Genomic DNA, 114,359 nt, shown 5'->3' with positions numbered 1-114,359 from the left:
GATCCATGTCGTCGGGAAGGGTGGCAAGTTCCAGCAGGTGGAAATCACCCCCGAGGTCGCGGAGATCCTCAAGGCCGAATGGCACAAGCATCCGACCCACGTGTTCACCTTCCGGATGACGCGGGACGGCAGGCATCCCGTCACCAAGCAAATGCGCATCGAGGGGGAATGTGTCCCGCTGTCTTACAACAGCATCACCGAGATCTGGCGTAACATCTGTGATCGCGCCGGTGTGACCGACCTTCGCATCCATGACATCCGCAAGACCACGGGCGCGCGGATCGTCAGGACGACGGGGGACCTCAAGGCGGCCTCGAAGGTGCTGAACCACTCCGACATCTCGACGACGGCAAGGCACTACGCGTACATCACCACCGACGATATCCGTCGGCGTCTGGCCCAGACGGCTGCGGAAACCCGCAGGCTCAGGGACGCGTGGACGCCCGGACCGAACGATGGTTCGGAGCCGCACCCGGGCTGAGAGACCGTCAAGGAACGACGATGAAACGCAAAACGCCCGGCGAGTTCTCTCGCCGGGCGTTTTGCCATTCGCAACGCAGCCCGATCCATGATCTGACCACCCCCCTCTCCGTCCGTGCCTCACCACCGAGGGGACCGGACGGTCCATTGGCCCGCCCCCCCATTGAAGTGGTTCATCGCCGAGTTTGATGGATCAGGCTGCGAGCAGGAGGCGACGGCGCAGGAGGTCGAGCTTGGCGCGGCCGTACATGGAGCGATTCAGCAGCTTGAGGCGATCGGCCTGGCCTTCGGCTTGCCCACAGCAACAGCACATGTAGAGGCCGGCGCGGTCGGCGGCCCCATCCTGCCCGCGACTGGTGGCGAAGCCCTCGACCACCCGCTCGCCGCCCGTGAGGGCCTCGCCCGACCACGCGCCGAAGGCGGGGATTGTGCCGGGCTCCACCCACGCGCCGCCGTGGCGACCGCCGCTGCAGCCTCTTGGTAGAGTTCGCCCGGATCGCGAAAGAGGTGCCGGGATAGCTGCTTCGGTGGGGGACAGCGGCGGGGGCGACGCCGGAGCGGCCGTCCGGGCATGGGGCAGCGTCCGGTAACGCCCGGCCGTGGTCCTGACCGGACGCGTACGTCCCTCGCCCGGCCGGTGCTGGATCTGCTTCACGGTGCCGTGGAAGCCGGGCTCCCGGAGCTTGCGCCGGAGCCGCACGGCGCTCTCGCAGCCTTCAGCGAGGCCGGCGTGGGAATGATCGAGACGGGGGTCAAGGTGGCCGCGCCCCGGTCCGGGCCGGCCGTGGCGCGGGAAGCGTTCGGCGAACGCGCACCTGCGCACCGTGCCGCGGGCCGGTCTCGCGGTTGATCTATCGCAGCGACTGTCCGGCCGCCCGGCGGCGGCAGACGTCGTAGAGCCTCTCCCACCGCTCGGCCGCCGCGGCGCGGGCGAGCGCCTGCGTGTGGGCCAGCGAGTAGGCTTTGATCCGGCGGGTCGAGGGAAACGGGGTCTAGATTGGCGGCAGCTGCTCCCGACGGGGATGGACGCGGTCAAACCAGCGCCCGACCATCTGCCGTGCGTCGAACAGGAGGTGCCACCGATCGACGACCTGCACGGCTTCAGGCGCGCCCAGCGTGGTGCGGCGGGCGTACTCGGTCGAGCGGTCGCGCTCCACAAGCCGGCCCCCCGGGGCTCGCGGCGGAGCCAGGCCGCCGAGGTCTCGGCCGAGCGATCGGGCAGCAGGTCGATGGGCTGTGGACGTTCGATATCGACTACGTTGGTGCCATAGGTCGGGCCATTGCGCAGCGCCCAGTCATCGACGCCGACGATGCAGGGTGGAACCGCGTTCGGCGGCGGCAGTCGCCGGATCGTTCGCAACATCGCCCGGGCAAGCGACGGTGTGAATGCTTTTCCATTCGGCATCCTTTTACGTGCCCCGCGGCGGTCGTCGGAGGCCCGGATCGTGCGTTGGGATTGCGTGACTTTTGCGTGACCCCAGGTGCTTTTCGGTGCCGTTCCATGCTTTTAAACGCGATGCCGGACCCGCGTCACACGGTGGGCAACCAGGGTGTTACCCATGGAACCTGCGGCCAAAATTCTGGCTAAGCGCCTCATCCAATTGGTCTTTTCCACCTCGTTCGGAGCACCGGACTGGTGGATCGATAATTATCGATCGAAGAGCGATTAAAACCCAACATGGAGCAATCCATTATGTGGTTCAAGAATTCACCAGTAATTTGAATATCTTAGCGCAATATAGAATGGCTGCGTGATTTTTGCGGGACTCGTGGCTCGTGATCGACCACCTGACCCTCAAAGCATTCCACGTCGTCTGCATCCGCTTTCCGGGCCCGACGACGCAAACGTTGGATGGTCTTGAAAGCCATCACACGCATCGATCGCGACCGTCGTGACGGTCCCCCCGTCTCCAAGTGCGATCGCCCAACTGGAATGGTCTCGTGGTGGGGCCTGACGGCACGTCCGGATCGATGTCGCACAGGGGCCAGGCGCTCGACCCGACACGCTCCAGCGGGTCCCGAACACCAACGTCTCATCGCCCATCGAATGGCCGATCCTCAGGGGCCGGCCGTACCCCGCCCCCACAAAGCCTCCCGGCGACAGCTTGCTGTCGTCATCACGCCGGAATGGCGCATTCAGGTCAGAATAATGACTGCATGCTGTCGTGACAGCATGCAGTCATTTCATCCCACCCCGAAGCGATCCGTCAACGGGATCTCAACGCCGTGCTGTCATGACAGCACGGCGCATCAGTCCGGGATCGAACATCGCATGCCGAAAGCGAGACCAAGATCGCGCAACGAAAAGGTGATGGTTTACCTGGCGCCCGCCACGAGGCGCCTCATGGCCGTGGCGGCGGCCGAGCGGAGGCTCAAGATCAGCACCGTCTACGAAGAAGCGGCCACGGAATATCTCAAGTCGCGGCCACCGGGGGCGACGAAGTCCGATGACGCCATGACGGCTCCGCTCACCCAATCCAAGGACGTCTGGCCGGAGGGCGCCGCAGCCGCAATCCTGAAGAAGCTCGATAACTGCCAGCACTTCATCCAGGAGATCAATGCGAACACCGCCGGCCTCATTCCGATGGTCGATGCGCGGGCCCTCGCCGTCGTCATCGCCGCCCTGGCGAAGGCCGGCCAAGAAGGCATTGGCACGCCGGAAGTCCGCACGTTGCTGAACCGCTCGGCCTTCACCAACATCAAGACAACCATCGTGCGCGACGTCCTCGTCCGGGCGGGGGTGGCCAGTTATGCCGACGGGCGTTTGTTCATGACGGACGTCGGCGCCGCAACGATCGATCGGCCCGTATGATCCCGGGGAAGGCGCCTGAGCCTCCCCCGACGCACCCGCGGGCATCGCCAAGGCAGGGATTAGTTCACGCCCTGCCGGCACGGCCCCGTGGAAGCCTTGGCCGACCGCTCGATCCCCGGGCGGCATGACCAGATCGATCGGGCCCAGCCCGCCTCATGAACCGCCCCCGGTGCAACCACGGCCAATGGCATGCGTACACATCCCCATGCCGGGGGTGGCGGCGATACCGTGGTTCCCTCCTCGCCTTTTCGGCCTATAATCGCTATATGACCAGTCATAGATATCGAAAGTAGGATTTCTGCGATGGTGGCGACGCCGATCGGCAAGGGTGGGGTCCGTGAGGGCGTGCACGGTCGTGTCCGACAGGGTCTCCATGCCTCCGCGACACTCGACGCGATCGCCGAGGACGCGACCCATGTCACCGTCGATGTCTCCGTCCACGGAGGACTTGCCGACATCGGCCCGCTCCACAGGGTCGTTGTGGCATCACTCAAGCCCTCGGGGACCAACGCGACCAAGGCGACGACGAAGGCCGTGCATTCGGCTCTCAGGAGCGCCGCGGCCGACTTCCTGGGGCGCGCCTTCGCGAACGAGTTCAGGAAGGTCGTCGACGCCTATCGCGTCATGTTGCGAGAGAGCCTCGTCAAGGGGGAGGACCCGGCGCTCAAGGCGGCGCTCAACCGCGCACGGCTCCAGGAGCGCATCCTGGCCGATACGTCGATGGTCGAGCAGGCGGAGGCGTGCACGCTGCTCGGGTTGTCGACGGCCAATCCGTCGGCCACGATGAAGCGGAAGGAGGACGGTCACGAGGTCCTGCGGTTCACGACCGATGGCCGGGCCGTCTACCCGCTCTTCCAGTTCGACGTGGAGGGCCGCCGGCTGCACCCGGCCATGGCGCAGCTGATCGCGAGGAAGCCGAAGGGGTGGAGCGATTTCCGCCTCCTCCACTGGTTGACCCGGCCTCATCTCGACATGGACGGAACCCCGGCCGAGGCGCTCGGGACCGACGCGCAAGGCGTCCTCGCGGCGTTCGAGCGCGAGATCGACCCCCCGGTGCATGGCTGATGAGGTTCGACCTCGCGATACCCGACCCGTCGACGATGCGGGTGGGGAAGGAGGCCTACGTCGACCTGCGCACGGGGACCGAACTCCATCGCATCCACCCGACCGCATTCCTACCCGAACAGTTCAACGACACCGCCAGGGGCAACGCACGCTTCTCCCCGATACGGGATACGGCCGGCGTCATCATCCCGACGATCTATGGCGCCGAAAGCTTCGAGTGCGCGGCCTGCGAGATCATCCTCCGCTGCCCCGACGTGCCGCCCGTCGCGCCCACCGCGGGTCCCGCACGCCTGCAAATCGTCTTTCCCAGGGATTTCTCCGGGCATAGCCACAGCGTCGTGCGGACGACGGTCGACCTGCATCTCGTCGATCTCACCGGGGCCGGACAGCGGCAGGTCGGGATCGACAGGAACGCCCTCGTGACGGGTCCGACGAGCACCTACCCGAGGACCCGCGGCTGGGCCGAGCACGTGCATACAGGATGCCCCGGAGCCCACGGGCTGTACTACAGCTCCGTGCAATGGAGCCCGCACTTCGCCGTCGTCCTGTTCGGGGACAGGCTACCCGCCGGGGCATTGACGCCGGCATCCACCCGCCCCGTGGCCGACCCTGCGTGCCATGACGACGTCCGCGTCCTCGCGGCACGCCTGTCCATCGACTACGAGGACGTCTGAACCGCCTCCCGCCCAGGTCGGCGGACGGCACGCATGCAATCGTCAGCCTCCGCCACCGGACCACGTGGAAGTCCGGCTTCGACCGCACACGGTACGTCCGGTTCCCCCGCGGAGCGGCGGGGCATGGTTAAGGTTCCTGTGGATCGAGTGGTCGGGACCGCCGATCCAGCGAACGATTGCCCACGCCCTACTAGACAGCAATCTTGCGATCCGAACGCGATCGGTAAATAAGCACTCACCACGACAGGAGCTTTCCATGAAACGCATAGGCCGTCCTTCGCCCCCCTGAATTCCGGAGTGCAGACGACCCATGCGTCGAGCCTCCGCGCACTTGCGAGGAGCTCGAAATGCCGCCCCGAACCCTGTTCACGGCCGACCATCACGTCGGACATCGCCAGATCCTCAGCCCCAGGATGGCGCTGAACCGACCGTTCGAGACCATCGAGGAACACGACGAGACCCTCGTCGCCCGGTGGAACGCCGCCGTGCGCCCCGAGGACACGGTCTGGCACCTCGGCGACTTCTGCTACCGCTGCCCCGAGGCCCACGCGCGCACGATCCTTTCGCGGCTGAGGGGTCGTATCTTCCTGGTTCGCGGCAACCACGACCGCATCGGCGCCAGGCTGCAGTGGGCCGGACCCGTCGTCGACGTGGCCCGCGTCGTCGTCCAGAACCGCGACGGCACCCCCCAGGGGCTGTTCCTGAGCCACTACGCCCACCGGGTCTGGCCGCGGATGCACCGTGGCGACATCCACCTTTTCGGACACTCCCACGGCAGCCTGCCCGGCACCGCCGCCAGCACCGACGTCGGCGTCGACTGCTTCGATTACCGCCCCGTCACCCTCGAAGAGATCCGCGTGCGCCTCGCCGAGAACGCCGACGCCCTCTCGCGTGTACCGGCTTCGAGCCACGACCAAGGCCGCGGGCACGACGAACGATCGACGGAAGTGATGACATGATCCGCGTCCTGCACACCGGCGACTGGCACATCGGGCAGACCCTGCGGGGTTTTTTGCGCGAGCATGAACATGCGCGGGTGTTCGACGCGCTCGTCGCCCTCGTCGAGGAACGGGAGCCGGACGCCTTGGTGATGGCCGGCGACGTCTTCGACAGCCAGAACCCGTCCGGCGAGGCCCAGCGCCTGTTCTACGAGACACTGGTGCGCCTGCATCAGGCCCGGCCCGCGATGACGATCGTGGTCACCGCCGGCAACCACGACGCGGCCGGCCGGCTGGAGGCGCCGCGCGCCCTCCTCGATGCGATCGGCGTCCATGTCGTCGGCAACGTGCGGCGGCCGGGCGGCGCCATCGACCTCTCGCGCCACCTCGTGCCGATCCGCAAGGACGGCGCGGTGGCGGGCCACGTGCTCGGCGTCTCCTACCCCACTGCCGCCTGCCTGCCCGGCCTCACCGCCGGCCGCGTCCGCGACGAGGCCGGGTCGCCCATCGTTCGGGCGGTGCGCGACCTCTACGCCGCGCTGCACGAGGCGGCCCGCCCCGAACTGGCGGGGCTGCCATACATCGTCACCGGGCACCTTCACGTCGCCGGTGGGCTGGAATCGGAGGGAGCTGAACGCCGGATTTTGGTGGGCGGCGAGCACGCGGTCCCGCCCGACGTATTCCCGGAGGATGCCGACTACGTCGCCCTGGGGCACCTTCATCGCGCACAGGAAGTCGGCCGACCCATCGTACGCTACTCCGGCTCCCTCATCCCGCTATCAGCCACGGAACTGGCCTACCGCCACGGGGTCAGCCTCGTCACCATCGGCGATGGCCCGGCACGGACGGAACACGTCGTCATCGACCGGCCCGTCCTCTTCCTGCGGCTGCCGGAAGCGGGCGACATGGCGTTGGGCGAACTCGGGGACCGGCTGGCGGCCCTCGACCTCGATCCCGGCCTGCCGGTCGAGGCCCGGCCCTTCCTCCAGATCCGGCTCGCCCGCGCCGGATTGCCGGCCGGCTACCGGGCCGAGGTCGATCGGATCGCCGAGCGGTTCCCGGTGAGGGTCGTCGACGTCCGGGTCGCGAGCGTCGATGCCCCGTCGCCCGACCTCGCGCCGGTGGGCGGTCCCATGGTCCGCCTCGCCGAGCGGGACCCGGAAGACCTGTTCCGCATGGCCTTCCTCCAGACCCATGGGGTCGAGCCGGCCGCCCCGCACCTCGACGTGTTCCATCGCGCCAGGGCAGGCGCATGAACCGTCCGCAAGCCCGGGCTTGACCGATGCGCATCCTCGCGATCCGCGGCGCGAACCTCGCGAGCCTCGCCGCGCCGTTCGACATCGACCTCGACGGCGGCCCGCTCGGCGCCACCGGCATCTTCGCGATCACCGGGGAGACCGGCGCCGGCAAGTCGACCATCCTCGACGCGCTGTGTCTCGCCCTCTACGGCCGGTTTCCCCGCGTGAGCGCCGGACGCAACGAGGACGTACCCGATCCGGGTGGCCAGGCCATCAACTCCGGCGATCCGCGCGCCATCCTCCGGCGCGGTGCCGGCGAGGGCTTCGCCGAGGTCGACTTCCTCGGCCGGGACGGTGTCGCCTACCGCGCCCGGTGGACGGTCTACCGGGCCCGGAACCGGGCCAACGGACGCCTTCAGGCCGAGACCCGGATCCTGTCCCGGATCGAGGACGGCGCCGCGGTCGCCACCGGCAAGACCGCGGTCAACGAGGCCGTCGTCGCCCGAACCGACCTGACCTTCGACCAGTTCCGGCGCACGGTCGTCCTGGCCCAGGGCGAATTCGACGCCTTCCTCCTTGCCGGCGAGGGGGATCGCGCCGACCTGCTGGAGAAGATCACCGGGACGCAGGTCTACACGGAGATCTCGAAGCGGGTCCGCGCCGGCGCCGACGAACGTCGGGCGGCGTTTGCCATCCTCGTCGCGCGACACGACGCCATCGGTCTCCTCGACGTGGCGGAACGACGGGAGAGGACGGCCGAACGCGACGTGATCGACGCGGCGATGCCGGCTCTCGCGACCGAGCATGGATCCCATCTCACCGCCCTCGACCATGCCCGCCGGTCGGCGGCGGCCGAGGCGCGGTTCGCCGAGGCGGCCGTACTGGTCGAGCAGGCCGCCTCCGCCGTCCGGGACGGCCGCGACGACGCCGTGAGGCTCGCCGAGATCGAGGCCGTCGAACCCTCAAGGCGCCCGGCGGATGCCATGACGGCGGCCGAGGCCGAACTCGCTGCGGCAGAGGGCGTCCTGGAAACCGCCGTGGCTGACGTCGACGCCACCGGGGCGGCCCTTGCGGAGGTCCGGACGGGATTGGCGACGGCACGCGCGGCCGACGAGGCGGGCGAAGCGGATTACCGGGGTTTCACGCCGACCTGGGGCGCGGCCGGCGTTCTGGACGCCCGCATCGTGGAACTCGCCCGCGAGGCGGATGCGGCCACCGCCGGGGCCAAGGACGCGACGGCGAACCTCGACGGGGCCAGGGCCCGGAGATGCGATCTCGACAAGGCCTACGACGCGTTGTCGGCATCGCGTGATGAGACGGCCCGGCGGATCGTGGCGGACGCGGCCATGGCGCCGCTCGCCGACGGGGCGGCGGAGATCGCCGGGCTGTTCGAGAAGCGGACGGCCCTGGCCCTCGAACGCGACGCCGCCCTGGTGGCCCTCGCGGACGCGGAGACCCGGATCGGCGAGGCCGACGCCGCGACCGCCTCGGCAGCCGAGCAGGCGGCCTCGGCCCGCGAGGCCCGCGACCGGCACATCGTCGACCGGGCCAACCGGGAGGAGGAACATCGCGGCCTCGATGTCGAGGGCGCCGAGGCGGGCCATGCCCATCTCCGAACCCTCATGGAGCGTCTGGCGGCCGTCTCCGACCTGGCGCGACGCCATGACCGGGCCGGGGCCGAACTGGCCCGTGCACGCGCGGGCCAGGCCGATGCCGGTGCGCTCCGCGAGGCGACCGAGGCGCTGCGCATTGAGGCGGAAACCGCACGAGGCCAGGCAACACGTGCCCGGATGGAGATCGCGGCGATGGCGGACCTCGCCGAGCGCGGAGCATCGGCCGAGGCCGCGGCCCTGCGCAGCGTCCTCGTCGACGGCCGCCCCTGCCCGGTCTGCGGCTCGACGAGCCATCCCGTCGACGATGGCCACGGCGGCGACGCGTTGACCCGGCTGGCCGAGACCATGCGCGGCCGGCGATCCGAGATCGACGCCGAACTGGCCCGCGCCGATGCCGCCTTCGCCGAAGCCGTAGCCGCGCGGTCGGACGCGTCCGCAAGGTTCGACGCCGCCGCACGGGATGGGGCGCAGGCAGGCTCGACCCTCACGGATTGTGCCGAGGCCTACGCCGGACACCTGCCCGGCCTCGCGTCGGCCTGCCTTTCGGCCGGGGTGCAGGAGCCACCACACACGCTGGGGCCGGGATCCGTCGATCGGCTCGGATCGATCGCCGAGGCCGCCGGAGCCGTGCGTGCCTCGCTTGCCGCGAGGCTCGAAAGGGCACGTGCCCTGTCCGGCGAGATCCGCGTCGCGGAGAAGGCCATCGCGGTCGCCGACGGCGTGATCGCCGCCGCGGATCGGCTGATCATGGCGGAGGCCGCCCCGCGCCAGGACGCGGCCCTCGCCGCCGAACGCGCCCGGACCCAGGCCACGGCGTCGACCGACCGGATCGCCTCCATCGTCCGCAAGCTCGGCCCGATCCTCGCCCCGGCGGGCCTCGACGAGGCGCAGCTTGCCTGCGACCCCGATGGCACGGCCCGTCGCATCGCCGGGCTCGGGACCGCCTACCGCGAGGCGCGGGAGAACCATCACGGCATCGTCTCGGCATTGAACGACCTCGTGCCGCGCAGGGCCGTGGCGACCGAGGCCGAGGCCACCGCCGCAATCCTTCGCGAAACGGCGGTGCGATCCGCCGATGACCGGGCGACGGCGCTCGTGGACGTGCGGCGGGATCGTGCCGGGCTTCTCGGTGGCGAACCGACCGACGGCCACCGCGATCGCGTCACGGCCGACCGCGACACGGCCCGCGAGAACCACCGCATGGCGCTTGAGGCGGCCGGCATCGCCGCCGCGCTCCATGCGACGGCCAACGGCGCCGCGGAGCATGCGGATGCACAACGCCGACGCGCCCGAAACGTCATGGGAGAGGCGCAGGGGCGGTTCCTGGCGTCGTGCGGCACCCGTGGCCCCGATGCCGTGCTTGCCCTCCTGGCGGTGCCCCTGGAGGCCGTCACGGCCCTGCGCGAGGCGCGGGACCGGCTGCTGCGGGCGTACGAGGCGGCCGAGGCGGGATTGGCCGCCCGTCGCACGGACGTCGACGCGCTGCGCGGCCTCCCGCCCGTCGACGTTCCGGGCACCGAGGCCGCCGCCGCCGCGGTCGCCGAGGCCATCGCGACCCATCAACGGCGTCGGGGCGCACTCGACGCCGAGCTTGCCCGCGACGACGATGCCCTGGGCCAGGCCGCGAACCTCTCGGGGGAGATCGAGGCCGTGCGCGAGGGCCTCGACGCGTGGGAGATGGTCGACGCCGCCGTCGGCTCCGCGAACGGCGACAGGTTCCGGCGCTTCGCCCAAGGCGTGACGCTGGAGCACCTGGCGCATCTCGCGAACGAACAACTCCGCACCCTGAGCCCGCGTTACGCCCTCGTGCGCAGCCAGGGCACGGACCTCGCGCTGCACGTCCTCGACCGCGACATGGGCGACGAGCTTCGCGGAACGCGCAGCCTATCGGGCGGCGAGCGCTTCCTGGTGGCTCTCGCCCTGGCGCTGGCGCTCTCGGGCCTGGAGGGGCGAGCGGCCTTCGTCGACACCCTGTTCATCGACGAGGGCTTCGGGTCGCTCGATGCCGAGACCCTCGACGTCGCCATCGACGCCCTGGAAAGCCTCCAGGGCCAGGGTCGCCGGGTCGGCGTCATCACCCACGTCGCGGCGATGATCGATCGCATCGCGGTGCAGGTCCGCGTCGAGCGCCGGGGCAACGGGCGCAGCGTCGTACGGGTGACCGACGGTGCATAGCCCGGATATCCGAAGGGTAGGACATCGACCCGATCGGAAGCGGAAGCGATCCCTCCGGGACCGAACCGGGAATTCGGCGTTCCCCCCGGGGGCGCCGCCTCATGCCCCGGGTCCGGTATCGGGATCCTCGTCGTCCGTCTCGGATCCGTCGGGACGATCGCAAACCAAGACCGCTTCGTGAGCCCTTAAGCGTCCGACGAAACCCTCGTATCCGCACTTCGGCATGGCGGCCATGAAGTCCTCCCAACTTGGCGCCGAGCGGGTCAAGTTGGCCGGAGCATGCCGGGGGGGTATCGATTACGGCATCACGCTTCTCGTCGAATGGTTCGACGAGAAGCTCGTCTGAGATCGGCTACAGCCCGATGCGCCTACCGCAGCGTCGCTGTTTCCCCTGGCTTCAAGGGACGGTCCTCGGCGTCCGGATCGCTGATCGCGTTGAGGCGCCCCAGGTGCTCGAAGACGTGCTCGAAGGCGTCGGTGACGGCCTGCTCGAAGGAGCCGTCGCCCTTGCCCTGGGCCTGCTTGAGTGAGCTCAGCAGCTGCTGGTGCCGTTCGATATCGCTGGTCATGGGAAACCTCGTCGGCGGGGTGGGTCGGGGTACGGCAAGCCTCGATCCGTCGCAACGGTTCCGGCGCACGGTGTGCCTGAGACGGATCGAGAGCCGCACCGATCGCAGAAAGCGGCTCGTTCCGGCTGGTGCGACGCGTCGCGTTCGGCCAAGCTGTCCGTTGCGACCCACCGCGAAGTGTTCTAATTTTGTTCCTATGGCTCAGAGCTCGGCGATAGAGTGGACGGAGGCGACTTGGAACCCGGTGACGGGATGCACCAAGATCAGCTCCGGCTGCGACAACTGTTACGCGGCGCGGTTTTCCGAGCGCTTCCGCGGCGTTCCGAACCACCCGTTCGAGAGCGGCTTCGACCTGACGCTGCGTCCGGCGCGGCTTGAGCAGCCGTTGGCATGGCGGCGCCCGCGGATGATCTTCGTGAACTCGATGAGCGACCTGTTCCACAAGGACGTTCCGACGTCCTTCGTCGACCGCGTCTTCGACACGATGGAGCGGGCGGACTGGCACGAGTTCCAGATACTGACAAAGCGCAGCTCGCTGATGCGGGATTACGTCAACGCCCGCTACGTCTCGCGTCCCGTGCCGGCCCACATCTGGCTCGGCGTGTCGGTCGAGGACGGAACCAAGAAGTCCAGGGTCGCGCACCTGAGGGATACCAATGCCGCGGTGCGGTTCCTGTCCGTGGAGCCCTTGATCGGGCCGATCGGGACTTTAGATCTCATCGGCTTGCATTGGGTCATCGTCGGGGGCGAGAGCGGTCCCGGCGCCAGGCCCATGGAGAAGGCGTGGGTCGTGGACCTGCTGCGGCAGTGCGCGCGGGCCGACGTGCCGTTCTTCTTCAAGCAGTGGGGCGGGCGGTCGCCGAAGACGGGCGGTCGGCTGCTAGACGGGCGCGAGCACAACGGCTGGCCGAGGAACGCGCGCGCGGCTGTGTCCGCCGCCTTGTAGGGGCGATGGATGAAGCCGCAGCGGGTGACGTGGGCGCTTGAGGACCACACCAGGGCCAAGCACGAGATCCTGCGGCGCTACCTGCAGGCCTGGTTCCCGATCCTGGCGCTGGGAGGCTTCCCGCGCATGGTGTTCATCGACGGCTTCGCGGGCCCGGGCATCTACGACGACGGCAGCGACGGCTCCCCGCTGATCGCGCTGAAGGCGTTCCTCGACCAAGCCACACCGATCCGCGCCGAGTGCCACTTCCACTTCATCGAGAAGGACGAGGCCCGTGCGGACCGCCTGCACGGCTGCATCGGCACGCTGTTCGCGGCCCGGGCCAAGCCGCGCAACCTCCACGTGCGCGTTCATTCCGGTGAGGGCTTCGAGCAGGTCTACGCGGAGGCGCTGCGCGACCACCCCCGGAACGCGCCGGTCTTCGCGCTTGTCGATCCGTTCGGATGGAACGGCATGCCGATGACCGCCATGCGCGACCTGATGAACCGCGCCAGCGGCGAGGTCCTGGTCAACTTCATGTTCGAGGAGATCAACCGCTTCCTCACGCACCGCGACCAGCCGGACAACTTCGACGCGCTGTTCGGCTGCCCGGACTGGCGCAAGGTCACCGCCTTGCCACCGGCGCAGCGCAAGGCCGGCATCCGCGACCTCTATGCCGCCCAGCTCGTATCGATGGCCGGGGCCCGCTTCGTCCGGCATTTCGAGATGCGCAACGGGGGGGAGCGGACCGACTACTACCTGTTCTTCGCAACGAAGAACCAGAAGGGCCTGAAGAAGATGAAGGAGGCCATGTGGTCGGTCGACCAGCGGGGTGGGATGGCTTTCTCCGATGCGACCGATCCGGGCCAGCAGGTGCTGTTCGACGGCAGCGATCTCACGCAGCTTGAAGGCATTCTCGCGCGCCGGTTCTCAGGGGCGACGGCCGACGTTGACGAGATCGAACGCTTCGTGGTCGAGGAGACCGCTTTCCGGGAGACCCACTACAAGGGGATCCTGAAGGGGATGGAGGCGCGGGTCCCGGCCGCGATCCAGGTGGAGGCCTGCCGGGAGGGACGCCGGCGCGGGACCTATCCGGCCGGGACGCGCGTCCGGTTCGCCTGAGCCGGAAGGCCCCGTCGAGATCGGACGGGCCACGGGTGGCCCGAGCGTCCGGAACGGGCCGCATCGCCGCGGTATGGCCGACATCGACGCCTTCGCGCGACGCATCGCCGACGATGCCCTGTCGGGGCGCAACACGGCAGCCGTCGGCGACCTGTCCGCGAGGATTTCTCCGTCGTTCCCAGCGGCAGGGCCAAACACCGGACCATGCCTAACGAAGCCGCATGCCAAGCAACCGCAGCGCGTTGCCCGTGACGAGCACCGTGGCACCGGTGTCGGCCAGGATGGCCGGCCACAGCCCGGTGATGCCGGCGACGGTGGTGGCGAGGAACACGAGCTTCAGCCCCAGCGCGATGGCGATGTTCGCGCGGATGTTGGCCAGCGTCCTGCGGGAGAGCTCGATCATCCGCGCCACGTCGGCGACGCGCCCGTGCAGCACCGCGGCATCGGCCGCCTCCAACGCGACGTCGGTGCCCCCGCCCATCGCGATGCCGACGTCCGCGGCCGCGAGCGCCGGGGCGTCGTTGATGCCGTCCCCGACCTTCGCCACCACCGCACCGCCAGCCTGGAGTTCGCTCACGATCCGCTGCTTGTCCTCCGGCAGGAGCTCGGCCCGCGCCTCGATGCCGAGCGCCCCGGCCACCGCTCCGGCGGTGCGGGCATTGTCGCCGGTGAGCATGACCGCCGTTATGGCGGTTGCCGCCAGTCGATCGATTCCCGCCTTCGCGTCCGGCCGCGGCTCATCGCGCATGGCGATCAGGCCGGCCAACGACCCGTTCACGACGAGGGCGGATACCGTCTTGCCCGCGTCGTTCAGGGTGGAGACCTGCGCCGACTGCTCGGGTGTGAAGGCCGAGCGCGCCGCCGCCTCCCGCGGCGAGCCGAGGAAGAGATCGAGGCCGCCGACCTTGCCTGTCACGCCCTTGCCCCCGAGCGCCGTCGCCCCGAACGCCGGCGGCACCGGCGCCCCGACCTCCGCCGCCTTCGCCAGGACCGCCTTGGCGAGCGGGTGCGAGGAGCCGGCCTCCAACGCGGCGGCGAGCGAGAGCACGTCCCGCTCCGACCGGCCGAACGCCGCGACGTCAGTCACGACGGGGCTGCCCTCGGTCAGTGTGCCGGTCTTGTCGAAGGCGACCATAGTCACCGCGGCCAGCCGCTCCAGGACGGCGCCGCCCTTGATGAGCAGCCCGTGGCGGGCTCCGGCCGAGAGCCCGGCCGCGATGGCCGCCGGGGTCGAGATGACCAGCGCGCACGGGCAGCCGATCAGCAGGATGGCCAGCCCCTTGTAGACCCACTCGGCCCAGGAGGCGCCGACGACGAGGGGTGGCAGCACGGCGACGAGCGCCGCCACCGCGACCACCGCCGGGGTGTACACCCTGGCGACCCGGTCGATCAGGCGCTCGGTCGGAGCCTTCGCTTCCTGGGCCTCCTCGACCAGCCGGACGACCCGCGCGATGGTGTTGTCGCGCGCCGCCGCGGTCACCCGCACCCGCAGCGCGCCCTCGCCGTTCACGGTTCCGGCGAACACAGCATCGGCCGGCGCCTTGCGCCTCGGCACGCTCTCGCCGGTGACCGGCGCCTCGTCCACCGCGCTCTCGCCGGCGAGGACGGTCCCGTCGGCCGGGATGCGGTCCCCGGGCCGGACCAGCACGGTCGCGCCGACCCGCAGGCTCGCCGCGGGCACGCGCTCGGTCGTCCCCCCGGCCTCCAGCAGGGCGGTGTCCGGGACCAGCCCGGTGAGGCCGCGGATGCTCGCCCGGGCCCGGCCGGCGGCCACGCCCTCCAGCACCTCGCCGACCAGGAACAGGAACACGACCGTCGCCGCCTCCTCGGTCGCCCCGATCAGGGTCGCGCCGATGGCGGCCACGGACATCAGCGTCTCGATGGAGAACGGCGTCCCATGCCGGGCCGCGGAGATCGCGCGGCGGGCGATCGGCACCAGCCCGATCATCATGGCGGCGAGGAATGCCCAGCGCTCGGCCGCCGGCGCGGCCTGTCCGATGGCGTAAGCCAGCACCAGGGCCGTCCCGCAGGCGAACGCCAGCAACGCCTTCGGGGTACGCCACCAGGCCTGCTCGGGCCGCCCGGCATCCGACGCCACGGCGGCGGCGGGGTCCTCGGCGCCGTAGCCCAGGCTGCGGACCGTCGCCGCGATGGCGAGGGCGTCGGTGTCGGGACCGTGCCGCACCGTCAGGGTCTCGGTCGCCACCGAGACCTGTATCTCCTCGATTCCGGGCAGGCGCCGCACCGCGTTCTCGACCTTGGCGGCGCACGAGGCGCAATCCATCCCGGTCACGCGCAGGCGCGTCGAGGGGCTCAGGGTCCGGTCCAGGGTCGTCGCATCGCTCATGGCGGGTCCCTTCCGCATCTCTCCGGAAGACCCTACTTCCTCCAGCGACTAGAGGAGCAAGCGGCATGAAGCCCATCGCCATCGGGGAGTTGTCGCGACGCGCCGCGGTGAAGGTCCCCACGATCCGGTTCTACGAGGAACGTGGGCTCCTGCCGACGCCGGAGCGCACCGAGGGCAACCGCCGAACCTACGGCGAGGCGGATGTCCGGACGCTTCGGTTCATCCGGCACGCCCGCGAGCTCGGCTTCGAGATCGAGGACATCCGCGCCCTGCTCGACCTCGCCGGGCACCCCGAGCGTCCGTGCGGGGAGGCCGACGCCATCGCGCGCAAGCACCTCGCCGACATCGACGACAGGATCGCACGGCTGACAGGCCTCAGGCAGGAAATGAAGGCGATGGTCGAGCAATGCTCGGGCGGCGACGTCCGTGAATGCCGCATCATCGAGGTACTGGCCGACCACGGCGAGTGCCTGAGCGACCGCCATTGACCGGATCCGGAACGAACGCTTGCTCCTCCAGCCGCTAGAGGAGTTACCGAGCCGCGATCGCCGCGCCAAACCGGAAGCCGAGATGACGGAACACCACGACCACGCCCATGACCACGCCGGGCACGCCCACGGCCCCGGGCACAGCCACGCACCGGCAAGCTTCGGGAAGGCGTTCGCCATCGGCATCGCCCTCAACGTCGGCTTCGTCGTCGTCGAGGCCACCTACGGGGTGCTGGGGAACTCGATGGCCCTGTTGGCCGATGCCGGCCACAACCTCTCGGACGTGCTCGGCCTCGTGGTGGCCTGGGTCGCCATGGTGCTGGCCAAGCGCGCCCCGAGCGCCCGCTACACCTACGGGATGAAGGGGTCGTCGATCCTGGCGGCGCTGTTCAACGCGGTGTTCCTGCTGGTCGCCGTCGGCGCCATCGCCTGGGAGGCGATCCAGCGCTTCGGAGAGCCCGCGCCGGTCGCCGGCAAGACCGTGATGATCGTGGCCGCGGTCGGCATCCTCGTGAACGGCATCACCGCCTGGCTATTCGCCTCGGGGGCCAAGGGCGACATCAACATCAAGGGCGCCTTCCTGCACATGGCCGCCGACGCCGCCGTCTCGGCCGGCGTGGTCATCGCCGGCCTCGTGATCCTCTACACCGGGTGGACCTGGCTCGATCCCGTCGTCAGCCTCGCCATCGTGGCGGTCATCGTCTGGAGCACCTGGGGCCTCCTGCGCGACAGCCTCACGCTGTCCCTCGCCGCCGTCCCGCCGGGCATCGATCCGGACGCGGTCCGAAGCCATCTCGAAGGACTGCCCGGGGTCGCCGCCCTGCACGACCTGCACGTCTGGGCGATGAGCACTACCGAGACCTGCCTCACCGCCCATCTCCTGATGCCCGGCGGCCGACCAGACGACGCCTTCCTGATGGACGCCGCCGCCGGGATCAGGGAACGGTTCGGCATCGGCCACACCACCCTGCAGGTCGAGACGAGCGCCGACACCGCCTGCACCCTCGCCCCCGCCCACGTCGTGTGAGCCATCGGAAACATGCCCGACCGTAAGGGAATGCCTTCAACCCGTGCGACCGAAGGAGCCCTGTATCCGTGTCGCGAGACATCGGTTCGGTGCTTCCGGCCACCGATGGATGAACGGCGGTTTCAGGCCTCGTTCAACCGTCGAAGCCGATCCTGACGGCATCATCCCTTGAGGAACGAGCCATGCGTGTCCGCATTCCGGCCTTGGTCGCCGTCAGCCTGATCCTCGCCCCGGCCGCGGCGTCCGCCCAATACTACGGCGGCGACTTCGACCGGCGCGGCGACGTCCATGTCGATCGCTACCACCATGGCGACCATGACGACGTCGTCATCCACCGACCGCACCGGGATTACGGCGACCGGGCGTACTATGGCGAGCGCCGGTTCTACGGCGAGCGCAGAGACCACCATCATCACGACGACTATTGAGGTTCCGTCCTCGTCGTGGCTCACCCGGCATGTACGGGTGACCCTGAATCGTTCATAAGGCGACCATGACCACGGGACCCCGGATCAGGGCCTACGAGACGATGCGCGGCTGGTGGGCGACCACCGTCCGCGTGCTGTCGCTCGTCCTGGTCCTGTCACTCGTCGTCCCCGGCACGGTCCATTCCTCCGAGGCCCATCGCCCGGCCAGCCATGGACTGTCGGTGTCCGCCCCGACCGAGGCGGCCGGCATCGGCCACGGCGATGCCTGCCCGGCCTGTCACGCCAACTGCGGTTGCCATCAGGCTCTTGGGGTCGACGAAGCACCTGCGTTGCCGTCCCCGGCGACCGGGCGTGCTCTGTACGCGACCGTGACCACCGCCATCGGGTCCGTCTCACCGGACCGTTTACCGAGGCCGCCTCGCGCCTGAGGCCGCATCGCCACGACCGTGGCGCTTGCCTGCCGTCCATCCTTGCGGATGCCGGCTTCCTCATCGAGCGTGATCCGAACCGGATCCAGGAAGCCGCTTGAGCGGCTCGCCGGATCCCAGGCGAATGGCCTTCCTCCATGCGTGCACTCCTCTCCGTGGCCTTCCTGGCCATCGGCGTCGCCGTCGGCGGTGCCTTCCCCCGTGTGTCCGAGGTCGTGCAGGGCGCGCTCGCCGCCGCCGGCCTGACGAACGCCCGGGCAGCGCCGCCGACCAACGCAGCCATGACTAAGCCGGCGACACCCGCAGCCGACGATGGCCACGGTCATGGCGAGCATGGCCACGAGCATGCCGACGCCGAGCCCAAGCCTGCCGGCGAGCACAAGCACGCCGAGGGCGAGGCGCACGGCCACGACGAGGAGGGCGAGGGCAAGATCAAGATGACGGCCGAGCAGGCCGCCGAGCAGGACATCAAGCTCGCCACGGTCGAGGGTGGCATCCTCTCACGACATCTCCTGGTGCCCGGCACCATCGCCCAGGACGCCGACCGGATCGCCCGCGTCCCCGTGCGGGTGGTCGGAACCGTGGCCGAGATGCGCAAGCGCCTCGGCGAAGAGGTCGCCAAGGGCGAGGTCGTGGCCATCCTCGACAGCCGTGAGGTCGCCGAGGCCAAGAGCGACTTCCTCACCGCGACGGTCAAGGCCGACCTGGAGAAGACCAACTTCGACCGCCAGCAGGCCCTCTGGGACAAGCGCATCTCGGCCGAATCAGCGTTCCTGAACGCCAAGGCCGCCTACTCCGAGGCGACGCTTCGGGTCGACCTGGCACGCCAGAAGCTATCGGCCCTGGGGCTGAACGCGGCCGAGGTCGCCACCTCAGCCAAGAAGGACGAGACCACCCCGAACCTGTCGTCGCTGCGCCGCTACGAGCTGAAGTCCCCGCTCGCCGGGCGTGTGGTCGAGCGCAAGGTCGATGTCGGCACCGCCGTCGGCAAGGAGGGCGACCCGGCCGACGTCTACACCGTCGCAGACCTCTCCTCCGTGTGGATCGAGCTCGCCATCCCGACCACGGAGCTCTCGAAGGTCCGCGAGGGCGCCAAGGTCACCATCGTCGGGGGCGACGACGCCTCCCGCGGCGTGGGCAAGGTCGTCTTCGTCAGCCCGATCCTCAACCCCGAGACGCGCTCGGCCCGGGTCATCGTCGCCCTGCCGAACAAGGACATGGCCTGGCGGCCGGGCACCTTCGTGACAACCGAGGTCGAGATCGCCCGCGACCCGGTGAGGGTGCGGCTGCCGAAGTCCGCGATCCAGACCATCGGCGGCGAGAAGGTCGTGTTCGTCCGCACCCAGGAGGGCTTCGAGCGCCGGGACGTGACCATCGGCAAGGCCGACGACGACGCCTTCGAGATCCTGACCGGCCTCAAGCCCGGCGACGAGGTCGCGGTGGCCAACTCCTTCGTCCTGAAGGCCGAGCTCGGCAAGGCCGAAGCCGACCACGACCACTGAGCGGGGACCGGCCATGATCTCGAAGATCCTAGACTTCTCCGTCCACCAGCGTTGGCTCGTGGTGCTGCTGTCGCTGCTGGCGGCCTGCTTCGGCGTGTTCTCGCTGACGAAGCTGCCCATCGACGCGGTGCCGGACATCACCAACAACCAGGTGCAGATCAACACGACGGCGCCGTCGCTCTCCCCGGTCGATATCGAGAAGCAGGTGACCTACCCGGTCGAGACCGCGCTCGCCGGGATCAAGGGCCTCGAATACACCCGCTCGCTCTCGCGGAACGGGTTCTCGCAGGTCACCGCCGTCTTCTCCGAGAAGCTCGACATCTACTTCGCACGGCAGCAGGTCGCCGAGCGCATCGGCGAGGCGAAGTCGACCCTGCCGCCGGGGGCCGAGCCCCACATGGGCCCGATCTCCACGGGCCTGGGCGAGATCTACATGTGGTCGATCCACTACGCGAAGGCCGGGGATCGTAAGGTCTCGCCCGACGGCAAGCCCGGCTGGCAATCGGATGGCAGCTACCTGACCCCCGAGGGCCAGCGGCTCGCGACGGAGCTCGAACGCACGGCCTACCTGCGCACGGTCCAGGACTGGATCATCCGCCCCCAGGTGAAGACCGTGCCGGGGGTCGCCGGGGTCGACAGCATCGGCGGCTTCGACAAGCAGTACCACGTCCAGCCGGACCCGATGAAGCTCACCGCCCTCGACCTGTCCTTCGCCGACATCGGCCGGGCGCTGGAGGCCAACAACGCCAATCAGGGCGCCCGCTACCTGGAGGACAACGGCGAGGGCTACGTCGTGCGCGCCGCCGGCCGCCTGGAGACCATGGAGGACATCGGCTCCGTGGTCGTGACCACGCGCGGCGGCGTGCCGGTCCGCATCTCGGACATCGCCGAGGTCCGGATCGGGCGCGACCTGCGCACCGGGTCGGGCAGCGAGGACGGACGCGAGGTCGTCATCGGCACAGCCCTGATGCTGATCGGCGAGAACAGCCGGACGGTCTCGGCCGCCGTCGACGCGAGGATGACGGTGATCCGACGCACGCTCCCGCCCGGTGTCGAGGTCCAGACCGTCCTGAACCGGACCCTGCTGGTCGAGGCCACGATCCGGACGGTCGCCAAGAACTTGGCCGAGGGCGCCGCCCTCGTCATCGTCATCCTGTTCCTGCTGCTCGGCAATATCCGCGCGGCCATCGTCACGGCGCTGGTCATCCCGGTGGCGATGCTGATGACCATGACCGGCATGGTCCAGGGCCGCATCAGCGCCAACCTGATGAGCCTCGGGGCCCTCGACTTCGGCCTCATCGTCGACGGCGCCGTCATCATCACCGAGAACGCCCTACGCCACCTCGCCGAGAGACAGGGGGAACTCGGGCGCAAGCTCGACCTGGAGGAGCGCCTCGTCACCGTGCGCGCCTCGGCCGAGGAGATGATCAAGCCGTCCCTCTACGGGCAGGCGATCATCATCCTCGTCTACGTCCCGCTCCTCACCTTCACCGGGGTCGAGGGCAAGATGTTCGAACCGATGGCGCTCACCGTCATCATCGCCCTGGTCTCGGCGTTCGTGCTGTCGCTGACCTTCGTGCCGGCGATGATCGCCATCGTCATCACCGGCAAGGTCACGGAGAAGGACAACGTCATCATCCGCGGGATCAAGGCGGCCTACCGACCTGTCCTCGGCGCCGCCCTGCGGGTCCCGATGACGTTCGTCGCGGTCGCCCTGGTGCTGCTCGTCGGCGCCGGCTTCCTGTTCAGGGGGCTGGGCCAGGAGTTCATCCCGCAGCTCGACGAGAAGAGCATCGCGCTGAACGCCCAGCGCATCCCCTCGACCTCCCTCACGCAGTCGCAGGCGATGCAGCTGAAGGTCGAGCAGGCGATCAGCCGCTTCCCCCAGGTGGCCTACGTCTTTTCGAAGACCGGTACCGCGGAGGTCGCCTCCGACCCGATGCCGCCGAGCTCGTCCGACACCTTCGTCATCCTGAAGCCGCAGGAGGAATGGCCCGATCCGGACCTGTCCAAGGCCGAGTTGCAGGAGCAGGTCGAGAAGGCTGTCGGGACGCTCGCGGGCAACGTCTACGAGTTCTCCCAGCCGATCCAGCTCCGCTTCAACGAGCTCCTGGCCGGCACCCGCGGCGACCTCGCCGTGAAGGTGTTCGGCGAGGAGTTCGAGCCGATGCTGAAGGCCGCCAACCAGGTCGCCGCGATCCTGCGCGGGACCGAGGGCGCCGACGACGTCAAGGTCGAGCAGACGGCGGGCCTGCCGTTCCTGGAGATCAAGATCAACAAGACTGAGGCGGCCCGCCTCGGCCTGAGCACGTCCTCGATCCAGGACGTCATCGGGGCGGCCATCGGCGGACGGGAGGCCGGCATGGTGTTCGAGGGCGACCGTCGCTTCCCCATCGTCGTGCGCCTGAACGACAAGGTGCGCGAGGACCGCGAGGCCCTGGAGAACATCCCGGTGCCGCTGCCCCCGGGCGTCAACGGGCGGGCCTCCTCGGTGCTCCTGAAGCAGGTCGCGAGCTTCTCAGTCACCGAGGGACCGAACCAGATCTCGCGCGAGAACGGCCGCCGCCGGGTCGTGGTCACCGCCAACGTGCGCGGCCGCGACATCGGCTCGCTGGTGGCTGAGGCCCAGGCCAAGGTCGCGTCCGGTGTGCAGCTGCCGTCTGGCTACTACGTGACCTGGGGCGGGCAGTTCGAGAACCTAGCCTCCGCCCGCCAGCGCCTCATGGTCGTGGTGCCGGTGTGCTTCTTCCTGATCTTCCTGCTGCTGTTCTCGGCCCTGAACTCGGCGCGGGACGCCCTCCTGGTGTTCAGCGCGGTCCCGCTGGCACTGACCGGCGGTATCGCGGCCCTGTGGCTGCGGGGCATGCCGTTCTCGGTCCCGGCGGCGGTCGGGTTCATCGCCCTGTCCGGGGTGGCGGTGCTCAACGGCCTGGTGATGCTGAGCTACATCAAGCAGCTCATCGCGGAGGGAAAGCCCCGTCGAGAGGCGATCCTCGAAGGCGCGATGACCCGCCTGCGCCCGGTGGCGATGACGGCGCTCGTGGCGTCCCTGGGGTTCGTGCCGATGGCCCTGGCGACCGAGACGGGGGCCGAGGTCCAGCGTCCGTTGGCGACCGTGGTCATCGGCGGGCTCATCTCGGCGACCCTGCTGACCCTCGTCGTCCTGCCGGCGCTCTACGCGCGCTTCGCCGGTGCCGTCGCCCCGAGGAAGGCTACCGTCGAGAAGGAGGGTCCCCATGCACGCCCCGTCCTGCCCCAGGCCGCGGAGTAGGACGATGTCTCGCCGCCCCGCGCTCGCACTGGCGATGGTGGCGTGGACAGGCGCGGCCATGGCGGCGGAACCGACGGCGGGCGAGGCGCCGTTCGGATTGGCTTGGGGTCCCGTGGACCGTGTCGATGCACCCTCAATGGTCGACCGCGAGGCGAACCTGACCGGGCTGTACTATTTCCACGACCGTCCGCTCGCCTCAGGACCCGACACCGTCGAGGTGGTCCTGGTGGTGTGCAGGGAGCAGGGCCTCCAGCAGGTCGTCTGGGTCGGTCGGCCGCTCGACGGACCGGCTCATGTCACCGCACGCGAGGCCATCCGGCGCGAGGGGGTGCGCCGCTACGGCGAACCGCGCCCGGGCCTCGCCTCGGGGTCGCTGGCATGGCTCTCGGGCCGGGCTGTCCTGGCGACGCGCACGTTGCCGGACGGCACCCGCGGGTTGGTGATGTCCGTGTCCGGCCCGGATTACGCGGCCTGCTCGGAGAGCCACCGCACCGCCACGGGCCACCCTGCCGGTGCCCACATGTCGGACCTGATCGGCGGGATGGTCCCGTGATCGTGCCGATCCGTCACGGCCTGCAGCGCCCCTCCTCGACCCATGGAACCCATCGGCGGGGGATCAGGGGGCGATGACCGGCAAGAAGCTCGCCCGGCAGATCGGGGAATTCGGCGGCGGAAGCAGGCGCCGACGCAAGGTCAGGCCGCATGTCCTGAGGGCGGCGCGACGGTCATTCCTGATGTCGGCGATGGCCATCGCCGTCGTGTGCGCGCTGTACTGCTGGTTCTACGTCCCGCGGTGACAAGTCTCGAATGCGGCGCCGATTGCCCCCGCGCCGGCTCAACCATGTCCGTGGCGATGGTGAAGGTCGGGGTAGTGCACGTGCTTGTGCCGCATCGGCTGGTGGCGATGCCAGTGGGAGTGGGGCTCGGTCACGGGACCATCGTGGTCGTGGTGGTGATGTTCATCGTGCACGTGCCCATGCTCATGGCCCATCGCCTCGTGCGAATGCTCGTGGTCGTGCCGTTCCGCGAGGTGCAGCCAGAGGCCGACCCCCATCAGGAGCGCGGCGACGACGAGTTGCGGGGTCACGGGTTCCGGCAACAGGACCAAGGCGACGACGGCCCCGATGAACGGTGCGAGCGAGAAATAGGCCCCCGTCCGCGCGCTGCCGAGATGGCGCAGCGCGAACACGAACAGCACCAGGCTGACGCCGACCCCGAGGAACCCGACGACGGCCGCGAAGCCGATCATGCCGGGCGGCGGCAGGCTGGCACCGCGTGCGAGGGCAATGGCGAGGTTGGCGCCCCCGGCGACGAGCCCCTTGGTCAACGCGATCACGACCGGATCGGCGGAGGACAGCTTGCGGGTCAGGTTGTTGTCGACGCCCCAGGCGAGGCAGGCCAGCGCGATCAGGCCGCCGCCCGCGTCGAAATGGACGCCCTGGCCTTGCCACGACAGCGCGACGGCGCCGGCGAGGATGGCCGCCGCGCCGAGCAGGAGGCGGCGGTCCACGTTCTCGCGGAACACCACCCAGGCGATGCCCATGGTCGCCAGCCCTTCGAGGTTGAGCAGGAGCGAGCCCGAGGCCGCTGACGTCCGTGCCAGCCCCAGCATCAGCAACAGGGGACCCGCCACGCCCCCGAACAGCACCACCGCGAGCAGCCACGGTGCGTCCGACCTGCGTAGGGGGGCCTCCGGCGCCTCGATCCGGAGGGCGGACCGGCTGCCGTGGACGGCGGCGAGGCCGACGCCCGCACCGAGATACAGGAGGCCAGCCAGCGCCTGCGGGTCGACCGATCCCAACAGCAGCTTGGCGAAGGGGGCCGATGCGCCGAACAGGACGGCGGATGCCAGTGCCAACGGCACTCCGGGCCAGAGGTGCGCGTGACGATGGGCGTGCTCGAACATGCCGCATGATAGCACTGGCGAAGAATGCCGTATCCGTCCTGTGATACCGTTCCATCGAAGCCAAGACCGCCCGCAGCAGCGCGAGCACGTGCCTTTGGTCGCGCTAAGTTGCCCCAAGTTGTCGAGTAGCGGTTAGGATTTAACGCTCGGTACCGACTGCACCCGACCCGACCCGGGCGAAGTAGCCCATCTCCGTCCTCCCCGACATCGGACGTTCGAAGATCCTAGAACCGACCCGCCAGGGTCAGCCTTACCGCTGTCGGCTCGACCGGATGGAAGTGCCGGTCGGCGACGCCGTCCGCTCCCTCGCCGGGTAGGCGCGAGGTGTAGAAGTAGGTGATCTGGTCGGCCTTGGCGTTGGTGAGGTTGAGGACGTCGAGGGAGAGGCTGACCCCGTTCTCGAAATTGTAGCCGACGCGGCCGTTGAGCAGCGCGGTCGGCTTGGAGCGGACCGAGTTGTCCTCGATCAGGGGGCGCGGCCCAAAGTACCGAAACCGCATCGAGCCGAACCAGCCCAAGCCCTCGCCAAAATTGAATCCGGCCGACGCGATGGTGGTCGGGGCCTCGGGCACCCGGTTGCCGGCAGGGTCCCGGTCCGCAAAGCGGGCGTTGGTGACCGTCAGGTCCCCCTCCAGCGAAAGCCAAGGCGTGACCGCGTAGCGGTTGGTCCACTCGACGCCGAAGCGCCGCGTGGGGCGGCTCGGCTCGGTGGTGCCGGTGTCGCCCTGGAACAGGTTCTCGGAGGCGAAGTCGAGTTGGAACAGTGTCACCGCCGTCTCCAGGCCGGCGATGCTGCGGTTGCGCAGGCCGATCTCGGACCCCGTCGAGGGCACCAGGAAGGGCGAGCGGCTGATGTTGAACAGCGGGCTTGCCGGATCGACGGTGGCGGTCACGCCGCGAGCGTCGTTCGAGTGGAAGCCGCCGCCGTAATTCACGAACAACTCGGTATCGAACCAGGGACCGAGCACCAGGCCGAGCTTCGGGTTGACGATGCTATCGCGCGCCTTGCCGGAGTTTGCCGCCGTGTCGGATACGACGTCGGCGTAGTAGGTATCCGCCCGGAAGCCGACGCTGGTGCGGAGCCAGTCGGTCCAGCGTAGCCGGTTCTCGTAGTAGAACGCCCCGCTCGCCTCCAGCACGCGGTCGTCGAGGACGGTCGAGCGATACTGCCGGTTCGTGGTGTTGAACAGACCCACCCGGATCGAGTCCGTTCGGGTCTGGACGCCGATCTCGTTCTCCATCGGCATCCCGAACAGGTCGCCCTGGAAGGTATGGCCGACCTCGCCGCCGCCGAGTACCCGGCTGTCGCGCTGGCGGAACTGGTCGCCGTTCACCGGGTCGTTGAGGAAGTAGGTGAAGTCGTTGAACAGGTTCATCTGGTAGCGGATGAGGTAGGCGTTGGCCCGCGTGATCCCGATGTCGCTGGTCTGGCTCCAGCGCCCGGAGAGTGAGAAGCGGCCGGTATCGCCGCCATCGGTCGGGTTCAGGGTGCCGAAGCGCCCGATGATGCCCTCCGAGACCGCCCGCTCCGGGATCTGGTTGGTGGCGTTCCACTTGGCCCAGTAGGCCATTCCGGTGAGCGAGAACCCGTCCAGCGCCGTGCCCTGGCTGTAGCGGACGACGCCGTTGAGTTTGCGTAGGCGGTCCGGCACGTCCCACGGACCGTCATAGGTCTGGGCCTCGCCGGCCACGAGGAGGGTGCCCTGGCCGAGCGGCGTGGAGGCGATGGTCAACGCTCGCTTGAAACCGAAGGAGCCGAACGAGGTCAGGGCGAGGTTACGGTCCACCTTGTCGAGGTAATCGATCCGCACCGACCCGGCCGAGGCGAAGTCGCCGTCGCGGACGAAGTACGGCCCCTTGTGGAACTCGACGGCGCCGACAAGTTCGGGGATGAGGAAGTTGAGGTCGGCGTAGCCCTGCCCATGGGCATGGGTCCGCATGTTCACCGGCATGCCGTCGACCGAGATGGCGATGTCGGTGCCGTGGTCGAGGTTGAACCCGCGCAGGAAGAACTGGTTGGCCTTCCCCTCCCCAGAATGCTGGGTAACGATCAGGCCCGGCACGCTCTCCAGAACCTCGCCGGGTCGGGTGATCGGGCGGCTGTTGATCTGCGCGCCTGAAATCACTCCAGCGCTCGCCGCATCGACAGTTCTGAGGCTACCGCCGATGCCAGTGACACCGCCGACGTACCCTGCGCTCGCGGCAGGCCCGGTCGTATTGGTGGCTGGCGCCTCCGCCGTCACTGAGAGTTCCGCCAGATTGGCTTCTGCTGCCTGGGAAGAGGCTCGTTGAGCCTGAGCGCCGTAGGGTACGAGGCTGGCGCAGGAAGCGAGCAGAAGGGCTTGGTAGGCGGGCCGTGAACGAACGGGCGACATAGGACCTCGGGCGACGTCTGTGGCACGTCACCGCGAAGACGCCGGTCCGCCCGCGACATGCGAACGCCTCGACACCCACCAGGACACCCCGCCCGATGCGTTTCGCGTGTGACCACGACTGACGGCAGGTCTCCTGGCTCGCGGGTCACCGCCCTCTCATCGTCTTCCCAGATCCTCGCAGATCCAGTGACGTGTTGATGATGGGCTCGCCGCTTACAGTTGCGGGGGCAGCCGCGGCATCGGGCCAAGCCCTCACCGCGTTCCCTTTTGATCCTCCGAGGAGGAACCGTCAGGCACAAGGAGCCTCATCAGGCGACACAGCGTCAATGCCGGTTCGAGACTTTCCAGGTCCGTGTGCTCGGTAGGTGACAAGCGAACCCTTGGGAGCGCTCGCTTGGAGTGACCGCGTAACGCCTGCTTCGAACGTTTGCTGCTTGAGAGCGGACCGGCGGAAATCCACCCAACCCGGTCATTCCCGGGTGTCCGTTAGACGGTCGTCGAGCGGACACCCGGTGCCAGCATCTGAGGCCACCGGTCGTCCTTCCCGGGCCACGTCTCACAAGACCCGTACGATGGTTTTCTCGGTAACGGGGGGACTACCGGACACGATGAGAAGTCGAAGGGCCTTCTTGAGGCCCACGGTCGCAAGGCCTACGCCCGGCGGCAGGACCCCGTGGCCACCAAGCCGAGGGTGGTCCCAGCCGGTGCCGTTCAGAGCCTGGTGGTGAGGTTGGTCAGCCAGGCCGGTGAGGCGTTGACCAAGACGGTCTCGGCCGCCTTGTCGTAGCCCGAAGCGATCATCAGGCCAGTGGTCACGAGGATGAGACCGAGCGCAGCCTTCAACCCTTTTCCCAGCCCCATTATCCGGTCGCGCCAGCGCATCAACACCTCTCGCGACAACGTGCCGAGCAGGAGCAGCGGCAGGGCTGCGCCAAGGCCGAACAGGAGCATGGTGAGCGCGACCACGCCAAGGTCGCGACCCTGGGAGGCGAGCAGCGAGGCCGCCCCGAGGGTCGGTCCGACGCAGGGGCTCCAGACCGCGCCAAGGAGCATCCCGACGCCGAACTGGCCGAGCAGGCCGGCGGTCGAGAAGCCGCCGAACCGGCTCTCCGTCCAGTTGCTCACCGGACCGGCGGCCACAGCGAGCCGCGTCTGGGCCGCCGGGACCATCAGGACCAAGCCGACCAGGATCAGCATGACGGCCGCGCCGGTCCGGAAGATGCCGGCATCGAGGCCGATGGCGAACCCCACGGTCGCCACGAACAAGCCGATGACCACGAAGGACAGGGCGAGGCCGGCGGCGAGCGCCGCCGGGCCGAGCCTGTGCTCCGACGCCGCCGCGCCGAGCACCAGCGGCAGCAATGGCAGCACGCAGGGTGACAGCACCGAGAGGATGCCGGCGAGGAAGGCGAGGCCCAGGCTCGTGACCATGACGGCTCAGATCGCCTTGTCGAGGAGCGACGAGATCGCCTCGGGCTTGGTCTCGCCGGCCGAGCGGCCGGTTTCCTTCTCGCCCTTGTAGGTGATGAGCGTGCTCTGCATCGTCGCGCCGAACTTCTTGACCACGTCCTTGCGGCTGTCGAAGTCGACGTCGAACACCTGCAGGTCCTTGAACTTCGGGTCGGCCTCAAGCTTCGACAGGATCGGCTTCTGGGCAGCGCAGGTCGTGCACCACGGGGCGGTGATGTGCACGAGGATCGGCTTGCCGGCCTTCTGGGCGGCCTCGAACGCGGCGGGGGTGTAGGTCATCTCAGCAGCGCCGGCGCCGGTTCCGAACAGCATGGGGGCGACAGCGAAGGCGGCGAGTAGGATGCGTCGGGTGGTCATTGGTGCTGATCCTCGGATGGCGGGATGAAGTGGGCTCAGTTCGAGACCTGAGTAATCGCGCGGTCGACGTTCACGCGGGCCGACCAATCCTTGGCACTGTCCTGTCCCTTGAGGGACACGAGGCGGGCGCCGCTCACGTCGACGTTCTTGAAGTCGGCGCCTGAGACGGTCGCCCCGGTGAGGTTCGCGCCCGATAGGTCGGAGCCCATCAGCACCACGTCGGTCAGGTCGGCATCGGTGAGGTCGGCGTATTCCAGGCGCGAGCGCCCAAGGTTCGCGCCCTTCAGGTTGGCGCCCTTGAGGTTCACCGAGACGAACACCGCCCGCATCAGGCCCATGGACTGGTTCTTGATGTCGGCTCCCCCCTTGAGATCAACGAGGGTCGCCCCGGCCATGTTGGCGCCCTTGAAGTCGCCGATGGGCATCGACCGGCTGAGGTCGGCCCCGCTGAGGTTCGCATCGCGGGCGGTGATGCCGAACATCTTGGCGCCGACGAGCTTGGCGCCCGAGAGGTCGGCCTTGATGAACCAGGCCTGCTCCAGGTTCGCGCCGGACAGGTCGGCGCCGCGCAGGTTGGCCTTGTTCAGCCGGGCGGTGCGCAGGTTCGCGCCCTTCAGGTTCAGCCCCGACAGGTCAAGGCCGGCGAGCGCCTTGTCGGAGAGGTCGATGGGCTTGCCGTCGGCCTTGGCGATGAGGGCCTCGACGTCGGCCCGGGTCATCTCGGCCTTCGTCATCGCGGCCGAGCCCATGTCGGCACCGAGTAGGAGGTCCTGCTCAGCGTGGGCTGGGGCGGCCAGCAGCACGGAGGCGAGCAGAAGGAGGGCGAGGCGGCGCATGGTTTCTCCCGGTGTTCTGTCCCGGAACGTCGAAAGCCTGCGCTTCCTCACGGTATGGCCGGAACGGTTTTTTGTTCAGTGGCGACAGTGATATGGAGGATCGTTCCGAGCGTATGTGACCCAGGTCACCGAAGGCTGCGGATTCCGAAGCGGCAACGCTCGAAACGAGGGCATGGTGGCAGTGAACGACCGCCAGCCCCGGGGAGGACACCATGCGGAGCGCCCATCAGGTCGAGCGTTGGATCGAGCGTTTCCCGCTCATCCAATGCTTCAGTGCCAGCCACCTCCAGATAGCACGCGGCACAGTGCACTTCCCCGTGCTTGAGGCCGGCGCGGTCGCTTACGAGCTCCAGGGCGCGTGCGCGAACTACCTCATGTGCATCGACGGCCGGACCCGGGTGTTCCGCATGTCAGAGGGCGGCCGGGAGATGTTGATCTACAAGGTCGGGGCCGGGGGTACCTGTGTCCTCACAACCCAATGTCTGCTGTCGGGCGACGGCTTCCCGGCTCAAAGCGTAGCGGAGGCCCGGACCGAGCTGGCGGCCTTGCCGGCGGACACCTTCCGTCAGTTGATGCGCGAGAGCGACGAGTTCCGGAACTTCGTCCTCGACGACTACACCAAGCTCCTGTCGGGCATGTTCGACCTGGTCGAGGAGGTCGCCTTCGCACCGTTGGAGCAGCGCCTGGCGCGTAGGCTGCTGGTTGAGGCCGATGCGGAAGGCATCGTCTGGAAGACGCATCAGCAACTCGCGTCGGACGTCGGCAGCGTGCGCGAAGTCATCAGCCGCCTCCTAGGCGAGTGGGCCGATGGCGGCTTGGTCGAGGTGCGGCGTGGGCAGGTGCAGGTCATCGACCGCGCCGGTCTCGCTACCGGCAGGCCGAACTGACGGCGCTTTCGAGTTCATTTCCGATGGACGATAGCGGCGTTCCAGCCCGCGGGCCTACAATCCTCTCATGACCTCGATTCTCATCGGCTACGCCCGCTGCTCCACCGACCGGCAGGACCTCGCGGCACAACGGGCCGCGCTGGAGGGGCTCGGGGTCGCGCCTGACAGGATCTACACCGACCATGGGCTGACCGGGACGAACCGGGCCCGCCCCGGCCTGGATCAGGCGCTGGCCGCCGTTCGGACCGGCGACACCTTGGTCGTGCCTAAGCTGGATCGCCTAGCGCGCTCGGTCCCGGATGCACGCGGGATCGCCGACGCGCTGATCGAACGCGGGATCAAGCTGGCCCTGGGGGCGAGCGTCTACGATCCGGTGGACCCGATGGGGAAGATGTTCTTCAACATCCTCGCCACCTTTGCCGAATTCGAGAGCGACCTGATTCGGCTGCGAACGCGCGAGGGCATGGCGATCGCGCGGTCCCGGGGAAAGCTGCGTGGCAAGAAGCCCAAGTTGTCCGACAAACAGCAAAGGGAGCTGCGGCGAATGCACGGTACCGGAGAGTACGCGATCAGTGACCTGGCTGAGCTTTTCACCGTGTCTCGGCCCACTGTCTATCGAACACTCTCAAGCGGAACACGGTACGCCTCCGGACCGTGATACCCGTTAACAACTTAAGGTTGTTAACCTAGTTGCCTTCCGCTATTTGCCGATGTCCGGTTTCTATCTCAGGTCGCTGCATGCCCACTCCCATCGGCCATCATCTCGGCGCGGTTTGGCTCAAGCTCGATTTTCAGTGTCACACGCCACGCGATCGTGGCTGGAACGGTTCACCGAACCTAGCTGGGGGCAATGCCGGTCTGGAAGCAGATCGCCATGCATGGGCCGACTCCTTCGTAGCTGAGGCCATTCGAAGGGGGCTTGGTGCCGTCGCGGTCACGGACCATCATGACGTCGCCTTCTTGCCCTACATCATCGACGCCGTTGGCAGAGCCCCACCCGAAACTGCACCGGTGGTCTACCCAGGCATCGAGATAACCTGCTCCGATAATGTGCAGTGCCTCGCAATCTTCGAGCCCGGCACCGAACCCGGCCTTTGGCGCCGGCTCCTCGCGAAACTCGTTGCCGTCATCGAGACCGAGGCACACGCCGACCGGACGACGCAAATCAGGCATTGTGGCCTGGACGTCGAGAAGTTGTTCGAGGTGGTGGCCGCGGACGAGCAGCTTGCGCCGCGAACGATGCTCATCCCCCACTTCAGCCGCGACGACGCTCACAAATCTCTGAATGCCGAGGGCTACGCCCCTCGATTCGCCCGACTGCCCTGCGACGGGGTCTACATCGAATGCTCGCATGCCGACCTCGACCAGCCGACGCTCGACAAAGCGTACGGTCGGATCGAGGAATGGGGCCGCCGCCGACGCGCGATCCTGGCGACCGGGGACAACAAGAATGCGAACTGGGATCGCCTTGGATCGCATCACTGTTGGGTGCGGCTGGGTGAGCCAACCGTTGAAGCCCTGCGACAGGCTTTCCTCGCCGACGAGGCTCGTATCGTCTACCTCCGGCCTCAGCTGCCGGCCAACAGGGTCGTCAGGATCGAGGTCCAGTCGACCATCACGGGTCCTGACCCGCTGTCGATCGTGGTCAACGACGGTTTCACCGCACTGATTGGCGGCCGCGGCTCGGGAAAAAGCGCCGTGCTCGAATTCCTACGTTTCGGGCTCGGCAAGTCCGAGGTGGACATAGCGCCTGAGGAAAAAGCAGGACGTAAACCACGCGAACGCGAGCGGACGCTGATCGACGAGACGCTGCGGGGCGGTTGGGTTGCGGTGGAACTCGACAGGGGCGGTCTTCGCGAGCGTTGGAAGCGATCCGGCGACAATCCGGCGACCATCGTGGTGGTCACTCAGGGCGCCGACGACGAGGCGATCACGGTCGCGGACGCGCAGCGTCGATTCCCTGCCCGTGCGTTCCATCAGAAGGAACTCTCGACCACGATGGTCGACCCGGAGGCCGCTGCGGAGAACATCACCGGCATCGCCGCGGCGGAGGTCATCGAAGAGCGTCGGCGGATCGATGCCGAGATTGCTGCGATGAAACGTGAGGTCACGACGGCCCTCCAGGACTTAGCCGCGCATTGGCAAGCCGAACTGGAGCTCACCCGAGCGCGGGGACGGGTCGCCGACATGCGGCGAAGGATCGATGCGGTTCGCGTAAGGATGGCGGAAGGCGGCGTTCAGGAGGCTGACCTGGCCATCATCCGTGAGGCCCCACGGTATGGACGCGCACGAAACTACCTCGACGATGTGGGGAGGCGCATCAACGAGGACCGTGACCGTATCGGGGCGGTCATTGAATCGCTCCTCGTCGTCGATCGAGGTCGATACGGCGATGCCCTCGACTTCCCGCCCGTTGCAACCCTCGACAAGCGTCTCACCGAGATCCGTACAAACATCGACGCCCGCCTCAGGACGGTGCTTCAGGATCTCAACGAACTTACGACGGAGCGCGACCAGGCCGGCGGGGCGTTTCAAATCATCCAGCAATCCTTCGAGGAGGGCTACGCGAAGGCTCGCGAGCGGCAAACGGCCCATAGCGCACTCATCAAGGAGGCTGAGACGCTGGCCGGACAGCTAGAGGAACTGGAAGCACAGGAGACGCGCGCTCTCGAACGTCTCAATGTCACCCACGCGGCGCCGGCGGGACTCAGCGATGCACGCGCCAAGTTGGCCCAGTTGGTGTTGGACCGTCGAGCCTTGCTGGGTCGAGCAGCAGCCGAGGTGGCTGAGAAATCTGCCGGCACCCTACAAGCCCGCATATCCAAGGATCGCCGGCCGGTGGAATGCGTGCAGTCCCTGTGCGCCTGGATGGAAGGATCGATGATCCGGAACTCGGATCGTAGCTGCTCGGATTGGGTCGAGGCGATCTGCAAGGACGGCGGCCAGGGGTGGGCCGCCTTATGTGACGAGCTGCTCAAGGTCTACCGCGACAAGATCATGGCCGGCAGCCCCCCAGAACCGGGCGCAGAGGCTATCGTGGAGCTCAAGGCGCTGATGTTCGGGGGGCAGGAGAAAATCACAGACAACCAGGCTAACCGGCTCTACACCCGTCTCAGCGATCAGAGCGTCGAGATCATGCTGTCCGCCGTGCCGCGCGACTCCATCGCGCTCACCTACGTCAGCGACGGGCAAAAGATTGCCTTCTCCCGCGCCTCCCCCGGCCAACAAGCGTCCGCCCTGTTGGAGTTGCTTCTACGTCAGGAGGCCGGGACCCTCATCGTCGACCAGCCAGAGGACGATCTCGACAATCGGGTAATCATGCGCATCGTCGAGCGGATACGCACTTCGAAGACCGCGAGGCAGATCATTTTCGCGACCCACAACGCCAATCTCGTCGTCAACGGTGATGCCGACAAGGTCGTGACGATGGTCTCGACTATCGCGGAGGATCGGGCTCCGGAGGGGACGACGCACGTTCGTGTCGAGGTCGATGGTGCAATCGAAACGCCTGCCGTCCGTCAGGCCGTGACACGGATCATGGAGGGTGGGCTTGAAGCCTTCGACCTGCGAGCTCGTAAGTACGGTGTCGAAGGTACGCAGCGTCCATAGCCGTGAAGTTGGTAGCACTTGGTAGGGTTGAGTAGGGGCACAAATGGACCTCGACCTGCTGCGGCGGCAAGCTACGCCACCACGCGTCCGGGGATTGGAAAACCTCGTAGGTGAACCGGAGGACCTCATCCGGCTGGCGATGCGACGGGTCCACGCGACCGCGCTCGTCGTTGCGGGCCTTCAGGACCTCCCACGGCACGTCGAACACCTTCCACGCCACGGTGAGCCCGTGTCGGGCGACGATCCCGAGTTCGCGCTCGAACACGGGTCTGGTGAGATGTGTGTCCGCCATCACCACGCTGAAGCCGCTCGTCAGGGCGGCATCCAGGGCTGCTTCCTTGACCCGGTGCAGGAGGTCCCGGGCCGCATCGTCATGTGAGCCCTGCCTGAGTTCCCAGTAGACCTGCCGGTGCGGCGGCCAGAGGGTCTGCCGGAAGTCGTCGAGGGTGAGGTGAACCCAGCCGGCGAGAGGGTCGAAGCGGCGGGCGTAGGTCGTCTTCCCCGCGCCCGGGCAGCCGATCAGGCCGATCACCCTCTGCGGTGCCCCCGGACGATTCCTGCCGGGCACCGTCCGGGTCACGGTCAGGCCGTCGCCTCCGCATCCTCGTCGTCGCTCGCCGAGCCCTCGATGATCTCGCCCCGTAGGTAACGAGCCTGGGCCTCGGCGACCCGGCGTGCGCCCTGGGCGTGGCGGGTCGACACCGTGCCGCCGGGCGCCTCGGGCCCGCCGCGCTTGATGGCCACGAGTTCCGGATCACCCCAATGGTCGAGCATCGCCTGGAACGCTTCGTAGCGGCCGGCATCGAAGGCAATGCGGTCGCCCATCATGTCCTTGTAGGGGTGCGCCGGGTGCAGGCCTCCGCAGGGGACCCAGCCCGCCGGGATCGGCGTCGTGGCGGCATGGGTCCGACCGCTGCGCAGGAGCTTTGGCAGTACGTGCGTGTGCGGACCCTCGGGGCTGGTGCCGCCGGACCCGGGGATCGGGGCATAGACCTCGACGCGACCGACCCGCGCCAGGAACACCCGGTGCGGGCTCATGGCGACGAGGTGCGGCCCGATGGGGTTGGCGTGGTCGAACAACGGCATGCCGACGCCGGCCCGCAGCCGCTCGACGGCCTCCGGATCGCGCACCCGCACACAGGCATCCACGGCGAGCAGGCCGAGGCCGAGGTCAAACAGGATGCCGTCGCGATCCTCGACCCGGGCGGCGTTTCGGTCGGGCCCGAGCTCCGTCACCACGGTCCTGCGGTTCATCGCGCAGGTCGCCTCCGGCAAGCAAAGCGCGATGGCGTGGTTCCAGCCGGACGAAACGGCCGTCTCGTAGGCGACGGGCCGCAGGTCGGAGCTCGGGGTCAGGGCGATGGCCCCGCGCGCGGTCGCAAGTCCCAGGCGATCGTCAGGGAGGGCCAGGACAGGCTCGTCCGGATCGCGCATGAACTCGGCGATGGCACCGAAGCTGCCGAGGCTCCAGGCCGTGCTCGGATCGGCCAGTGCCTCGCGCAGGAGGGCTACGACAGCATCAGGGCTGGTGGGGGAAGGCTGCATCGATGTCCTCCGGATGTGGCCCTGAACGGTTCCAGGGCAGGATGTAGGGGGTTCCGTCCGGTCCAGCCCCACGGCAAACCGTGACGCCGAAGACGTCCGAAAGTAGCCGGTCGGTCAACGCAACGTCCGGGTGTCCATCGGCGGCGACACGTCCCTCGCCCAGGACCACGATCCGGTCGCAGAACCGGGCCGCGAGGGAGAGGTCGTGCAGGACGGCGACGACGCCGGTCCCGGCCCGGGCCACGCTCCGCAACAGCGTCATGGCGTCGAGCTGGTGGGCAGGGTCGAGGGCGGTGATCGGTTCGTCGGCCAACAACCACTCCGCTTCGACGGCGAGCGCCCGCGCCAGCAGCACGCGCATCCGCTCGCCCGAGGACAGGGTCGGTTCGGTCCGCTCGGCGAAGCGCGCGACATCGGTCCGTGTCATCGCTCGGTTTATGGCGGCATGATCTGCCCCATCGAGGCCACCGAACGCGCGTCGATGCGGCAGCCTGCCGAGGGCGACGAGGTCACGCACCTGCATCGGCCAACCGGCCCCCGCGCCCTGGAACAGCACCGCGATGCGCTTGGCGCGCGCGTCGCGGGAGATGCCCTTGAGCGGCATACCGTCGAGATTTACGCGGCCCTCGGTCGGGGCGACCAAGCCCGCGACGGTGCGCAGGAGGGTGGTCTTGCCAGCGCCGTTCGGACCGACCAGACCGACGAGGGTCCCGCGTTCCAGGGACAGGGTGATATCCGACAGGATGGCACGCCCGCCGAGGCGGACATCGAGGGCTGCGATCGCGAGGCTCATGCGCCGCGTCCTCGCTCACGCAGGAGGAGCACGATCAGAAACGGTGCCCCAACGAGCGCAGTCACCACACCGAGCTTGAGTTCCGGGCGCGTCGCCAGGAGACGAACGCCCAAGTCCGCGGCAAGGACCAGGGCGGCCCCGGCGAGGCCACTCGGCCACAGGCTGGCACCAGGGCGTGCGCCGACCAACGGTCGCACGAGGTGGGGCACCACGAGGCCGACGAAGCCGATGGCGCCGCTGACGGCGACGCCGCTGCCCACGGCCAGCGCCGCGCCCGTCACGAGGCGCAGGCGGACCGAGACCAGATGGAAGCCGAGGCTCGCGGCCGTGTCCTCGCCCAGCGTCAGGGCATCGAGCGCGCGAGCCGTGGACAGCATCAGGCCCCAGCCGACCGCCATCAACGGCAGGCATAGCCAGACATGGTCCATGCTGCGGTCCGCGAGCGACCCCATCAGCCAGAACACGATCTCCAGGGCCGCGTAGGGATTGGGCGAGAGGTTGAGCGCCAGCGCCGTCATGGCGCCGGCGAGGCTCGACAGGGCGACACCGGCGAGGATCAATCCCAGCGTGGTGCCTCCCCTTGCGGCAACGAGGTTCAGGGCGAGCGCCGCCACCGCGGCGCCGGCGATCCCGCCGAGCGGGAGGGCGAGGCTGAGGGAGGCCGCGAACCCGCCGTAGAACACAACCACGGCCCCGAGGGCCGCAGCCGAGGAGATGCCGAGGATGCCGGGATCGGCGAGCGGGTTGCGCAGGTAGCCCTGCATCGCCGCCCCGGTCAGCCCGAGGCTGAAGCCGACGAGGCCCCCGAGGAGGGCACGGGGCAGGCGTAGCTCCCAGAGGACGAGGGCAGGCAGTGTCGCGCGTCCTGCGAGGAGGTCACCGGCCGCCGCCGTTACGTCGAATGGGGCGTACCCGACCGCGATGGACGCCAGCGTCAAAACGAGAACCAGCAGGCCAAGGAGCCCGACGATGCCGCGTGGTCCGACGACCGCGCGTTCGATCCGGGTAGGAGGTTGAATGGGTGCGTTCATGGCACTGCCCGTTCGCGTGCGGCGGCGGCGAGTAAGGCCACGACCTCGGCGACCTGCGGACCTGGACAGGTCCAGAGCCGGTTCGGAATCGAGACGGTACGCCCCTGCCGGCGCAGCGCGTCGAGGACGGGATGATGCAGCAGGGCATCGGCCAGCGACGGCGCGCCGGGCTCCCCCTCGTCGAGGACGATGAGGTCGGCGTCGGCCAAGGCCGCCGCTTCCAGCGGGACCTGGCCGAAGCGGTCGCGACCGAGTTCCGCCGCAACGTTGACGAGGCCGGCGGCGCGGATGATCGCATCGCCAAGGCTGCCGGGTGCCACCGTGAAGGCGTTCGGACGCATCACAAGGGCCCGCAAGGGTTTGGCCGCCGGCATCACCTCGGCCAGCCGAGCGTCGAGGTCCGCGACCATCGCCTCGCCGCGCGCCGGGTGCCCGAGGGCCGCGGCGACGGTCCGGATCTGGGCCCGCACCCCCTCGAAGTCGTTGGGTACGCCGAGTTCGAGAAGGGGGAAGCCGACGCGCTTGAGCAGGCCCACCGTGGTCCGCGTCGTGAAGGCACCGGCAACGACGAGGTCGGGCCGGAGGGCGACGATCTCCTCCGACAGGCCGCGTGTCACTGCGATGCCCGTCGCCTCCCGCGCGACGGTCGAGCCGCGTGGGTCATGGGCGAGGTAGGTCACGGCGGCGACCTGATCGCGGTCGGCAAGCCGAAGGACGAGCTCGTCCGCGCAGAGGTTCATCGAGACGACGTGCCGGGGTCCCCCGGATGCCGGGGCGGCCATCCCAGCGGCAATCGACCAGATTTGGCTGACCGCCAGCATCGCCGTTAGGACCGCGAAGCCGGACCGTCGTGCCATCGGCGGTCTCAAAACGCGGTCAGGCGGACGCCGCCGTACACGGCGAGGCCTGCCCCGAGGAAGCCGGTGGGGTTCTCGTAGCGGCGGTCGAATAGGTTATCGACCCGCCCAAACACGCTCACCGTCTCGCTGACGTCGTAGTTCACCGCGAAGTTGACCAGGGTAAAGCCCGGGTTCTTGAGCCGGGCCACCGAGAAGTCGCGGTTGCCGTCGACGAAGTGGCCGAGCACGATCACGGTCCCGCTGACGGTCAGGCCCGGGAGGGGGGTCCAAAAGGCTGTCGCGCTGCCCTTGTGGCGGGGCCGTCGCAGGAGCTCCTGGTTGGTGATCTCGTTCTTGGTCACCGTGTTGGTGTAGTCGACCCGGCCCGTAAGGGTATCGGAGAACCGGACAGCGACGAAGGCTTCCGCCCCGTACGATTCGGCCCGGCCGACGTTCTCGTTCGAGGTGAACGTCGCGTTCGAGGTGATGAGGTTCTTGAAGTCGTTGGCGTAGTAAGTCGCGCCGACGAGGACGCGGTCCCCCAGGGGCTGCTCGATGCCGGCGTCGTAGCCGAGGCTCTCCTCAGGCCTGAGGTTCGGGTTGGCGAAGAAGTTCGAGGCCGGGAAGCTCTGGAACAGCTGGCTCAGGGTCGGCGCCTTGAAGCCGGTGCCGACGCTACCTTTGATCCGGGTCTCGGTGAAGGGCAGAATGTAGCTCGGCGCGACGCGGAAAGTGGTGGCCGGCCCGAACGCGTCGTTCTCGTCGTGGCGGATGTTGGCCACGAACGCCGCCCGCTCGAAGGGCGTTAGCTGCACCTCCCCGTAGCCGGCCGTGTTGCCGTTCCTCGCCCGCAGGTTGCCGGCCCCGAACGGGCTCGGGTCGGTGGTCGACAGGCTCTCGTCGTCACGCTGCGCCCCGAACAGGATCAGATTGCCGGGCGAGAGCTGGTAGTCCCCGCGGTACTCGTAGCGCGTGCGCTCGCCCAGGCCCGTTGTCGCGTCCGGCGTGGCAAGGGGGTCTAGGGGGCCCTGCTGTCTGTTGAACAGGTTCGAGTAGTTGATGGCGAAGAGGTTGTGGAAGCCGGCGAACGGCGTCCATTCGGCCTCGTTGCGGGTGAAGACCTGCTGCACGTCGGCGGCACTCCGGAACGCCGCCGGGAAGGCCGGGAAGGTGCTGAAGTCGGTGCCGGTGAACAGGAGGCGGGAATTGATGAAGCGCGTCACCGAGTTGATGCGGAAGGTGTCGGTGAACTGGTAGCCGAACTTCGCCGAGACGGTCTCGTTGTCGTAAAAATTCGGATGGATCGCCCGGCCGAGCGGGACGAGGTTCGGCGGCGTCACCGGCGTCGCGGCCGCACGGAAGTGCTGGATCGAGACCGAATAGTCGAAGCCGTCCTCCGACCCGCTGATCCTGCCGCTTTGGTTGAAGGTACCGAACGAGCCGCCCTCGATCCGCGCGGTGGCCCTGGCCGGTCCCTCGCCACGCTTCGTCGTGAAGGAGACCGCGCCTCCAATGGCGTCGCTGCCATAGAGGCCGCTCTGGGGACCCCTGAGCACCTCGATGCGGGAGAGGTCGTCGGTCAGGAGTTGCCCGAAGTCGAAGGAGCCGTTCGGGTTCGACGGGTCGGTCGCGTCGATGCCGTCGATGAGCACCTTCACGTGGTTCGAGTTCGAGCCGCGAATGAACACCGAGGTCTGACCGCCCGGGCCGCCGGTCTGCACGACGTTGAGGCCCGGTACCTGCTGGAGGGCATCCGGGACGGTGCGGCGCTGCTGGGCCTCCAGGGTGGCGGCGGTGAGCACGGTGACGCTTGATCCGACCTGGTCGACGGGCGTCGGCACGCCGGTGGCGGAGACGGAAAGCTCGGAGAGCGTGACGGCCGCCTCGGCCCCGCGCGGGACATCGGCGAAGGGGGCGGCGGCCTGTTGCGCGAGCACGGGACCGGAAAGGGCGGCGCAGGCGAGCGCGAGCGTGCGCAAGCACGCGGTTCGGGAAGGAAAGGACACGGGACAAGCCTCGGGCGACGTCTGTGGCACGTCACCGCGAACGAGGCCTGGGCGCTTGCCTGCCGTTAGGGCAGCCGGGCGCCTCGACACCCATCAGGACACCCCGCCCGATGCGTTTCGCGTGTGACCACGACTGACGGCAGGTCTCCTGGCTCGCGGGTCACCGCCCTCTCATCGTCTTCCCAGGCCCGAAGACCCAGTGACGTGTTGATGATGGGCTCGCCGCTTACAGTTGCGGGGGCAGCCGCGGCTTCGGGAAGGCCCTTTCGGACCTCATCCTCACCGCGTTCCCTTTTGATCCTCCGGGGAGGAACCGTCGGACATACAGGACCTGAGGGAATGGCCCAGCGTCAATGTCGCTTCGGGGTTTTCCGCCCTGTGTGTTCATAACGTTACAAGTCGGGCCTCGGGGTCGATGGCATTCGGTTCGGACCGCGGCAGTCCCCAGCCCTTCACCAGGCCGTAGACCGCAGGGATTACCACGAGGGTCAGGACGGTCGACGAGACCATGCCGCCGATCATGGGGACCGCGATCCGCTGCATAACCTCAGAGCCCGATCCGGTGCTCCACAGGATCGGCAGGAGCCCGGCCATGATGGCGACCACCGTCATCATCTTCGGACGCACCCGCTCCACCGCGCCGATCATGATGGCCCTCCGCAGGTCGGCACGGGTGAGTGCCCGTCCGGCGCGGTCGCATCCGGCCCGGATCTCGGCCAGCGCATGATCGAGGTAGACCAGCATGATCACCCCGGTCTCGGCCGCGACGCCTGCCAGTGCTATGAAGCCGACGGCCACCGCCACCGACAGGTTGAAGCCCATCCACCACATCAGCCAGACCCCGCCGACGAGCGCGAACGGCAGCGACAGCATCACGATCAGGGTCTCGGTCAGTCGACGGAAGTTGAGGTACAGCAGCAGGAACACGATCAGCAGCGTCAGCGGCACCACGACCTTGAGCCGGGCCGTCGCCCGGTCGAGGTACTCGACCTGACCGCTCCACTGCACGAGGGTACCCTGCGGCAGGCTCACCTCTTTGGCGACCGCCGCCCGCGCCTCGGCGACGTAGCCCCCGAGGTCGCGACCGGCGACGTCGACGTAGATGAAGACCGCGAGTTGCCCGTTCTCGGTCCGGATCTGGGTCGGGCCACGGTTCAACTGAACCTTGGCGACCTCACCGAGCGGTACCGTGCCCCCACCCGGGATCGGCACCTGAACCTCGGAGGCGATGGAGCGCGGGTCGGAGCGGAAGGCGCGCGGGTAGCGTACGTTGACGGTGTAGCGCTCGCGGCCCTCGACGGTGTTGGTGACGCTCTCGCCGCCGAGCGCCATCCCGATCACGTCCTGCACGTCGCCGACGGTCAGCCCGTACCGGCCCAGCGCCTCGCGGTCGGGGGTGATGTCGAGGAAGTAGCCGCCCTGCACCCGTTCGGCGTAGGCGCTCGACGTGCCCGGCACCGCCTTCACCACCGCCTCGACCTGGCGGGCGACCTTCTCCATCTCGGAAAGGTCCGTCCCCAGCACCTTGATCCCGACCGGCGTACGGATGCCGGTCGAGAGCATGTCGATGCGGGCGCGGATCGGCTGGGTCCAGGCATTCGAGACCCCGGGGAACTGGAGCGCGGCGTCCATCTCGGCCTTCAGGCTCGCCGTCGTGACCCCGGGTCGCCACTCCGCCTTCGGCTTCAGGTTGACGATGGTCTCGAACATCTCGGACGGCGCCGGGTCGGTCGCGGTGTTGGCCCGACCGGCCTTGCCGTAGACCGAGGCGACCTCGGGGAACGACTTGATGATCCTGTCCTGGGTGGCGAGCAGGTCCCCGGCCTTGGTCACCGAGATGCCCGGCAGCGTGGTCGGCATGTACATCAAGGTGCCCTCGTCGAGGTCGGGCATGAACTCGGAGCCGAGCCGGCTCGCCGGCCATGCCGTCGCCGCCAGGACGACGAGGGCCAACAGGATGGTGAGCACCCGCGCCCGCAGGACGCCTGCGATGAGCGGTCGGTAGATCCAGATCAGGAGTCTGTTCACCGGATTGCGGTGCTCCGGAATGATCCGGCCCCGGACGAATAAAGCCATCAACGCCGGGACGAGTGTCAGGGACAGCACCGCCGCCGCGGCCATGGCGAAGGTCTTGGTGAAGGCCAGCGGACCGAACAGGCGGCCCTCCTGGCTCTCTAGCGTGAAGATCGGCAGGAAGCTCACGGTGATGATGAGGAGCGAGAAGAACAGCGACGGCCCGACCTCGCTTGCGGCCTCGATCAGGATCTCGACCCGGCGCTTGCCGGGGTCCGCCCGCTCCAGGTGCTTGTGGGCGTTCTCGATCATCACGATGGCGGCGTCGATCATGGCGCCCACCGCGATGGCGATGCCGCCCAGGCTCATGATGTTGGCCCCGAGCCCGAGGGCCTTCATGCCCGCGAACGCCATGAGGATGCCGACCGGCAGCATCAGGATCGCCACCAGCGCGCTGCGGACGTGGAGCAGGAACACGACGCAGACGAGGGCTACGATGACGCTTTCCTCGATCAGCGTGCCCTTGAGGGTCTCGATGGCCGCCTCGATGAGGTGCGAGCGGTCGTAGACCGGAAGGATCTCCGTGCCCTCGGGCAGGCTGGCGGCGACATCGGAAAGCCGGGCCTTCACGTTCTCGATGACGTTCAGGGCGTTGGCACCGAACCGTTGCAGGACGATCCCGCCGGCGACCTCGCCGTCGCCGTTCATCTCGGTGATCCCGCGGCGCTCGTCGGGACCGAGCTCGACCCGAGCCACGTCCTTCACCCGCAGGGGTGTGCCCGCCTCCGTCCTCAGGACGATGCTCTCGATGTCGGCGACGCTCTTGAGGTAGCCGCGGCCACGGACGACGAACTCGAACTCGGAGAGCTCGACGGTACGGCCGCCGACGTCGGCGTTGCTCGACCGGATCGCCTCCCGGAGCTTGGACAGGGTGATGCCCTGTGCCCGCAACCGGTTCGGATCGACGACCACGTTGTACTGCTTCACGAAGCCGCCGACGCCGGCGACCTCCGCCACGCCCTCGGCCCGCGACGCCCCGAAGCGGACGACCCAGTCCTGCAGCGACCGGAGCTCGGCCAGCGTGCGCTCCTTGGCGACCACGACGTACTGGTAGACCCAGCCGACCCCGGTCGCGTCGGGTCCCAGGGTCGGGGTGACGCCGGCCGGCAGGCGTTTGGCCACGGTGTTCAGGTATTCGAGCACCCGGCTCCGGGCCCAGTACGGGTCGGTGCCGTCCTCGAAGATGACGTAGACGAACGACACCCCGAAGAACGAGAAGCCGCGCACGACTTTCGACCGGGGCACCGTCAGCATCGCGGTGGTCAGGGGGTAGGTGACCTGGTCCTCGATGACCTGGGGCGCCTGCCCGGGGTACTCGGTGTAGACGATGGTCTGGACGTCCGAGAGGTCCGGGATCGCGTCGAGCGGCAGGGTCCTCAGGGCGTAGAGCCCGGCTCCCACCGCGAAGACGGTCCCGATCAGCACCAGCACCAGATTCCGGGCCGACCAGGCGATGAGGCGGGCGATCATGGCGCCTTCCCCTCGGCGGCGGCCTGCGGCCCGGGATCGGGCTTGGGTTCCGAGAGCCCCTGCAGCGCCGCCTTCAGGTTGCTCTCGGCATCGATGAGGAAGTTGGCCGAGGTCACCACGCGGTCGCCGGCGACGATGCCGTCGCGGATCTCGACGTAGCCGTCGCCGCGGGTGCCGAGCCTGACCGGCCGCGGTTCGAAGCGACCCTCTCCCCTGTCCAGCAGGACGATCTGCCTGGTGCCGGTGTCGATGACCGCGTCGTCGGGCACCGCCACCACCGGCCTGTCGCTGCCGGTGGCGATCGTCACGTCGGCGAACATCCCCGGGCGCAGGTCGCCGTTCGGGTTGGGCAGCTCGATGCGCAGGCGGGCGGTCCGGGTCCCCATGGCGAGGTGCGGGTAGATCCGGGTCACCGCGCCGGTGAAGACGCGGTCCGGGAACGTCCGGGCGCGCACGGTCGCCGTCTGGCCCTCCGCCACGGCAGCCAGGTCGCGTTCGGTGACGTCGGCCAGGACCCAGACCCTGGAATGGTCGACGAGCTTGAACAGGGTGTCGCCGGACTTGGCGCGCATGCCGTCCGAGACGTTGCGCTCGACCACGACCCCGTCGCGGGGCGCCGACCACGTGATGGTGGAGGGCACCTTCCTGGTGCGCTCGATCTCGTCGATGACCTCGGGTGGGATGCCGAGGTTCTCCAGGCGGCGCCGGGCGCCCTCGTAGCCGATGCCGGTGAGGTACTGCGCGGCGGCCGCGTTCATCTCCGGCGAGAATAGGCGCAGGAGTGGCTGACCCTTGCGGACGTGGTCGCCGGTGGTGACGGCCTCAACCTTCTCGATGAACGCGTCGGTGCGCATCGCGATGACCGAGATCCGGCGCTCGTCCTCCTCGATGGCGCCCGGCGCGCGCACAGGCATCGACAGGACGCGTCGCTCGACGACCGCCGTCCGGACCCCGGTGCGCTGGAGCTTGCCGGGCGAGATTTTTACGGTGCCGTCGTCGGTGTCCTCCCCCTCGTAGACGGGGAGGTAGTCCATCCCCATCGAGTCCTTCTTGCGGGTCGGCGAGGTGTCCGGCAGGCCCATCGGGTTGCGGTAGAACCGCACCTTGCGGGCGCTCGCGGGCATCGTGGCCTGACCCATGGCCATGTCGCCGTGCCCGGCGTCGGGCATCGCCTCCGCCTCGTCGGGTTCGTCGAAGCGCACGTCCTCGCTGGCGCGGACGGCGCGAAAGTCGCGACCGTCCGCCGTGCGCCTCAGCTCGGAGGCGTAGTCCGGCTTCCCGTCCGGGTCCTGATAGTAGACGACCGGTCCCGTCGCCTTCGCCGCGTCCGATGCCTGTATCGGGGAAGCCGGCCGGGGCGTGCCCGGCAGCCAATGGGCGAACCCGGTCCGCGCCTGCTGGACGAGCGCCGGCACGGGGCTGCCCTCATGCCCCGCGCCAAATCCCAAAACCCCCGCCGCCAGCGCGGCGAGGGTCCCGGCGGCCCATGCCGTCCGGCTCACTTGGTGGCCTTGAACACCAGCTTGTTCTCGACGGTGCCGGTCTCACCCTGGACCTTGGCCCCGAGCGAGAGGCGCCAGCCACCGGCCATCGTCAGCTTCGCCTTGAACCGGTAGAGGCCCGGCTCCGGCGACGGCAGCTGCTCGATCTTCGAGGTCATCTCCTCCATGCTGTCGGGCGCCATGTCGATGCGCTTGGCGAAGATGACGGCGTTCGGCACGGGCTTGGACGTGCGCTTGTCGACGAGGCGGACATCGAGGATGGCCTCCCCCTGCTTGGCCTCGTCCTTTACCAGTTGGAACTCGTAGTCCTTGGTGTCGGCCCGGGCCGCGGCGGTCAGGGCGAGGCCGAGCAGCGCAGCCGTCAGGGCGCGCGAAAACGATGTCTTGGACACGGTCGTTGATCTCCTGAAAATGATGTGACCCGGGCCTTCAGGCGCGCGGGATCGACCGGCGCAGGCGCCGGCGGCATCGAATTCAGGCTCGGGGAGGCTCGGTGGGCGGCCCTTGCGACAGGCTGTCGAAGGAGGCGGTGCCGCCCCAGGTCGGCCCCTCGACGCCGGCGACGCGGCCCGGAAGTCCGAGGGCCACCGGCAGCCCGGTGGCGACCTTCGCCAGGCAGAGCGCCATCAAGGGGCAGACCTTCGAGCAGTCGGGCAAGTCCGGCCGCTCCTTGGGACAGCACGGCATCTCGTCCATGGCCATCCCGGCCATGTCGTCCATGGCCTCGTCGGGCGCCGCCATGGCGTGCCCCTGAACGGCTATCGGCGCGCGCATGCCCGCGGCGGCCGCGGAAGCGGTCACCGGCGCAAGGGCGAGGCCGAGTACCGCCATAAGCGGGAGCAGGCGCCGAAGGGCGAGCCAGAAGGTCACGAACGGACGATGCCACATCGCGTGTCGGCGCGGAAGGGACAGGGACTACCTGACGAAAGCCCCACCCGCGGAGAGACCGAACCCGCGACGGGGAAGCCGAGGGACAGGCCCCCGATGACCCATCTCAGAGGCCACCCCGTGTCCTCCGATATTAGGTTGGCGAGCATGCACAGCAGGTAGAACGAGGCCCCCCAGGTCAGGATTTGGATCGAGCCAAGGGCAGGGATCACCACGAGACGGTGGCGATGCGGGATCACGGGTACGCTCCGCCGTATCATCGGGGCCGACCTAGACGGCCGGGACCGGCAACGCCGACGTTCGGCCGAGCCTGGGCATGACACGGACGTAGACGAGCTCGCTCACGAGCTCGACCAGCGTCTGGGTGACGATGACGGCCGGCAGCAGCGGGACGGCGCCGGGGACGGCGAAGGCCAGCGGCAGGACCACCAGGGAGTTGCGGGTGGCGGCGCTGAAGGCCAACGTCCGCACCGTGGGGGCGTCGAGGCGGAACGCGCGCCCGACCGCCCAGCCCATCAAGGGAGCCGCCACCGCGAAGGCGACGTAGACAGGAACCACCCGCAGGGCATCGTCGAGGGCGGGTCCGAGTTGGGGCAGGACGGACGCGATCACCACGAACAGGACCAGCGCCGTCGCCGGCACCGGCAGGAGCCCGAGGCCCGTAATCACCCGTTGCCCGGCCGGGCGGCGTCCGGCCCAGATCTGCACGGCCGCAGCAAGTCCGAGGGGAACCGCGATGAGCCAGACGAACGCGTGCACGAAGGGACCGACCTGGACGAACCTGGCGGCATCCTCGCCGAGGAAGACGTTCAGATAGATCGGCAGCAGCAGCATCTGCGCGATCAGCAGCGCCGGGGTGGAAGCCAGCAGCACCTTGGCGTCGGCCCGTCCGAGATGGGCGAAGGTCACGACGTAGTCGATGCACGGCGTGAGAAGGACCATGAGCACGCCCAGCCGCAGCATCGGATTGGCGGGCAGGAACTGGATCAGGCCAGCCACCAGGATCGGCAGCACCACGAAGTTCGTGACGAGGAGCGCCGCCAGGAAGCGGACCCGCGTGAAGGCCCGGCCGAGTTCCGGCAACGGCACCTGCAGGAAGGTGACGAACAGCATCAGCGCCAGGGCCGGATTGATCCCGACCTCCAGGGCCGTGGTGCCGGGCAGCGTCAGGGCGATCAGCGCCGCCGCGCCGATGGCCGCGAAGTAGATCGCGATCTGGTTGCCTTCGAGGGTGTCGCGCAGGCCCGTCATGCTTCCTCACAGGCGATCTTGGATGGCTGAGCGACCTGCTGGGGCCGACCGGTGCACCGGGCGAACAGGGCGATGGCTCGGTCGCAGACCTCGCAGTGTCCCTCGCAGCAATCGCGCATCAGGAAGGCCACCAGGTCGGACAGGGCGGTGAACACCGCGCTGTAGATGATCGACCGCCCCTCCCGGCGGCTGACCACGAGCCCGGCGTTCTCAAGGTGGCTGAGGTGGAACGAGATGCGTGGCGCCGAGGCGCCCGCGATGGCCTCGGTGATGGCCCCGGCCGCCATCCCGTCCGCGCCGGCAGTGACCAGCAGGCGGACGATGCGAAGACGGGTTTCCTGGGCGATGGCTCCGAAACCGTCGAGGGCTTGCTTCTCGTCCACGTCACTTAAACCGTTATGGAAACGTTTAAGCGTCATTAGGCTCGGAATGGGTCGAGGGCAAGAGCCGCCTAGCCAGTCCACGCTCGCCGACGAGACCGCTTCGTCCCCGGACGGAAGGCGATCGGTCTGATCGGGATCGGATGCCGCGAACGTCGGAGGCGGACGTCGACCTGTTAGGCCTCGGACCGGACGCGCCACAGGGCCAGGGCAAGCGCGACATTCGCCACAGCGAGGACGCACAGGAGGACGTAGGTCGTATCCGCGCCTGCGTGGGTTAGGACCACGGCTCCGATGGAGGGGGCGAGCGCCTGAGCCACCAGTCCCGGACGGGCGAGCCGGCCTACGAGCGGGGCGTAACGCTCGGGTCCGAACAGTGCCAGGGGCACCGTTCCCCGGGCAATCGAGTAGATCCCGTTGCCCGCCCCGTACAGGACTAACGCCAGCCCGACCACGGGCAGTCCTGCGGCAAGCATCGCAACCCCGATGGCGACCAGCACCATCGCCGCCGTCAGGGTCCAGAGCGGATGGTGCCGGCCCTTTCCGGCCATCTCGACGATGCGTGCCCCAACCTGGGCCGGTCCGATCAGGGCGCCGTAGGCCACGGCCGAGGTAAGAGCCACCCCACGGGCCTGAAGCAGGGTGATGAGGTGCACCGAGACCATGGCCATCACCGTGCCGCCCAGCGTGAGGACCCCCGCCATGAAGAGGAAGGCGCGCCGCTCCCGACCATCGAGCCGAATGACGGGGCTTGGGCCTACGGGTCGCGTGATCGGATGTGCGGGGGGCCGGGGGATCGCGATCAGGACGAGCGGCAGCGTGACCGAGAGGTGCAGTCCGGCATAGGCGAGACAGGTCCCGCGCCAGCCCACCTGTTCGATCAGGAAGGCCGAGAGGGGCCAGCAGACCGTGCTCGCGAAGCCGCCCCACAGGGTCAGCGTGGTGATGGCGGGCCTTGCTTCGGCCCCGTAGAGCCGACCGAGGGTGGCGAAGGCGGGGTCGTACAGTCCGGTGCCCATGCCGAGGCCGATCAGGAGCCAGCCTCCGAGATATGTCGGTAGGTTCGGCGCCAGACCGAGGATGGCAAGGCCGACGGCGAGGGCGACGGACGCGAAGGCCAGGACGGGGCGCCCGCCATGCTCGCCGATGTAGGTGCCGACCCGCGGCGAGGCCAAGCCCGCAACGAGGAGACCGAGGGACAGGCCGCCGATGACCCATCCCAAGGGCCACCCCGTGTCCGCCGACATCGGGGCGGCCAACACCGACAGCAGGTAGAACGACGAGCCCCAGGTCAGGATCTGAACCACGCCCAGGGCCGAGATCACGGGCCATCGGCGCGCCGGGGCCATCGGATCGCTACCGGGCGCCGAGCACGGGTAGCCAGAGGGCCAGCGCCGCCAGGGTGGCGAGCAGCACCGGCGGGGTGATGACCAGGCCGACCCGCATGTACTGGCCCCAGGTGATGTGCTGGCCCTTGGTGTCGAGGACGTGGAGCCAGAGCAGGGTGGCGAGGCTGCCGATGGGCGTGAACTTCGGGCCGAGGTCGCAGCCGATGACGTTGGCGTAGACCATCAGCTCGCGCATCAGGGGCGACAGGTCCGGGGCCTGCTGGATCGACAGCGCGCCCACCAGCACGCTCGGCATGTTGTTCATGACCGAGGACAGGATGGCTGCGGCGACCCCCGTGCCGATGGTGGCGACGAACGGTCCGTGGCCCGAAAGCCAGGCGAGGCCTTGGGCCAGGTAATCGGTCAGGCCGGCGTTCTTCAGGCCGTAGACGACGAGGTACATTCCGAGGCTGAACAGGACGATCTGCCAGGGGGCGCCCGCCAGCACCTTGCGGATCGGGATGACGCGGCTCCGGCTGGCCAGCGCCAGCAGCACCACGGCGCCGGCGCAGGTCACCACCGAGACCGGCACGCCGAACGGGGCTGTCACGAAGTAGGCGACCAGCAGCAGGCCGAGGAGCGGGAAGGCTGCCTTGAACACCAGCGGATCCTTGATCGCGTGGCGCGGCGGTTCGAGCTCGGTCACCGGGTACGTCGCCGGTAGGTCGCGCCGGAAGAACAGCCACAGGACCACCAGGGTCGTGGCGAGCGAGACGAGGTTCACCGGGACCATCACGGCGGCGTAGCGGCTGAAGGTGATGTCGAAGAAGTTCGCCGAGACGATGTTGACCAGGTTCGAGATCACCAGGGGCAGGCTGGTCGAGTCCGCGACGAACCCGCAGGCCACGATGAAGGCCAGGGCGGCCGCCGGCTTGAAGTCCAGCCGCAGCAGGATGGCCAGCACGATGGGTGTGAGCAGTAGGGCGGCGCCGTCGTTGGCGAACACTGCCGCGATGGCGGCGCCGAGTAGGATCACCAGCGGGAACAGCAGGCGCCCCCTGCCTCCGCCCCAGCGGGCGATGTGGAGCGCCGCCCAGTGGAAGAAGCCGGCTTCGTCGAGCAGCAGCGAGATGATGATCAGCGCCACGAAGGTGAAGGTGGCGTCCCAGACGATGTGCCAGACCACCGGGATGTCACCCGGGTGGATGACGCCGGTGGCCAGGGCCACCGCGGCCCCGATGAGGGCGCTCCACCCGATCCCGAACCCCTTGGGCTGCCAGATGACGAAGACGAGGGTGACGACGAAGATGGCGAGCGCGAGCATCCGGACCGTTTCTTATTCTTGGTGGCTGGGGATGGATCAGGCGGTGGCGACGCGGCGCCCGTGCTCGTCGACGACGCGTTCGCCGCCCTCCTTGACGAACTCGCCCTGCTGGGCCGGCAGGAGGTCGAGGACCGCCTCTGACGGGCGGCATAGCGAGACGCCTTTCGGGCTCACCACCAGCGGCCGGTTCAGCAGGATCGGGTGCTCGGCGATGGCATCGAGAAGCTGGTCATCCGTGAGGTTCGGGTCCGCGAGGCCGAGCTCGGCGTAGGGCGTCCCCTTCTCCCGAAGCAGGTCGCGCACGGTGATGCCGGCGCGCTCGGCGAGTTGCCGGACCAGGAACCGGTTCGGCGGGGTCTTCAGGTACTCGACGACGTGCGGCTCGATGCCGGCGTTGCGGATCAGTGCCAGGGTGTTGCGGGACGTGCCGCAATCCGGGTTGTGGTAGATGACGACGTCCATCAGGCGGTCTCCGTGCAGCAGGCGGATAGGGCGGCGACGGCCGGGGCGCAGACCTCGGGGCGGCCCTGGCAGCAATCGCGCATCAGGAACTGGATGAGCTCGGACAGGTCCGGGTAGGCGGCGCCGTAGATGATCGACCGGCCTTCCCGGCGCGAGGTGACGAGGCCGGCATGGCTGAGCTCCTTGAGGTGGAACGACAGGTTGGTGCCCGAGATGCCGACCGCCTCGGCCAGGATACCGGCCGCCATGCCGTCCGGCCCGGCGGTGACGAGTTGGCGCACGATGCGCAGGCGATGCTCCTGCCCCAGGGCCGCGAAGGCGGCGACGGCTTGCCGTTCGTCCATCATCATGTCAATATCTCAACCATCATTGAAACGTAGAGGATAGACGTTCCTTGGACAAGCCCCGACAGCCCTTCGCCGACGGCCTGCCGAACCTGAGCGAGGGACACTTCGTCGTCCCGACGAGCGCCGACCTGGAGGTGGCGACGCCGTTCGCCCACGCCCCGCGCTTCCTGATCATCTACGGGTCGCTCCGGGAGCGCTCGTTCAGCCGCTTCCTCGCCTACGAGGCCGCGCGCCTTCTGGAGGCGATGGGCGGCGACGTGCGGATCTACGACGCGCACGGGCTGCCCCTGCCCGACGACAGCACCGCCGACCACCCCAAGGTCCAGGAGCTCCGGAACCTCTCGATCTGGTCCGAGGGGCATGTCTGGGTCAGCCCCGAGCGGCACGGCGCCATGACCGGTGTCATCAAGAGCCAGATCGACTGGCTCCCCCTTTCGGAAGGGTCAGTGCGTCCGACGCAAGGGCGGACCCTGGCCGTGATGCAGGTCTCGGGTGGGTCGCAGTCGTTCAACGCGGTCAACGGCCTGCGCATCCTCGGGCGCTGGATGCGGATGATCACCATCCCGAACCAGTCATCCGTGCCGATGGCCTACAAGGAGTTCGACGACGCCGGCCGGATGAAGCCGGGACCGCTCTACGACCGGGTGGTCGACGTCTGCGAGGAACTGATGAAGTTCACGCTCCTTACCCGCGAGCGGTCCGACGACCTCGTCGACCGCTACTCGGAGCGGAAGGAGCGCGAGCCGGAGCGGCTCAAGGCCGTCGCCGTAGACATCGGCTTCGTCAGGCGCTGAACCACCGACCGACGGTGGCAGGTTCGGCGACGGCGTCGACCTGTTCGAGTTTTACGACAAGATTGGTTTTGTCGAAATCCCCAAGCCTGGGCTTGCCTGAAGTCCGACCCATCCATGGACGATCGCGGGGAAGGCCACCGGGCGGCACTCAGGCGTCGAACGACGGCGTGGCGACACGAGAAGCGATGCGTCCGGGGAATGCCGGCCAACCCTGTCGATCGAGACGACGTGATAGATCCCGGCCGCCCGCAGGACGTCGTTGGTCTCGCCGTTGATGAGGCCGCGCTTGCCCGTCACCAGGGCGGCGGCCACCGCCCCGGCCTGCCCGCCATTGGCGTCGGTGATGCGGCGCGTGAGGGCGTTGCGGGCGTCGTCAACGGCTGCGGCGATGCGAAGGGACTGGGGCATATTCTCGGGCGGGGGCCGGACCTGGATCGTGCCGATGAGGGAGCCCACCGCTCCGATCCCGCGAAAGTAGGCATCGCGGGCGAAATCGTAGCCGCCCGGCCTCGCCGCCTCCGGTGGCGGAAGCAGGCGGGCCGTCGCGGCGATGCGGTCGCCGGGCTTCAGCGGCGGTGCTTTCTTGAACGAGACCCGCACCCGGCGCGGACGCTGCTCCGTCGCCAGGGTGCCGAAGCTCTCAACCCGGACGATGAGGCGGGCCCCCTCCTCGCGCTCGTCGAGGGCCTCGATCAGGCCGACGAGGGGCGCGATGGTGGTCTGCGCCAGAACCGGACCCGCCACCTGCGCCACCCGGAACGCGGCGGCGGCAAAGCCCAGAAAAGCGGCGGCGAGACCGAGAACGAGGGCCAAAGCCACGGGGCGGGCGGCCAGGAAGGGCATCACCGCCGTGAGGAGCACCGCGACCACAAGGGGGGCGGCCAGGATCGGTGGGCCGGATGTGATCGTCAGGCACAGGAGGATGCCGAGTCCGAACGCCACGGCGAGCCACGGAAACAATCGGCGCTGCTCGACCTCGCGTTCGAATTCGGATGCCAGACCCTCGCGGAGCGTGCCGAGCCACAGGGACGGTGCGGGAAAGCGGCCGACGGCGCGCGCCCACACCCTCCCAGCGGCCCCTGCGCCCCCCCGCACCATCGCGCGACATCTCCGGGCGTGGCCCTCGTGCGACCCTTCACCACCCTCGGCGGTCGGGATGACGATTTCTTAACGCCTGCCTTCGTGCATGCTACACGCGCATCCCTGGGCCGGTCGATCCGCCACCAGCCCGCTCCACTTCGGAACTTCAAGCCAAGATTGATGTCGTCAGCCGTCGTCACGCGCTTCGCGCCCTCCCCCACGGGCTATCTCCACATCGGCGGCGCTCGCACCGCCCTGTTCAACTGGCTCTATGCCCGCCGCTTCGGCGGCCGGATGCTCCTGCGCATAGAGGACACGGATCGCGAACGTTCGACGCAGGGGGCCATCGACGCGATCCTGGACGGGATGCGCTGGCTCGGCCTCGATTGGGACGGCGACGTCATCTATCAGTATGCCCGGGCCGACCGGCATCGGGAGGCGGCCGAAAGCTTGCTCGCCTCCGGCCATGCCTATCGCTGCTACGCGACGCCGGAGGAACTCACCGCCATGCGCGAGGCGGCCCGCGCTGAAGGCCGGCCGCTGCGCTACGATGGCCGCTGGCGCGACCGTGATCCCTCCGAGGCACCCGCTGGGGTGAAGCCGGTGATCCGCTTGCGCGCGCCCGTCGAGGGCGAGACCGTGGTGGAGGACGGTGTTCAGGGCCGGGTCGTCTGGCAGAACAAGGATCTCGACGACCTCGTACTCCTGCGCTCGGACGGCAATCCGACCTACATGCTCGCCGTGGTGGTGGACGACCACGACATGGGCGTGACCCAGGTGATTCGGGGCGACGACCATCTCACCAACGCGGCGCGCCAGCGCCAGATCTCCGATGCCCTCGGATGGGAAGCGCCGGCCATGGCACACATCCCGCTCATCCATGGAGCGGACGGGGCCAAGCTATCGAAGCGCCACGGGGCGCTCGGCGTCGATGCCTATCGCGACCTCGGCTACCTGCCGGCGGCGCTCCGCAACTACCTCGTGCGCCTCGGCTGGAGTCACGGTGACCAGGAGGTGTTCTCCACCGACGAGATGGTGGCGGCCTTCGACCTCGCGTCCATCGGGCGTTCGCCGGCTCGTTTCGACTTCGCCAAGCTCGAGAACCTCAACGGCCTCTATATCCGGGGGGCGGACGATGCCGATCTCGTCACCGCCATCGATGGCGTTCTACCGGCCCTCGGGCCGTCACGCGGCATCGCGACACCCATGGCGCCGGAGCTGCGCGAAAAACTGACGACGGCGATGCCGGGCCTGAAGGAGCGCGCCAAGACCCTCGTCGATCTCCTAGACAGTGCCTACTATCTCACGGCCGCCCGGCCGCTGACCCTCGACGAGAAGGCCACGGGGCTGCTCGGCTCCGAAGCGCGGGAACGCCTCGCCGCGATCCTGCCAGCCCTCGAGGCACTTCCCGAGTGGACTGTGGCGGCGACGGAAGGGGCGGTACGCGCTTTCGCCGAATCGGCAGCGATCAAGCTCGGCCAGATCGCCCAGCCCCTTCGGGCGGCGCTCACGGGGCGGGCGACCTCCCCGCCGGTCTTCGATGTAATGGCCGTGCTCGGCCGAGCGGAATGCCTCGGCCGCCTGCGCGATCAGGCATCCGCCGCCTGACGCGAACGGGGCCGCTTTCGCCGACGAGGAACCGACGGGCCGAATGACAATCCGGCCCGGTTCTCGCATCCCGGCGTTCGTGAGGCGGGCGCTCAGTTGAAGGCGGTCGACTGATCCGCTAACCCGATGCTCGTGTGAGCAAGTGCAACATGCGTTGCCCTTGCGCCCCGGAGCCGGGTGGGCGAACCATCGCCACGCGGGCCGGCGCCGCCCCGCTGCCACGAAAGGGTCCACGTCTCCATGAGCGCCACCAGCACCATCACCGTGGGCGACGCGCAGGTCGAACTGCCGATCAAGACCGGCACCATCGGCCCCGACGTCATCGATATCGGCAAGCTCTACGCCAAGACCGGCAAGTTCACCTTCGACCCGGGCTTCACCTCCACGGCCTCGTGCGAATCGAAGATCACCTATATCGACGGCGATGCCGGCGTGCTGCTTTATCGCGGCTACCCCATCGAGCAGATCGCCGAGAGCGGCGACTTCCTCGAGACCTGCTACCTCATGCTGTTCGGCGAGTTGCCGACGCCGGCTCAGAAGGCCGATTTCGATTATCGGGTCACGCGCCACACCATGGTGCACGACCAGATGAACCGCTTCTTCCAGGGGTTCCGCCGCGATGCCCATCCCATGGCGATCATGGTCGCCTGCGTCGGCGCCCTGTCGGCATTCTATCACGACTCGACGGACATCTCGGACGACAAGCAGCGGATGATCGCAAGCTTGCGGATGATCGCCAAAATGCCGACGCTGGCAGCGATGGCCTATAAGTATTCTATCGGCCAACCATTCGTGTACCCGAAGAATGATCTCGACTATACGTCAAATTTCCTACGGATGTGTTTCGCGGTTCCGTGCGAAGACTTTAAGGTCAATCCAATCTTTGCCCGGGCACTGGACCGGATCTTCATCCTTCACGCCGATCACGAGCAGAACGCCTCGACCTCCACCGTGCGTCTCGCCGGCTCGTCGGGTGCCAATCCGTTCGCCTGCGTCGCCGCCGGCATCGCCTGCCTGTGGGGACCGGCCCATGGCGGCGCCAACGAGGCGGCCCTGAAGATGCTCGAAGAGATCGGCCACCCGGAGAACGTCGCCAAGTACGTCGCCAAGGCCAAGGACAAGAACGACCCGTTCCGCCTCATGGGTTTCGGTCACCGCGTGTACAAGAACTACGATCCGCGCGCGCGCATCATGCAGAAGACCACCCACGAGGTACTCGGCCAACTCGGGATCAAGGATGATCCGCTGCTGGAAGTCGCGGTTCAGCTCGAGAAGATCGCCCTGGAGGACGAGTACTTCATCGAGAAGAAGCTCTATCCGAACATCGATTTCTACTCAGGAATCACCCTCAAGGCCATGGGCTTCCCGACCTCGATGTTCACGGTGTTGTTCGCGCTCGCCCGCACCACGGGCTGGATCGCCCAGTGGGCCGAGATGATCGAGGACCCGTCGCAGAAGATCGGCCGGCCGCGCCAGCTCTATATCGGCCCGGAGAAGCGCGAATACGTCCCCATCGACCAGCGCGGCTGACGATGGGAAACCCCGTCCGAATAATCGGGCGGGGTTTTTGAGACAGGAGCGGGACGACACGACGTCCCGCCACGATCGTCGGCGCTTCTACCACCCCACATGGAGTGCCCAATGATCCTTCCTAACGGGCTCGCGGCCTTTCCGATCACACCGTCCGATACCGATGGGCGCGTCGATGTCGGCGGCCTGCGCCGACTCCTCGCCCCCCTGTGTGAGGCGGGGGTCGATTCGATCGGTCTTCTCGGCAGCACCGGTTCCTATCCGTACCTGTCCCGTTCCGAGCGGCGGCGCGCCCTGGAAACGGCCGTCGACGCGGTGGCCGGACGGATGCCGATCCTCGTTGGCGTCGGAGCCCTGCGCACCGACGAGGCCGTGGCGCTGGCGCGGGACGCCCGGGCCCTGGGCGCGGCGGCGGGCTTGCTGGCCCCGGTCTCCTATACGCCGCTGACGGAGGACGAGGTGTTCGAGCACTTCGTGACCGTCGCGCGGGAAAGCGGACTGCCGCTCTGCATCTACAACAATCCGGGCACCACCCATTTCACCTTCACGCCCGCGCTCGTCGGTCGCCTCAGCCGTGAACCCGGAATCGTTGCGGTCAAATGCCCAGCCCCCGGGCGCCGGGAGGTCATCGCTCAACTGACCGGACTGCGCGAGGCGGGGCCCGACGGCTTTTCGATCGGATCCAGCGGAGACTGGAATGCCGTCGAGGCGCTGCTCGCCGGCGGTGACGTTTGGTACAGCGTCATGGGCGGATTGTTTCCCCGGACCGCCATGGCCATCGTCCGGGCCGTTCGCGACGGAGATACCGATGCGGCGCGGGCGTTGGACGCCCGGCTGCAGCCGCTCTGGGGCCTGTTCAAGGAATTCTCCAGTCTGCGCGTGGTGTATGCCTGCGCTCATGAACTCGGCCTTTGCAGCACCCAGCCGCCGCGTCCGGTCCTACCCCTGACAGGACCCGCACGGGATACGGTCGTTCGGACGCTTCGAGATCTGGATCTCCGCTGACGCCTAGGGCCCCGCCGCACGTGCCGGCGGCCGGATGAGGCGCGGGCGCCAGATGCCAAGGACGACGTTGACTGTCGCGACCGCGAGAAGCAGCCAGAGGGTCCCGCCCTCGCCCTCAAGGGCCTGGCCGAGCAACGCCGGATCGCCGTGCCCGGCCAGCGCGGCGGCACTGAGGTCGGCCTCCTGCCGCATCGGCCCCTGGACGTAGACCAATCCGCCCTCGAACATCAGAATGCCGGTGGCAAGCTTCACCCAGGCCCAACCCGCGTTATGAAACGCGCGCTGGGCGAGGGCCAGGAGGCCCGCCAGCAGCGTCAGGGCGAGGGAGGGCAGAAAGATCCACGACGCCACGGCCCCCATGGCACCGCGCATCAAGGCATATCCCGCCAGGACGGCCGGCGGAGGCGTGAAGCTCAGCATGACGACAAGGCACGCCATCGCCCCCATGAGCCCAATGGCTCCCATCGTGTGGAGGAATTTGAGGGTGCGTCTCACGGTGTCTGGACCGCATCCGGGTTGGCCTGCCGGAAAGCTAACGCACGCCTTGCGTTCCGTCGATCAGGCCGCCCGCTGGGCCGCGAGTACGATCCGCGCGGCGCTCCGGCTCGGCTCGTCGTCGCCGGGAAGTCGCATCAACCCATCGATCCGTGACAGGGCATCCACCTGAGCGTCGCGTACCGGTCCGCCCGTCAGCAGGGGCGCCAGGGCGTCGGTGAGGCGCGCGGCGGTGCACTCCGCCTGGATGAATTCCGGCATGGCGTTGCGGTCGAGGATCAGGTTCGGCAGCACGATGGTGGGCACCTGGATCAGGCGTCGGGCCACGGCTTCCTCGATCCGCGAGACTTTGTAGGCGACCACCATGGGCACACCGGCCAGCGCCAGTTCCAGGGTGACGGTGCCGGAGGCGGCGAGCGCCGCGCGGGCGCGCCGGAAGGCTGCATGCTTTGCCGCCTCGCCGTGGACGAGGCGCACCGGGACGTCCCAGGCCAGCGCGAGGCGCTCGATGAGGGCGCGGTGGCGGGTCACGGCGGGCAGCACCGCCTCGATCGGCCCGAGCCGCGCGCTCAGTCGTGCCAGGGTGGCGCCGAAGACCGGCATGAGTCGCTCGATCTCCGAGCGGCGCGAGCCCGGCAGGATCACCAGGGTCGGCGGCGACCCCGCGCGCGCCTGCGCCTCCCGGGCATCGGGGCGCAGATCCGACAGGCGCTCGATGAGCGGATGACCGACATAGGTGCAGGCCGGCCCGCCGAGGCGACGATGCGCCTCCGGCTCGAACGGCAGCAGGGCGAGGACGTGGTCGATGAACGGCCGCATCTTCGCCGCGCGCCAGGGGCGCCAGGCCCAGACGCTCGGCGACACGTAATCGACGATGGGCAGATCCGGCATCCGCTTGCGCACGCGCGAGGCTACCGCATGGGTGAAGCCAGGGCTGTCGATGATGACGAGAACGTCGGGCCGGGCCTCGACCACGTCGCGCACGGTCTGACGGATTCGGCGCAGCAGGGTACGCAGGCGGGCGGCCACGGGCAGGTAACCCATGACGGCGACATCGTCGATGGGAAACAGTGATTGGAAGCCTTGGGCAATCATCGCCTCGCCGCCGACACCACCGAACCGGATCGGCCGCTCGGACAGGGCGACGAGGGCGGGCATGAGCTTGGCCCCGAGCTGATCGCCGGAATCCTCGCCCGCCACCAACCAAATCGTCTTCGGGACAGATCCGCCGCTCATGCGTCGATCCTCAATCCGATCAGGAAGAGACCGGCCCTGTCGGCCGCGGCGACCGTAGCCGGCCGGTCGATGATCAGGGTGAACCCGGCCTGGATGGCAAGGCCAGCGCAGCCGGCGGCTGCAGCGGCCGCGACCGTGCGCGGACCGACGGCCGGCAGATCGACGCGCAGATCCTGCCCCGTCTTGGCGACCTTGACGAGGACGGTGCCGGGCTGGCTCGCCCCGAAACCGAAGGGCTTGCGCCCCAGGGCCCGCGCCCGGGCGAGCATCCGATCCGTCCCCTCGGGGCCCTCGACGGTCAGGGCCCGCTGAGCCGCCACCACGGCCGCCTGCCCGACATCGTAGGGCGCCAGGGCGCCAAGAAGCGCGCGGCCCGTGGCGATGGAGGACAGGGCGGCGGCATCCGGTGCATGACGACCCATCACACCTTCGGGGCTGAGCAGATCGGGCGCAACCTCGTGGACGCCGACGACGGCGTGGCCGTTCTCCTCCAGAAGGGCCAGGGCCCCGCGCAGCAGGCGGTCGTCACCGCCCCCGGCGATGGCCTTGAGCGCATCGCGGTTGCGCAAGGCAGCGGCGGCGTTGAGGATGGCGGCGGGGTTCGGTCGCGCGACACCGCCGGCCGGCACCACGCTGACGGGTCCCCACGCCTTGAGGATGGCGAGCACGCCGGCGATGTCGAGGAGGTCCACGCACGCCTCGGCCCGAGCCCGCATGGTCCGCTCGGCGAAGCCCCTGATAGCGAGGATGCGGAACGGGCGTCCGGCCCGATCGAGGGACTCGGCCACCAGTTCGGGCAGACGTCCCGCCCCGGCGACGAGGACGAGGGGCGCCGGCTGCGCTCTCAAGGCGTACCCGGAGTCTCGCGCGGGGTGCAGATCGAGCGCTTGCCGCCGGCCCGGATGAACGCGACGATCTCGGCGACGCCGCGATGGGCGTCGAACTCCGCCGCCACGTCCTCGACCCGTTCCATCAGGGTGCCCTCGGGAGCGAACAGCAGGCGGTACGCCCGGCGCAGGGCATGGATGTCCTCGCGGGCGAAACCCCGGCGCTGCAGGCCGATGATGTTGAGACCCGACAGGTAAGCCCGGTTGCCCAGCGCCATGCCGAAGGGAATGCAGTCGTTCTCCAGGGCCGACATGCCGCCGACGAAGGCGTGCGCCCCGACACGGGCAAACTGGATCACCGCGGCACCGCCGCCGAGGATGGCGAAGTCACCGACATTGCAGTGGCCGGCGAGCATCACGTTGTTGGAGAACACGACGCCGTTCCCCACCCGGCAATCGTGCCCAACATGGGAATTGGCGAGGAAGGTGCAGGTGTCGCCGACCGTGGTCTCGAGACCGCCGCCGGCGGTGCCGGGATTCATGGTGACGCCCTCGCGGATGAGGCAATCGGCCCCAATGGTGAGCGTCGACGTCTCGCCGCGGAATTTCAGATCCTGCGGCGGGTGACCGATGGAGGCGAAGGGATAGAGGCGCGTACGGGGGCCGATGGTGGTATGCCCGGCCACGACCACATGGCTCACGAGCTCACAGCCGTCGCCGAGGGTGACGTCCGGGCCGACATGGCAGAACGGGCCGATCCGCACGTCGGCGCCGAGGGTCGCGCCGTCCTCGACAACCGCGCTCGGATGGATGCCTGCCGCCCCGGTCATTCCGTCACCAGCATGGCGCCGATCTCGGCTTCCGCCACGAGGGTGTCGCCGACCCGAGCCTGGCCCTGGAACCACCACATGGTGCGGCGCTGGTTCATCTTGGTCATGTGGTAGCGCACGGTGTCGCCGGGCACGACGGGCTTGCGGAACTTGCACTTGTCGATGGTCATGAAGAACACCTGCTTGGCGCGCAGGTTCTCGGTCATGATGTGCTGGCAGCAGATGGCGCCAGCGGTCTGGGCCATGCCTTCGATGAGGAGCACGCCGGGGAACACCGGCAGACCGGGGAAGTGCCCGGTGAATTGCGGCTCGTTGATCGTGACGTTCTTGATGCCGACGCAGGACCGGTCACCGTCGATATCGACGATCCGGTCGATCATCAGGAAGGGATAGCGGTGCGGCAGGAGTTCCAGGACCTTCTGGATATCGGCCGAGCCGAGCTCACGCGGCATCTCGTTCATCGATCGGATCATCTCCCTGGCGCGCGGCGGCGCACTCGGTGCTCCGCCCCGCTCGTTCTCTTGGCCGCCATCCTGGTGGAAACGAAGTCTTTCCGCAGAAACACCGCCGGATGCAAGCCCAGCCGCCGAAAGTCATGCGCGTTGGATCGGGAGCCGGTAGCGAGAATTTGAGCCAGGCCGTGGGTTGGCCGAGTTGACCGAGCCCGACTTCGGTGCGCAATCGTACAGTCGGTCGTTGGGCGGTACCTCTTGATCGGTTGCGACCGGGATCTCGGTTCCCCGTTCGGCCACCGTCGCCTTGATTCCCCGGTACGGAGTTTCCCAAGTGCGATCCCGTCGGCATCTCGGCCCGATGCCTGCGGATGGCAGGGGCTCACGAATCGCCGGAGACAAGGTCGGCCCGGCAGAACAGCCCATCGATCCGATAGAATCTGGGCTCGCCGATGGCGGTGCTCCGGCACGGGCCGTGACGATCCGGGCGCCGAACCGATTTCGGCGCAAACTCGAAAGCCTCGTTTCGCTCTCGGCCTCGGCGGGAGATCAGCTCGAGCGGGTCACCGTACGGCACGACAATCATCCCACTCGGGCGGATCTAATTCCGCGGCACGACACACAGGGTGGTCGGCTCATCCTGATGGAAGGCTTCGCCTGCCATTACCGCACTCTGACGGGCGGTCGCCGGCAGATCATCGCCTATCTCGTGCCTGGCGACAGCTACGATCTCGATGCGCCCCAGCACACTCGGCTGGGCCACGAGATGATGGCGCTGACGCCCGTATGCGTCGCGCGCCTGGCACGAGCCTCGGTCGCATCCGTGACCCGAGATTATCCGGCCATTGCCGAGGGACTGCGCGTGGCGGCCCAGGTGGACGAGGCCACCGTGCGCGAATGGCTCGTCAACATCGGCGGGCGTCCGGCCCTGGAGCGGATCGCGCACCTGTTCTGTGAACTCGAACTGCGCCTGCGCGCCGTCGGCCTGGCGGACGCTGACCGGTTCGACATGCCGATCACGCAATACGATCTCGCCGACACCGTCGGATTGTCGAGCGTGCACGTCAACCGAACCCTGCAGGAGCTTCGTCGTCAGGGGCTGATCACCCTGTCGGGTCGATCGTTGACGATCCTGAATCGGCCCGCGTTCCAGGCCATGGCGGATTTCCAGCCTGACTATCTGCGCTTGCGCAAAACCGGCTGATCGCGCGCTCGACAGGTCCGGACGGATCTCGATTTTGCTCAAGTGCGGCGCGGGTTGCCTGAGACGGGCATTCCGCCAATGCACAACAGGCGGTGTCAGGCCTTCGGTTCGTCACCATCGCGGGCCGTGCGTTCGGCAAGGCGGGCCAGGGTCGTCAATTCTCGGAACCAGGCGCGGACGGGCTTGGCCGGCGTACCGCCCCAGCGGGAGCCGGGCGGCACGTCACGGTTGACGTTGGACGAGCCCGCGATCTGCGCCCCCATGCCGATGCGCAGGTGCCCGACGACGCCGACCTGCCCACCGAGGACAACGTAATCCTCCAGGGTGGTCGAGCCGGATATGCCGACGCCCGAGACGATGACGCAATGACGTCCGATGACGACGTTGTGGGCGATCTGAACGAGGTTGTCGATCTTCGTCCCCTCCCCGATCACCGTGTCCCGGCTGGCCCCGCGATCGATGGTGGTGTTGGCGCCGATCTCGACATCGTCCTGCACGATGACCCGGCCGATCTGCGGCACCTTCAGGTGCCCGCCGGGCCCCATGGCGAAGCCGAAACCGTCCTGGCCGAGGCGCGCACCGGGATGGACGATGACGCGGTTGCCGAGCAGCGCATGGGTCAAGGTGGCACCGGCGCCGATGGAGCAGTCGCGACCGACCCGGACATTCGGGCCGAGGACGGCGCCGGGACCGATCACGGTGCCGGAGCCGATTTCGGCACCGGGGCCGATCACCGCACCGGGATCGATGCGGACACCGGACTCGAGGCGGGCTTCGGGATGGACGTGGGAGCCGGGCGCGATGCCCGTGGAGGCAAAGAGCGAGCCCGGCCGCATGGCATCCGGATGCAAGCGGGCGAGGAGGCCGGCGTAAACGCGATAGGGGTCGCGGAGGACCAAAGCCACGGTGCCGGCCGGCACGCGGGCGGCGAAGCGCGGCGCGACGAGGCAAGCGCCGGCCCGTGTCCGGGCCAGGGCATCGCCGTAACGGGCGTTGTCCATGTAGGCGACGTCGCTAGCGGCGGCGGTCTCGAGAGAGGCCGCCCCGGTGAGTATCGTCGTCGAGTCGATGCCGGACGGCAGTGAAACGCCGGCAGCCTCGGCGATGTCGCCGAGGCTGAGGGTGGTGTTGGCAGAGAAGAAAATCGGATCCATGACCGGCAACGCGCCGCCCCTCGAAAAGGGCGGCGCCTTTCTCAGATCAGAAGCGCGAGCCGCCGGAGAACCGGAAGGCCTGGAGCTGATCCTTGCCGATCCGGAAGTTGGTGCCCGGCACCTTCACGCCTTCGTCCTTGGTGAGGGCGTAGGCGTAGTCGAAGCGGATCGGACCGAGGGGCGAGTTCCACAGAATGGAGGCACCGATGGACGACCGGATGACCGCCTTGTCGTGGACGTTCACGCACTCGGGTTCGACGCCGATGGTGGCCGAGTTGAAGTTGCAGACGCCGCCGGGGGCGATGCCGTTGATGAAGGCGTCGCCATTGACGTTGAACTGCGTGCGGCCGTTGTAGCCGAACAGCGTACCGGCATCGGCGAACACCGCGCCCTTCAGGCCGAGATCCCGCGGGATACCCCAGATCGGGAACTGGACCTCGACCGTGCCGCCGACATAGGTGCTGCCGCCGATGGCGTTGGAACGGCTATCGGCGATGCCGACGTCGCGCGGACCGATGCCGTTCGGAGCGAAACCACGGACCAGCGACGGGCCGAGGAAGAACTGGTCGGTGATGCGCAGGGGCTCGTCGTTGAGCGCCGAGATGTGACCGCCCTGGAGCCGGACGAAGCCGACCACGTCCTCGTAGAGTTCCTTGTAGTACCGGGCGTCTCCGGTCACGCGGAAGAACTTCGAGTCGCCGCCGAGACCAGCGATGTCGGGCTTCAGCTCGGCATAGAGGCCGTTGCGGGGCAGACCGATGTTGTCGAGGGTCGAGTAGGCGAGCGTCAGGCCGGCAAGCGACGTGAGCGTGTTGCCCTGCGAGCCCTTGAGGGCGATGGAGGCCTCACCGTCGAAGGCGCAGTTCGGGTAGGCCGCGAGACCCGCCACGTTCTGCCCGTTGGCCGTGAACGTGTTGTTCGGATAGACCGCCGTGTAGCCAGGGATCGGGTTCGAGCAGTCGTTGTACGGCCGGCGGATGGTGTTCGGGACGCGCAGCTCGGTGTTGTAGAGCGAGTAGCGCAGGGTGATGCCGAACTCTTCCGTGATCGGCAGGCCGACGCGGAGCTGACCGCCGTACACGGTGGTCTCGTAGCGCGAGTAGCGGGTCTGGTCGCTGTACTTGTAGAAGGCGTCGAAGCCGGCGGCCAGGCGGTAGCCGAGGAAGTACGGCTCGGTGAACGAGAAGTCGACGCCGCGGGCGTACTGGCCAGCGGTACCGGCGACGCGCACGTACTGACCGCGACCGAGGAAGTTGGACTCGGAGACCGACACTTCGCCGATGATGCCGTCCTGGGTCGAATAGCCACCGGCGACCGAGAACGAGCCCGTGGGCTGATCTTCGACATCGATATTGATGACCACACGATCGGCGGCCGAGCCCGGCTCGTTGGAGAAGCGGACCTTCTTGAAGAAGCCGAGGCCGTTGAGGCGACGCTCGGCGCGGTCCGTGAGGACGCGGTTGTAGGCGTCGCCCTCGGTGATATCGAGCTCGCGGCGGATGACGTAGTCGCGGGTGCGGGTGTTGCCCCGGATGTTGATGCGCTCGACGTAGACGCGCGGGCCGTCCTCGACCACGAAGCCGAGGGCCACGGTGCCGGTGGCGGGATCACGCTGGCCGGTCGGACGAACCTGGGCGAACGGGTAGCCCTGGCGGGCGACCTGATTCGTGACGCCGTTGAGGGTCTTCTCGACATCCTCAGCGTTGTAGACATCGCCGACGGCGGTCCGGACTTCGCCGTCGAGCCCCTGCGTGTCGAGACCGGGAAGGCGCGAATCGATGGCGACGGCACCGACCTTGTACTGCTGGCCTTCCTCGACGATCACGTCGATGACCCAGCCGGCATCGGTCTCCGCCTCGACGTAGCGGGCATCGGCCTTCACGACGCGGAAGTCGGCGTAACCGTTCTTGAGGTAGAAGCGCCGCACGAGGTCGAGGTCATTAGTGATCCGGTCGGGATCGTAGACGTCCGAGGTCTTGATGAACGACAGGAAGTTCATCTCCGAAGAAGACATCAATTCCTTGATCTTCGACTCGGAGTACTCTTTGTTGCCGCTGATGTTGATCGCCTTGATGCCGGTCTTGTCACCTTCCTCGATGACGTAGATCACGTCCAAGCGGCCGTTGGGCAGATCGACGGTGCGGAAGCTGACCTTGGCACTGCCGCGACCGGAGCGGCGATAGATCTCGCGGATGCGCTGCATGTCCGCGGTGACGATGCCCTGGTTGTAGGGACCGCGCGCTTTGGCCTCGATCTCACCCTCGAGGGTGGCCTTCTCGATCTTCTTGTTTCCCTCGAACACAACGCGGTTGATGATGTTGTTCTCGCGCACGCTCACGACGGTGCTGCCGCCGCTGCGCGACACCTTCACGTCGGAGAACATGCCGCTCGCCAGCAGGTTGCGGCGGGCTTCCTCGGGCGAACCGGAGGCGGTGCCGGTCACGTAGGACCGGATCGTATCGGAATCGACGCGCTTGTTACCCTGGACGACGATCTGCTCGGCCTGCGCCGCGCTGCCGAGCACCAGCCCTGCGGCCGTGGCGGCGACTAGGACGATGGTCTGCTCCGCCGACTTGCGTCGGCGCTTCCCCGTCATCGACATCATGTAATCGCCCGTCTCTTTTATTATCAGTACGGGTTCGCACCCGCGGACAGGCGCCGGTTTGCCCGGTCGTCCCGTCGTCTGGTCCCAAGCTCAGCTTCTACCGAGTTTCCCGGTCGAAGCAAACGCCGGGGGCACCCGCTCACAGGGGATTTTGGGGACACGTGGCCTTCCGGTCACTTAACGACGAAACCGGATCGCCGAACACGGTGAACGAAGCGTCAACTAGGTTCGGCCGCGCGGCGGAGATGCCTGCGCGGCCAGCGACTTGGCCCCATACCGACCATGTCGGAGGGCGATGCGGAGCGGTCGATCAGGTGCCCCGCGCACCCCAGGACGCACCTAGGTTGAGCACGTCGTTCCAGGCGGCGAACAGCATGAGAAACAGCACGAGGGCGAGGCCGATGCGAAAGCCGATCTCCTGGGTCCGCTCGCTCAGGGGCCGGCCGCGCACGGCCTCGAACGCGTAGAACAGCAGGTGGCCACCATCGAGCAGCGGCACCGGAAACAAGTTGAGAAGGCCGATGGAGACGGAGAGCAGGGCGATGAGGCCGATGAGGCCGCCGGCGCCCCCCACCTTGGCGACTTCGCCTGAGACCCGGGCGATGCCGATGGGGCCGGACAGCTGGTCGGCCGATTCGCGGCCGGTCACGAGCTTTCCGATGTAGTCGATGGTGCGATCCACCACGAAGTAGGTCTCGTGGATGCCGAGTCCCACGGACTGGAGCGGCCCGTACTGAACGAGCTTGGCCTCGCTGCCCTTCGGGCCCTGGATGCCGAGGCGACCGAAGCGGTGGCGACCGAACGGGGTACGCTCCTCCATGCCGTCCGGTACGGCGGTCAGAACCTGACGCTCGCCGTTGCGCTCGACGGTGATGGCGAGGCTGGAGCCGGCGCTCGTGGACACCGTGCGCTGCATGTCGGTGAAACTGTTCACCGCCGAGCCGCCGATGGCCCGGATCACGTCTCCGGGCTGGAAGCCGGCGCGCTCGGCCGCACTTCCGGACACCACCGCCTCGACGCGGGCCGGTGTCTCGTAGCGGCCGCCGAAATAGATCGCCCCGGAGAACAACACGATCGCCAGCAGGAAGTTGGCGATGGGACCGGCGGCGACGATGGCGGCGCGCTTGGCCAGGGGTTGGGTCGGAAAGCTCGTCGCGCGTTCCTGCGGACTCATCCGGGCGACGGCCTCGGGGTCCGGCACGCTGGCACCGTTGGCGTCGCCATGGAATTTGACGTAGCCGCCGAGCGGCACCGCCGAGAGCTTCCAGCGGGTGCCGTGGCGGTCGTTGAAGCCGAACAGCTCCGGGCCGAAACCGAGGGAGAACGCGTGGACCCCGACGCCGCACCAGCGGCCGACGAGGAAGTGTCCCATCTCGTGGACGAAGACGACGACGCTGAGGACGATGAGGAACGGAATCACGTTGCCGAAGAAGCCGGCGGCCGTCCCGCCCATCGCGTTCAGAAAGTCCATCGTCGATCCCCGAGGCGTCTCAGCGGCACGCCGATCCGCCCATAGCAGATCGGACCTGCAGCGGGCGAACGCAAATGCACCACGTTGGTTCTGGCGTCGCACCGGGGCAAAGACCAGACGGAAAGTCGGCTTTCCTGCGATCTCGGTAAAGAGAGGCGCAGGGTCAGTGCCCCCCGCCCCCGCCCCTGGCGGCGCGCGGCCGGCGGATGAAGGGCACGGCGCAGGCCATCAGGAGGAACAGGCCGGTCAGCACGAGGAACACATCCGAAAAGCTCATCACCAGTCCCTGGATGCGAACGGTGTTCATCATCGCCTTGAGGGCCATGGCATCGGCATTGCCGCCCATTCCTTCGAACTGTCGACGCGTCATTTCCAGGCGCTCCAGCACGGCGGTGTTGGTCCAGGTGAAGCGCTCGTGCAGGCGGGCGAGGTGGAGGTCCCACCGGTCGTTCAACACGGTGTTGATGAGGGCGAGGCCCACCGCCCCGCCGAGGTTGCGCGTGAGGTTGTAGAGGCCGGAAGCGTTCTTCATCCGGGCCGGCGGCAATGTGCCCAGCGCAATGTTGTTGATGGGAATCATGCACAGCATCAGGGAGCAGCCGCGCAGGATCTGGGGTACGAGTAGTTCGCCGAAATCCCAGTCTTTTGTGAGCCCCGTCACGATCCAGGTGCCGGCGGCGAAGCCGACGAAGCCGAGGCCCATGGGGATGCGTGGATCGACCTTGCCGAGGAACCGCCCGGCGATCGGGGCGGTGGCGAACATGCAGAGGCCGGAGATGAACATGGTCTCGCCGATCTGCAGGGCGGAGTAGCCGCGTACACGGCCGAGATAGACCGGATAGAGATAGGTCAGGCCGTAGAGGCCGATGCCGAGGACGAAGCTGAAGAGGCAGCCCGCCGTGAAGTTGCGATCCGCGAAGGCGCGCAGATCGACGATGGGCTCGGCCGCCGTGAAGGCACGCCAGAAAAAGGCCGGCCCGGCCATCGCGCAGACCACGGCGCAGGCGAGCACCGCCTCGTCGGCGAGCCAATCGTGATTCGGTCCCTCCTCCAGAACGTATTCGAGGCAGCCGAGCATGAGCGCCATGAACACGAGGCCGAACCAATCGAAACGCTTGAACAGGGCGAGGTTGGGCTCGTCGAAATCCACCAGGCAATAGGTCGAGACCGTGACGACGATGCCCGGCACCACATTGATGAGGAACAGCCAGTGCCAGTCGAACAGATCGGTGAGGTAGCCCCCCACCGTCGGGCCGATGGTGGGGGCGAGTGTGGCGACGAGGCCGATCATCGGCGAGACGATGGAGCGCTTCGAGGGCGGGAAGATCGTGAAGGCCGAGGCGAACACCGTCGGGATCATGCCGCCGCCGATAAAGCCCTGCAGGGCGCGCCAGACGATCATCTGATTGATGGTGGTGGAGGTGGCGCACATCACGCTCATGAGCGTGAAGCCGCCCGCCGAAATCACGAACATCCACCGGGTCGAGAGCACCCGCGACAGGAAGCCCGACAAGGGAATCGCGATCACCTCGGCGATGAGGTAGCTCGTCTGGACCCAGGGAATTTCATCGCCCGAGGCGGACAGGCCGGCCTGGATTTCGGCGAGCGAGGCCGAGACGATCTGGATGTCCAGGATCGCCATGAACATCCCGAACACCATGCAGACGAACGCCACCATGCGGCGGCGGTCGAGGGGCGGTCCGGCGGCGATGGGTCGGGCGAAATCATGGGCGGCGGCGGCCATGGCGCCTACGGCCGCAGGGCAGCGGTCGTAGCCACCGCGCGGGTGTCGACCCGGACGGTGACGGAGAGGCCCGGGCGCAGCAATCCCTCCCGGGCGACGTCCGCTGGCACCCGCACCCGAACGGGCAGGCGCTGGACGATCTTGGTGAAGTTGCCGGTGGCGTTGTCCGGCGGCAGCAGGCTGAACACCGAGCCCGAGGCCGGCGACAGGGATTCGACCCAGCCGACGATATCGCGGTCCGGATAGGCATCCACCGCGACGTGGACGGGCTGGCCGGCGTGCATCCGCTCGACCTGTGTCTCCTTGAAGTTGGCATCGATGCGCACGCTCTGAAGCGGCACCAGGGCCGCAATGCGCGAGCCCGGAGACACGTAGGCACCAGCCTCCACCGCCTTGTTGCCGATGACCCCGTCGAAGGGCGCGTGCAGGATGGTGAAAGCGAGGTCGCGCGCAGCGCGGCGCTCGGCCGTGCGCAACTCGGCGGCCAACCCCTCGGCCTCGGTCCGCTGCGCACGCAGGACCTCGACTTGAGCTTTCATCGCCACGAGGGATGCCTCTGCGCCCTTCTCGGCGGCCTGGGTGCGGTCGCGGTCGGCACGGGCCTGCTCGATGCGGGCTTTCGCGACGAAATCGACCTTCTCGAGCTGCTGCTGGCGGGCGTAATCTGCCGCCGCTCGAACGGCATCGGCCCGAGCCGCGTCGATCTGGGTCGCACTCTGGATGAGCTGGGCCTGAGCGGCCTCGACCTGCCGCCCGATGCGGGTGATGGTCGCCTCCTGCGTCACGAGCTTGTCGTGGGCGGCTTCCTCGGCGAGACGATAATCTCCATCGTCAATGCGCGCGACGATATCTCCGGCCTTTACCGCCTGCCCGTTCACCACCGGGACGACGGCGAGGTAGCCGGGCACCTTGGCGGCGAGCACCGAGATATCGGCCTGGATGTAGGCATCGTCGGTGGACAGGAAGAACCGCCCGACCGTCCACCACGCGTAGGCCTTGTATCCGCCTCCGCCGAGGAGTGCGGAGACGACGAGTGCAACGATGAGCTTGCGTGCGATCCGCCGCTTTGGCTTCGCGCCTTCCGTGGATTGCACGCCGTCCGGGGACTGGGCGATCTCGGGGCGCGCCGTGGAATCGGCCATCGGCGGCCCTACGGGTCCCGACATCGACGAAACGTCCGGGAACGGACCAGAATCCGTTTCATCGCGACCTTCGTCCCGTCCGCCCACGTCGCGTAGCGTCATCGTCGTGTTTCCGGCATCGGAATTTGACCGAACCGTTCGGTCAATAGCTGAAGCGGATTGAACCGCATCTGCATTTTCGCTAGGTAGAGTGACCGAACGGTTCGGTCAAGACGGCGTTGGGTGACGATGACGAGCGATGCGAGCGCGGTTCCCCTACGGACGGGTCCGGAATCGGACAAGCGCCGGCAGATTTTGGAGGGCGCACGCGCCGTATTCCTGGCCGCCGGCTTCGATGGCGCCAGTATGGGCGAGATCGCCCGGACGGCGGGCGTGTCAAAGGGTACGTTGTACGTCTACTTCGACAGCAAGGAGGCGTTATTCGAGGCGCTCACCGTCGCCGAGCGCCAGGGGCTTGCCGAGGCGCTGTTCCGCCTCGATGCGGACGATCCGGATGTCGCCGGCGTGCTCACCCGCCTCGGACATAGCTATCTCGCCGAGCTGGCGCGCGCCGACCACGTGGCGGTGATCCGCATGGTGATCGGGGCGACGGAGAGATTCCCACGCTTCGGGCAGGCCTTCTATGAGGCCGGCCCCGTTCAGGGGGTTGCGCGTCTCGCCGCCTATTTCGGCGCTCAGGTGGCCGCCGGACGCCTGACGGCGGCGGACCCGGAACTCGCCGCCAAGCACTTCCTGCACCTATGCCAGGCCGGCCTCCTCACCCGCCTGCTGTTCGCCGCCAGCGGGGCGGTGACGGAGGGCGAGATCGCCTACCGGGTGGAGGAGGCCGTGCGCGTGTTCCTCGCCGGCTACGGACCGGGGAGCTGACGGTTCAGGCGGGAAGCGCTTCGCTGCTCCACGCGCGGACCTCGGCATCGATGGCCAGCGCCTCGTCAACATCGGCCGGGGCCGCCCGGTAGAGGCCCGCGAAATGGGTACAGGCACGCTCCACGAGGTCGCTGATCCCGTAGAAACCGATGACGCCGCGAATGAAGGCGGAGACCGCGATCTCGTTGGCGGCGTTCATCACCGTGGGAGCCGCCCCGCCATCGCGGAGCGCCGCGCGGGCGATGCGAAGGCAAGGGAAACGGATTTCGTCGGTGGCCTCGAAGGTCAGGCTTCCGACCGCAGCGAGATCGACGGACCGGCCACGCGCGATGGTGAGGCGCTCGCCGAGCCCGAGGCAATGCGCGATCGGCACCCGCATGTCGGGCATGGCGAGGCCCGCCGTCACCGCGCCGTCGCGCCAAGTGATGAGGCCGTGGACGATGGATTGTGGATGCACGATGGCATCGAGACGTGCGGCCTCGATCCCGAACAGGTGATGCGCCTCGATGAGTTCGAGGCCCTTGTTCATTAGGGACGCCGAATCGATGTTGATCTTCATGCCCATGGACCAGGTCGGATGGGCCGCCGCGTCCTCGGGCGAGGCGGCGGCGATGCGCTCGGCCGTCCAGGTGCGGAACGGTCCGCCCGAAGCCGTGATGGTCATGGTCGCGACATCGGCGACCTTGCCGTCGCCGAGCGCCTGCGCGAGGGCGTTGTGCTCGGAATCCACCGGCAGCAGGGTGGCACCATAGCGCCTGGCGTCGCGCATGAAGGCGTCCCCGGCGCAGACGAGGCTTTCCTTGTTGGCGAGCGCCACCGTGCGCCCGAGGCGGAGCGCCGCGTGGGTCGGGCGCAGGCCGGCGGCCCCGCTGACGGCGGCCATCACGATGTCGGCGTCGCGTGCGGCGGCCTCCAGCACGGCGCCGTCGCCCGCGCCGTTGGGAATGCCGGTGCCGGACAGAAGCTCGCGCAGGGCCGCTCCCTGCGATTCGTCGGCCAGGGCGACGAAATCCGCGCCGATCTCGCGGGCGAGCTTGGCGAGGGCCACGGCATCACGGCCGCCAACGAGGGCGCCGATGCGGAAGCGCTCGGGATGCTGGGCGAGGAGATCCGTGGTGGAGCGCCCAATGGAACCGGTGGCACCCAGGATGGAGACGGTGAGAGTCAACGGAGGAGATCCTTCAGACCACGCCCATGCGGTGCGCGAGGAGATACAGTCCGGCCAGCAGCGCCACGGCGGCGAAGCCGTCGAGACGATCCATGACGCCACCATGACCGGGAATCGAGCGGCCGGAATCCTTGACGCCCCAATGCCGCTTCAGGGCCGATTCAGCGAGATCGCCGGCCTGACTGAAGACCGATGCCGCGGCACTCACGAGACCGACGAAAACGAGGGAGGTCGCGGCAAGCGGGCTCCAGTCGTAGCCCCGGGCCAGGGCGATCAGGCCGATGCCCGCGGCCGTCCCGGCGGCAAGGCCACCGAGGGCGCCCGACCACGTCTTCTTCGGACTCACGGCCGGCATGAGCTTCGGTCCGCCGAAGGTGCGCCCGGTGATGTAGGCGACCACGTCCGTGGACCAGACGACGGCGAACATCCAGGCCGGACCGAGGATGCCGATGGCGGGATCGTCGCGCAGGCCGGGGGGCACCAGGGCGACGACGGTCCCGCCGAACAGGCCCGCCACGGCCCGGCCCCGCGCCGGCCCGTCCTGGGCCAGGACCAGGATCCCGGTGACGCCCAGGGCGGCAACGATGAGAAACACGTGCGGCGCGGCGCCCTCCCGCAGGCACAGGACGAGCCCGGTGAGGGTCGCGCCGATGACGATCAGGAGGAGCCGTCGAGGACCCGTGCGGCTCATGCCGATCCACTCGGCGGTGCCGACGAGGGCGGCGGCGAGCCAGATGAAGGCGAACGGGCCACCCCCCATAATGAGGGCCGAGACGACGATGGCCGCCAGCACCACGCCGGACACGAGACGAAGTTGAAACTCACGCCCCCCGAGGGGATTGCGGCGCGCGCCGGGGGTCGCCTCGCTCGGGCTTCCCATCACCCGGTCTTACCGCTCAGGCCGCCGAAACGACGGTCGCGGCGGTGATACTCGCCGATGGCCGCCACGAAGGCGTCGTGGTCGAAATCCGGCCAGAGGGCGGGGGTGGTCACGTATTCGGCGTAGGCCGTCTGCCAGGTGAGAAAGTTCGACAGGCGCAGTTCGCCCGAGGTGCGGATCACCAGATCGGGGTCGGGAATGCCGGTGGTGTCGAGGGCCGCCGTGATGGCGTCGATGTCGATGTCGTCCGGCGTCGCCCGCCCCTCGGTACAAGCGCGCGCCAGAGCACGGACGGCCCGGACGATCTCCTGCCGGCCGCCGTAGTTGAACGCGACCACCAGGGTCAGGCCGGGATTGCCCCGCGTCATCGCCTCGGCTTCGTCCAGGAGCCCAATGATGTCCGCGCTCAGGCCCTCGCGGTCGCCGATGATCCGAACCCGCACGCCATTGCGGTGGAGGTCGGCCAGATCGCGGCGCACGAACAGCTTGAGCAGGCCCATGAGGTCCGCGACCTCGGCGGGCGGGCGGCGCCAGTTTTCCGACGAGAAGGTGTAAATGGTCAGGTAGCGCACACCGAGATCGATGGAAGAACGCACGGCCCGGCGCACGGCCTCGACGCCACGGCGATGGCCCTCGACGCGGGGCAGTCCACGCCGCGCCGCCCAACGACCGTTGCCATCCATGATGATCGCGACATGGGCGGGCGCCGGCAGCGCGAGGCCGGTGGGCGGCACCGGCGCTGCGCCGGACGCGGCCGGAGAGCGGACATCGAACGCCGATGCGCCCTGCCCCCCCGCCATCCCGGTCTCGATGTGACGCGCGCCCTCAGTTCGACCCAACGCGCCCCTCCCCCATGCCTCGTCCAGTCCGATCGGAAATCCGCCGAACGTCGGAGCCGTGTCCTACCCTGCCGTTTCGGACACGGCTCCAAATCTTGTCTTGCTGCTGTCTTGAGACGAACCGGCCTCCATTTCGATGGCGGGCACGCTAGACCTGCATGATTTCCTTCTCCTTGGACGCCAGGACGCCATCAATCTCGGCGATGTGCTGGTCGGTCACCTTCTGGACTTCGCCGGCCTGACGCTTCTCGTCGTCCTCGCTGATGGCGCCATCCTTCTCCAGCTTCTTCAGGTGGTCGAGGCCGTCGCGGCGCACGTGGCGGACGGCGACGCGGGCCTCCTCCGTGTACTTGTGAGCAACCTTGACCATCTCCTTGCGGCGCTGCTCGTTCATCTCGGGCACGCGCAGGCGGATGGTCTGGCCCTCGGTCTGGGGGTTCATGCCGAGATCGGATTCGCGGATCGCCTTCTCGACGGCGGTGACCATGCCGCGATCCCACACGGAGATGCTCAGGAGGCGCGGCTCCGGCACGCTCACGGTGGCAACCTGCGCCATGGGCATCATCGCCCCGTAAGCGTCGACCTGGATTGGATCGAGGATGCTCGGCGTCGCGCGGCCCGTCCGCAGGGAACCGAGGTCACCCTTCAGGGAGGTGACGGCGCCCTGCATGCGGCGCTTGATGTCGTTCAGGTCGAATTCGGGGATGGCAGCCATGCGTTCAGTGTCCCGACGCGAACAGAGGAGGGAGGGAGGCCGGGCCGCCGGGGCCCGTTCTGCGGCTTCAATGAACCAAAACCCTGTGGCCCGCAAATGGCGTTCACGGGGCTTCGCGCTTTCGCGACGGGCGGATCAGGGGACCACGTGGGTGGCGGGTGCCTCGCCGGTGAGAATGGCCCGGATCGAGCTCGGCGCATGGACGGAGCCGACGACGATGGAGAGGCGGCTTTCGCGTGCCAGGGCGAAGGCCGCGGTGTCCATCACCTTGAGGTCACGACCGATCGCCTCGTCATGGGTGAGACGGTCGTAGCGGGTAGCGGACGGGTCGGTCTTCGGATCGGCCGAGTAGACGCCGTCCACCTGAGTGGCCTTGAGCACGGCGTCGCACCGGAGTTCCGCCGCGCGTAGGACGGCCGCCGTGTCGGTGGTGAAAAAGGGATTGCCGGTGCCACCGGCCAGCACGATGACCTGACCCTTGTCGATGTGATGCAGGGCGGGCTGGCGCGCGAAGGTCTCGCAGATGGTCGGCATCGACACCGCCGACATGGTGCGGGCCGGCACGCCGGCGGCATTGAGGGCCGTCTCGAGGGCCAGCGAATTCATCACGGTCGCCATCATGCCGAGCGAGTCGCCGGTGGCCCGGTCGATCCAGCCGGCGGACGAGATGCGCGCACCCCGGATCATGTTGCCGCCGCCGACGACGAGCGCGAGTTGGATACCGCATTCCCGGGTCCGGGCGATGTCCTCGGCGATGCCGGCGAGGGTCGGCGGATGAAGCCAGTATCCATCGGGCGCAGCCAGCGCCTCGCCGGAGAGCTTCACGAGGACGCGGCGAAACAATGTGGTCTCCGGCATGAGCCAGTCCCCTCGAATCCAACCCGGGAGTGGGCCGGAGAGCCAATCGGAAGCGGAGGGGTGTCTAGCGCACGGCAGGCCGGAACGTCGAGGGGCGGCGGCCTCGCAGCCACCGCCCCTTTCACGTTTCCGTCATGGCGTCGGACTCGAGTTCAGCCCCGAGCTGCGGCGGCCACCTCGGTGGCGAAGTCAGGCGCCTCTTCCTTCTCGATGCCCTCGCCGAGCGCGTAGCGCACGAACGCGGTGAGCTTGACGGGCGAGCCAGCCTTGCCCTCGGCCTCCTTGAGAACCTGGGAGATCGTCTTCGAGCCATCGTGTACGAAGGGCTGCTCCAGGAGGGTGACCTCCTTGTAATAGCTCTTCAGGCCGCTCTCGACGATCTTGGCGAGCACGTTCTCGGGCTTGCCGGCGTTCTTCTCACGCAGGATGTTGATCTCGCGATCGAGGGTCGCCTGATCGACGCCGGCGGCATCCAGCGCCACCGGGTTGGTGGCGGCGACATGCATGGCGATCTGGCGGCCGAGGGTGGAGAGCACCTCGACATCGCCCTCCGACTCGAGTGCGACGAGCACGCCGATCTTGCCGAGACCGTCGACGATCTGACCGTGAACGTAGGAGGCGATGACGCCCTTGGTCACGTCGAGCTTGGCCACGCGACGCAGGGTCATGTTCTCGCCGATGGTGGCGATGAGGTTGGACAGCGTTTCCTTGACGGTGGTCTCGGAGCCGGGGAAGTGTGCGGCTTCGAGGCCTTCCAGGGTGCCGTCGGTGTCGAGGGCGAGCTTGGCGGCCTCGCGGGCGAAGCCCTGGAAGCTGTCGTTGCGGGCGACGAAGTCGGTCTCGGAGTTCACCTCGACGAGGGCCGCGTGATGACCCGAGGATTCCACGGCGACGAGGCCCTCGGCGGCGACGCGGCCAGCCTTCTTGGCCGCCTTGGCAAGGCCCTTCTTGCGGAGCCAGTCCACGGCGGCTTCGATGTCGCCGTCCGTCTCGTTGAGCGCGCCCTTGCAGTCCATCATGCCCGCGCCGGTCTTTTCGCGGAGCTCTTTCACCAGTGCGGCGGTGATGTTGGCCATGGCCTGTCCTTTCCGGGACTCTTGAAGTGGGGACTTCTGAAGTGAAGGAGCCCGGCGCTCTATGAAAAGCACCGGGCTTCAGGATGATGATGTCGATCCGTCGGTGGCGGCCCGGATCCGGGCCGCCCTGCGGGCTCAGGCGGCGGCAGCGGCCTCGGCGAAGCCGCGGGCCTGCTCGATCCAGCCGTCGCGGCCGATGCGGCCGTTGAGCTTGAGATCGGCATCGACCTTGGCGACATCGGCCTCGCTCATGGCGACGAGCTGCCAGTAATGGTAGATGCCGGCTTCGTTGAGCTTCTGCACGATCTGGGGACCGGCGCCGTGGAGCTTCGACAGGTCGTCGGGGGCGCCACGCGGAGCCGAGAGCAGTTCGAAGTGCTCGGTGGACTCCACGAGGGCGGCCACATCGGCCTGGGTGACCGAGCCGGACTCGATGGAAGCCGCGCCCTCGTCGTTGGCGGGCAGCTCCTCGGCGGTGGGCTCCTCGGAAGCGCCGAGATCGATGCCGCTCGAACCCTGGCCGCGCGAGATGCCATCGATGGCCGCACGGGCGATGAGGTCGCAGTACAGGGCGATGGCGCGGCCGGCGTCGTCGTTGGCCGGGACCACGTAGGTGATGCCGTCCGGGTTGCAGTTGGTGTCGACGATGGCGGCGACCGGGATGCCGAGGCGCTGGGCCTCCTTGATCGCGAGCTGCTCCTTGTTGGTGTCGATCACGAACAGCAGGTCGGGCACGCCGCCCATGTCCTTGATGCCGCCGAGCGCCTTCTCGAGCTTGTCCTTCTCGCGGCCGAGCATGAGACGCTCCTTCTTGGTGAGGCCCTGGGCCCCGCCGTCGAGGATCTCGTCGACCTTGCGCAGCCGCGAGATCGAGCCCGAAATGGTCTTCCAGTTGGTCAGCATGCCGCCGAGCCAGCGGGAGTTGACGTAGTACTGGGCCGAACGCTTGGCAGCCTCGGCAATGGTGTCGGCGGCCTGGCGCTTGGTGCCGACGAACAGCACCCGGCCACCCTTGGCGACGGTGTCGCTCACGGCCTGCAGGGCCTGGTGGAGGGCCGGCACGGTCTGGGCCAGGTCGATGATGTGGATGTTGTTGCGCGTCCCGAAGATGTAGGACTGCATCTTCGGGTTCCAGCGGTGGGCCTGGTGTCCGAAGTGGGCGCCGGCCTCGAGAAGCTGACGCATGCTGAAATCAACGGCCATGATCTTTGGTCTCTCCGGTTATGCCGCCGCGGAGGAAGCGATCGGGTCCAAAAGAACCCCGATCACCGGAAACGCCTCATTCAGGCATGAGGCCAACTCCGCGTGTGGAATGGGCGGGGCCTTACCAGACGGTTTTTGCGATGGCAAGGTTTTGAGTGGAGGACGCAGTCAGGGGCGGTCGTTACGCTGGATCCAGAGGAAGACAAGCGTTCCACCAAGAAGGAAAGGACCGAGTGCGATCCACGGAAGGAGGCTAGGCCAAAAGACGGAAAAGTCCGTTTCGACTCGGCAGTCACCGAACTTTCGGAACGGCCAGGGGTATCTGCGCAAGGTCCGGGACTCGCAGAGGGTCACGCCCCACAGGAAAGCGCTGACAATCTGCCAGTGGGCAAAGGCCCAAATGATACCGAGTCCGAGCACGAGCCAGCAGTCTTTCCTCCCCGGTCGTATTCTTCGGGTCTCCCGATCTGGCATCGTTCCGCGCCCCTTCGCCCGATCGAAGTCAAACGTGAAGATTCGTCAACGAATCACGTCGTGCCGGCTTCACCAAACACGGCGGCGATGTCGGCCTCGTGCATGACCCGATAGCACCCCGCCTCCAGATCGGCCGGCAGGTCGAGCCCTCCGATTCGGTCGCGGTGGAGGGCGACGACGTGGTTGCCGATGGCCGCGAACATCCGCCGGACCTGATGGTAACGGCCCTCGTGCAGGGTCACGGCCGCGTGGGTCGCATCGTGAATCTCGGTCTCGACGGGCAGGAGCGGCTTCTCCTCTCCCTCCAGCATCAGGGTGCCGGAGGCGAAGATGGCCACCTCGTTGCCGTTGAGCGGACGGTCGAGGGTCACCTGGTAGCGTTTGGCGACGTTGGATTTCGGCGCGATGATCCGGTGCAGCAGGGCACCGTCGTCGGTCAGCAGCAGGAGACCGGAGGTCTCCTTGTCGAGGCGGCCCACCGTGGACAGGGCCGGGTCGCGTCGGCGCCAGCGCTCGGGCAGCAGCCCGTAGACGAGGGGTCCCGCCTCCTTGTGGGAGCAGGTGACGCCGAGCGGCTTGTGCAGCATGAGGGTCACGCCCGGCGGCGGATCGAGGGGAACGCCGTCCACCACCATGCGCTGGGCGAGATCGGGCGTCACCGGGATGCGCTGGTCCGAATCGCGCAGCGGCGCGCCGTCGAGGACGACGAGGCCGGCGCCGGTGAGGAGCCCGATCTCCCGGCGCGAGCCGTAGCCCATGTTGGCGAGCAGGCGGTCGAGGCGCAGGGTCGGGGTCTTGGCTTTCCCCGCCTTGCTCATTTCCGGGCCTCGAAGATCTTGTAGCCCCCGGACGAGGCCTTGAGTTCCACGGTCTTGAAAGCGGCGTTCAGGGGCTTCTCGTAGGGAAGGTGCATGTTGGCCGTGACCCACAGGGTACCGCCCGGACGCAGGGCCTCGGCCGCGCGGGCGATGAAGCCCTGGCCGAGGGCCTGATCCTCCGAGCCGCCGTCATGGAAGGGCGGGTTCATCACGACGAAGTCGAGGCGGCTAAGGCCGAGGCCGCCCGCGCGGATGTCGGCCCAGCGGATGGTGACACGCGGGTCGGCGACATTGCGGGTCGCCATCTCGACGGCGCGCCGGTCGATGTCGATGAGCGTGAGCGTCGTCACCTTCGGCGAATGCAAGACGGAGCGGGCGAGGACACCGAGGCCGCAGCCGAAATCGGCACCGCTGCCCGCCAGCGGCGGCAGGAGCGACAGGAGAAGGGCCGAGCCCGGATCGAGGCGATCGTAGGAGAAGATGCCGGCCTGCGAGCACAGGGCGAGGTTGTCAATGTGGCGCGGACCGCCCTCCTCCAGGGCCACCCTCAGGTCGCCGAGGGAATCGGGCCGGTCGACGACGCAGATGCGGTGGTGGCGCCGGGCGCTCTCCGTCGCCGGAGCCCCGAATCCGGCGAGTTCCTTGGCCAGGCGCGAGCCGCCCCGGTCCTTCGGAGCCAGGGCGGTCAGGCGTCCGCCCGGACGCAGGGCACGCAGGGCCTGAGCAAGGACGTAGCGGCGCTCGATTGTGCCAGCCGGTGCCAGCACGTCGATCCGCTCGAGGCTGCCCGACGCGACATCCTCGATCCGGGGCGAGCCCGGGATCAGCGGCGAGACCTGGACAGCTCCTTCCGGACCCTCGATGAGTTCGGCGGGCGGGAAGCCGTACAGGGCTTCCGAGAACGATGTGATGGACATGATGATACGATCCGGCGCGACGGCGCGCGCGCCTCGACGGCTGAGAGCGTAACGGATGACCTGAGCGGCCGGTGATAGCCGATGCCTAACCGCGCGGGAACTCCAGGCCCATCTCGCGGTAGCGCGCCGGATCATCTGCCCAGTTCTCGCGCACCTTCACGTGCAGGAACAGGTGGACCGTCTGCTCGGCGGCCTCGGCGATCTCGCGCCGCGCCGCCTGACCGATGGCCTTGATGGTCTGGCCGCCCTTGCCGAGCACGATGGAGCGCTGGCTCTCGCGCTCGACGAAGATGGTCTGCTCGATACGCACGGAGCCATCCGTCCGCATCTGCCACTGATCGGTCTCCACGGTGGAGCGGTAGGGCAGTTCCTCGTGCAGGCGGTCGTAGAGCTTTTCGCGGGTGATCTCGGCGGCCAGCATGCGGATGGGGGCGTCGGAGACCTGATCTTCGGGGTAGAGCCACGGGCTCTTCGGCATCATCCCGGCCAGGGTTGCCTTCAGCACATCGATGCCGTCGCCGTTCAGCGCCGAGATCATGAAGGTGTGGGTGAAGGCGATGCGCTCGTTGAGCGATGCGGAGAGGGCCAGCAAGCGGTCGCGGGGGATGAGATCGATCTTGTTGAGGATCAGCACCTTGGGGCGCTTCACGTCGGGGAGCTTGGCGAGGATCGCCTCGACTTCGTCCGAGACGCCCTTGCGCGCATCGATGAGCAGACAGACGGCGTCGGCATCCGACGCGCCGCTCCAAGCGGAATGGACCATAGCGCGGTCGAGCCGACGCTTCGGCGCGAAGATGCCGGGGGTATCGACAAGGATGATCTGCGCCGTCCCCTCCATGACGATGCCGCGCACCAGGGCCCGCGTCGTCTGCACCTTGCGGGAGACGATGGAGACCTTGGTGCCGACGAGGCTGTTGAGCAGGGTCGACTTGCCGGCGTTCGGGATGCCGATGAGCGCGACGAAGCCGGCGGTGGTGTTCTCCGGCATGGGAGCGGACGGAAGCGGTACCAGGGGCGGCAGATCGTCGTCGTGATCGGTGTCGAAATCGTCGTCAGACATCGGGAGAATTTCCTTCGCGGACGTCCGCCGACGTCTCCATGATTGGGCTGGGGATCTGACCGAGGACCTCGCGCTCCAGCACGAGGCGGGCGGCCTCCTGCTCGGCGAGACGCTTCGATGGGCCGGTGCCGATGCCGGGCGCCAAGCCCTCGACCCGGGCGGCAATGCGGAAGACGGGGGCGTGATCGGGGCCGGAGCGCTCCACCACCTCGTAGGCGGGGATCGGCAGGCCGCGGCCCATGGCCCATTCCTGCAGGGAGGACTTGGCATCTCGCCCGCGGGGAGCCGCCGTATCGACCCCCGGCGTGAAGGCGGCTTCGACGATGGCCTTGGCCTTGGCGTAGCCGGCATCGAGGAAGACGGCGCCGAGGATCGATTCGCAGGCATCGGCCAGGATGGTCTGGTTGCGGCGCCCGCCGCTCTGGACCTCGCCGGGGCCGAGCAGGAGATGTGGTCCGACATCCCAGGCCGTGGCCACGGCCGCGCAGGTCTCGCGCCGGACGAGGCCGGCGAGGCGCCGGGACAGGTCGCCCTCGTCGGCCCCCGGAAAGGCCGCGTACAGGAGATCGCCGACGGCCAGACCGAGGACGCGGTCCCCGAGGAATTCCAGGCGCTGGTAGCTGCCGAGCCGGCCGTTGCCGCCGGCCTTGCTCACGTGGGTCAGCGCCAGAACCAGCAGATTCGGGTCGGCGAAGGCGTGGCCGATTGCGGCTTCGAGCACGGCGAGGCCGGGCTTCGGACGGGGCGCGCGCCGCGCCCGGCTGGAGGGACGCGCCTCTTCGTCCACGGTTCGCAATCGCCCTAATGAATGGTGGTGAACAGGCGGCCCCAGCGGACCTTCGCCGGCCAGTTCCAGATCTGCCACGCCGGCGTTCCTTCGTCGATGGAGAAGAAAATCATCTCCGCCCGGCCGACGAAGTTCTCGAACGGCACGAATCCGACATTGGCGAGATCGCGCGAATCCGTGGAGTTGTCGCGGTTGTCGCCCATCATGAAGAACCGCCCTTCGGGAACGGTGTAGGGCTCGGTGTTGTCCCAGTAGCCGTTGTCGCCGTCGCGCTCGATCACCTTGTGGGTGACGCCGCCCGGCAGGGTCTCGAGGTACTGCTCGGCTTTCGCCTGCTCGCCGTAGGGCCCGGTGGTCTCGAACGGGGCGATCTTCTCGCGCTTGACCGGCACGTCGTTGATGTAGAGCAGGCCGGCCTTCATCTGAACCTTGTCGCCGGGCAGTCCGATCACGCGCTTGATGTAGTCCGTGGCGTTGTCCTTGGGCAGCTTGAACACGGCGATGTCGCCGCGCTTCGGCGTCGCCGCCCAGACCCGGCCGTCCGCCGTGAACGGCAGGTACTCGCTCAGCGGCAGCGAGTATTTCGAGTAGCCGTAGGAATATTTCGAGACGAACAGGTAATCGCCGATGAGGAGCGTCGGCACGAGCGAACCCGAGGGGATGTTGAACGGCTGGAACAGCAGCGTGCGCACCACGAGGGCGATGAGCAGCGCCTGACCGCCGACCTTCAGGGTTTCCTTGATGCTGGCCCAGGTACCGGTCTCGGCGGCCTTCAGGTCATGCTTCGTCTGGTGGTCCACGCGGGCACGTTCCATCTGGCTGGCCTCTCCGGTCCGACACGGAAGGCCGGAATCCAGGCCCCGTCCGTCATCGACGGTCGAGCGGCGGCATAGACCATGCGCGGAGGACCCGCAACGCGAGGCCGCTCCCGACGAATCTCAGGGGGTGCCAAGCGGCACCGCCTCGATGATCACAAAGGCCTGCGCCATGGGCGGATCGTCCGTAAGGGTGATGTGGACCTTGGCGGCGTAGCCCGCCGGGATCAGCCCGGCCAGGTGAGTCGCGGCCCCACCGGTGAGATGGAGGGTCGGACGGCCGCCGGGCAGGTTGATCACCTCCATGTCGCGCCAGAACACGCCGTGGCTCAGGCCGGTGCCCAGCGCCTTGGCACAGGCCTCCTTGGCGGCGAAACGCCGGGCGTAGGATGGCGCGCGGGCGGCACGGGCGTCGCACTTCGCCCGTTCCCCGTCGGTGAAGACCCGGTGGGTGAAGCGCTCGCCGTAGCGTTCGAGGGAGCGCGCGATGCGGCGGATGTCGCACAGATCGGAGCCGATGCCGACGATCATGCGGCGCCTGCCCGGCGGGCGGCGTCCATGGCGGCCCGCATGTCGCGCACGGCCCGGTCCAACCCCATAAAAATCGCTTCGCCGATGAGGGCGTGGCCGATGTTGAGTTCGGCGATCTCGGCCAACGCCGCAACCGGCCCGACGCTGTCCAGGGCCAGGCCATGGCCGGCATGGATCTCGAGGCCGAGGCTGGCACCATAGGTCGCCGCATGGGCGATCCGGGCCAGTTCCGCCGCGACACGGGCCGTGTCCCCGGCCGCCACCGCCTCGCAATAGGTTCCGGTGTGGAGTTCGACCACGGGCGCTCCGAGGCGGTGGGCCGCGTCCATGACCGCCGCATCGGGCTCGACGAACAGGGAGACGCCCAGACCCGCCTCCCGCAGGGCCGCGATACGCGGAGCGAGGTGATCGTGCCCGCCGACGATGTCGAGGCCGCCCTCGGTGGTGCGTTCTTCGCGCTTCTCCGGAACGAGGCAGGCGGCGTGGGGCCGGAGGCGGATCGCCAGGGCGATCATGGCGTCGGTGGCCGCCATCTCGAAGTTCAGCGGCACGGTGAGCACCCGGGCGAGGATCTCCATGTCCGCGTCGCGGATGTGCCGGCGGTCCTCGCGCAGGTGCGCGGTGATGCCGTCGGCCCCCGCCTCGACGGCCATCCGCGCCGCCCGGATCGGATCGGGATGGGCGCCGCCCCGCGCGTTGCGCACGGTGGCAACGTGATCGATGTTCACGCCGAGACGCAGGGGACGTAGGGACATGGTCGATCCGCGCTCCAAACACGATCCGATGCGGGATCGTCGCGACCCGGCCGTTTCACCTCGGGGGCCTGCCCCCTACATAGGCGTCGCGAGCGCGAACGGGGATACGGCACACCATGGGATTTCTCGACGGCCTGCTCGGCCACGGCAGCGACCTCTCGCCGGCGGAGGTCCATGAACAGCTCGCGGGCGTCCTCACGGAGGGCGAGATCGTGCAGGTCGCCTTCCGGCTCATCCGCGACCTCATCGTCTTCACCGACCGGCGCCTGATCCTCGTGGACAAGCAGGGAATCACCGGCCGCAAGGTCCAGTATATGACGGTACCCTACCGAGCGATCACCTGCTTCTCCGTCGAAACAGCAGGCAGCTTCGACCTCGATTCGGAACTGAAGATCTGGGTCTCGGGGCGGCCCGATCCGATCATGAAGACGCTCAAGCGCGGCGCCGACATCCTGGGCATTCAGCAGGCGATCGCGAGTTCGATCCGTTAGGGCGCAGGGGAACCGGCTTTCGGCGTCGCGGTTGACTTCGGAGAAGTTATTTGCCGGCTCATGGAGTCCCCGATGTCTCGTTTTCTCCCCCTCGCGCTCGCGCTTGCCCTCTCCTGCACCGCGTCGACCCTCGCGCTTGCCGATCAACCCGGAGCCGATTGGATGCCAGCCGATCAAGTGAAGCAGAAGCTGATGGCAACGGGCTACACTAGCATCACCGAGTTCGAGGCCGACGACGGACATTGGGAGGGTGAGGGCATGAAGAACGGTGTCAAGATGCAGTTCCATGCCGATCCGAAGACCGGAGCGCTGCTGTCGGAGAAGCCGGACAAGTAGTCCGACCGACGGGGAAGATACGGCGACCTCTCCGGCATGCTGAGCAATTTCGACATGGTCGGCCGCCTGCTCGTGGCGGCCTTCCTCGGCAGCATCATCGGTTTCGAGCGGGAGCGACTGGTCTGAGCGGCCGGCATGCGGACGCATATGCTGGTCTGCGTCGGCTCCTGCCTGCTGATGATCGTCTCGGCTTTCGGATTCGCCGATGTCCTCGGCCGGCCGAACGTGACCCTCGATCCTTCCCGCGTCGCCGCCCAAGTGGTGTCCGGGATCGGTTTCCTCGGCGCCGGCACGATCCTCTTGCGCGGCGAAGTCGTGAAAGGCCTCACCACCGCCGCCAGTCTGTGGGCGGTGGCCGCCATCGGCCTCGCCTCCGGTGGAGGTCTCTACGTTCCGGCCATCGCCACCACCGCCATCGTGCTCGGCATCCTGGCCGGGATGAAGCCGATCGAAGACCGCTACCGCGAGCGACGCCAGCGTCACGACTTGCGCGTCGTTGCGCGCCATGGTGTCGTCACCACGGCGACGATCCGGACCCTCGCCGGTCCCTGCGCATCGAAGCTGCGCCAGATCGTGATCCGTCAGAACGCGACCGACGATCGCGATGCGATCACCCTCCGCCTCGTGCACGTGGATCGCGGCGCCCTCGATTCCCTAATGGAACGATTTCGCCAGCATGGATCGGTGCTGAGCGTCGAAACGATCGACCACGATTCCGACGTATGATCGCTCCCGGTGGAGCCCGGTCCGGCGCCTGTGAACCGACCTGATCCCGGTCGAACCCGGTTTTCGTCAAACATTTTCTCACTGAGAGACCCGATCGGACGCTCACCGCAATAATGGGCAACGAATGTTTCAAATGTACCCCTTGCGATGATTGCTAACCCCCTCCGGCCATGCAATGATCGTATCGCGCGTACTGGCGAAATTGTTTCCGTCCGGCAACGACGCAGGTCGCGCCAAGTCGAACGCGAACGGCCTTCGCTTCGCGCACGCATCGGCAAGGCAGGAGGACTCCGCATGGACCACGATACGATGCGCAGGGTCACCGCCGAATTCTTCGGCACCTTCTGGCTGACCTTCGGCGGTTGTGGAGCAGCTGTCCTGTCCGCAGCTTTTCCGGAACTCGGCATCGGCTTCCTCGGTGTCGCCTTCGCCTTCGGCCTGACCGTTCTCACAATGGCCTTTGCGGTCGGTCACATCTCCGGCGGCCACTTTAACCCGGCCGTCACGCTCGGCCTCTGGTCGGCGCGACGGTGCGCGAACCACCACGTCCTGCCCTACATCGTCGCCCAGGTCGTCGGCGCGATCCTGGCGGCCGGACTGCTCTACGCCATCGCATCGGGCAAGTCGGGCTGGGTGCCGGGAGGATTCGCGTCGAACGGGTACGGCGACCTGAGCCCCGGCAAGTACAGCCTCGGAGCCTGTCTGATCGTCGAGTTTCTAACGACCTTCTTTTTCATCTTCATCATCGTCGGCACCACCTCGAAAGGGGCCGCGACGGGTTTCGCCGGCATTCCGATCGGCTTCGCGCTGGTGCTGATCCACCTTATCTCGATCCCGGTGACCAATACGTCGGTCAATCCGGCTCGGAGCACCGGCCCCGCCCTGTTCGCGGGCGGCGAGTACCTCGCGCAGCTCTGGCTGTTCTGGCTCGCTCCGATCGTCGGCGCGATGGCGGCCGGAGCGCTGGGCCGCTGGTTCTACGAGCCCGCGGACATCCTCGAAACGGTCGTGGTGGAGAAGCAGGCTGCGGTCTGAGGCTCTGTCTCGGCCGGCACGTCCGGCTCGCGGCCCTAGAACAACTTGCCAATCCCGAACAACTGGTTTATCCGCCACCCCTCGCGTTCGCTCCGGCTGGGGGCTGAACGGACGGTACCGGCTTCGCCGGTACAGGCTTGAATCCTGAAAAGGGTTTTCCCGTCGTCCCGTGTCTCCGCCTTCGATCAACCGCTCGGGCCTTCAAACGGCTCGAAGGGCTTGGCGCCGGGCGATCCGCGTACGAACCGGCCCGACGCTATTGTCCCGCACTCCGATGTGCCGTCGGGTCCCTTTGGATATGAAGGGCCCGTTAATGCCTCTCTACGAACACGTCTTCCTGGCGCGCCAGGACGTGACGAGCCAGCAGGTCGAGACCATGGTCGAGACCTACAAGGGCGTCATTGAAGCCAATGGCGGCAAGGTCGAGAAGATCGAGATGTGGGGCGTGAAGTCCCTCGCCTACCGCATCAAGAAGAACCGCAAAGCGCATTTCACGCTCCTCAATGTCGATGCCCCCCCGGCCGCACTGGCCGAGATGGAGCGTCAGATGCAGATCTCCGAGGATGTCCTGCGCTTCATGACCGTGCGCGTCGAAGAGCTCGAGTCCGAGCCGTCGGCGATGATGCAGAAGCGCGACCGCGACGACCGCAAGGATCGTGAGCGCGGCCGTCGTCGTGACGACGAGGGCTTCGGTGGCGGCGGTGGATTCGGTGGCGACCGCGATCGGGGTGATCGCGGCGACCGTGGGGATCGGGGTGACCGTCCCGAGCGCAACTTCGGCGGGGAGGCTTAAGCCATGGCATTTGGTGCTGGACCCGGAGCGGCTCCCGCCGCTGGCGCTGGTGGCGGTGCGGGCGGCGGACGTCGCCCCTTCTTCCGTCGTCGCAAGACCTGCCCGTTCTCGGGCGCGAACGCGCCCAAGATCGACTACAAGGACGTCAAGCTCCTGTCGCGCTACGTCTCCGAGCGCGGTAAGATCGTGCCGTCGCGGATCACGGCGGTGTCCGCCAAGAAGCAGCGCGAGCTCGCCCAGGCGATCAAGCGCGCGCGCTTCCTCGGCTTCCTCCCCTACGTGATCAAGTAGTTCACGCTGCCCTGGTCCGGCTCCGCCGGGCCGGGGCGTCCCTCGCGAGCGCGACGGGGCATTTTCGTACCGGTCTTCGATGAGGAAGGCCGGGAGTCGTTGGGGCGATGTGGTTCGCCTCTAACCCTGCCCGTATCGGGACAGTGGGACAGCGGGATCGATGGGTCAGTTTCTCGGAATCGGTATCGGCGCGGGCCTCGTCTCCGCCCTCCTCTTCGGCGTGCTGCTGAAGGCGACGGCGCTCGCCATCATCCTCTACCTGCTCGCCCCCCTCCCGATTCTCATCGTGGGGCTCGGCTGGAGCCACAAGGCCGCCCTCGTCGCGGCCATCACCGGCAGTCTGGCGCTGGCCCTCGTGGTGCAGCCCTTCCTGGGTCTCGGCTTCCTCGCCTATCTCGCCCTCCCCGCCTGGTGGCTCGCCTACCTCGCGCTTCTGGGCCGACCCGGCGCGGACGGCACCATGGAATGGTACCCGACCGGCCGGCTTCTGGCTTGGACCGCCGGCACGGCCGGCCTCGCCTTCGTCGCCATCGCGGTCATCGCGGCGCCGAACTACGAGACCTTCCACACGCAACTGCGCGACATGACGCGCTCCATCGTCAAGATCCAGACGCAGGGACGCACGGCTGCGCCAGCCCCGCCCCAGGCCGCCCCCGACGCGACCGGTGCGGACGGGGCGCAATCCGACACGGGCAAGCTTGATCCGAGCAAGCCCGACGACACCCTCAAGGATGATGTCTCAGACGCGCTGGCGCGCGTCGCTCCGGGCCTCGCCGCACAGGGGTTGGCCGTCCTCCTCGTGTTCTACCTCTGGGCCGCCGCCAGAATCGTGAAGGTGTCGGGCCGCCTACCCCGGCCTTGGCCGGACCTGCCGTCCACGCGGATGCCGCGCCGGGTCCTCGGCATCCTCGCCGGTGCCCTCGTGCTGACCTTCGTGCCGGGCTATCCCGGCGTCCTCGGCGTGGCCCTGGCCGGCGCCCTCAGCGCGGCCTTCGCCATCCAGGGTCTCGCCGCCTTCCACGACCGCAGCCGTGGCCGCCCCGGGCGCCTCGCCCTGCTGCTCGGCCTCTACCTCATCCTGTTCGTCACCCAGGGTATCGCCTTCGTGGCCCTGACCCTGTTCGGCATCGCCGACACCGCCCTCGACCGGCGTCGTCCCAAGGACGCGTCCGGGCGATCTTGAGCCCCGCAGCCGACGACCGTCGGCGGCCTCCATCCCAACCTCAACCGAAGGACCAACCCCATGGAAGTCATCCTCCTCGAGCGCGTCGCCAAGCTCGGCCAGATGGGCGAGACCGTGAACGTCAAGCCGGGTTACGCCCGCAACTTCCTGCTGGCCCGCGGCAAGGCCCTGCGCGCCACCGCCGGCAACAAGAAGCACTTCGAGACCCAGCGCGCCCAGCTCGAGGCCCGCAACCTTGAGAAGAAGTCCGAGGCTCAGACCGTCGCCGAGACCCTCGAGGGCAAGAGCTTCGTGCTGATCCGCCAGTCGGGCGAGACCGGCGTGCTGTACGGCTCGGTCTCCACCCGCGATCTCGCCGAGGTCGTCACCGCCGAGGGCTTCTCGGTCGGCCGCGATCAGTTCGCCCTCAACCAGCCGATCAAGACCCTGGGCCTGCACGTCGTCCCCGTCGTGCTCCATCCCGAGGTCGAGGTCTCCGTGACCGTCAACGTCGCTCGCTCCCCCGAGGAAGCCGAGCGTCAGGCGCGTGGCGAATCCACCACCGAGCGCGAGGCGTTCAACCTCGACGACCTCGGCCTGGAAGTCGGCGCGGCACTGGCCGAGGCCGGTGACGACCGCGAGTAAGCCGATTCACGGCCCTTCGGGCCGGTGGAGAACGGGGAACGACGGCCCTCGCGGGTTGACTTGTTCCTCGTTTGTTCCAGCATGGACGCCCGTGCCTCGCCCGAGTCGCGGGCGTTCGCGTGTCCGGCGCCAGTCGAATCCGCGGGCCGATCGGTCGGTCGTGATCAGAGCCCCTTAACCATGGTGGATCATGGTCGGCCTCTGAATGAAGGCGGGTCGGGCGTTCACGTCCCCACGCGCTCGGAAAAAGTCGGAGCCTCGAGTCAGCCCATGGCCCTGCCCAACGCCCTTGTGGCCAACCTTCAACGGGTGACGCAGGAATTCCGCGTCGCGCCGCACAACATCGACGCGGAGCAGGCGCTGCTCGGCGCGATCCTGGTCAACAACGACGCCTATTACCGCATCTCGGACTTCCTCCTCGCCGAGCACTTCATGGAGGATGTCCACCGCAAGATCTTCGAGGTGGCCTCGCAGCTCATCAAGGGCGGCAAGCTCGCCACCCCCATCACCCTGAAGACCTATCTGGGCGACGCGGATCTCGGCGGCCAGACCGTGATGCAGTACCTCGCCCGCCTGGCGGCCGAGGCGACCACGGTGATCAACGCGGGCGATTACGGCCGCACCATCTACGACCTCGCCATCCGGCGCCGGCTCATCACCATCGGCGAGGACCTCGTCAACGGCGCCTACGAGGCGCCCGTGGAATCCTCGCCCCGCGACCAGATCGAGGGCACCGAGCGCCGCCTCTACGAGCTCGCCGAGTCGGGCAAGTACGACGGCGGCTTCCAGAAGTTCTCCGAGGCGCTCACCACCGCCGTCGATATGGCCGCCAAGGCCTATCAGCGCGAGGGCAAGCTGTCGGGCATCGCCACGGGCCTGTCCGACCTCGACGCCAAGATGGGCGGCCTGCAATCGTCGGATCTCATCATCCTCGCGGGCCGCCCGGCCATGGGCAAGACCTCGCTGGTGACCAACATCGCCTTCAACATCGCCAAGGCCTACAAGGGCGAGAAGGGCGCCGACGGCGTCATGAAGACGGTGAACGGCGGCATCGTCGGGTTCTTCTCCCTCGAAATGTCGGCCGAGCAGCTCGCCACCCGCATCATCGCCGAGCAGTCGGGCGTGCCGTCCTACAAGATCCGCCGCGGCGACATCCGCCCGGAGGATTTCTACAAGATCACCGATGCCGCCCGGGACATGCAGACGATCCCGTTCTACATCGACCAGACCGGCGGCATCTCCATCGCCCAGCTCGCGGCGCGTGCCCGGCGCCTCAAGCGCCAGAAGGGCCTCGACCTGCTCATCGTCGATTACCTCCAGCTCCTGTCGGGCTCGGGCAAGCGCTCGGACAATCGCGTGCAGGAGATGACCGAGATCACCACGGGCATGAAGGCGCTGGCGAAGGAGCTCGCGGTGCCGATCATCGGCCTGTCGCAGCTCTCGCGTCAGGTCGAGAACCGCGAGGACAAGCGCCCGCAGCTTTCGGACCTGCGCGAATCGGGCTCCATCGAGCAGGATGCCGACGTGGTGATGTTCGTGTTCCGCGAGGAATACTATGTGAACAACAAGAAGCCCCGCGAGGGCACTGAGGAGTTCTTCGCCTGGGAGGCGGAGATGAATCGCGTCCACGGCAAGGCCGAGGTGATCTTAGGGAAACAGCGCCACGGCCCCACCGGCACCGTGGAACTTCAGTTCGACGCCAACATCACCCGGTTCTCGAACCTCGCCCAGTCGGACCGGATTCCTGATCAGCATATGTGATCGGATAGTCCGCGACCCGATACCTCACACGACGAACGATCCGGCGGGTGGGAAATCCGCCGTTGCCTAAGGTTTGCATGGGAGCGGCCCGTGCCGATCCGAGAACCGAGCGAAGCTGGACAGCGTGATCGAACCAGGCCACGGCGCCACCCTCACCATCGACCTCGGGGCCATCGTGGCGAACTGGCGCCGCCTCGCGGACGAGGCGCCCGGCCTCGCCTGCGCGGCGGTGGTCAAGGCCGATGCCTATGGCTGCGGCCTGACCCATGTCGCGCCGTCTCTATGGGCGGCCGGGTGCCGCACCTACTTCGTCGCCCACCTGAGCGAAGCCGTCGCGGCGCGCGCGCTCCTGCCGGAGGCGACCATCTACGTCCTCAACGGGCTCCTGCCGGACATTGGCTCCGCCCTCATGGCCCACGCCCTGCGTCCCGTCCTCGGATCGCCCGAGGAGCTGACGGAATGGGCAGCTTTGTGCGTGAGATCCGGCGCCCCGCAACCCGCCGCGCTCCACATCGATACCGGCATGAACCGCCTCGGCTTCTCGGTGTCCGAGGCCTTGGCGCTCGCCGGCGATCCCATCGTGGCACGCGCTGGCATCGGCCTCCTGATGACCCATCTCGTCAGCGCCGAGTTGCCCGAGGAGGCCGTCAACACCCGGCAGGCCGCAGACTTCGCGCGCCTGCGCGCCGCCCTGCCGGGCATCCCCGCCTCGTTCGCCAACTCGTCGGGCGTCTTCCTCGGCGGGGAAGCCCACCACGACCTCCTGCGCCCCGGCTACGCCCTGTTCGGCGGCAATCCCACACCCGGCAAGCCGAACCCCATGCGCCCGGTTGTGCGACTTGAGGCGCCCATTGCCCAGGTTCGCACCGTCGCGGCCGGCGAGACCGCCGGCTACAACGCCCGCTGGACGGCCAATGGCCCGCGCCGCCTCGCCACCCTCTCCATCGGCTACGCCGACGGCTATCCCCGCGCGGCGAGCGGGCGGGGCGCCGCCCTGGTCGACGGCGTGCGCTGTCCCATCGTCGGCCTCATCTCCATGGATCTCGTCATCCTCGACGTCACCGACGCCCCCGGCGCGGTACGCGGCGGAACCGCGACGCTCATCGGCGACGCGCTCGACATCGACACCGTGGGACAGGCCGCCGGCACCATCGGCTACGAGATCCTGACGGGGCTGGGTTCTCGCTATGTTCGCCATTATGTGACAGGAACCGAGGCCTGAAGGGCCTCTTCCGGACGCAGCATGGCCAAAATTAACCAGACCTTCGTGTGCCAGTCCTGCGGGGCGGTCTACAACCGCTGGCGCGGGCGCTGCGAAGCCTGCAACGGCTGGAACTGCATCGCCGAGGAGACGGGTGCCGGCGGTCCCCAGTCCGGCCCGGTCAAGACGCGGCCGAGCCGGGCCAAGGGCCGAGTGTTTCCGCTGGAGGGCCTCACCGGCGAGGTCAAGCAGGCCCCGCGCATCCCGTCCGGGATCAACGAGCTCGACCGGGTGACGGGCGGCGGCTTCGTCCGCGGCTCGGTGATCCTGCTCGGCGGCGACCCCGGCATCGGCAAGTCCACCCTGCTGATGCAGGCCACGGCCGCCATGGCGCGCACGGGGGAGCGGGTCGTCTACATCTCCGGCGAGGAGGCGGTGGCGCAGGTGCGCCTGCGCGCCGAGCGCCTCGGCCTCGCCGACATGCCGGTGGAGTTGGCGGCCGAGACCAACGTCGAGGATATCGTCGAGACCCTGTCGCAGGGCACGCCACCGGCCCTCTGCATCATCGATTCGATCCAGACCATGTGGACCGAAACCGTCGAATCGGCACCCGGCACCGTCACCCAGGTGCGCGGCTCGGCCCAGACGCTGATCCGCTTCGCCAAGACCACCGGCACCGCGGTGATTCTGGTCGGCCATGTCACCAAGGACGGTCAGATCGCGGGACCGCGCGTCGTCGAGCACATGGTCGATGCCGTGGCCTCGTTCGAGGGCGATCAGGGCCACCATTTTCGTATCTTGCGCGCGGTGAAGAACCGCTTCGGGCCGACCGACGAGATCGGGGTGTTCGAGATGACCGATATGGGGCTCGCCGAGGTACCGAATCCCTCCGCCCTGTTCCTCGCCGGGCGCGACCACGCGGCACCGGGCACGGCGGTGTTCGCCGGCATGGAAGGCACGCGGCCGCTCCTCGTTGAGATCCAGGCCCTCGTCGCGCCCTCCTCGCTCGGGATGCCGCGTCGCGCGGTGGTCGGCTGGGACCCCAACCGCCTGTCCATGGTGCTCGCCGTCCTAGAGGCCCATGGCGGCATCCGCCTCGGCACCCACGACGTCTACCTCAACGTCGCCGGCGGCCTGCGCATCACCGAGCCGGCGGCGGATCTGGCCGTGGCCGCCGCCCTGGTCTCGTCCCTGTCGGGCTCTGCGCTGCCACCCGAGACGGTGTATTTCGGCGAGATCGGCCTATCCGGTGCCATCCGGCCCGTGGCCCAGGCGCCGGCCCGCTTGAAGGAGGCGCTGAAGCTCGGCTTTGCCAAGGCGGTGACGCCCCAGGGGCGCGGCGAGGGCGGCAACGACGGGTTTCCCACCGAAGCCCTGCGCCACATCGCCGACCTCGTCGCCGGCATCGCCAGCAACGGTCCGCGCCGGGTCGGCTCGAACCGGGGACGCGGCGCGGTGGAGTACGACGACGACTGAAGCCCCTTCCAGGCCGGGACGGCCACCGGCTTGAGGGTGACGGCCAGGATTCGGCACGATATACAGGGGCGCGGCCGAGGGAAGCCGCAGGATACGCTGCGCTGCCGCAACTCCCTTGAAGTGACAATCGCCCACGATGCCGTTCTCCGTTCTCGATCTCGTCGTGCTCGGCATCGTCGTGGTGTCCGCGTTGCTTGCGGCCGTTCGCGGTGCCACCCGTGAAGTGCTGGCGATCATCGCGTGGGTTGCCGCCGCCGCCGTTGCCTGGAAACTCTATCCCCTGCTTCTGCCCACCGTGAGCCAACACGTCACCAATGCCACCGTGGCCCTGGTGGCCTCCATCGCGGCGATCTTTCTCGGTACGCTCATCGTGGTCTCGATCATCACCGTGAAGGTGTCCGACATGATCCTCGATTCGCGCATCGGCGCCATCGATCGGTCCCTCGGCTTCCTGTTCGGCGCCGGGCGGGGCTTTCTCATCTGCGTCATCGGATGGGTGTTCCTGGCTTGGCTCGTCCAGGGCAAGATGCCCGATTGGGCGGCGCAGGCCCGCAGCCGGCCGATGCTGGAGAAATCCGGCGAGGCCTTGGTGGCGCAGTTGCCCGAGAATCCGGAAGGCCTCCTGAAGCAGTTCAAGAAGCCCAAGGTCGAGACCCCGGCCGATCCCGTGGAGCCGCCGGAAGGCGATGTCCCCGCCCAGCGCCGCAGCGAGGTGCCGTCCCCAGCCACGCCCGCCTCGCGACGCTGATCTGCGTGCCCGCGCTTGGTGCCCGGGCGAACCTTGCTTACATGCTGGCTTCTCGCATGACGGCCTCGTGACGACGCCGGCTGTGCCCAATGCCGGGCAACCAGGGATCGACCGCACCATGTTGGCAGTGAAACCGAGTGCCGGTCCGGCCGCCGGGATCGTCGACGGCCTCGATCGCGACGGCGATACCCTGCGTGAGGAATGCGGCGTCTTCGGCATCTTCGGCCACCCCGATGCCTCCGCCATCGTGGCGCTGGGCCTCCACGCCCTCCAGCACCGTGGCCAGGAAGCGGCTGGGATCGTCTCCTTCGACGGCGAAGTGTTCCATTCGGAGCGCCGCCCCGGCCTCGTCGGCGATTCGTTCTCGGACGGCGAGACCATCGCCCGCCTGCGGGGCCGGGCCGCCATCGGCCACGTGCGTTACTCGACCACCGGCGGCACCATCCTGCGCAACGTTCAACCGCTGTTCGCCGAACTCGCCAGCGGCGGTTTGGCGGTCGCGCATAACGGCAACCTCACCAACGCGCTGTCGATCCGCCGCGACCTCGTGCGCGACGGCGCCATCACTCAGTCGACCTCCGACACGGAGGTGATCCTGCATCTGGCCGCCCGGAGCCGCGCCCCGCGCATCGTCGAGCGCTTCACCGAGGCCCTCAAGCAGATCGAGGGCGCCTACGCCATCGTGGCGCTCACCAACAAGAAGCTCATCGGCGCCCGCGATCCCATGGGCATCCGCCCCCTGGTGCTCGGCGAACTCGACGGCCGCTACATCCTTGCCTCGGAGACCTGTGCGCTGGACATCATCGGCGCAAAGTTCATCCGCGATGTCGAGAACGGCGAGATCGTGGTGATCTCCGAAGAGGGCATCGAATCGATCCGCTTCGCGCCGGCCCGGCCCATGCGCCCGTGCATCTTCGAGTACATCTACTTCGCCCGCCCCGATTCCGTGGTGAACGGCAAGAGCGTCTACGCGGTCCGCAAGAACATCGGTCACGAGCTCGCCCGTGAATCGGCGGCCTCCGCCGACGTGGTGATCCCGGTGCCGGATTCCGGCGTGCCCGCGGCCCTCGGCTTCGCCCAGGAGACCGGCCTGCCCTTCGAGATGGGCATCATCCGCAACCACTATGTCGGGCGCACCTTCATCCAGCCGACCCAGTCCGTGCGCGAGCTCGGCGTACGCATGAAGCATTCGGCCAACCGCGCCGTGGTCGAGGGCAAGCGCATCGTCCTGGTCGACGACAGCCTGGTACGCGGCACCACCTCCGTGAAGATCGTCCGGATGATGCGGGAAGCCGGCGCCAAGGAGGTGCATTTCCGCATCGCCTCGCCGCCCATCACCTATCCGGACTTCTACGGCATCGACACGCCGGAGCGCGAGAAGCTCCTGGCCGCCACCCACGATCTCGAGGGCATGCGCCGCTACATCGGCGCCGATTCCCTGGCCTTCCTATCCATCGGCGGCCTGTACAAGGCCATGGGCGAGGACCGCCGCGACGAGGCCTGCCCGCAATACACCGATCATTGCTTCACTGGCGACTACCCAACGAACCTGACCGACATGGCTATCGCCGGTCCGCGCCGGCTGGCGATGCTGGCGGAAGCCGACTGAGCGCCGGGCCATGACCGACGACACGCACTTGACCAACCCGCGAAAACCCCTGGCCGGGCGCGTCGCCGTCGTGACCGGCGCCTCGCGGGGTATCGGCCGGGCCGCCGCGCTGGCCCTGGCGGCGGCCGGCGCCCACATCGTCGCCGTCGCCCGGACGCAGGGCGCACTGGAAGAACTCGACGACGCCATTCGGGCGGCGGGATCGAGCGCTACCCTGGTCCCCCTCGATCTCACCGATTACGACGCCATCGATCGCCTCGGTGCCGGGCTGCACGAGCGCTGGAAGCGCCTCGACATCGTCGTGGGCAATGCCGGCATCCTCGGTAATCTAACCCCGCTCGGCCACGTCACGCCCAAAACCTGGACGCAGGTGATGGACATCAACGTCACGGCGAACTGGCGTCTGATCCGCTCGCTCGATCCCCTCCTGCGGATGTCCGATGCCGGCCGGGCGATTTTCGTGACCTCGGGTGCCGCCCAGAAATGCAAGGCCTACTGGGGGCCCTACTCGGTTTCCAAGGCCGCCCTCGATGCCCTGGTGCGGACCTACGCCGCCGAGACCGAGACGACGCCGGTGCGGGCCATGCTCCTCAACCCCGGCCCCCTGCGCACGGACATGCGCCGCGCCGCCATGCCGGGCGAGGACCCCGAGACCCTGAAGACGCCGGAGGATCTGGCGCCGCACATCGTCCGGATGGCGTGTCCCGATTGGAACCAAACGGGCAAGATTTACGACTTTCCCAACGACCGCGTGCTGACCCCGCGGATGGCCGACTGATAATTTCTCGGCGGTCACCGCCGCCGCTTAGGCTTTCATTCAGAGCGGGCATCCGCAGACACTCTTCCGCTCACAGGGCCATGAAACGATGATCGACGTTCGCTGCATCTGCGCCATCGGCCAGCGGGGACAACTCGGGCTCGACGGGCACCTCCCGTGGGAAGGCAACACCGATCCGCTCTTCGTCGAGGACGTAACGCGGTTCTTCGCCATCACCATGGGCCACGTCCTCATCGCCGGTCCGAAGACCGTGGCCTCGGTGCCGGAGTTCGCGTTCAGGGACCGCACCATCGACGTGATCCGCAGCCACGAGGACCCGGAGGCGGTGCTCGCGCGCTATCCCGGCCGGCGCATCTTCGTCGGCGGCGGCATCGCGGTGTGGAACGTCTACGCGAAGTACATCCAGCACTGGGACGTCACCCGCCTGCCCTACGATGGCGAGGCCGACCGCTGGTTCGATCCGGCTTGGCTCGTCGGTGGCCCCTTACGCACCTGACGGCACAAAGGACCAGGCTGGCGGGTTGAGAAGAGCCCTCCAGCTCCAAGGTCCACGATGAGCCCGCATTCGTATCGCTTCGGCATCGAGGAAGAGTACTTTCTGGCCGATGCGGAGAGCCGGGGCACGCCAGACCGGTCGCTCAAAGCCTTCCACGACGCGGCCGGGGCGGCCCTGCCGGAGATCGGCCGCGAACTCCTCGAATCCCAGATCGAGACCTGCACGCCGCCCTCGGACAGCTTCGGGGAAGCCCGCGAGACGCTTGCGCATTACCGGGCCACCCTGGCGCGGATCGGCCGCGAGCACGGCGTCCTCGTCTTCGCCGCCGGCACCCATCCGGTGGCGGCCTGGGCAAGGCAGGTGGCCACGCAGGGTGAGCGCTACACCGGCATCCTCGAAGATGTCGGTCTGGCCGGTCGGCGCAGCCTGATCTGCGGCATGCACGTTCATGTCGAGGTGCCGGATCCGGACACGCGGGTCGACCTCATGAACCGCCTGCTGCCGTTCCAGCCCATCCTGCTCGCCCTCTCGGCGTCGTCGCCGCTCTGGCAGGGCCAGCCGACGGGGCTCGCCGCCTATCGCCTCAGCGCCTTCGGCGAACTCCCGCGCACCGGCCTGCCCGAGCTGTTCGCGGATCGTGCCGCCTACGAGCGCTACGTCCGGATCATGACGAGGGCCGGCTCCATCGCGGATGCGAGCTTCCTGTGGTGGTCGCTGCGCCCGTCCATCAAGTTTCCGACCCTCGAACTGCGCATCGCCGATTCCTGCACGCGGGTCGACGACGCGATCACCATCGCGGCCCTCTACCGCTGCCTCGTCCGCTGCGCCGTGCGCCGCCCGGACCTGAATGCCGGCCTCGACGGCGTCTCGCGGGCGCTGGCGCAGGAGAACCTGTGGCGGGCGCAGCATGGGGGTACGAAGGCGGAGATGATCGACGAGGCGAGCGAAGAGGCCGTACCGTTCGCGGTGGCACTCGACGGCCTCCTGGCGCTGATCCGAGAAGATGCCGAGGCCCTCGGCTGCGTCGACGATGTCGAAGGCGCCCGGCGGATCGTCCACGACGGCACGAGCGCCGAACGCCAGATCGCCGCCTTCGATGGGGCGCGAACCGAAGGTCGGAATCCCCTCGCCGCAGTGGTGGATTGGCTGGCCGACACCACGCGCGGCGACGATTGAACGTCGCCGACGAGGAGAACCCGGCTCAGCCCTTGTTGTCCTTGTCGAACGGGTTCTTCGACGTCCGGAGCGAAAGCCGGATCGGCACGCCCGGCAGTTCGAACGATTCGCGCAGGCCGTTGACGAGGTAGCGGGTGTAGGATTTCGGCAGGCCGTCGAGCTGGTTGCCGAACAAGGCGAAGTGCGGCGGGCGGCTCTTCACCTGGGTGGCATAGCGGATCTTGATGCGCCGACCCGAGACGGCCGGGGGTGGGTTGCGCTGGGTCGCAGCACTCAGCCAGTCGTTGATACGCGAGGTCGAGACGCGGGTGTTCCACACCACTTCCGCGCCGGTGACCGCCTGCATGAGCTTGTCGATACCCTCGCCGGCGAGCCCCGAGAGCGGCACCACCGGAACGCCGCGCACCTGCGGCAACAGGCGGGTGCAATCCTCGCGCAGCTTCTTCAGGAGGCCGTTCTGGTCGGCGACGAGGTCCCACTTGTTGAGGCCGATGACGAGAGCACGGCCTTCGCTCTCGATGAGATCGACGATGGTGAGATCCTGCTTCTCGAACGGGATCGTGGCATCGAGGAGCACCACCACCACCTCGGCGAAGCGCACGGCGCGCAGGCCGTCCGACACCGCGAGTTTCTCCAGCTTGTCGTCGATGCGGGCCTTGCGGCGCATGCCGGCGGTGTCGTGCAGCTTGATCCTGCGCCCGCGCCATTCCCAATCCAGGGAGATGGAATCGCGGGTGATGCCGGCCTCGGGGCCGACGAGGAGGCGCTCCTCGCCGAGCATCCGGTTGATGAGGGTCGACTTGCCGGCGTTGGGGCGGCCGACGATGGCGACCTTGAGGGAGCGGTCGGACGGGTCCTCGTCCGCGTCGTCCTCGTCCTGCGCCGGCAGAGCCTCCATGAGGGCGTCGTGGAGTTCGCCGATGCCCTCGCCGTGCTCGGCCGAGAACGGGATCGGGTCGCCGAGGCCCAGGGAGAACGCCTCGTAGGCGCCGCCGAGGCCAGCGCCGCCCTCTGCCTTGTTGGCGATGAGGATGACGGGGCAGCCGGCCCGGCGCACGAGTTCGGCGAAGGGCTGATCGGCGGGCAGGATGCCGGCGCGGGCGTCGATGACGAACAGCACGATGTCGGCTTCGAGGATCGCAGCCTCGGTCTGGGCGCGCATGCGGCCGAGGAGCGAATCGGCATCGGCCTGTTCGAGGCCGGCGGTGTCGATGATGCGGAAGACGAGGCCACCGAAGTTGACGTCGCCCTCGCGCCGGTCGCGGGTCACGCCAGGGCGGTCGTCCACCAGGGCGAGCTTCTTGCCCACGAGGCGGTTGAAGAGGGTCGACTTGCCGACATTCGGCCGTCCGACGATCGCGACGGTCGGCATGTCCATGGTGTGCTCGATTCAGTCGTACGGGGTGGGGAAAAATAGAATGTCAGCGCGTCACGGGCGGCGGGGCCGCCGGCTCGGGCGCTGCCGCCGTCACCGTGACCGGACCACCGGCCACAAGGGCGGCGTAGACCTCGATGCGCTGGCGCAGGTTCTGCGGCGCCTGCGGGTCGGCGTTGATCTGATCGAACCAGCGCCCGGCGGCGTCGTACTCGCCGCGCTTGAGGGCGACGAGGCCGAGCATTTCGCGGGCGGTGTGGCGGAAGGCGCCCGTCGGCGCGGCGAGGCCCTGGAGACTGGCCAAAGCCGCGTCCGGCTGCGGCCCGTCGAGGCGCAGGAGGGCGGCGCGGAGACGGGCGAGATCGCGCAGGGCGTCGCTGACGCCGGTATCCGCCGCGAGGGCGTCGTACTCGGTGGCCGCGGCTGCCCCGTCGCGCTTCGACGTCTCGGCGGCCGAGCGGAAGCGGGCGAGGAGGCGATAGCCGCCCGGTGCGTCGGTGCGGATCGCCTCGAACGCCTTGTCGGCCTCCGCATTCTTGCCGTCCCGGGCGAGGCGGTTCGCGGTGTCGAACTGTTCGGAGGCCGCATCGGCGCGCACGCGCTGGTCGTGCTGCCAGTAGCGCCAGCCGCCGACGGCGGCCACCACGAGGATCGCCACGGCGATGATGGCGCCGCTGTAGCGACGCCAGATCTCGGCGACCTGATCCCGGCGATAGTCCTCGTTGACCTCGCGGATGAACTCGTTGTTCTCGGCCATGCTGTCTCATGCCGGCCGAAGACACGCCCGGCCACGTCTAGGGAGATCGAGGCCTGCGCCTAGCACAGGCCCGGGCCGTTGGCGACCGGTCTTCGCCGCAGGGCCGTCCCGCCCGCATCCGGTCTCCCTCAGGCCTGACCCGGCCAGGCAGCGACGCCGATGAGGATCGGGTGCAGGTATTTGCCGAACACGAACCACACGGCGAGGCCGACGACCACCGCGAGGGCATCGTTGCGCCACCCGGCCGGGGCCGCGACGACGCCGTGCTGGGCAGCCACGGCGGTGGGGCTCAACGCCCGGCGTTTGGCGCTGATGCGGGCGATTACCGCCCAGGCGAGAAAGCTGCCGAACAGCAGGATCGAGCCGAGATCGCCGTTGGCGAGCAGGTGGGCGGTGGCCCAGATCTTCACGGCCAGGAGCATCGGGTGCTTGGCCTTGGCGCGGATATGGCCCGGCAGATAGGCCGAGGCGAGGACGATGAACGCCAGCAGGGTCAGGACGAGGGAGAGGTGACGCGTCCAAACCGGCGGGTTCCAGACTTCGATGTAGCCGGACTGGCGGTAGAGGTGGAAGCCGTAGGCGATGAGCACGAGGCCGAGCAACGAGACCCCGGTGTAGATGAGCTTGTACCGACCCTCACCGACGTCGCCGATGACGCTCGCGCGCTTGGCCCGCGCCATGGAGAAGGCGTGCATGCCGAGGAACAGCACGAGGCCGAGGATCAGGATCAGCATGGTGGGCTTTCGCGGATCGGGATGTGGGCGGCCGCCGGAGGCGGCGCCGTGGCAATCAGTCTGTAACGGTTCAAAACCCAAACTCGCCGTGATGTCCAGGCATACGCGATGACGCGCCCCTTCCTCCGCACTCTTCTCGCGCTCGCGAGCCTCACGGGCGCCGCCACCGCGGCGTCCGAACCACCGCTCTCGGCCCTGACCCTGGTCGGACCGCCCATCGTCGTCTTCAAGGCCGGTCGCGACGCCTGCGATGGGGCCGACGTGCCGGATGCGTCGGTGCGGGCGTTCCGGGACGCGTCGGGCGCCGTCGCGCTGTTCGGGATGCATTATCGGAATCGTGCCCTGCGCGGTCCGTCCCTGGACGCGCTCAAGCTCGACTGCGCCGTCGTCCTCGATTCGGGTGAGAAGTCCGACCCGGCCCTCTACGACGACCGCTCGTGGATCACCGCCACCTGGACACAGGACGGCAAGACCATCGCCGCCCTCCTCCATCACGAGTATCAGGCCAACGAGCACCCCGGACGCTGCCGCTCCAAGGTCTACCTGGAATGCTGGTACAACACGGTGGTGGCCGCCGCCTCGACGGATGGCGGGCGCCGGTTCGTGCGCGCAACGCCGCCCGTGGTGGTGGCCGGGGCGCCGTTCCGCCAGGAGGTCGACCAGGGTCGCCATCGCGGGTTCTTCAACCCGTCGAACATCTTCGGCGACGGGCGCTGGCGCTACATGTTCGCCTCGACCACGGGGTGGGATCTCGAGGGCAGCGATCAGGCGGCCGGCGTCTGCCTGTTCCGCACCGACGATCCGGCCGACCCGGCGCGCTGGCGCGCCTGGACCGGCATCGGCTTCACCGCCGCGTTTCCCGATCCCTACACCGGAAAGGTGGCGCATCCGGCGACCTGCAAACCGGTGGCGCCCTTCCCGACTCCCGTCGGCGCCGTCGTGCGCCATCGTGCCAGCGGCGCCTGGATCGCGGTGTTCATGGCGAAGAAGGCCGGTGATTTCCCCGAATCCGGCTTCTACTGGACGAGCTCGCGCGATCTTCTCACCTGGGACCGGCCGCGGCTGCTGCTGGCCGGCACCACCCTGTACGACGATCCGTGCGGGGCGCGGGACGGGCTCATCGCCTACCCGTCCCTCCTCGACCCCGCCGCCACGGGCCGCAACTTCGACGACACCGGCGACACGGCGCTCCTCACCTACGTCACCCTGCGCACGGAGGGCTGCGCCATCACCTCCGACCGCGATCTCCTGCGTCGGCCCCTCGCCATCAAGGTCTGGCCCTGAGGTTTACGATCAGAGCTTGCAGGCGCCGGACAGCGCCATGTTCTCAGCCTGCGTGAACAGCCGCGAACGGATGAGGAAGCGCTTGTCGCGCCCGTTCTCGAGGGAGAACATGCCGCCCCGCCCCGGCACCACGTCGAGGATGAGGTGGGTGTGTTTCCAGACCTCGAATTGCGGCCGGCTGATCCAGAAATCGGCGCCCGCCACGGTCCCGAGATGGACGTCGCTGTCGCCCGTCAGGAACTCGCCCTGCGGGTAGCACATGGGCGAAGAACCGTCGCAGCAGCCGCCGGACTGGTGGAACATCACCGGCCCGTGGTCGGCGCGCAGCTCGTCGATGAGGGCGAGGGCCGCCGGGGTCGCGGTGACGCGCAGGGGCGTGCCGTCGACGCCCGCCAGGTCTGCGGTGGTCTGATCGGGCGTCGTCTGGTCAGGCGTGGCGATGTCGCTCATCGGCTTGTCCTCCCTGGGGCGATCTTCACTGGGCAGTCTTGCCGAAAACATAGGGCGAGGAACGAAAAAGCCCCGGCCTTCCAGCCGGGGCAAGGTGGTCTCGGGGCCGAACGTTAGAAGAAGCCGAGCTTCTTGGCCGAGTAGCTCACCAGCATGTTCTTCGTCTGCTGATAGTGGTCGAGCATCATCTTGTGGTTCTCGCGGCCGATGCCGGACTGCTTGTAGCCGCCGAAGGCCGCGTGGGCCGGGTAGGCGTGGTAGCAGTTGGTCCAGACGCGGCCGGCCTGGATGGCGCGGCCGAAGCGGTAGGCGCGGGTGCCGTCACGGGTCCAGACGCCGGCGCCGAGGCCATAGAGGGTGTCGTTGGCGATGCTGAGCGCGTCGGCATCGTCCTTGAAGGTCGTCACCGAGAGCACCGGCCCGAAGATTTCCTCCTGGAAGATGCGCATCTTGTTGTGGCCCTTGAACACCGTCGGCTTCATGTAGAAGCCTTCGGCGAACTCGCCGTCCTTGACGTTGCGCTCGCCGCCCGTGAGGCACTCGGCGCCTTCCTGCTTGCCGATATCGACGTAGCTCAGGATCTTCTCGAGCTGCTCGGAGGAAGCCTGGGCGCCGATCATCGTGGCGGGGTCGAGGGGCGAGCCCTGCGTGATCGCCTCGACGCGCTTGATCGCCCGCTCCATGAAGCGATCGTAGATCGACTCGTGCACGAGGGCGCGGCTCGGGCAGGTGCAGACCTCGCCCTGGTTCAGGGCGAACATGGTGAAGCCCTCGAGCGCCTTGTCGAAGAAGTCGTCATCCTCGTTGGCGACATCGGCAAAGAAGATGTTCGGCGACTTGCCGCCGAGCTCCAGCGTCACAGGGATCAGGTTCTGCGAGGCGTATTGCATGATCAGGCGGCCCGTCGTCGTCTCGCCGGTGAAGGCGATCTTGGCGATGCGGGGCGAGGAGGCCAGCGGCTTGCCGCATTCCAAGCCGAAGCCGTTGACGATGTTGAGGGTTCCGGGCGGCAGCAGGTCGGCGATGAGTTCGGCCACGACGAGGATCGAGGCGGGCGTCTGCTCTGCGGGCTTCAGCACGACGCAGTTGCCCGCCGCCAGCGCGGGCGCGAGCTTCCACACGGCCATCAGGATGGGGAAGTTCCACGGGATGATCTGGCCGACGACGCCCAGCGGCTCGTGGAAATGGTAGGCGACGGTGTCGTGGTCGATCTCGGAGATCGACCCCTCCTGGGCGCGGACGCAGCCGGCGAAGTAGCGGAAATGGTCGATGGCCAGCGGGATGTCGGCATGCGTCGTCTCGCGGATCGGCTTGCCGTTGTCCCAGGTCTCGGCCAGCGCGATGAGATCGAGGTTGTCCTCCATCCGGTCGGCGATCTTGTTCAGGATGCGGGCGCGCTCGCCCGGCGAGGTCCGGCCCCAGGCGTCCTTGGCGGCGTGCGCGGCATCGAGGGCCTTGTCGACATCGGCGGCATCGGAGCGGGCGACTTCGCAGATCACCCGGCCAGTGATCGGCGAAGTGTTCTCGAAGTAGCGGCCGGCGCTCGGGGCGACCCATTGGCCCCCGATGAAATTGTCGTACCGGGCCGAGAACGGGGACTTGGTGCCGGCGTTCAGGAACTCTGGCTTGTTCATGGCGATTCCTCCGATTTTGTTTTTATGCGTGCGGCAGACAAGGCCAGACGGTGCCCCAAGGCAAGGTGTACCTTCGGCCAAGGCCGCCCTTCGTGACCGGTCCGTCCGCGCACCGGATGGCGTCCGGGCGGGCTCCGGATCCTAGACCCGATCAACGCGTGTGGCGACCCGGTTCCAGGAGGGTCGGGCGATCCCGTGATCGACGGACGAGCCCATGAATCGTCGTGCGTGTTTTCGCACCGACATCCGGAGTGGAACCAAGCGACTGGCAGCGCCTTCCGACTTCGTCCCCATCTGCACCGCTCGAAACTTCGGGGCGCCGGCGGGTCGGGTCATAGCCGGACCTCGCACGTCCACCCGGGCTCGAGCCAATCGTCGCAAGGATCGCTTTGTCGGTGACGCCTCCGTCTGCTCCGGCCCCTTCGTCGCGCCCAGATCCCTCCGCCTGGAGCGGCCCGCGCTTCGGCGAGTTCGTTGGCATCGTCGCCCTGATGATGGCGGTGACCGCCATCTCCATCGACAACCTGCTGCCGGCCTTTCCCGAGATCCAGGCCCAATTCGGGGTGGCCGATCCCAACCGGCTGCAATGGCTGATCTACGTCTACATGTTGGGCTTCGGCGCGGCGCAGATCGTCTATGGGCCCCTGTCGGACAGCTACGGACGGCGTCCGGTGCTGCTGGCGAGCCTCGCCATCTACGTCGCCGGCACGGTGCTCGCCATGGTGGCCCCCTCCTTCGCCTGGCTGCTCGCGGCGCGCGTCATCCAGGGCATCGGCGCCGCCGGCGGCCGGGTGCTGTCCACGGCCATCGTGCGCGACCGCTTCGCCGGGCGCGAGATGGCGAGCGTGATGTCGCTCGTGATGATGGTGTTCCTCATCGTGCCGATGATCGCACCGGCCATCGGCGGGGCGATGCTGCTGCTCGGCTCGTGGCTTTACGTCTTCGTGTCGATGCTGGTCCTCGCCGGCCTCCTCGTGGCGTGGTTCTCCGCCCGGATGCCCGAGACCCTGCATCCGCAGGACCGGCGCCCGTTCTCCCTCGCGGCCGTGGGGCAGGCGGTGTCCTTGACCTTCCGCAACCGCGTGGCGGTCGGCTACGCCACGGCGCTCGGTCTGCTGACGGGCTGCATCATGGGCTATGTCGGCTCGGCCCAGCAGGTGTTCGATACGGGCCTCTACCACCTCGGCGCCCTGTTCCCCCTCGCCTTCGGACTCGTGGCCGGCGCCATGGGAGCGGCGACCCTGGTCAACGCCCGCCTCGTGCGCCGCCTCGGCATGCGGCCGCTCTCGCACGCCGGGCTGACCGCCTTCGTCGTCGTCGCGGTGGTCCAGGTGATGGCGGCGCTCGCCTATGGCGGCCGCCCACCCCTCGGGCTGTTCCTCGGGGTTCTCGCCGCCAACCAGTTCCTCCTCAGCTTCGCCATGCCGAACTTCAACGCCCTGGCGCTCCAGCCCCTCGGCGAGATCGCCGGGACGGCCTCGTCCTTCCTCGGCTTCTACACGACGATTCTGGGCGCCCTGTGCGGCTTCCTCATCGGCCAGGCCTTCGACGGGACGGTGCTGCCCATCGGCCTCGGCTATGCCGGGCTCGGGGGCCTCGCCCTCCTCGTCGTCGCCTGGACGGAGCACGGGCGCCTGTACCGCGGCGGCGTGTCGGGCTGACGGGCTTAACCCGGTCTTCAGGCCCTCGGGACATGCTTTGTTCTCCCGACGACCAGATGGAGCCTCCGACGTGACCGGCCGTACCCAAGACGGAGCGCTTCTCCTCGCGCGCCTCCTCCTCGCCGCCGCCCTGCTGCCGACGGGCATCGCCCGGGCGCTGAACATCTCGGGCTTCGCCCTGACCCTCGCCGGAACCGGCCTGCCCGCGCCGAACCTCGTGGCGACGGCCGCCGTGGTGGTGCAGGTGTTCGGACCCCTGGCCCTCATCCTCGGAGTCCTGCCGCGGATCACCGGGCTCATGCTGGCGGTGTTCGCCGTGGCCATGGCCGTGCTGCTGCACCCGTTCTGGCAGTTTTCCGGTCCGACGGCGGTGGCCGAACGGACCCTGATGCTCGCGGATCTCGGCCTCGCCGGGGGCTTTCTGATGGTCGCGATGACGGGCCCCGGCGCCTGGTCGTGGCAGGGCTGGCGGCAGGGCGCCCGTGCCCAGGCAAAGCCGGCCTCCGCCCGGGTGAACACGCCGAAATCGGCCGCGCGGCCGAAGCGCCCGGCCGGCCGGGCTTCCACCCGCGCGGCGGCCTAGATCAGGGCGCCGGCGCGACCCGGCGCTGACCTGACACCTCCGCTCCGGCATCCGGGGCGAGGCGCCGGAAGGCGAAGACCGATAGGACCGAGATCGCCGCCACCGCGAAGAAGGCCGGGCCGAAATCCTCCGCCTGGATCGCCGTGCGCCCGTGCCAGCCCGCGGCCCCCTCCAGGGCGAGGGCCCCGAGGGAGACGCCGAGGCTGAGCGACAATTGCTGGGCGACGCTGGCGAGGCTCGTACCGGCGCTCATGTCCCGTGGCTCGAGGTCGGCATACGCGATGGCGTTGACGCAGGTGAACTGGAGCGAGCGCACGCAGCCCCCGAGCAGCAGGGTGCAGACGATGATCGCGTGCGGGGTCTCGGCCGTGAACAGGCCGTTCACCGCGAGGAAACCCGAGGCGACCACCGCATTGACGAGCATTACCCGGCGAAAGCCGTAGGCGCGCAGGATGCGCGGTCCGATGAGCTTGATGAGGAGCGCACCGGCGGCGGCGGCGAAGGTGAGCAGGCCCGATTGCAGCGGATCGAGGCCGAACCCGATCTGCAGCATCAGCGGCAGCAGGAACGGGATCGCCCCCGTGCCGATGCGGAACAGGCTTCCCCCCGTCACCGCAGCACGAAACGTGGGATAGCGCAGGAGATCGAGGCGGATCACCGGATGCGCCACCCGGCGCGAATGCCGGACATAGAGGGTCAGCAGGACGAGGCCGGCGGCGAGGCACCCCCACGAGACGCCGTCGGGCAGCAGGTGGCGGCCCGTCGAAGCGAGCCCGAGCATCAAGGTCGCGAGCCCCAGGCCCGAGAGCAGGAACCCGACGAGGTCGAGGGGCGGCCGCTCGGCCTCGCGCACGTTCTCGAAGTACACGCTCGCGAGCGCGATGCCGGCGAGCCCGATGGGAATGTTGATGAGGAAGATCCAGCGCCAGTCGAGGTAGGTCGTGATCAGGCCGCCCAGGGGCGGTCCCATGATCGGACCGATCAGGGCGGGGATCGTGAGGTAGGCGAGGGCACTGACGAGTTCGCTCTTCGGCACGCTGCGCAGGATGACGAGACGACCCACCGGCACCATCATCGCGCCGCCCAGCCCCTGGAAGAACCGGGCGGCGACGAAGCCCATGAGCGAATCGGAAGCCGCGCAGGCGAGCGAGCCGGCCATGAACACGCCGAGCGCCACTCGGAACACCGTGCGGGCACCGTAACGATCGGCCATCCAGCCGCTGATGGGAATGAAGATCGCGAGGCTGACGAGATAGGCCGTGAGCGCGAGCTTGAGGGCGATCGGGTCCTCGCCGAGGCTTCTGGCGATCGCCGGCAGAGCCGTGGCGATCACCGTCGCGTCGGTGTTCTCCATGAACAGGGCCGTCGCGACGACGAGGGGGACGATCTGGGACGGACGCATCGGAGGGCAACAAGTCCGTTGAGCGTGGTTCGGTTGCGTCACTTCAAAGAAAAAGCCGCGGTTGAACAGACGATGTGCGGTTCCGCCCTGGAGTTCGCGTTGACGGAGCCCAAGGCACGGCCCCGAGAGCGTGGCGCTTGCGCCACACGCGGCGGTTACGACGGGCCGCGCCGGCGCGAGTGCCTTTCCACAGGGTCGCCGCCGCCGCTAAGCTGTTCCCAACACGGACCGGCTGGTGCCGTTCGTGGGCATGCCTGCCCCGGATACGCCAGACCCGTCGTTCCCGTTCTTCCGTCAAGGTTCCTGGATGCCCTCGCGCTTCGAACGTCGTCTCAGGGTGCCGGGCATGACTGCCGGCCTCGCCCTGCTGCTCGCCATGGCCGGCTGCGGCACGGTCCTTCTCAATGATTCCGGGTCGCTCACCCGCTACGACCGCCTCGTGAGCAGCGACGAGGTTGCTACCCGGGCAAAGCTCTACATCGACCGCACGGCCACGGCCGGAGCCCGCACGGTGCGGATCATCCCGACGACGTTCTCCGAGGCCGTTTCCGGCCCCGGCCTGACGCCCGTCGAGCGCCGTCTCGTGGCCAACGCGGCCGACCGTGCGCTCTGCTACGAACTGTCCCTGCGCTACGACGTAGTCTCGGGCCGCAAGGCGGATCTGACCGTGCGCGCCGCGGTGACCCGCGTCGAACTCACCGGCTTGCCCGCGGCGGGCGCCACCATCGCCACCTCGGCCGGTGTCAGCATCGCCTCGCAGGTCGGCGTGGGCTTCGCGACGTCCGTCGGTCGCGTGCCGATCCCGCGCATTCCCATCGGTCTCGGCAGCATCACCATCGAGGCCGAAGCCCTCGACGGGCGTCACGAGCAGCGCGCCGCCATGGTGTGGGGCGGGGCCTCCAACTCGTTCACGAGCCAGCCCCGGTTCTCGCCCATCAGCGATGCCTACGATCTCGCCGGCGAATTCGGCCAGGACTGGGGCGGCTACCTCGCCACCGGCGTCGATCCGTTCAAGGCGCCCCTCGCCATCCCGAACTACGACCGCATCCGCATCACCACCCTGGGCGAGGCACCCCTCGACCCGGATTGCGAGGCTTTCGGCCGCGCGCCGGGCATCGACGGCATCCTGGCGGACTATATCGGCCTGCCGCCGGAATACACCGACAAGGGTCCCGCCGCCCCCGTCAACTGACCGAAACGCCCGGCCCGCGCGGCCGGGAAGCCATGCGGCCGGGGGATATCCCCCCACCGCACGCGGATTCCGCCTTTGCGCGGGTCGGGCCCGCATGATACTGGCCCGTGCCAACTCGATGACGCCGGAGCGGTCCTTGGACCCGGCGTTTCGACCCGTTTGGGAGTTGGCTCATGGCGCGCATCACCGCAGATTCCATCATCGAGGGGCTGACCTTCGACGACGTCCTCCTGCGACCCGCCGCGTCCTCGGTGATGCCCACGCAGGTCAGCGTCGCGACCCGGCTCACCCGCACCATCCACCTCAACTTGCCGATCCTGGCCTCGGCCATGGACACCGTCACGGAAGCGCCCATGGCCATCGCCATGGCGCAGAACGGCGGCATGGGCGTGATCCATCGCAACCTCGAGCCCGACGAGCAGGCCGAGCAGGTCCGCCTCGTGAAGAAGTACGAGTCGGGCATGGTGCTCAACCCCATCACCATCCATCCCGACGAGACCCTCGCCGACGCCTTCGCGCTGATGAAGCAGAACCGCATCTCCGGCATCCCGGTGGTGGAGCGTGGTCCGAACGGCTCGCGTGGCAAGCTCGTCGGCATCCTCACCAACCGCGACGTGCGCTTCGCGACGAATTCCTCCGAGACCGTCGCCGAACTCATGACCCGCGATCGGCTCATCACCGTGCGCGAGGGCGTGAACCAGGACGAGGCCAAGCGTCTCCTGCACCAGTTCCGGATCGAGAAGCTGCTGGTGGTCGACGACCATTACCGCTGTATCGGCCTCATCACCGTCAAGGACATCGAGAAGCAGGTCGCCTATCCCGGCGCCGTGAAGGACGAGCAGGGCCGCCTGCGCGTGGCGGCGGCCACAACCACCGGCGACAGCGGATTCGAGCGGGCCGAGCGCCTCATCGATGCCGGCTGCGACGTGGTCGTGGTCGATACGGCGCATGGCCACTCGATCAAGGTGCTCGACGCCGTGCGCCGGGTGAAGCAGCTCTCCAACACCGTGCAGATCGTTGCCGGCAACGTCGCCACCCGCGACGGCGCCCAGGCCCTCATCGATGCGGGCGCGGATGCCATCAAGGTCGGCATCGGCCCGGGCTCCATCTGCACCACCCGCATCGTCGCCGGCGTCGGCGTGCCCCAGCTCACCGCCCTGATGGAGGCCGTGGAGGCCGCCGATCGCGCCGGCGTGCCGGTGATCGCCGATGGCGGCATCAAGTATTCGGGTGACCTCGCCAAGGCCATCGCGGCCGGCGCGTCGGTGGCCATGCTCGGCTCGCTCCTCGCCGGCACCGACGAGGCCCCCGGCGAGGTGTTCCTGCACCAGGGCCGCTCTTATAAGAGCTACCGGGGCATGGGTTCGGTGGGCGCCATGGCCCGCGGCTCGGCCGACCGCTACTTCCAGGCCGAGGTCAACGACACCCACAAGCTGGTGCCCGAGGGCATCGAGGGGCAGGTGCCGTACAAGGGACCGGTGGCGGCGGTGCTGCACCAGCTCGCCGGCGGCCTGCGCGCCGCCATGGGCTATGTCGGCGCCCCGACCATCCCCGAGTTCCAGGACAAGGCGCAGTTCGTCCGCATCACCAACGCCGGCCTGCGCGAGAGCCACGTCCACGACGTGACCATCACCCGCGAGAGCCCGAACTACCCCGGCCGGGGTTGAGGGGTGACGCGGATCGGGGCGCTTGAGATAGGATGATGGTCGATGGAGCGGGAGAGACGGCATGCCTGACCTGATCATCAAGGATCTGGACGACGCGACCCTCAGGACGATCGCATTCCAGGCCGAAGTTCAGAACAGGTCGGTGGACGAGGTGGCCATCGGCCTCATCCGCCTCGGTCTGATGCATGATGTCGAGGGTCGGGTCGCGGTCGCCGACCGCATCCGGTCCGGCACGCGCGGCCCCGTCGAGGACAGCACCGACGTCATCCGGCGGATGCGGGACGCCGTGTGATCGTCGTCGATGCGAGCGTTGCGGTGAAGTGGTTCGTCGCGGAGGCGGATTCCGAGACGGCCTTGACCCTCTTTCGTTCGTCTTCCGTGCTGATGTGCCCGGACCATGCGTTCGGTGAGATCGGCGAGGTGCTCGTGAGGTCGTGCCGCCGCGGTCGGCTGACGCACGATGACGTTCGCCGTGCGAACGACGCCATAGCCGGGCGTCTCGCGTTCCGGTCGCCGTTGCCGCTGATCGACCTCGCCACCGGCATCGCGCTCGGCGCCGCCATCAGTTTCTACGACGCACTCTATGTTGCCGCGGCCGATCGCTGGCATCTCACGCTCGTGACCGCCGATGCGCGGCTTGTTGCTTCCGTCGCCGGGACGCCGTGGCAGCGCTGCGTCGTTCTCCTGAGCGCATGGCGTGGGGAGCGCGAGCCATGACCGTTCAAGCCATCCTCGCCCCGGCCTTCGCGCAGGTGTTCCTCACCTTCGCCCTGCTGTTCTGGATGGGGCGCGTCCGATTCGACGCGTTAAGGGCCGACACCGTCAGGGTCGGCGACATCGCCCTCGGGCAGAGGGCGTGGCCGGACCGCGCCCAGCAGGCATCCAATGCCTACGCGAACCAGTTCGAACTGCCGATCCTGTTCTACGCCCTCGTGCCGCTGGCACTCTATACCCGGAAGGCGGACCTACTCTTCGTGGTCATGGCTTGGGTGTTCGTCGCGACGCGAGTCGTTCACGCGGGCCTCTACGTCACCACGAATCCAGTCCCGTATCGCTTTCGCGCGTTCGTTGCCGGCGTGCTGGTTCTCGTCGCGATGTGGATCGTGTTCGCCGCGCGGATTCTGTCGAGCTGACGCGCACGTGGCGCCCGGACCGCGTAGGGTCGCTCCGGGAACAACATCGTCGAACCAAGAAGGATCGTCCCATGCGCGTACTCGTCGTCGGCGCCGGTGCCACCGGTGGTTATTTCGGTGCCCGGCTGGCCGAGATCGGTCGGGACGTGACTTTCCTCGTGCGCCCGGCACGCGCGGACAAGCTCGCAGCCGACGGGCTCAACGTGAAGAGCCCGCACGGCGACCTGACGATCCCGGCGCCCAAGACCGTCACGGCGACCGGCCTGGGCGCGGCGGGCGCGTTCGACCTCGTTTTCCTGAGCTGCAAGGCCTACGACCTCGACGGGGCGCTGGCCGATGTCGCCCCCGCCATCGGGCCGGAGACGGCGATCCTGCCCGTCCTCAACGGCATGCGCCACCTCGATGCCCTCGATGCCCGGTTCGGTTCGGAGCGCATCCTCGGCGGCACCTGCGCCATCGCGGCGACGCTGGGGTCCGACGGCACCGTCCATCAGATGAACGACCTGCACACCCTGACCTACGGCGAGCGCGACGGCAGCCTGTCGCCCCGCATCGAGGCCATCGACGGCCTGATGCAGGGGGCCACCTTCGAACCGCGCCTCAGCCGGTCGATGGTCCTGGAAATGTGGGAGAAGTGGACGTTCCTCGCGACGCTGGCCGGCTCGACCTGCCTCATGCGGGCCACCATCGGCGACATCGTCGCCGCCCCCGGCGGGCGGGCCTTCATCGAAGCTCTGTTGGAGGAATGCCGGAGCATCGCCGAGCAGGCCGGCCACGCCCCCCGAGAAAAGTTCGTGGAGCGCACCCGCGCGACCCTGACGGCGGAAGGCTCGGGCTTCACCGCCTCGATGCTGCGCGACATCGAGAACGGCGCGCGGATCGAGGCCGACCAGATCATCGGCGATCTCGTCGCGCGGGCGCCCGACGCGGCCGGGCATCCCCTGCTCGACCGCGTCCTGACGCACGTGAAGGCCTACGAAGCGCGGCGCGCCCGCGAGGCGGCGAAGGCTCAGTAGCGCGGGCCGGGCGGCGGGGGCGGGGG

Annotated in this window: 104 protein-coding genes, 3 pseudogenes and 2 riboswitches (1 of these 109 running past the window's edge); of the genes and pseudogenes, 51 read left to right on the top strand and 56 right to left on the bottom strand. The window is 68.4% G+C overall.

The window, feature by feature from the left end; genetic code table 11:
• Positions 1–481 carry the end of a tyrosine-type recombinase/integrase gene (locus tag FV218_RS00530; protein ID WP_187272917.1) on the top strand. It extends 512 nt beyond the left edge of the window, so the window shows 481 of its 993 coding nt (coding positions 513–993); the start codon falls outside the window, past its left edge; its stop codon occupies positions 479–481.
• Between the two features lie 192 nt (positions 482–673).
• On the opposite strand, the gene FV218_RS00525 is transcribed toward FV218_RS00530, so the two are convergent.
• Positions 674–922: a hypothetical protein gene (locus tag FV218_RS00525; protein WP_147708296.1), complete on the bottom strand. Its 249-nt coding sequence runs from the start codon at positions 920–922 to the stop codon at positions 674–676.
• A 1,902-nt stretch (positions 923–2,824) separates the two neighbouring features.
• Here FV218_RS00525 and FV218_RS00520 point away from each other — a divergent pair.
• The 6 genes from FV218_RS00520 to FV218_RS00495 all read left to right on the top strand — a co-directional run bounded on the left by FV218_RS00520 (position 2,825) and on the right by FV218_RS00495 (position 10,995).
• On the top strand, positions 2,825–3,292 hold the full coding sequence (locus tag FV218_RS00520) for a hypothetical protein (protein WP_147708295.1): 468 nt from the start codon (positions 2,825–2,827) through the stop codon (positions 3,290–3,292).
• Between the two features lie 303 nt (positions 3,293–3,595).
• Positions 3,596–4,357 (top strand): hypothetical protein, encoded by a 762-nt coding sequence (locus FV218_RS00515; protein ID WP_187272916.1) that lies wholly within the window; start codon positions 3,596–3,598, stop codon positions 4,355–4,357.
• A complete protein-coding gene (locus FV218_RS00510) occupies positions 4,357–5,031 on the top strand; it encodes an RES family NAD+ phosphorylase (RefSeq protein ID WP_147708294.1) in 675 nt (224 codons plus the stop codon). Before FV218_RS00515 ends, FV218_RS00510 begins: the two co-directional genes overlap by 1 nt.
• Positions 5,032–5,378: 347 nt before the next feature.
• Positions 5,379–5,990, top strand: a complete 612-nt coding sequence (locus tag FV218_RS00505) for a metallophosphoesterase (protein WP_147708293.1) — start codon at positions 5,379–5,381, stop codon at positions 5,988–5,990.
• Positions 5,987–7,225, top strand: coding sequence for an exonuclease SbcCD subunit D (locus tag FV218_RS00500; protein ID WP_147708292.1), 1,239 nt, complete (start codon positions 5,987–5,989; stop codon positions 7,223–7,225). Before FV218_RS00505 ends, FV218_RS00500 begins: the two co-directional genes overlap by 4 nt.
• Before the next feature lie 26 nt (positions 7,226–7,251).
• Entirely contained in the window at positions 7,252–10,995 is a 3,744-nt protein-coding gene (locus FV218_RS00495; RefSeq protein ID WP_147708291.1) for an AAA family ATPase, read from the top strand.
• A 368-nt stretch (positions 10,996–11,363) separates the two neighbouring features.
• Here the strand turns inward: FV218_RS00495 and FV218_RS00490 are convergent, their stop codons facing one another.
• Positions 11,364–11,564 carry a hypothetical protein gene (locus FV218_RS00490; RefSeq protein WP_147708290.1) on the bottom strand — a complete coding sequence of 67 codons (201 nt, stop codon included), beginning with the start codon at positions 11,562–11,564 and terminating at the stop codon, positions 11,364–11,366.
• Positions 11,565–11,760: 196 nt separating this feature from the next.
• On the opposite strand from FV218_RS00490, the gene FV218_RS00485 reads away from it, so the two are divergent.
• Together FV218_RS00485 and FV218_RS00480 are read left to right on the top strand one after the other, a co-directional pair.
• The gene (locus tag FV218_RS00485) at positions 11,761–12,510 is read left to right on the top strand and encodes a phage Gp37/Gp68 family protein (RefSeq protein WP_147708289.1); all 750 of its coding nucleotides are present in this window, start codon (positions 11,761–11,763) and stop codon (positions 12,508–12,510) included.
• A 9-nt stretch (positions 12,511–12,519) separates the two neighbouring features.
• Complete coding sequence (locus FV218_RS00480; RefSeq protein WP_147708288.1) at positions 12,520–13,611, top strand: three-Cys-motif partner protein TcmP; 1,092 nt, start codon at positions 12,520–12,522, stop codon at positions 13,609–13,611.
• Between the two features lie 208 nt (positions 13,612–13,819).
• On the opposite strand, the gene FV218_RS00475 is transcribed toward FV218_RS00480, so the two are convergent.
• The gene (locus tag FV218_RS00475; protein WP_147708287.1) at positions 13,820–15,958 is read right to left on the bottom strand and encodes a heavy metal translocating P-type ATPase; all 2,139 of its coding nucleotides are present in this window, start codon (positions 15,956–15,958) and stop codon (positions 13,820–13,822) included.
• Positions 15,959–16,023: 65 nt separating this feature from the next.
• On the opposite strand from FV218_RS00475, the gene FV218_RS00470 reads away from it, so the two are divergent.
• The 8 genes from FV218_RS00470 (at position 16,024) to FV218_RS22575 (ending at position 23,899) form a co-directional block, all read left to right on the top strand.
• Positions 16,024–16,446, top strand: coding sequence for a helix-turn-helix domain-containing protein (locus FV218_RS00470; RefSeq protein ID WP_147708286.1), 423 nt, complete (start codon positions 16,024–16,026; stop codon positions 16,444–16,446).
• Positions 16,447–16,528: 82 nt separating this feature from the next.
• A complete protein-coding gene (locus FV218_RS00465; RefSeq protein WP_147708285.1) occupies positions 16,529–17,473 on the top strand; it encodes a cation diffusion facilitator family transporter in 945 nt (314 codons plus the stop codon).
• Positions 17,474–17,655: 182 nt separating this feature from the next.
• Positions 17,656–17,901: a hypothetical protein gene (locus FV218_RS22580; protein ID WP_187272915.1), complete on the top strand. Its 246-nt coding sequence runs from the start codon at positions 17,656–17,658 to the stop codon at positions 17,899–17,901.
• 65 nt (positions 17,902–17,966) lie between these two features.
• Positions 17,967–18,329, top strand: a complete 363-nt coding sequence (locus tag FV218_RS00455) for a hypothetical protein (RefSeq protein WP_238270166.1) — start codon at positions 17,967–17,969, stop codon at positions 18,327–18,329.
• Positions 18,330–18,466: 137 nt separating this feature from the next.
• The gene (locus tag FV218_RS00450; protein ID WP_147708284.1) at positions 18,467–19,831 is read left to right on the top strand and encodes an efflux RND transporter periplasmic adaptor subunit; all 1,365 of its coding nucleotides are present in this window, start codon (positions 18,467–18,469) and stop codon (positions 19,829–19,831) included.
• Positions 19,832–19,844: 13 nt separating this feature from the next.
• Positions 19,845–23,102, top strand: a complete 3,258-nt coding sequence (locus FV218_RS00445; RefSeq protein ID WP_147708283.1) for a CusA/CzcA family heavy metal efflux RND transporter — start codon at positions 19,845–19,847, stop codon at positions 23,100–23,102.
• Positions 23,103–23,106: 4 nt separating this feature from the next.
• Entirely contained in the window at positions 23,107–23,655 is a 549-nt protein-coding gene (locus tag FV218_RS00440) for a threonyl-trna synthetase (protein WP_147708282.1), read from the top strand.
• Positions 23,656–23,728: 73 nt separating this feature from the next.
• Positions 23,729–23,899, top strand: a complete 171-nt coding sequence (locus tag FV218_RS22575; RefSeq protein WP_187272914.1) for a hypothetical protein — start codon at positions 23,729–23,731, stop codon at positions 23,897–23,899.
• Positions 23,900–23,937: 38 nt separating this feature from the next.
• Here the strand turns inward: FV218_RS22575 and FV218_RS00435 are convergent, their stop codons facing one another.
• The 5 genes from FV218_RS00435 to FV218_RS00415 form a co-directional block, all read right to left on the bottom strand.
• Entirely contained in the window at positions 23,938–25,008 is a 1,071-nt protein-coding gene (locus FV218_RS00435) for a DMT family transporter (protein WP_147708281.1), read from the bottom strand.
• 224 nt (positions 25,009–25,232) lie between these two features.
• On the bottom strand, positions 25,233–27,266 hold the full coding sequence (locus FV218_RS00430; RefSeq protein ID WP_056091090.1) for a TonB-dependent receptor: 2,034 nt from the start codon (positions 27,264–27,266) through the stop codon (positions 25,233–25,235).
• 222 nt (positions 27,267–27,488) lie between these two features.
• Positions 27,489–27,689, bottom strand: a riboswitch (cobalamin riboswitch).
• 405 nt (positions 27,690–28,094) lie between these two features.
• Positions 28,095–28,814 (bottom strand): cytochrome c biogenesis protein CcdA, encoded by a 720-nt coding sequence (locus tag FV218_RS00425; RefSeq protein WP_147708280.1) that lies wholly within the window; start codon positions 28,812–28,814, stop codon positions 28,095–28,097.
• Positions 28,815–28,820: 6 nt separating this feature from the next.
• Positions 28,821–29,210, bottom strand: a complete 390-nt coding sequence (locus tag FV218_RS00420; protein ID WP_147708279.1) for a thioredoxin family protein — start codon at positions 29,208–29,210, stop codon at positions 28,821–28,823.
• 35 nt (positions 29,211–29,245) lie between these two features.
• The gene (locus FV218_RS00415) at positions 29,246–30,046 is read right to left on the bottom strand and encodes a pentapeptide repeat-containing protein (RefSeq protein ID WP_147708278.1); all 801 of its coding nucleotides are present in this window, start codon (positions 30,044–30,046) and stop codon (positions 29,246–29,248) included.
• A gap of 212 nt (positions 30,047–30,258) precedes the next feature.
• Between FV218_RS00415 and FV218_RS00410 the strand changes: the two genes are divergently transcribed.
• The 3 genes from FV218_RS00410 to FV218_RS00400 all read left to right on the top strand — a co-directional run bounded on the left by FV218_RS00410 (position 30,259) and on the right by FV218_RS00400 (position 34,542).
• The gene (locus FV218_RS00410; RefSeq protein ID WP_147708277.1) at positions 30,259–30,933 is read left to right on the top strand and encodes a Crp/Fnr family transcriptional regulator; all 675 of its coding nucleotides are present in this window, start codon (positions 30,259–30,261) and stop codon (positions 30,931–30,933) included.
• A gap of 67 nt (positions 30,934–31,000) precedes the next feature.
• Complete coding sequence (locus FV218_RS00405) at positions 31,001–31,591, top strand: recombinase family protein (RefSeq protein WP_147708276.1); 591 nt, start codon at positions 31,001–31,003, stop codon at positions 31,589–31,591.
• Between the two features lie 80 nt (positions 31,592–31,671).
• Positions 31,672–34,542, top strand: coding sequence for a TrlF family AAA-like ATPase (locus tag FV218_RS00400; protein WP_147708275.1), 2,871 nt, complete (start codon positions 31,672–31,674; stop codon positions 34,540–34,542).
• Here FV218_RS00400 and FV218_RS00395 read toward each other — a convergent pair.
• From FV218_RS00395 to FV218_RS00315, 17 genes and pseudogenes are all read right to left on the bottom strand, one after another.
• On the bottom strand, positions 34,469–35,074 hold the full coding sequence (locus FV218_RS00395) for an AAA family ATPase (protein ID WP_147708274.1): 606 nt from the start codon (positions 35,072–35,074) through the stop codon (positions 34,469–34,471). The genes FV218_RS00400 and FV218_RS00395 overlap by 74 nt on opposite strands.
• Positions 35,075–35,124: 50 nt before the next feature.
• Positions 35,125–36,087, bottom strand: coding sequence for a hypothetical protein (locus FV218_RS00390; RefSeq protein WP_147708273.1), 963 nt, complete (start codon positions 36,085–36,087; stop codon positions 35,125–35,127).
• On the bottom strand, positions 36,062–36,880 hold the full coding sequence (locus tag FV218_RS00385) for an ABC transporter ATP-binding protein (protein WP_147708272.1): 819 nt from the start codon (positions 36,878–36,880) through the stop codon (positions 36,062–36,064). The genes FV218_RS00390 and FV218_RS00385 overlap by 26 nt, the downstream gene beginning before the upstream one ends.
• Complete coding sequence (locus tag FV218_RS00380; RefSeq protein WP_147708271.1) at positions 36,877–37,911, bottom strand: iron ABC transporter permease; 1,035 nt, start codon at positions 37,909–37,911, stop codon at positions 36,877–36,879. Before FV218_RS00380 ends, FV218_RS00385 begins: the two co-directional genes overlap by 4 nt.
• Positions 37,908–38,693, bottom strand: a complete 786-nt coding sequence (locus tag FV218_RS00375; RefSeq protein WP_238181297.1) for an ABC transporter substrate-binding protein — start codon at positions 38,691–38,693, stop codon at positions 37,908–37,910. The genes FV218_RS00380 and FV218_RS00375 overlap by 4 nt, the downstream gene beginning before the upstream one ends.
• Positions 38,694–38,776: 83 nt before the next feature.
• A complete protein-coding gene (locus FV218_RS00370; protein WP_238181296.1) occupies positions 38,777–40,729 on the bottom strand; it encodes a TonB-dependent receptor in 1,953 nt (650 codons plus the stop codon).
• 147 nt (positions 40,730–40,876) lie between these two features.
• Positions 40,877–41,089, bottom strand: a riboswitch (cobalamin riboswitch).
• Between the two features lie 51 nt (positions 41,090–41,140).
• Entirely contained in the window at positions 41,141–44,299 is a 3,159-nt protein-coding gene (locus FV218_RS00365) for a CusA/CzcA family heavy metal efflux RND transporter (RefSeq protein ID WP_147708269.1), read from the bottom strand.
• Entirely contained in the window at positions 44,296–45,801 is a 1,506-nt protein-coding gene (locus FV218_RS00360) for an efflux RND transporter periplasmic adaptor subunit (protein WP_147708268.1), read from the bottom strand. Before FV218_RS00360 ends, FV218_RS00365 begins: the two co-directional genes overlap by 4 nt.
• A complete protein-coding gene (locus FV218_RS00355) occupies positions 45,798–46,193 on the bottom strand; it encodes a FixH family protein (RefSeq protein WP_056220820.1) in 396 nt (131 codons plus the stop codon). The genes FV218_RS00360 and FV218_RS00355 overlap by 4 nt, the downstream gene beginning before the upstream one ends.
• An 82-nt stretch (positions 46,194–46,275) precedes the next feature.
• Positions 46,276–46,671 (bottom strand): hypothetical protein, encoded by a 396-nt coding sequence (locus tag FV218_RS00350; RefSeq protein WP_147708345.1) that lies wholly within the window; start codon positions 46,669–46,671, stop codon positions 46,276–46,278.
• A gap of 56 nt (positions 46,672–46,727) precedes the next feature.
• Positions 46,728–46,949, bottom strand: a pseudogene (locus FV218_RS23030) (MFS transporter); the annotation flags it as partial.
• Positions 46,950–46,959: 10 nt separating this feature from the next.
• Complete coding sequence (locus FV218_RS00340; protein WP_147708267.1) at positions 46,960–47,940, bottom strand: arsenic resistance protein; 981 nt, start codon at positions 47,938–47,940, stop codon at positions 46,960–46,962.
• Positions 47,937–48,323, bottom strand: a complete 387-nt coding sequence (locus FV218_RS00335; protein WP_147708266.1) for a metalloregulator ArsR/SmtB family transcription factor — start codon at positions 48,321–48,323, stop codon at positions 47,937–47,939. Before FV218_RS00335 ends, FV218_RS00340 begins: the two co-directional genes overlap by 4 nt.
• A 173-nt stretch (positions 48,324–48,496) precedes the next feature.
• Positions 48,497–49,669 carry an MFS transporter gene (locus tag FV218_RS00330; protein WP_147708265.1) on the bottom strand — a complete coding sequence of 391 codons (1,173 nt, stop codon included), beginning with the start codon at positions 49,667–49,669 and terminating at the stop codon, positions 48,497–48,499.
• A 7-nt stretch (positions 49,670–49,676) separates the two neighbouring features.
• A complete protein-coding gene (locus tag FV218_RS00325) occupies positions 49,677–50,972 on the bottom strand; it encodes an arsenic transporter (RefSeq protein WP_147708264.1) in 1,296 nt (431 codons plus the stop codon).
• 36 nt (positions 50,973–51,008) lie between these two features.
• Complete coding sequence (arsC, locus tag FV218_RS00320) at positions 51,009–51,434, bottom strand: arsenate reductase (glutaredoxin) (protein ID WP_147708262.1); 426 nt, start codon at positions 51,432–51,434, stop codon at positions 51,009–51,011.
• Positions 51,434–51,781 (bottom strand): metalloregulator ArsR/SmtB family transcription factor, encoded by a 348-nt coding sequence (locus FV218_RS00315; protein ID WP_147708344.1) that lies wholly within the window; start codon positions 51,779–51,781, stop codon positions 51,434–51,436. Before FV218_RS00315 ends, arsC begins: the two co-directional genes overlap by 1 nt.
• A 47-nt stretch (positions 51,782–51,828) precedes the next feature.
• Between FV218_RS00315 and arsH the strand changes: the two genes are divergently transcribed.
• Positions 51,829–52,575: an arsenical resistance protein ArsH gene (arsH, locus tag FV218_RS00310; protein ID WP_147708260.1), complete on the top strand. Its 747-nt coding sequence runs from the start codon at positions 51,829–51,831 to the stop codon at positions 52,573–52,575.
• Between the two features lie 216 nt (positions 52,576–52,791).
• Here the strand turns inward: arsH and FV218_RS00305 are convergent.
• Positions 52,792–53,673 (bottom strand): annotated as a pseudogene (locus tag FV218_RS00305) (DUF4131 domain-containing protein); the annotation flags it as partial.
• Positions 53,674–53,835: 162 nt separating this feature from the next.
• On the opposite strand from FV218_RS00305, the gene gltX reads away from it, so the two are divergent.
• From gltX to FV218_RS00290, 3 genes are all read left to right on the top strand, one after another.
• Positions 53,836–55,263 carry a glutamate--tRNA ligase gene (gltX, locus tag FV218_RS00300; protein ID WP_056086555.1) on the top strand — a complete coding sequence of 476 codons (1,428 nt, stop codon included), beginning with the start codon at positions 53,836–53,838 and terminating at the stop codon, positions 55,261–55,263.
• Positions 55,264–55,503: 240 nt separating this feature from the next.
• On the top strand, positions 55,504–56,793 hold the full coding sequence (gene gltA, locus FV218_RS00295; protein WP_056086558.1) for a citrate synthase: 1,290 nt from the start codon (positions 55,504–55,506) through the stop codon (positions 56,791–56,793).
• 111 nt (positions 56,794–56,904) lie between these two features.
• Positions 56,905–57,798: a dihydrodipicolinate synthase family protein gene (locus FV218_RS00290; RefSeq protein WP_147708256.1), complete on the top strand. Its 894-nt coding sequence runs from the start codon at positions 56,905–56,907 to the stop codon at positions 57,796–57,798.
• A 3-nt stretch (positions 57,799–57,801) separates the two neighbouring features.
• Here FV218_RS00290 and FV218_RS00285 read toward each other — a convergent pair whose 3' ends face one another.
• The 5 genes from FV218_RS00285 to fabZ all read right to left on the bottom strand — a co-directional run bounded on the left by FV218_RS00285 (position 57,802) and on the right by fabZ (position 61,647).
• Positions 57,802–58,293 carry a hypothetical protein gene (locus FV218_RS00285; protein ID WP_147708254.1) on the bottom strand — a complete coding sequence of 164 codons (492 nt, stop codon included), beginning with the start codon at positions 58,291–58,293 and terminating at the stop codon, positions 57,802–57,804.
• A 63-nt stretch (positions 58,294–58,356) separates the two neighbouring features.
• Positions 58,357–59,529 carry a lipid-A-disaccharide synthase gene (lpxB, locus tag FV218_RS00280; protein WP_056086568.1) on the bottom strand — a complete coding sequence of 391 codons (1,173 nt, stop codon included), beginning with the start codon at positions 59,527–59,529 and terminating at the stop codon, positions 58,357–58,359.
• The gene (gene lpxI / locus FV218_RS00275; protein WP_147708252.1) at positions 59,526–60,377 is read right to left on the bottom strand and encodes a UDP-2,3-diacylglucosamine diphosphatase LpxI; all 852 of its coding nucleotides are present in this window, start codon (positions 60,375–60,377) and stop codon (positions 59,526–59,528) included. The genes lpxB and lpxI overlap by 4 nt, the downstream gene beginning before the upstream one ends.
• Positions 60,374–61,186, bottom strand: coding sequence for an acyl-ACP--UDP-N-acetylglucosamine O-acyltransferase (gene lpxA, locus FV218_RS00270; RefSeq protein WP_147708250.1), 813 nt, complete (start codon positions 61,184–61,186; stop codon positions 60,374–60,376). The genes lpxI and lpxA overlap by 4 nt, the downstream gene beginning before the upstream one ends.
• Positions 61,183–61,647, bottom strand: a complete 465-nt coding sequence (gene fabZ, locus FV218_RS00265) for a 3-hydroxyacyl-ACP dehydratase FabZ (RefSeq protein ID WP_056086577.1) — start codon at positions 61,645–61,647, stop codon at positions 61,183–61,185. The genes lpxA and fabZ overlap by 4 nt, the downstream gene beginning before the upstream one ends.
• A 466-nt stretch (positions 61,648–62,113) precedes the next feature.
• On the opposite strand from fabZ, the gene FV218_RS00260 reads away from it, so the two are divergent.
• Entirely contained in the window at positions 62,114–62,842 is a 729-nt protein-coding gene (locus FV218_RS00260; protein ID WP_187272913.1) for a Crp/Fnr family transcriptional regulator, read from the top strand.
• A gap of 95 nt (positions 62,843–62,937) precedes the next feature.
• On the opposite strand, the gene lpxD is transcribed toward FV218_RS00260, so the two are convergent.
• From lpxD to FV218_RS00235, 5 genes are all read right to left on the bottom strand, one after another.
• Entirely contained in the window at positions 62,938–63,996 is a 1,059-nt protein-coding gene (lpxD, locus tag FV218_RS00255; RefSeq protein ID WP_147708247.1) for a UDP-3-O-(3-hydroxymyristoyl)glucosamine N-acyltransferase, read from the bottom strand.
• A gap of 46 nt (positions 63,997–64,042) precedes the next feature.
• Complete coding sequence (gene bamA, locus FV218_RS00250; protein ID WP_056086584.1) at positions 64,043–66,601, bottom strand: outer membrane protein assembly factor BamA; 2,559 nt, start codon at positions 66,599–66,601, stop codon at positions 64,043–64,045.
• A 310-nt stretch (positions 66,602–66,911) separates the two neighbouring features.
• Complete coding sequence (gene rseP / locus FV218_RS00245) at positions 66,912–68,072, bottom strand: RIP metalloprotease RseP (RefSeq protein WP_147708245.1); 1,161 nt, start codon at positions 68,070–68,072, stop codon at positions 66,912–66,914.
• Between the two features lie 163 nt (positions 68,073–68,235).
• On the bottom strand, positions 68,236–69,816 hold the full coding sequence (locus FV218_RS00240) for a DHA2 family efflux MFS transporter permease subunit (RefSeq protein WP_147708243.1): 1,581 nt from the start codon (positions 69,814–69,816) through the stop codon (positions 68,236–68,238).
• 5 nt (positions 69,817–69,821) lie between these two features.
• The gene (locus FV218_RS00235; protein ID WP_147708241.1) at positions 69,822–70,982 is read right to left on the bottom strand and encodes an HlyD family secretion protein; all 1,161 of its coding nucleotides are present in this window, start codon (positions 70,980–70,982) and stop codon (positions 69,822–69,824) included.
• A 204-nt stretch (positions 70,983–71,186) separates the two neighbouring features.
• On the opposite strand from FV218_RS00235, the gene FV218_RS00230 reads away from it, so the two are divergent.
• Positions 71,187–71,825 carry a TetR/AcrR family transcriptional regulator gene (locus FV218_RS00230; protein WP_147708343.1) on the top strand — a complete coding sequence of 213 codons (639 nt, stop codon included), beginning with the start codon at positions 71,187–71,189 and terminating at the stop codon, positions 71,823–71,825.
• 4 nt (positions 71,826–71,829) lie between these two features.
• Here the strand turns inward: FV218_RS00230 and dxr are convergent, their stop codons facing one another.
• The 14 genes from dxr to FV218_RS00160 all read right to left on the bottom strand — a co-directional run bounded on the left by dxr (position 71,830) and on the right by FV218_RS00160 (position 84,721).
• Positions 71,830–72,993, bottom strand: coding sequence for a 1-deoxy-D-xylulose-5-phosphate reductoisomerase (dxr, locus tag FV218_RS00225; protein WP_147708239.1), 1,164 nt, complete (start codon positions 72,991–72,993; stop codon positions 71,830–71,832).
• A gap of 13 nt (positions 72,994–73,006) precedes the next feature.
• Positions 73,007–73,873, bottom strand: a complete 867-nt coding sequence (locus FV218_RS00220) for a phosphatidate cytidylyltransferase (protein WP_147708237.1) — start codon at positions 73,871–73,873, stop codon at positions 73,007–73,009.
• A complete protein-coding gene (locus FV218_RS00215) occupies positions 73,873–74,673 on the bottom strand; it encodes an isoprenyl transferase (RefSeq protein WP_056086601.1) in 801 nt (266 codons plus the stop codon). The genes FV218_RS00220 and FV218_RS00215 overlap by 1 nt, the downstream gene beginning before the upstream one ends.
• A gap of 187 nt (positions 74,674–74,860) precedes the next feature.
• Complete coding sequence (gene frr, locus FV218_RS00210; RefSeq protein WP_056086604.1) at positions 74,861–75,427, bottom strand: ribosome recycling factor; 567 nt, start codon at positions 75,425–75,427, stop codon at positions 74,861–74,863.
• A 135-nt stretch (positions 75,428–75,562) separates the two neighbouring features.
• Complete coding sequence (pyrH, locus tag FV218_RS00205; RefSeq protein WP_056086606.1) at positions 75,563–76,285, bottom strand: UMP kinase; 723 nt, start codon at positions 76,283–76,285, stop codon at positions 75,563–75,565.
• Positions 76,286–76,437: 152 nt separating this feature from the next.
• On the bottom strand, positions 76,438–77,361 hold the full coding sequence (tsf, locus tag FV218_RS00200) for a translation elongation factor Ts (RefSeq protein WP_056086609.1): 924 nt from the start codon (positions 77,359–77,361) through the stop codon (positions 76,438–76,440).
• A gap of 135 nt (positions 77,362–77,496) precedes the next feature.
• Positions 77,497–78,564: a 30S ribosomal protein S2 gene (locus tag FV218_RS00195; protein ID WP_056086612.1), complete on the bottom strand. Its 1,068-nt coding sequence runs from the start codon at positions 78,562–78,564 to the stop codon at positions 77,497–77,499.
• Between the two features lie 527 nt (positions 78,565–79,091).
• The gene (locus FV218_RS00190) at positions 79,092–79,856 is read right to left on the bottom strand and encodes a pseudouridine synthase (protein WP_147708235.1); all 765 of its coding nucleotides are present in this window, start codon (positions 79,854–79,856) and stop codon (positions 79,092–79,094) included.
• Complete coding sequence (locus FV218_RS00185; protein WP_147708233.1) at positions 79,853–80,773, bottom strand: methyltransferase; 921 nt, start codon at positions 80,771–80,773, stop codon at positions 79,853–79,855. Before FV218_RS00185 ends, FV218_RS00190 begins: the two co-directional genes overlap by 4 nt.
• An 85-nt stretch (positions 80,774–80,858) precedes the next feature.
• Positions 80,859–81,833 (bottom strand): GTPase Era, encoded by a 975-nt coding sequence (gene era / locus FV218_RS00180; protein WP_056086621.1) that lies wholly within the window; start codon positions 81,831–81,833, stop codon positions 80,859–80,861.
• Positions 81,826–82,620, bottom strand: a complete 795-nt coding sequence (gene rnc, locus FV218_RS00175; protein WP_147708231.1) for a ribonuclease III — start codon at positions 82,618–82,620, stop codon at positions 81,826–81,828. The genes era and rnc overlap by 8 nt, the downstream gene beginning before the upstream one ends.
• Positions 82,621–82,634: 14 nt before the next feature.
• The gene (lepB, locus tag FV218_RS00170; RefSeq protein ID WP_056086627.1) at positions 82,635–83,435 is read right to left on the bottom strand and encodes a signal peptidase I; all 801 of its coding nucleotides are present in this window, start codon (positions 83,433–83,435) and stop codon (positions 82,635–82,637) included.
• 123 nt (positions 83,436–83,558) lie between these two features.
• Positions 83,559–83,966 carry a holo-ACP synthase gene (gene acpS, locus FV218_RS00165; protein ID WP_147708229.1) on the bottom strand — a complete coding sequence of 136 codons (408 nt, stop codon included), beginning with the start codon at positions 83,964–83,966 and terminating at the stop codon, positions 83,559–83,561.
• Positions 83,963–84,721, bottom strand: coding sequence for a pyridoxine 5'-phosphate synthase (locus tag FV218_RS00160; RefSeq protein ID WP_147708227.1), 759 nt, complete (start codon positions 84,719–84,721; stop codon positions 83,963–83,965). Before FV218_RS00160 ends, acpS begins: the two co-directional genes overlap by 4 nt.
• 116 nt (positions 84,722–84,837) lie before the next feature.
• Here FV218_RS00160 and FV218_RS00155 point away from each other — a divergent pair, with 116 nt between their 5' ends.
• The 16 genes and pseudogenes from FV218_RS00155 (at position 84,838) to FV218_RS00080 (ending at position 99,445) form a co-directional block, all read left to right on the top strand.
• A complete protein-coding gene (locus FV218_RS00155) occupies positions 84,838–85,212 on the top strand; it encodes a PH domain-containing protein (RefSeq protein ID WP_147708225.1) in 375 nt (124 codons plus the stop codon).
• 72 nt (positions 85,213–85,284) lie between these two features.
• Positions 85,285–85,548 carry a PepSY domain-containing protein gene (locus FV218_RS00150; protein ID WP_147708223.1) on the top strand — a complete coding sequence of 88 codons (264 nt, stop codon included), beginning with the start codon at positions 85,285–85,287 and terminating at the stop codon, positions 85,546–85,548.
• 36 nt (positions 85,549–85,584) lie between these two features.
• A pseudogene (locus tag FV218_RS00145) lies at positions 85,585–86,274 on the top strand (MgtC/SapB family protein).
• Between the two features lie 294 nt (positions 86,275–86,568).
• Positions 86,569–87,309 carry an aquaporin Z gene (gene aqpZ, locus FV218_RS00140; RefSeq protein WP_147708221.1) on the top strand — a complete coding sequence of 247 codons (741 nt, stop codon included), beginning with the start codon at positions 86,569–86,571 and terminating at the stop codon, positions 87,307–87,309.
• A gap of 313 nt (positions 87,310–87,622) precedes the next feature.
• Positions 87,623–88,102 carry a 30S ribosomal protein S6 gene (gene rpsF, locus FV218_RS00135; protein WP_147708219.1) on the top strand — a complete coding sequence of 160 codons (480 nt, stop codon included), beginning with the start codon at positions 87,623–87,625 and terminating at the stop codon, positions 88,100–88,102.
• A gap of 3 nt (positions 88,103–88,105) precedes the next feature.
• Entirely contained in the window at positions 88,106–88,393 is a 288-nt protein-coding gene (gene rpsR, locus FV218_RS00130) for a 30S ribosomal protein S18 (RefSeq protein ID WP_056086652.1), read from the top strand.
• Between the two features lie 160 nt (positions 88,394–88,553).
• Complete coding sequence (locus FV218_RS00125; protein WP_147708217.1) at positions 88,554–89,576, top strand: DUF2232 domain-containing protein; 1,023 nt, start codon at positions 88,554–88,556, stop codon at positions 89,574–89,576.
• Positions 89,577–89,636: 60 nt separating this feature from the next.
• Positions 89,637–90,200: a 50S ribosomal protein L9 gene (gene rplI, locus FV218_RS00120; protein ID WP_056086662.1), complete on the top strand. Its 564-nt coding sequence runs from the start codon at positions 89,637–89,639 to the stop codon at positions 90,198–90,200.
• Between the two features lie 270 nt (positions 90,201–90,470).
• The gene (locus FV218_RS00115) at positions 90,471–91,961 is read left to right on the top strand and encodes a replicative DNA helicase (RefSeq protein ID WP_147708215.1); all 1,491 of its coding nucleotides are present in this window, start codon (positions 90,471–90,473) and stop codon (positions 91,959–91,961) included.
• A gap of 124 nt (positions 91,962–92,085) precedes the next feature.
• A complete protein-coding gene (gene alr, locus FV218_RS00110; protein ID WP_147708213.1) occupies positions 92,086–93,183 on the top strand; it encodes an alanine racemase in 1,098 nt (365 codons plus the stop codon).
• A gap of 21 nt (positions 93,184–93,204) precedes the next feature.
• Positions 93,205–94,638: a DNA repair protein RadA gene (gene radA / locus FV218_RS00105; protein ID WP_056086667.1), complete on the top strand. Its 1,434-nt coding sequence runs from the start codon at positions 93,205–93,207 to the stop codon at positions 94,636–94,638.
• Between the two features lie 136 nt (positions 94,639–94,774).
• The gene (locus FV218_RS00100) at positions 94,775–95,386 is read left to right on the top strand and encodes a CvpA family protein (protein ID WP_147708211.1); all 612 of its coding nucleotides are present in this window, start codon (positions 94,775–94,777) and stop codon (positions 95,384–95,386) included.
• A 118-nt stretch (positions 95,387–95,504) separates the two neighbouring features.
• Positions 95,505–96,995 (top strand): amidophosphoribosyltransferase, encoded by a 1,491-nt coding sequence (purF, locus tag FV218_RS00095; protein WP_147708209.1) that lies wholly within the window; start codon positions 95,505–95,507, stop codon positions 96,993–96,995.
• Positions 96,996–97,005: 10 nt separating this feature from the next.
• On the top strand, positions 97,006–97,773 hold the full coding sequence (locus FV218_RS00090) for an SDR family NAD(P)-dependent oxidoreductase (protein ID WP_147708207.1): 768 nt from the start codon (positions 97,006–97,008) through the stop codon (positions 97,771–97,773).
• Positions 97,774–97,861: 88 nt separating this feature from the next.
• Entirely contained in the window at positions 97,862–98,269 is a 408-nt protein-coding gene (locus tag FV218_RS00085; protein ID WP_147708205.1) for a dihydrofolate reductase, read from the top strand.
• 57 nt (positions 98,270–98,326) lie between these two features.
• On the top strand, positions 98,327–99,445 hold the full coding sequence (locus tag FV218_RS00080; RefSeq protein WP_147708204.1) for a carboxylate-amine ligase: 1,119 nt from the start codon (positions 98,327–98,329) through the stop codon (positions 99,443–99,445).
• Positions 99,446–99,470: 25 nt separating this feature from the next.
• Here the strand turns inward: FV218_RS00080 and der are convergent, their stop codons facing one another.
• The 3 genes from der to FV218_RS00065 all read right to left on the bottom strand — a co-directional run bounded on the left by der (position 99,471) and on the right by FV218_RS00065 (position 102,311).
• Positions 99,471–100,823: a ribosome biogenesis GTPase Der gene (gene der / locus FV218_RS00075; protein WP_056086684.1), complete on the bottom strand. Its 1,353-nt coding sequence runs from the start codon at positions 100,821–100,823 to the stop codon at positions 99,471–99,473.
• A 43-nt stretch (positions 100,824–100,866) separates the two neighbouring features.
• Complete coding sequence (locus tag FV218_RS00070) at positions 100,867–101,577, bottom strand: tetratricopeptide repeat protein (protein WP_147708202.1); 711 nt, start codon at positions 101,575–101,577, stop codon at positions 100,867–100,869.
• Between the two features lie 128 nt (positions 101,578–101,705).
• Positions 101,706–102,311: an NnrU family protein gene (locus FV218_RS00065; protein WP_056086690.1), complete on the bottom strand. Its 606-nt coding sequence runs from the start codon at positions 102,309–102,311 to the stop codon at positions 101,706–101,708.
• A gap of 108 nt (positions 102,312–102,419) precedes the next feature.
• On the opposite strand from FV218_RS00065, the gene FV218_RS00060 reads away from it, so the two are divergent.
• Positions 102,420–103,595 carry a hypothetical protein gene (locus tag FV218_RS00060; protein WP_147708200.1) on the top strand — a complete coding sequence of 392 codons (1,176 nt, stop codon included), beginning with the start codon at positions 102,420–102,422 and terminating at the stop codon, positions 103,593–103,595.
• Between the two features lie 9 nt (positions 103,596–103,604).
• Here the strand turns inward: FV218_RS00060 and FV218_RS00055 are convergent, their stop codons facing one another.
• Positions 103,605–104,045 carry a DUF779 domain-containing protein gene (locus FV218_RS00055; RefSeq protein WP_056086698.1) on the bottom strand — a complete coding sequence of 147 codons (441 nt, stop codon included), beginning with the start codon at positions 104,043–104,045 and terminating at the stop codon, positions 103,605–103,607.
• 113 nt (positions 104,046–104,158) lie between these two features.
• On the bottom strand, positions 104,159–105,679 hold the full coding sequence (gene adh / locus FV218_RS00050; protein ID WP_056086701.1) for an aldehyde dehydrogenase: 1,521 nt from the start codon (positions 105,677–105,679) through the stop codon (positions 104,159–104,161).
• A 494-nt stretch (positions 105,680–106,173) separates the two neighbouring features.
• Between adh and FV218_RS00045 the strand changes: the two genes are divergently transcribed.
• Both FV218_RS00045 and FV218_RS00040 read left to right on the top strand, forming a co-directional pair.
• Positions 106,174–107,340 (top strand): multidrug effflux MFS transporter, encoded by a 1,167-nt coding sequence (locus tag FV218_RS00045; RefSeq protein WP_147708342.1) that lies wholly within the window; start codon positions 106,174–106,176, stop codon positions 107,338–107,340.
• Between the two features lie 70 nt (positions 107,341–107,410).
• Complete coding sequence (locus FV218_RS00040) at positions 107,411–107,923, top strand: DoxX family protein (RefSeq protein WP_147708198.1); 513 nt, start codon at positions 107,411–107,413, stop codon at positions 107,921–107,923.
• A gap of 1 nt (position 107,924) precedes the next feature.
• On the opposite strand, the gene FV218_RS00035 is transcribed toward FV218_RS00040, so the two are convergent.
• Entirely contained in the window at positions 107,925–109,325 is a 1,401-nt protein-coding gene (locus FV218_RS00035) for an MFS transporter (protein ID WP_147708196.1), read from the bottom strand.
• A gap of 307 nt (positions 109,326–109,632) precedes the next feature.
• Here FV218_RS00035 and FV218_RS00030 point away from each other — a divergent pair, with 307 nt between their 5' ends.
• The 6 genes from FV218_RS00030 (at position 109,633) to panE (ending at position 114,333) form a co-directional block, all read left to right on the top strand.
• Positions 109,633–110,517 (top strand): DUF3313 domain-containing protein, encoded by an 885-nt coding sequence (locus FV218_RS00030; RefSeq protein WP_056086710.1) that lies wholly within the window; start codon positions 109,633–109,635, stop codon positions 110,515–110,517.
• A 173-nt stretch (positions 110,518–110,690) separates the two neighbouring features.
• Positions 110,691–112,184 carry an IMP dehydrogenase gene (guaB, locus tag FV218_RS00025; protein ID WP_147708195.1) on the top strand — a complete coding sequence of 498 codons (1,494 nt, stop codon included), beginning with the start codon at positions 110,691–110,693 and terminating at the stop codon, positions 112,182–112,184.
• 61 nt (positions 112,185–112,245) lie between these two features.
• A complete protein-coding gene (locus FV218_RS00020) occupies positions 112,246–112,476 on the top strand; it encodes a hypothetical protein (RefSeq protein ID WP_147708193.1) in 231 nt (76 codons plus the stop codon).
• On the top strand, positions 112,473–112,901 hold the full coding sequence (locus tag FV218_RS00015) for a type II toxin-antitoxin system VapC family toxin (protein ID WP_147708192.1): 429 nt from the start codon (positions 112,473–112,475) through the stop codon (positions 112,899–112,901). Before FV218_RS00020 ends, FV218_RS00015 begins: the two co-directional genes overlap by 4 nt.
• On the top strand, positions 112,898–113,317 hold the full coding sequence (locus tag FV218_RS00010) for an MAPEG family protein (protein WP_147708190.1): 420 nt from the start codon (positions 112,898–112,900) through the stop codon (positions 113,315–113,317). The genes FV218_RS00015 and FV218_RS00010 overlap by 4 nt, the downstream gene beginning before the upstream one ends.
• A 71-nt stretch (positions 113,318–113,388) precedes the next feature.
• Positions 113,389–114,333, top strand: a complete 945-nt coding sequence (gene panE / locus FV218_RS00005; RefSeq protein ID WP_147708188.1) for a 2-dehydropantoate 2-reductase — start codon at positions 113,389–113,391, stop codon at positions 114,331–114,333.
• Positions 114,334–114,359: the final 26 nt, after the last annotated feature.

This window comes from Methylobacterium sp. WL69 (assembly GCF_008039485.1).
Classification (GTDB): Bacteria; Pseudomonadota; Alphaproteobacteria; order Rhizobiales; family Beijerinckiaceae; genus Methylobacterium.
This window is presented reverse-complemented; position numbering and strand designations above follow the sequence as displayed.

Bases quoted from the DNA above. Each gene is read 5' to 3' on its own strand.
- FV218_RS00340 (WP_147708267.1), bottom strand. From the start codon at position 47,940: ATGACGGGCCTGCGCGACACCCTCGAAGGCAACCAGATCGCGATCTAC.
- FV218_RS00515 (WP_187272916.1), top strand. From the start codon at position 3,596: ATGGTGGCGACGCCGATCGGCAAGGGTGGGGTCCGTGAGGGCGTGCAC.
- era (WP_056086621.1), bottom strand. From the start codon at position 81,833: ATGTCTGACGACGATTTCGACACCGATCACGACGACGATCTGCCGCCC.
- FV218_RS00325 (WP_147708264.1), bottom strand. From the start codon at position 50,972: ATGCTCGCGCTCGCCATCTTCGTCGTCACCCTCGTCTTCGTCATCTGG.
- FV218_RS00055 (WP_056086698.1), bottom strand. From the start codon at position 104,045: ATGAGCGACATCGCCACGCCTGACCAGACGACGCCCGATCAGACCACC.
- FV218_RS00510 (WP_147708294.1), top strand. From the start codon at position 4,357: ATGAGGTTCGACCTCGCGATACCCGACCCGTCGACGATGCGGGTGGGG.
- FV218_RS00100 (WP_147708211.1), top strand. From the start codon at position 94,775: ATGCCGTTCTCCGTTCTCGATCTCGTCGTGCTCGGCATCGTCGTGGTG.
- FV218_RS00290 (WP_147708256.1), top strand. From the start codon at position 56,905: ATGATCCTTCCTAACGGGCTCGCGGCCTTTCCGATCACACCGTCCGAT.
- FV218_RS00315 (WP_147708344.1), bottom strand. From the start codon at position 51,781: ATGATGGACGAACGGCAAGCCGTCGCCGCCTTCGCGGCCCTGGGGCAG.
- FV218_RS00465 (WP_147708285.1), top strand. From the start codon at position 16,529: ATGACGGAACACCACGACCACGCCCATGACCACGCCGGGCACGCCCAC.
- rseP (WP_147708245.1), bottom strand. From the start codon at position 68,072: ATGGACTTTCTGAACGCGATGGGCGGGACGGCCGCCGGCTTCTTCGGC.
- lpxB (WP_056086568.1), bottom strand. From the start codon at position 59,529: ATGAGCGGCGGATCTGTCCCGAAGACGATTTGGTTGGTGGCGGGCGAG.
- bamA (WP_056086584.1), bottom strand. From the start codon at position 66,601: ATGATGTCGATGACGGGGAAGCGCCGACGCAAGTCGGCGGAGCAGACC.
- FV218_RS00495 (WP_147708291.1), top strand. From the start codon at position 7,252: ATGCGCATCCTCGCGATCCGCGGCGCGAACCTCGCGAGCCTCGCCGCG.
- FV218_RS00070 (WP_147708202.1), bottom strand. From the start codon at position 101,577: ATGGCCGAGAACAACGAGTTCATCCGCGAGGTCAACGAGGACTATCGC.
- FV218_RS00380 (WP_147708271.1), bottom strand. From the start codon at position 37,911: ATGAACGCACCCATTCAACCTCCTACCCGGATCGAACGCGCGGTCGTC.
- FV218_RS00085 (WP_147708205.1), top strand. From the start codon at position 97,862: ATGATCGACGTTCGCTGCATCTGCGCCATCGGCCAGCGGGGACAACTC.
- FV218_RS00030 (WP_056086710.1), top strand. From the start codon at position 109,633: ATGCCCTCGCGCTTCGAACGTCGTCTCAGGGTGCCGGGCATGACTGCC.
- FV218_RS00230 (WP_147708343.1), top strand. From the start codon at position 71,187: ATGACGAGCGATGCGAGCGCGGTTCCCCTACGGACGGGTCCGGAATCG.
- FV218_RS00435 (WP_147708281.1), bottom strand. From the start codon at position 25,008: ATGTTCGAGCACGCCCATCGTCACGCGCACCTCTGGCCCGGAGTGCCG.
- FV218_RS00235 (WP_147708241.1), bottom strand. From the start codon at position 70,982: ATGTCGGGACCCGTAGGGCCGCCGATGGCCGATTCCACGGCGCGCCCC.
- FV218_RS00400 (WP_147708275.1), top strand. From the start codon at position 31,672: ATGCCCACTCCCATCGGCCATCATCTCGGCGCGGTTTGGCTCAAGCTC.
- FV218_RS00385 (WP_147708272.1), bottom strand. From the start codon at position 36,880: ATGAGCCTCGCGATCGCAGCCCTCGATGTCCGCCTCGGCGGGCGTGCC.
- arsC (WP_147708262.1), bottom strand. From the start codon at position 51,434: ATGGACGTCGTCATCTACCACAACCCGGATTGCGGCACGTCCCGCAAC.
- lpxA (WP_147708250.1), bottom strand. From the start codon at position 61,186: ATGACCGGGGCGGCAGGCATCCATCCGAGCGCGGTTGTCGAGGACGGC.
- FV218_RS00410 (WP_147708277.1), top strand. From the start codon at position 30,259: ATGCGGAGCGCCCATCAGGTCGAGCGTTGGATCGAGCGTTTCCCGCTC.
- FV218_RS00455 (WP_238270166.1), top strand. From the start codon at position 17,967: ATGACCACGGGACCCCGGATCAGGGCCTACGAGACGATGCGCGGCTGG.
- aqpZ (WP_147708221.1), top strand. From the start codon at position 86,569: ATGGACCACGATACGATGCGCAGGGTCACCGCCGAATTCTTCGGCACC.
- FV218_RS00375 (WP_238181297.1), bottom strand. From the start codon at position 38,693: ATGGCCGCCCCGGCATCCGGGGGACCCCGGCACGTCGTCTCGATGAAC.
- FV218_RS00215 (WP_056086601.1), bottom strand. From the start codon at position 74,673: ATGGCGGGGGGGCAGGGCGCATCGGCGTTCGATGTCCGCTCTCCGGCC.
- FV218_RS00195 (WP_056086612.1), bottom strand. From the start codon at position 78,564: ATGGCCGTTGATTTCAGCATGCGTCAGCTTCTCGAGGCCGGCGCCCAC.
- FV218_RS00475 (WP_147708287.1), bottom strand. From the start codon at position 15,958: ATGAGCGATGCGACGACCCTGGACCGGACCCTGAGCCCCTCGACGCGC.
- FV218_RS00010 (WP_147708190.1), top strand. From the start codon at position 112,898: ATGACCGTTCAAGCCATCCTCGCCCCGGCCTTCGCGCAGGTGTTCCTC.
- FV218_RS00160 (WP_147708227.1), bottom strand. From the start codon at position 84,721: ATGTCCCTACGTCCCCTGCGTCTCGGCGTGAACATCGATCACGTTGCC.
- FV218_RS00080 (WP_147708204.1), top strand. From the start codon at position 98,327: ATGAGCCCGCATTCGTATCGCTTCGGCATCGAGGAAGAGTACTTTCTG.
- FV218_RS22580 (WP_187272915.1), top strand. From the start codon at position 17,656: ATGCGTGTCCGCATTCCGGCCTTGGTCGCCGTCAGCCTGATCCTCGCC.
- frr (WP_056086604.1), bottom strand. From the start codon at position 75,427: ATGGCTGCCATCCCCGAATTCGACCTGAACGACATCAAGCGCCGCATG.
- gltX (WP_056086555.1), top strand. From the start codon at position 53,836: ATGTCGTCAGCCGTCGTCACGCGCTTCGCGCCCTCCCCCACGGGCTAT.
- FV218_RS00440 (WP_147708282.1), top strand. From the start codon at position 23,107: ATGTCTCGCCGCCCCGCGCTCGCACTGGCGATGGTGGCGTGGACAGGC.
- FV218_RS00125 (WP_147708217.1), top strand. From the start codon at position 88,554: ATGGGTCAGTTTCTCGGAATCGGTATCGGCGCGGGCCTCGTCTCCGCC.
- FV218_RS00405 (WP_147708276.1), top strand. From the start codon at position 31,001: ATGACCTCGATTCTCATCGGCTACGCCCGCTGCTCCACCGACCGGCAG.
- FV218_RS00035 (WP_147708196.1), bottom strand. From the start codon at position 109,325: ATGCGTCCGTCCCAGATCGTCCCCCTCGTCGTCGCGACGGCCCTGTTC.
- FV218_RS00060 (WP_147708200.1), top strand. From the start codon at position 102,420: ATGACGCGCCCCTTCCTCCGCACTCTTCTCGCGCTCGCGAGCCTCACG.
- FV218_RS00445 (WP_147708283.1), top strand. From the start codon at position 19,845: ATGATCTCGAAGATCCTAGACTTCTCCGTCCACCAGCGTTGGCTCGTG.
- lepB (WP_056086627.1), bottom strand. From the start codon at position 83,435: ATGGAACGTGCCCGCGTGGACCACCAGACGAAGCATGACCTGAAGGCC.
- radA (WP_056086667.1), top strand. From the start codon at position 93,205: ATGGCCAAAATTAACCAGACCTTCGTGTGCCAGTCCTGCGGGGCGGTC.
- rpsR (WP_056086652.1), top strand. From the start codon at position 88,106: ATGGCATTTGGTGCTGGACCCGGAGCGGCTCCCGCCGCTGGCGCTGGT.
- adh (WP_056086701.1), bottom strand. From the start codon at position 105,679: ATGAACAAGCCAGAGTTCCTGAACGCCGGCACCAAGTCCCCGTTCTCG.
- fabZ (WP_056086577.1), bottom strand. From the start codon at position 61,647: ATGAACGAGATGCCGCGTGAGCTCGGCTCGGCCGATATCCAGAAGGTC.
- acpS (WP_147708229.1), bottom strand. From the start codon at position 83,966: ATGATCGTCGGCATCGGCTCCGATCTGTGCGACATCCGCCGCATCGCG.
- FV218_RS00390 (WP_147708273.1), bottom strand. From the start codon at position 36,087: ATGCAGCCTTCCCCCACCAGCCCTGATGCTGTCGTAGCCCTCCTGCGC.
- rpsF (WP_147708219.1), top strand. From the start codon at position 87,623: ATGCCTCTCTACGAACACGTCTTCCTGGCGCGCCAGGACGTGACGAGC.
- FV218_RS22575 (WP_187272914.1), top strand. From the start codon at position 23,729: ATGACCGGCAAGAAGCTCGCCCGGCAGATCGGGGAATTCGGCGGCGGA.
- FV218_RS00185 (WP_147708233.1), bottom strand. From the start codon at position 80,773: ATGTCCATCACATCGTTCTCGGAAGCCCTGTACGGCTTCCCGCCCGCC.
- FV218_RS00150 (WP_147708223.1), top strand. From the start codon at position 85,285: ATGTCTCGTTTTCTCCCCCTCGCGCTCGCGCTTGCCCTCTCCTGCACC.
- FV218_RS00240 (WP_147708243.1), bottom strand. From the start codon at position 69,816: ATGGCCGCCGCCGCCCATGATTTCGCCCGACCCATCGCCGCCGGACCG.
- FV218_RS00020 (WP_147708193.1), top strand. From the start codon at position 112,246: ATGCCTGACCTGATCATCAAGGATCTGGACGACGCGACCCTCAGGACG.
- FV218_RS00415 (WP_147708278.1), bottom strand. From the start codon at position 30,046: ATGCGCCGCCTCGCCCTCCTTCTGCTCGCCTCCGTGCTGCTGGCCGCC.
- FV218_RS00045 (WP_147708342.1), top strand. From the start codon at position 106,174: ATGGCGGTGACCGCCATCTCCATCGACAACCTGCTGCCGGCCTTTCCC.
- FV218_RS00505 (WP_147708293.1), top strand. From the start codon at position 5,379: ATGCCGCCCCGAACCCTGTTCACGGCCGACCATCACGTCGGACATCGC.
- FV218_RS00520 (WP_147708295.1), top strand. From the start codon at position 2,825: ATGGCCGTGGCGGCGGCCGAGCGGAGGCTCAAGATCAGCACCGTCTAC.
- lpxD (WP_147708247.1), bottom strand. From the start codon at position 63,996: ATGGATCCGATTTTCTTCTCTGCCAACACCACCCTCAGCCTCGGCGAC.
- purF (WP_147708209.1), top strand. From the start codon at position 95,505: ATGTTGGCAGTGAAACCGAGTGCCGGTCCGGCCGCCGGGATCGTCGAC.
- FV218_RS00490 (WP_147708290.1), bottom strand. From the start codon at position 11,564: ATGACCAGCGATATCGAACGGCACCAGCAGCTGCTGAGCTCACTCAAG.
- FV218_RS00425 (WP_147708280.1), bottom strand. From the start codon at position 28,814: ATGGTCACGAGCCTGGGCCTCGCCTTCCTCGCCGGCATCCTCTCGGTG.
- FV218_RS00420 (WP_147708279.1), bottom strand. From the start codon at position 29,210: ATGACCACCCGACGCATCCTACTCGCCGCCTTCGCTGTCGCCCCCATG.
- FV218_RS00115 (WP_147708215.1), top strand. From the start codon at position 90,471: ATGGCCCTGCCCAACGCCCTTGTGGCCAACCTTCAACGGGTGACGCAG.
- FV218_RS00480 (WP_147708288.1), top strand. From the start codon at position 12,520: ATGAAGCCGCAGCGGGTGACGTGGGCGCTTGAGGACCACACCAGGGCC.
- tsf (WP_056086609.1), bottom strand. From the start codon at position 77,361: ATGGCCAACATCACCGCCGCACTGGTGAAAGAGCTCCGCGAAAAGACC.
- FV218_RS00485 (WP_147708289.1), top strand. From the start codon at position 11,761: ATGGCTCAGAGCTCGGCGATAGAGTGGACGGAGGCGACTTGGAACCCG.
- gltA (WP_056086558.1), top strand. From the start codon at position 55,504: ATGAGCGCCACCAGCACCATCACCGTGGGCGACGCGCAGGTCGAACTG.
- guaB (WP_147708195.1), top strand. From the start codon at position 110,691: ATGGCGCGCATCACCGCAGATTCCATCATCGAGGGGCTGACCTTCGAC.
- FV218_RS00470 (WP_147708286.1), top strand. From the start codon at position 16,024: ATGAAGCCCATCGCCATCGGGGAGTTGTCGCGACGCGCCGCGGTGAAG.
- FV218_RS00220 (WP_147708237.1), bottom strand. From the start codon at position 73,873: ATGGGAAGCCCGAGCGAGGCGACCCCCGGCGCGCGCCGCAATCCCCTC.
- panE (WP_147708188.1), top strand. From the start codon at position 113,389: ATGCGCGTACTCGTCGTCGGCGCCGGTGCCACCGGTGGTTATTTCGGT.
- FV218_RS00155 (WP_147708225.1), top strand. From the start codon at position 84,838: ATGGGATTTCTCGACGGCCTGCTCGGCCACGGCAGCGACCTCTCGCCG.
- FV218_RS00065 (WP_056086690.1), bottom strand. From the start codon at position 102,311: ATGCTGATCCTGATCCTCGGCCTCGTGCTGTTCCTCGGCATGCACGCC.
- FV218_RS00450 (WP_147708284.1), top strand. From the start codon at position 18,467: ATGCGTGCACTCCTCTCCGTGGCCTTCCTGGCCATCGGCGTCGCCGTC.
- rplI (WP_056086662.1), top strand. From the start codon at position 89,637: ATGGAAGTCATCCTCCTCGAGCGCGTCGCCAAGCTCGGCCAGATGGGC.
- FV218_RS00190 (WP_147708235.1), bottom strand. From the start codon at position 79,856: ATGAGCAAGGCGGGGAAAGCCAAGACCCCGACCCTGCGCCTCGACCGC.
- der (WP_056086684.1), bottom strand. From the start codon at position 100,823: ATGGACATGCCGACCGTCGCGATCGTCGGACGGCCGAATGTCGGCAAG.
- FV218_RS00500 (WP_147708292.1), top strand. From the start codon at position 5,987: ATGATCCGCGTCCTGCACACCGGCGACTGGCACATCGGGCAGACCCTG.
- FV218_RS00365 (WP_147708269.1), bottom strand. From the start codon at position 44,299: ATGATCGCCCGCCTCATCGCCTGGTCGGCCCGGAATCTGGTGCTGGTG.
- pyrH (WP_056086606.1), bottom strand. From the start codon at position 76,285: ATGCCGGAGACCACATTGTTTCGCCGCGTCCTCGTGAAGCTCTCCGGC.
- FV218_RS00330 (WP_147708265.1), bottom strand. From the start codon at position 49,669: ATGGCCCCGGCGCGCCGATGGCCCGTGATCTCGGCCCTGGGCGTGGTT.
- FV218_RS00090 (WP_147708207.1), top strand. From the start codon at position 97,006: ATGACCGACGACACGCACTTGACCAACCCGCGAAAACCCCTGGCCGGG.